98 protein-coding genes, 12 tRNA genes and 1 other RNA gene (2 of these 111 running past the window's edge) are annotated in these 112,883 nt (G+C 69.2%); 51 read left to right on the forward strand and 60 right to left on the reverse strand.

From position 1 onward, the window contains the following. The 3 genes from tig to HUA75_RS35775 all read right to left on the reverse strand — a co-directional run. Positions 1-414: the start of a trigger factor gene (gene tig / locus HUA75_RS35765; RefSeq protein WP_174458560.1), read on the reverse strand. It extends 864 nt beyond the left edge of the window; 414 of the gene's 1,278 nt are visible here — the first part of the coding sequence; the start codon lies at positions 412-414; the stop codon falls past the left edge of the window. Between the two features lie 101 nt (positions 415-515). Beyond that, positions 516-597, reverse strand: a tRNA-Leu gene (locus HUA75_RS35770). Between the two features lie 115 nt (positions 598-712). After that, a tRNA-Lys gene (locus tag HUA75_RS35775) sits at positions 713-785 on the reverse strand. 392 nt (positions 786-1,177) lie between these two features. Here HUA75_RS35775 and bet point away from each other — a divergent pair. Beyond that, positions 1,178-2,269, forward strand: coding sequence for a phage recombination protein Bet (gene bet, locus HUA75_RS35780; protein WP_141642450.1), 1,092 nt, complete (start codon positions 1,178-1,180; stop codon positions 2,267-2,269). Between the two features lie 148 nt (positions 2,270-2,417). Here bet and HUA75_RS35785 read toward each other — a convergent pair. From HUA75_RS35785 to HUA75_RS35845, 13 genes are all read right to left on the reverse strand, one after another. Continuing rightward, positions 2,418-2,491: transfer RNA gene (locus tag HUA75_RS35785), tRNA-Arg, on the reverse strand. A gap of 24 nt (positions 2,492-2,515) precedes the next feature. Next, positions 2,516-2,589: transfer RNA gene (locus HUA75_RS35790), tRNA-His, on the reverse strand. An 84-nt stretch (positions 2,590-2,673) separates the two neighbouring features. Then, a tRNA-Arg gene (locus HUA75_RS35795) sits at positions 2,674-2,750 on the reverse strand. A gap of 36 nt (positions 2,751-2,786) precedes the next feature. Next, positions 2,787-2,860 (reverse strand) — tRNA-Pro (locus HUA75_RS35800). 70 nt (positions 2,861-2,930) lie between these two features. Beyond that, positions 2,931-3,536, reverse strand: coding sequence for an XTP/dITP diphosphatase (locus HUA75_RS35805; RefSeq protein ID WP_174488967.1), 606 nt, complete (start codon positions 3,534-3,536; stop codon positions 2,931-2,933). Next, a complete protein-coding gene (gene rph, locus HUA75_RS35810) occupies positions 3,533-4,246 on the reverse strand; it encodes a ribonuclease PH (RefSeq protein WP_141642439.1) in 714 nt (237 codons plus the stop codon). The genes HUA75_RS35805 and rph overlap by 4 nt, the downstream gene beginning before the upstream one ends. Before the next feature lie 87 nt (positions 4,247-4,333). After that, positions 4,334-5,143, reverse strand: a complete 810-nt coding sequence (locus tag HUA75_RS35815; protein WP_174488968.1) for an N-acetylmuramoyl-L-alanine amidase — start codon at positions 5,141-5,143, stop codon at positions 4,334-4,336. 84 nt (positions 5,144-5,227) lie between these two features. Continuing rightward, positions 5,228-6,268 carry a selenide, water dikinase SelD gene (gene selD, locus HUA75_RS35820; protein WP_371745706.1) on the reverse strand — a complete coding sequence of 347 codons (1,041 nt, stop codon included), beginning with the start codon at positions 6,266-6,268 and terminating at the stop codon, positions 5,228-5,230. A gap of 72 nt (positions 6,269-6,340) precedes the next feature. Next, positions 6,341-7,276, reverse strand: coding sequence for an FHA domain-containing protein (locus tag HUA75_RS35825; RefSeq protein WP_141642451.1), 936 nt, complete (start codon positions 7,274-7,276; stop codon positions 6,341-6,343). A gap of 5 nt (positions 7,277-7,281) precedes the next feature. Beyond that, a complete protein-coding gene (locus tag HUA75_RS35830) occupies positions 7,282-8,004 on the reverse strand; it encodes a lipopolysaccharide assembly protein LapB (protein WP_141642442.1) in 723 nt (240 codons plus the stop codon). A gap of 41 nt (positions 8,005-8,045) precedes the next feature. Then, positions 8,046-8,750, reverse strand: a complete 705-nt coding sequence (locus HUA75_RS35835) for a hypothetical protein (RefSeq protein ID WP_174458556.1) — start codon at positions 8,748-8,750, stop codon at positions 8,046-8,048. Further along, positions 8,747-9,523, reverse strand: a complete 777-nt coding sequence (locus tag HUA75_RS35840) for an outer membrane protein assembly factor BamD (RefSeq protein WP_174458555.1) — start codon at positions 9,521-9,523, stop codon at positions 8,747-8,749. The genes HUA75_RS35835 and HUA75_RS35840 overlap by 4 nt, the downstream gene beginning before the upstream one ends. A 10-nt stretch (positions 9,524-9,533) precedes the next feature. After that, positions 9,534-10,037, reverse strand: coding sequence for a regulatory protein RecX (locus HUA75_RS35845; RefSeq protein ID WP_174466316.1), 504 nt, complete (start codon positions 10,035-10,037; stop codon positions 9,534-9,536). Between the two features lie 35 nt (positions 10,038-10,072). On the opposite strand from HUA75_RS35845, the gene HUA75_RS35850 reads away from it, so the two are divergent. Beyond that, positions 10,073-10,810: a hypothetical protein gene (locus tag HUA75_RS35850; RefSeq protein ID WP_141642446.1), complete on the forward strand. Its 738-nt coding sequence runs from the start codon at positions 10,073-10,075 to the stop codon at positions 10,808-10,810. Positions 10,811-10,855: 45 nt separating this feature from the next. Here HUA75_RS35850 and HUA75_RS35855 read toward each other — a convergent pair whose 3' ends face one another. The 4 genes from HUA75_RS35855 to HUA75_RS35870 form a co-directional block, all read right to left on the reverse strand. Next, positions 10,856-12,241 carry a type IV pilus twitching motility protein PilT gene (locus tag HUA75_RS35855; protein ID WP_174464180.1) on the reverse strand — a complete coding sequence of 462 codons (1,386 nt, stop codon included), beginning with the start codon at positions 12,239-12,241 and terminating at the stop codon, positions 10,856-10,858. A gap of 136 nt (positions 12,242-12,377) precedes the next feature. Then, entirely contained in the window at positions 12,378-12,779 is a 402-nt protein-coding gene (gene rpsI, locus HUA75_RS35860) for a 30S ribosomal protein S9 (protein ID WP_046712181.1), read from the reverse strand. 14 nt (positions 12,780-12,793) lie between these two features. Then, on the reverse strand, positions 12,794-13,240 hold the full coding sequence (rplM, locus tag HUA75_RS35865) for a 50S ribosomal protein L13 (RefSeq protein ID WP_141649452.1): 447 nt from the start codon (positions 13,238-13,240) through the stop codon (positions 12,794-12,796). Positions 13,241-13,435: 195 nt separating this feature from the next. Then, positions 13,436-15,499, reverse strand: a complete 2,064-nt coding sequence (locus HUA75_RS35870) for an ATP-dependent helicase (RefSeq protein WP_174488969.1) — start codon at positions 15,497-15,499, stop codon at positions 13,436-13,438. Positions 15,500-15,533: 34 nt separating this feature from the next. Between HUA75_RS35870 and HUA75_RS35875 the strand changes: the two genes are divergently transcribed. Both HUA75_RS35875 and HUA75_RS35880 read left to right on the forward strand, forming a co-directional pair. Beyond that, positions 15,534-16,097 carry a hypothetical protein gene (locus HUA75_RS35875; RefSeq protein WP_246137789.1) on the forward strand — a complete coding sequence of 188 codons (564 nt, stop codon included), beginning with the start codon at positions 15,534-15,536 and terminating at the stop codon, positions 16,095-16,097. Positions 16,098-16,126: 29 nt separating this feature from the next. Then, positions 16,127-16,624: a caib/baif family protein gene (locus HUA75_RS35880; RefSeq protein WP_174458550.1), complete on the forward strand. Its 498-nt coding sequence runs from the start codon at positions 16,127-16,129 to the stop codon at positions 16,622-16,624. Positions 16,625-16,651: 27 nt separating this feature from the next. On the opposite strand, the gene HUA75_RS35885 is transcribed toward HUA75_RS35880, so the two are convergent. Together HUA75_RS35885 and HUA75_RS35890 are read right to left on the reverse strand one after the other, a co-directional pair. Further along, positions 16,652-17,839, reverse strand: coding sequence for a class I SAM-dependent rRNA methyltransferase (locus HUA75_RS35885; protein WP_174458549.1), 1,188 nt, complete (start codon positions 17,837-17,839; stop codon positions 16,652-16,654). A 5-nt stretch (positions 17,840-17,844) separates the two neighbouring features. Next, entirely contained in the window at positions 17,845-19,062 is a 1,218-nt protein-coding gene (locus HUA75_RS35890; RefSeq protein WP_141648510.1) for a metallopeptidase family protein, read from the reverse strand. Between the two features lie 108 nt (positions 19,063-19,170). Between HUA75_RS35890 and HUA75_RS35895 the strand changes: the two genes are divergently transcribed. Then, positions 19,171-19,752 (forward strand): nucleoside triphosphate pyrophosphatase, encoded by a 582-nt coding sequence (locus HUA75_RS35895; protein WP_141648509.1) that lies wholly within the window; start codon positions 19,171-19,173, stop codon positions 19,750-19,752. 12 nt (positions 19,753-19,764) lie between these two features. On the opposite strand, the gene HUA75_RS35900 is transcribed toward HUA75_RS35895, so the two are convergent. Next, positions 19,765-20,727, reverse strand: coding sequence for a DHH family phosphoesterase (locus tag HUA75_RS35900; protein WP_141648508.1), 963 nt, complete (start codon positions 20,725-20,727; stop codon positions 19,765-19,767). Between the two features lie 13 nt (positions 20,728-20,740). Beyond that, entirely contained in the window at positions 20,741-21,823 is a 1,083-nt protein-coding gene (locus HUA75_RS35905; protein WP_141648507.1) for a zinc ribbon domain-containing protein, read from the reverse strand. A gap of 406 nt (positions 21,824-22,229) precedes the next feature. Here HUA75_RS35905 and HUA75_RS35910 point away from each other — a divergent pair, with 406 nt between their 5' ends. Continuing rightward, positions 22,230-22,472 carry a hypothetical protein gene (locus HUA75_RS35910; protein ID WP_141648506.1) on the forward strand — a complete coding sequence of 81 codons (243 nt, stop codon included), beginning with the start codon at positions 22,230-22,232 and terminating at the stop codon, positions 22,470-22,472. 69 nt (positions 22,473-22,541) lie between these two features. Here HUA75_RS35910 and HUA75_RS35915 read toward each other — a convergent pair whose 3' ends face one another. Both HUA75_RS35915 and HUA75_RS35920 read right to left on the reverse strand, forming a co-directional pair. Next, the gene (locus HUA75_RS35915) at positions 22,542-22,793 is read right to left on the reverse strand and encodes a hypothetical protein (RefSeq protein WP_141648505.1); all 252 of its coding nucleotides are present in this window, start codon (positions 22,791-22,793) and stop codon (positions 22,542-22,544) included. Positions 22,794-23,279: 486 nt separating this feature from the next. After that, positions 23,280-24,779, reverse strand: coding sequence for a PD40 domain-containing protein (locus HUA75_RS35920; RefSeq protein WP_174458546.1), 1,500 nt, complete (start codon positions 24,777-24,779; stop codon positions 23,280-23,282). A gap of 118 nt (positions 24,780-24,897) precedes the next feature. Between HUA75_RS35920 and HUA75_RS35925 the strand changes: the two genes are divergently transcribed. Together HUA75_RS35925 and HUA75_RS35930 are read left to right on the forward strand one after the other, a co-directional pair. Next, positions 24,898-25,695: a TatD family hydrolase gene (locus HUA75_RS35925; protein WP_174488970.1), complete on the forward strand. Its 798-nt coding sequence runs from the start codon at positions 24,898-24,900 to the stop codon at positions 25,693-25,695. Positions 25,696-25,723: 28 nt separating this feature from the next. Next, the gene (locus HUA75_RS35930; protein WP_174458544.1) at positions 25,724-26,620 is read left to right on the forward strand and encodes a ThiF family adenylyltransferase; all 897 of its coding nucleotides are present in this window, start codon (positions 25,724-25,726) and stop codon (positions 26,618-26,620) included. Between the two features lie 4 nt (positions 26,621-26,624). Here the strand turns inward: HUA75_RS35930 and HUA75_RS35935 are convergent, their stop codons facing one another. Then, positions 26,625-27,599: a PD-(D/E)XK nuclease family protein gene (locus HUA75_RS35935; RefSeq protein WP_141648125.1), complete on the reverse strand. Its 975-nt coding sequence runs from the start codon at positions 27,597-27,599 to the stop codon at positions 26,625-26,627. Between the two features lie 109 nt (positions 27,600-27,708). Between HUA75_RS35935 and HUA75_RS35940 the strand changes: the two genes are divergently transcribed. The 3 genes from HUA75_RS35940 (at position 27,709) to HUA75_RS35950 (ending at position 30,293) form a co-directional block, all read left to right on the forward strand. Continuing rightward, complete coding sequence (locus tag HUA75_RS35940; protein WP_174488971.1) at positions 27,709-28,533, forward strand: SDR family oxidoreductase; 825 nt, start codon at positions 27,709-27,711, stop codon at positions 28,531-28,533. 194 nt (positions 28,534-28,727) lie between these two features. Beyond that, positions 28,728-29,897 carry an A/G-specific adenine glycosylase gene (mutY, locus tag HUA75_RS35945; protein ID WP_217446453.1) on the forward strand — a complete coding sequence of 390 codons (1,170 nt, stop codon included), beginning with the start codon at positions 28,728-28,730 and terminating at the stop codon, positions 29,895-29,897. A gap of 183 nt (positions 29,898-30,080) precedes the next feature. After that, the gene (locus tag HUA75_RS35950; RefSeq protein WP_141648123.1) at positions 30,081-30,293 is read left to right on the forward strand and encodes a DUF2934 domain-containing protein; all 213 of its coding nucleotides are present in this window, start codon (positions 30,081-30,083) and stop codon (positions 30,291-30,293) included. Positions 30,294-30,516: 223 nt separating this feature from the next. On the opposite strand, the gene HUA75_RS35955 is transcribed toward HUA75_RS35950, so the two are convergent. Next, positions 30,517-31,608, reverse strand: a complete 1,092-nt coding sequence (locus HUA75_RS35955) for a hypothetical protein (protein WP_141648122.1) — start codon at positions 31,606-31,608, stop codon at positions 30,517-30,519. A gap of 133 nt (positions 31,609-31,741) precedes the next feature. On the opposite strand from HUA75_RS35955, the gene HUA75_RS35960 reads away from it, so the two are divergent. Then, positions 31,742-32,347, forward strand: a complete 606-nt coding sequence (locus tag HUA75_RS35960; RefSeq protein WP_174488972.1) for an outer membrane beta-barrel protein — start codon at positions 31,742-31,744, stop codon at positions 32,345-32,347. 98 nt (positions 32,348-32,445) lie between these two features. Here the strand turns inward: HUA75_RS35960 and metH are convergent, their stop codons facing one another. Together metH and HUA75_RS35970 are read right to left on the reverse strand one after the other, a co-directional pair. Beyond that, entirely contained in the window at positions 32,446-35,955 is a 3,510-nt protein-coding gene (gene metH, locus HUA75_RS35965) for a methionine synthase (RefSeq protein ID WP_174488973.1), read from the reverse strand. Further along, a complete protein-coding gene (locus HUA75_RS35970) occupies positions 35,952-36,848 on the reverse strand; it encodes a metalloregulator ArsR/SmtB family transcription factor (RefSeq protein ID WP_174458540.1) in 897 nt (298 codons plus the stop codon). The genes metH and HUA75_RS35970 overlap by 4 nt, the downstream gene beginning before the upstream one ends. Positions 36,849-36,932: 84 nt before the next feature. Here HUA75_RS35970 and HUA75_RS35975 point away from each other — a divergent pair, with 84 nt between their 5' ends. Further along, entirely contained in the window at positions 36,933-37,820 is an 888-nt protein-coding gene (locus HUA75_RS35975) for a patatin-like phospholipase family protein (protein ID WP_371745700.1), read from the forward strand. A gap of 22 nt (positions 37,821-37,842) precedes the next feature. Here HUA75_RS35975 and HUA75_RS35980 read toward each other — a convergent pair whose 3' ends face one another. The 3 genes from HUA75_RS35980 to HUA75_RS35990 form a co-directional block, all read right to left on the reverse strand. Further along, entirely contained in the window at positions 37,843-38,286 is a 444-nt protein-coding gene (locus tag HUA75_RS35980; protein WP_141648117.1) for a CoA-binding protein, read from the reverse strand. Then, complete coding sequence (locus HUA75_RS35985; protein ID WP_174488974.1) at positions 38,283-39,182, reverse strand: hypothetical protein; 900 nt, start codon at positions 39,180-39,182, stop codon at positions 38,283-38,285. The genes HUA75_RS35980 and HUA75_RS35985 overlap by 4 nt, the downstream gene beginning before the upstream one ends. Positions 39,183-39,249: 67 nt before the next feature. After that, positions 39,250-39,567, reverse strand: coding sequence for a DUF2795 domain-containing protein (locus HUA75_RS35990; RefSeq protein ID WP_141648115.1), 318 nt, complete (start codon positions 39,565-39,567; stop codon positions 39,250-39,252). A 192-nt stretch (positions 39,568-39,759) separates the two neighbouring features. On the opposite strand from HUA75_RS35990, the gene HUA75_RS35995 reads away from it, so the two are divergent. From HUA75_RS35995 to HUA75_RS36010, 4 genes are all read left to right on the forward strand, one after another. After that, positions 39,760-41,334, forward strand: coding sequence for a YiiX/YebB-like N1pC/P60 family cysteine hydrolase (locus HUA75_RS35995; RefSeq protein ID WP_174488975.1), 1,575 nt, complete (start codon positions 39,760-39,762; stop codon positions 41,332-41,334). An 8-nt stretch (positions 41,335-41,342) separates the two neighbouring features. Then, a complete protein-coding gene (locus tag HUA75_RS36000) occupies positions 41,343-41,618 on the forward strand; it encodes a hypothetical protein (protein ID WP_141649139.1) in 276 nt (91 codons plus the stop codon). Positions 41,619-41,702: 84 nt separating this feature from the next. Further along, entirely contained in the window at positions 41,703-42,527 is an 825-nt protein-coding gene (locus tag HUA75_RS36005) for a SirB1 family protein (RefSeq protein ID WP_141649142.1), read from the forward strand. A 45-nt stretch (positions 42,528-42,572) separates the two neighbouring features. Next, positions 42,573-43,136 carry an NUDIX hydrolase gene (locus HUA75_RS36010; RefSeq protein WP_141649138.1) on the forward strand — a complete coding sequence of 188 codons (564 nt, stop codon included), beginning with the start codon at positions 42,573-42,575 and terminating at the stop codon, positions 43,134-43,136. A gap of 6 nt (positions 43,137-43,142) precedes the next feature. Here the strand turns inward: HUA75_RS36010 and HUA75_RS36015 are convergent, their stop codons facing one another. The 4 genes from HUA75_RS36015 to trxB all read right to left on the reverse strand — a co-directional run bounded on the left by HUA75_RS36015 (position 43,143) and on the right by trxB (position 46,376). Next, complete coding sequence (locus tag HUA75_RS36015; protein WP_246137864.1) at positions 43,143-43,415, reverse strand: hypothetical protein; 273 nt, start codon at positions 43,413-43,415, stop codon at positions 43,143-43,145. A gap of 217 nt (positions 43,416-43,632) precedes the next feature. Then, positions 43,633-44,133 (reverse strand): cyclic pyranopterin monophosphate synthase MoaC, encoded by a 501-nt coding sequence (moaC, locus tag HUA75_RS36020; protein ID WP_141649137.1) that lies wholly within the window; start codon positions 44,131-44,133, stop codon positions 43,633-43,635. Next, on the reverse strand, positions 44,130-45,314 hold the full coding sequence (locus HUA75_RS36025) for a PLP-dependent aspartate aminotransferase family protein (RefSeq protein WP_174477848.1): 1,185 nt from the start codon (positions 45,312-45,314) through the stop codon (positions 44,130-44,132). Before HUA75_RS36025 ends, moaC begins: the two co-directional genes overlap by 4 nt. A gap of 96 nt (positions 45,315-45,410) precedes the next feature. After that, positions 45,411-46,376 carry a thioredoxin-disulfide reductase gene (gene trxB / locus HUA75_RS36030; protein WP_141649140.1) on the reverse strand — a complete coding sequence of 322 codons (966 nt, stop codon included), beginning with the start codon at positions 46,374-46,376 and terminating at the stop codon, positions 45,411-45,413. Positions 46,377-46,452: 76 nt separating this feature from the next. Between trxB and HUA75_RS36035 the strand changes: the two genes are divergently transcribed. From HUA75_RS36035 to HUA75_RS36050, 4 genes are all read left to right on the forward strand, one after another. Next, positions 46,453-46,911, forward strand: coding sequence for a cyclic nucleotide-binding domain-containing protein (locus HUA75_RS36035; RefSeq protein ID WP_141649135.1), 459 nt, complete (start codon positions 46,453-46,455; stop codon positions 46,909-46,911). A 173-nt stretch (positions 46,912-47,084) separates the two neighbouring features. Beyond that, complete coding sequence (gene radC, locus HUA75_RS36040; RefSeq protein WP_174489107.1) at positions 47,085-47,870, forward strand: DNA repair protein RadC; 786 nt, start codon at positions 47,085-47,087, stop codon at positions 47,868-47,870. Then, the gene (locus HUA75_RS36045; RefSeq protein WP_141648994.1) at positions 47,870-48,115 is read left to right on the forward strand and encodes a DUF3006 domain-containing protein; all 246 of its coding nucleotides are present in this window, start codon (positions 47,870-47,872) and stop codon (positions 48,113-48,115) included. The genes radC and HUA75_RS36045 overlap by 1 nt, the downstream gene beginning before the upstream one ends. Before the next feature lie 40 nt (positions 48,116-48,155). After that, positions 48,156-50,240, forward strand: a complete 2,085-nt coding sequence (locus HUA75_RS36050) for an ATP-dependent DNA helicase RecQ (protein WP_174488976.1) — start codon at positions 48,156-48,158, stop codon at positions 50,238-50,240. 45 nt (positions 50,241-50,285) lie between these two features. Here the strand turns inward: HUA75_RS36050 and HUA75_RS36055 are convergent, their stop codons facing one another. Then, a complete protein-coding gene (locus tag HUA75_RS36055; RefSeq protein ID WP_141648995.1) occupies positions 50,286-50,621 on the reverse strand; it encodes a hypothetical protein in 336 nt (111 codons plus the stop codon). 52 nt (positions 50,622-50,673) lie between these two features. After that, positions 50,674-54,510 (reverse strand): tetratricopeptide repeat protein, encoded by a 3,837-nt coding sequence (locus tag HUA75_RS36060; RefSeq protein ID WP_174488977.1) that lies wholly within the window; start codon positions 54,508-54,510, stop codon positions 50,674-50,676. A gap of 92 nt (positions 54,511-54,602) precedes the next feature. Between HUA75_RS36060 and HUA75_RS36065 the strand changes: the two genes are divergently transcribed. Continuing rightward, the gene (locus HUA75_RS36065; RefSeq protein WP_174458533.1) at positions 54,603-55,031 is read left to right on the forward strand and encodes a hypothetical protein; all 429 of its coding nucleotides are present in this window, start codon (positions 54,603-54,605) and stop codon (positions 55,029-55,031) included. Between the two features lie 474 nt (positions 55,032-55,505). On the opposite strand, the gene HUA75_RS36070 is transcribed toward HUA75_RS36065, so the two are convergent. Beyond that, on the reverse strand, positions 55,506-56,429 hold the full coding sequence (locus HUA75_RS36070) for an SDR family oxidoreductase (protein ID WP_174458532.1): 924 nt from the start codon (positions 56,427-56,429) through the stop codon (positions 55,506-55,508). Positions 56,430-56,469: 40 nt separating this feature from the next. After that, entirely contained in the window at positions 56,470-57,324 is an 855-nt protein-coding gene (locus HUA75_RS36075; protein WP_141647253.1) for a lysophospholipid acyltransferase family protein, read from the reverse strand. A gap of 89 nt (positions 57,325-57,413) precedes the next feature. Between HUA75_RS36075 and HUA75_RS36080 the strand changes: the two genes are divergently transcribed. Further along, the gene (locus HUA75_RS36080; protein ID WP_174488978.1) at positions 57,414-58,727 is read left to right on the forward strand and encodes a DUF2252 family protein; all 1,314 of its coding nucleotides are present in this window, start codon (positions 57,414-57,416) and stop codon (positions 58,725-58,727) included. A 79-nt stretch (positions 58,728-58,806) separates the two neighbouring features. Continuing rightward, positions 58,807-59,514: a triacylglycerol lipase gene (locus tag HUA75_RS36085; protein WP_246137639.1), complete on the forward strand. Its 708-nt coding sequence runs from the start codon at positions 58,807-58,809 to the stop codon at positions 59,512-59,514. 3 nt (positions 59,515-59,517) lie between these two features. Here the strand turns inward: HUA75_RS36085 and HUA75_RS36090 are convergent, their stop codons facing one another. The 3 genes from HUA75_RS36090 to HUA75_RS36100 all read right to left on the reverse strand — a co-directional run bounded on the left by HUA75_RS36090 (position 59,518) and on the right by HUA75_RS36100 (position 62,591). Then, positions 59,518-60,456 carry a polysaccharide deacetylase family protein gene (locus HUA75_RS36090; RefSeq protein WP_174488979.1) on the reverse strand — a complete coding sequence of 313 codons (939 nt, stop codon included), beginning with the start codon at positions 60,454-60,456 and terminating at the stop codon, positions 59,518-59,520. Between the two features lie 19 nt (positions 60,457-60,475). After that, complete coding sequence (locus HUA75_RS36095; RefSeq protein ID WP_141647250.1) at positions 60,476-61,186, reverse strand: glycosyltransferase family 2 protein; 711 nt, start codon at positions 61,184-61,186, stop codon at positions 60,476-60,478. Positions 61,187-61,277: 91 nt separating this feature from the next. Continuing rightward, positions 61,278-62,591 (reverse strand): NAD(P)/FAD-dependent oxidoreductase, encoded by a 1,314-nt coding sequence (locus HUA75_RS36100; RefSeq protein WP_141647249.1) that lies wholly within the window; start codon positions 62,589-62,591, stop codon positions 61,278-61,280. Positions 62,592-62,787: 196 nt separating this feature from the next. On the opposite strand from HUA75_RS36100, the gene HUA75_RS36105 reads away from it, so the two are divergent. The 9 genes from HUA75_RS36105 to ffs all read left to right on the forward strand — a co-directional run bounded on the left by HUA75_RS36105 (position 62,788) and on the right by ffs (position 69,977). Beyond that, positions 62,788-67,326: a tetratricopeptide repeat protein gene (locus HUA75_RS36105; RefSeq protein WP_174488980.1), complete on the forward strand. Its 4,539-nt coding sequence runs from the start codon at positions 62,788-62,790 to the stop codon at positions 67,324-67,326. 136 nt (positions 67,327-67,462) lie between these two features. Then, positions 67,463-68,743: a serine--tRNA ligase gene (gene serS / locus HUA75_RS36110; protein WP_174489108.1), complete on the forward strand. Its 1,281-nt coding sequence runs from the start codon at positions 67,463-67,465 to the stop codon at positions 68,741-68,743. A 100-nt stretch (positions 68,744-68,843) separates the two neighbouring features. Continuing rightward, positions 68,844-68,930, forward strand: a tRNA-Ser gene (locus HUA75_RS36115). Between the two features lie 42 nt (positions 68,931-68,972). Next, positions 68,973-69,062 (forward strand) — tRNA-Ser (locus HUA75_RS36120). Between the two features lie 30 nt (positions 69,063-69,092). Further along, positions 69,093-69,166: transfer RNA gene (locus tag HUA75_RS36125), tRNA-Arg, on the forward strand. A gap of 24 nt (positions 69,167-69,190) precedes the next feature. Then, positions 69,191-69,658, forward strand: coding sequence for a tRNA adenosine(34) deaminase TadA (gene tadA, locus HUA75_RS36130; RefSeq protein WP_141647247.1), 468 nt, complete (start codon positions 69,191-69,193; stop codon positions 69,656-69,658). A 6-nt stretch (positions 69,659-69,664) separates the two neighbouring features. Beyond that, a tRNA-Ser gene (locus HUA75_RS36135) sits at positions 69,665-69,751 on the forward strand. A gap of 13 nt (positions 69,752-69,764) precedes the next feature. Continuing rightward, a tRNA-Ser gene (locus tag HUA75_RS36140) sits at positions 69,765-69,851 on the forward strand. 33 nt (positions 69,852-69,884) lie between these two features. Beyond that, an RNA gene (gene ffs / locus HUA75_RS36145) (signal recognition particle sRNA small type) lies at positions 69,885-69,977 on the forward strand. A 110-nt stretch (positions 69,978-70,087) separates the two neighbouring features. On the opposite strand, the gene HUA75_RS36150 is transcribed toward ffs, so the two are convergent. Next, complete coding sequence (locus HUA75_RS36150) at positions 70,088-71,542, reverse strand: glycosyltransferase family 39 protein (RefSeq protein ID WP_174488981.1); 1,455 nt, start codon at positions 71,540-71,542, stop codon at positions 70,088-70,090. Positions 71,543-71,649: 107 nt separating this feature from the next. Here HUA75_RS36150 and HUA75_RS36155 point away from each other — a divergent pair, with 107 nt between their 5' ends. From HUA75_RS36155 to recR, 5 genes are all read left to right on the forward strand, one after another. Then, a complete protein-coding gene (locus HUA75_RS36155) occupies positions 71,650-73,188 on the forward strand; it encodes an NAD(P)/FAD-dependent oxidoreductase (protein WP_174488982.1) in 1,539 nt (512 codons plus the stop codon). 55 nt (positions 73,189-73,243) lie between these two features. Then, entirely contained in the window at positions 73,244-74,458 is a 1,215-nt protein-coding gene (dnaX, locus tag HUA75_RS36160) for a DNA polymerase III subunit gamma/tau (protein WP_141647245.1), read from the forward strand. A gap of 160 nt (positions 74,459-74,618) precedes the next feature. Continuing rightward, the gene (locus HUA75_RS36165; RefSeq protein ID WP_254627945.1) at positions 74,619-76,106 is read left to right on the forward strand and encodes a DNA polymerase III subunit gamma/tau; all 1,488 of its coding nucleotides are present in this window, start codon (positions 74,619-74,621) and stop codon (positions 76,104-76,106) included. A 92-nt stretch (positions 76,107-76,198) separates the two neighbouring features. After that, a complete protein-coding gene (locus HUA75_RS36170; RefSeq protein ID WP_141649168.1) occupies positions 76,199-76,516 on the forward strand; it encodes a YbaB/EbfC family nucleoid-associated protein in 318 nt (105 codons plus the stop codon). Between the two features lie 6 nt (positions 76,517-76,522). Beyond that, the gene (gene recR / locus HUA75_RS36175; protein WP_141649169.1) at positions 76,523-77,116 is read left to right on the forward strand and encodes a recombination mediator RecR; all 594 of its coding nucleotides are present in this window, start codon (positions 76,523-76,525) and stop codon (positions 77,114-77,116) included. 36 nt (positions 77,117-77,152) lie between these two features. On the opposite strand, the gene HUA75_RS36180 is transcribed toward recR, so the two are convergent. The 3 genes from HUA75_RS36180 to HUA75_RS47805 form a co-directional block, all read right to left on the reverse strand. Further along, a complete protein-coding gene (locus HUA75_RS36180; RefSeq protein WP_174488983.1) occupies positions 77,153-79,030 on the reverse strand; it encodes a protein kinase in 1,878 nt (625 codons plus the stop codon). A 2-nt stretch (positions 79,031-79,032) separates the two neighbouring features. Next, positions 79,033-81,012 (reverse strand): FecR domain-containing protein, encoded by a 1,980-nt coding sequence (locus HUA75_RS36185; RefSeq protein WP_174488984.1) that lies wholly within the window; start codon positions 81,010-81,012, stop codon positions 79,033-79,035. 268 nt (positions 81,013-81,280) lie between these two features. Continuing rightward, on the reverse strand, positions 81,281-82,789 hold the full coding sequence (locus HUA75_RS47805) for a collagen binding domain-containing protein (protein WP_371746277.1): 1,509 nt from the start codon (positions 82,787-82,789) through the stop codon (positions 81,281-81,283). Between the two features lie 332 nt (positions 82,790-83,121). Between HUA75_RS47805 and mglB the strand changes: the two genes are divergently transcribed. From mglB to HUA75_RS36250, 12 genes are all read left to right on the forward strand, one after another. Continuing rightward, on the forward strand, positions 83,122-83,601 hold the full coding sequence (mglB, locus tag HUA75_RS36195) for a gliding-motility regulator GTPase-activating protein MglB (protein WP_002637270.1): 480 nt from the start codon (positions 83,122-83,124) through the stop codon (positions 83,599-83,601). 11 nt (positions 83,602-83,612) lie between these two features. Beyond that, a complete protein-coding gene (gene mglA, locus HUA75_RS36200; RefSeq protein WP_141648177.1) occupies positions 83,613-84,200 on the forward strand; it encodes a gliding-motility regulator Ras-like GTPase MglA in 588 nt (195 codons plus the stop codon). Positions 84,201-84,315: 115 nt separating this feature from the next. Then, positions 84,316-85,059 (forward strand): dihydrolipoamide acetyltransferase, encoded by a 744-nt coding sequence (locus HUA75_RS36205; RefSeq protein WP_174458521.1) that lies wholly within the window; start codon positions 84,316-84,318, stop codon positions 85,057-85,059. 16 nt (positions 85,060-85,075) lie between these two features. Next, positions 85,076-87,484: a tetratricopeptide repeat protein gene (locus tag HUA75_RS36210; RefSeq protein WP_371746268.1), complete on the forward strand. Its 2,409-nt coding sequence runs from the start codon at positions 85,076-85,078 to the stop codon at positions 87,482-87,484. Then, positions 87,484-90,861 carry a tetratricopeptide repeat protein gene (locus tag HUA75_RS36215; protein ID WP_174488987.1) on the forward strand — a complete coding sequence of 1,126 codons (3,378 nt, stop codon included), beginning with the start codon at positions 87,484-87,486 and terminating at the stop codon, positions 90,859-90,861. Before HUA75_RS36210 ends, HUA75_RS36215 begins: the two co-directional genes overlap by 1 nt. Beyond that, complete coding sequence (locus HUA75_RS36220) at positions 90,858-92,444, forward strand: tetratricopeptide repeat protein (protein WP_174488988.1); 1,587 nt, start codon at positions 90,858-90,860, stop codon at positions 92,442-92,444. The genes HUA75_RS36215 and HUA75_RS36220 overlap by 4 nt, the downstream gene beginning before the upstream one ends. Before the next feature lie 7 nt (positions 92,445-92,451). After that, positions 92,452-92,748: a hypothetical protein gene (locus HUA75_RS36225; RefSeq protein WP_174458518.1), complete on the forward strand. Its 297-nt coding sequence runs from the start codon at positions 92,452-92,454 to the stop codon at positions 92,746-92,748. Between the two features lie 3 nt (positions 92,749-92,751). Continuing rightward, positions 92,752-94,095 (forward strand): AgmX/PglI C-terminal domain-containing protein, encoded by a 1,344-nt coding sequence (locus HUA75_RS36230; protein WP_174488989.1) that lies wholly within the window; start codon positions 92,752-92,754, stop codon positions 94,093-94,095. A 41-nt stretch (positions 94,096-94,136) separates the two neighbouring features. Beyond that, positions 94,137-94,583, forward strand: a complete 447-nt coding sequence (locus tag HUA75_RS36235; RefSeq protein ID WP_174458516.1) for a cyclic nucleotide-binding domain-containing protein — start codon at positions 94,137-94,139, stop codon at positions 94,581-94,583. An 87-nt stretch (positions 94,584-94,670) separates the two neighbouring features. Further along, positions 94,671-95,231 carry a hypothetical protein gene (locus HUA75_RS36240; protein ID WP_174488990.1) on the forward strand — a complete coding sequence of 187 codons (561 nt, stop codon included), beginning with the start codon at positions 94,671-94,673 and terminating at the stop codon, positions 95,229-95,231. Positions 95,232-95,381: 150 nt separating this feature from the next. Next, the gene (locus HUA75_RS36245; RefSeq protein ID WP_174488991.1) at positions 95,382-96,644 is read left to right on the forward strand and encodes a hypothetical protein; all 1,263 of its coding nucleotides are present in this window, start codon (positions 95,382-95,384) and stop codon (positions 96,642-96,644) included. A gap of 49 nt (positions 96,645-96,693) precedes the next feature. After that, a complete protein-coding gene (locus HUA75_RS36250) occupies positions 96,694-97,308 on the forward strand; it encodes a polysaccharide biosynthesis/export family protein (RefSeq protein WP_141649229.1) in 615 nt (204 codons plus the stop codon). Here HUA75_RS36250 and HUA75_RS36255 read toward each other — a convergent pair. From HUA75_RS36255 to HUA75_RS36280, 6 genes are all read right to left on the reverse strand, one after another. Further along, positions 97,305-98,132 (reverse strand): inositol monophosphatase family protein, encoded by an 828-nt coding sequence (locus tag HUA75_RS36255; protein WP_174464203.1) that lies wholly within the window; start codon positions 98,130-98,132, stop codon positions 97,305-97,307. The two genes, HUA75_RS36250 and HUA75_RS36255, sit on opposite strands and share 4 nt — an antisense overlap. 17 nt (positions 98,133-98,149) lie before the next feature. Then, positions 98,150-98,710, reverse strand: a complete 561-nt coding sequence (locus tag HUA75_RS36260) for a TlpA disulfide reductase family protein (protein WP_174488992.1) — start codon at positions 98,708-98,710, stop codon at positions 98,150-98,152. 1 nt (position 98,711) lies between these two features. After that, positions 98,712-100,184: a UDP-N-acetylmuramate:L-alanyl-gamma-D-glutamyl-meso-diaminopimelate ligase gene (mpl, locus tag HUA75_RS36265; protein ID WP_174488993.1), complete on the reverse strand. Its 1,473-nt coding sequence runs from the start codon at positions 100,182-100,184 to the stop codon at positions 98,712-98,714. Beyond that, the gene (locus HUA75_RS36270) at positions 100,177-101,367 is read right to left on the reverse strand and encodes a serine hydrolase (RefSeq protein ID WP_174488994.1); all 1,191 of its coding nucleotides are present in this window, start codon (positions 101,365-101,367) and stop codon (positions 100,177-100,179) included. The genes mpl and HUA75_RS36270 overlap by 8 nt, the downstream gene beginning before the upstream one ends. Then, positions 101,364-102,263, reverse strand: coding sequence for an LD-carboxypeptidase (locus tag HUA75_RS36275; RefSeq protein WP_174488995.1), 900 nt, complete (start codon positions 102,261-102,263; stop codon positions 101,364-101,366). The genes HUA75_RS36270 and HUA75_RS36275 overlap by 4 nt, the downstream gene beginning before the upstream one ends. Before the next feature lie 110 nt (positions 102,264-102,373). Next, positions 102,374-103,516: an RsmB/NOP family class I SAM-dependent RNA methyltransferase gene (locus HUA75_RS36280; protein ID WP_371746269.1), complete on the reverse strand. Its 1,143-nt coding sequence runs from the start codon at positions 103,514-103,516 to the stop codon at positions 102,374-102,376. Between the two features lie 193 nt (positions 103,517-103,709). On the opposite strand from HUA75_RS36280, the gene HUA75_RS36285 reads away from it, so the two are divergent. Beyond that, positions 103,710-103,785: transfer RNA gene (locus HUA75_RS36285), tRNA-Asn, on the forward strand. A 367-nt stretch (positions 103,786-104,152) separates the two neighbouring features. Here the strand turns inward: HUA75_RS36285 and HUA75_RS36290 are convergent. From HUA75_RS36290 to HUA75_RS36315, 6 genes are all read right to left on the reverse strand, one after another. After that, a complete protein-coding gene (locus HUA75_RS36290) occupies positions 104,153-105,148 on the reverse strand; it encodes a hypothetical protein (protein WP_174488996.1) in 996 nt (331 codons plus the stop codon). Positions 105,149-105,165: 17 nt separating this feature from the next. Then, complete coding sequence (locus HUA75_RS36295; RefSeq protein WP_174488997.1) at positions 105,166-106,371, reverse strand: hypothetical protein; 1,206 nt, start codon at positions 106,369-106,371, stop codon at positions 105,166-105,168. Continuing rightward, positions 106,371-107,237 (reverse strand): serine/threonine-protein kinase, encoded by an 867-nt coding sequence (locus HUA75_RS36300; RefSeq protein WP_174488998.1) that lies wholly within the window; start codon positions 107,235-107,237, stop codon positions 106,371-106,373. The genes HUA75_RS36295 and HUA75_RS36300 overlap by 1 nt, the downstream gene beginning before the upstream one ends. A 21-nt stretch (positions 107,238-107,258) precedes the next feature. Further along, the gene (locus tag HUA75_RS36305; protein ID WP_174488999.1) at positions 107,259-108,044 is read right to left on the reverse strand and encodes a hypothetical protein; all 786 of its coding nucleotides are present in this window, start codon (positions 108,042-108,044) and stop codon (positions 107,259-107,261) included. A 73-nt stretch (positions 108,045-108,117) separates the two neighbouring features. Continuing rightward, a complete protein-coding gene (locus HUA75_RS36310) occupies positions 108,118-110,949 on the reverse strand; it encodes an ATP-binding protein (RefSeq protein WP_174489000.1) in 2,832 nt (943 codons plus the stop codon). Then, on the reverse strand, positions 110,946-112,883 hold the 3' portion of the coding sequence (locus HUA75_RS36315; RefSeq protein ID WP_174489001.1) for a DUF1156 domain-containing protein. It continues 981 nt past the right edge of the window; 1,938 of the gene's 2,919 nt are visible here — the last part of the coding sequence; the start codon falls outside the window, past its right edge; it ends in the stop codon at positions 110,946-110,948. Before HUA75_RS36315 ends, HUA75_RS36310 begins: the two co-directional genes overlap by 4 nt.

Raw genomic sequence — 112,883 nt, forward strand, 5'->3', positions numbered from 1 at the left:
GTTGACCTGCTCGTCGGTGACGGCGGCGTCCGACTTCGTCAGGGGCAGCTCCGCGTACTCCTTCGCCTCGACCTTGGGCTTGACCTCCACCCGGGCCTCGAAGGTGAACGGAGCGTCGGCCTTGAGGCCCGCGTTGGTCACCTGCGGGCTGGCGACGACCTCCACGTTGTGCTCGCGCACGGCGTCCAGGTAGGCGGTCTGCACCACGCGCTGGATGACCTCGTCCTCGACCTGGTCCTTGAAGCGCTGCTCCAGGATGCGCCGGGGAACCTTGCCCTGGCGGAAGCCGGGCAGCTTCACCTGCTTACTCAGCGCGGAATAAGCGCGGTTCAGCTCTTCCGCCACGCGGGCGGACTCGACCTCGATGGAGAGCTTCTTCTCAACGGGAGAGAGCTCCTCGACCTGGACCTTCATACGGGCCTCGCTCGCCGCCGCCTCGGACAGTCGTCCCGAGCGGCGCCGGTTAAGTGGGACGTGCGCCTTTAGGGGATAGGCACGAACGGGTCAACGCGAAATGGGCGAGGAGGGACTCGAACCCTCACACCTTGCGGTACCAGATCCTAAGTCTGGCGCGTCTACCAGTTTCGCCACCCGCCCGGATGCGCCGCGTGCCGTGTTCCGTACATACCGCGAAACGTCCGCTGGACATCAGCATGCGGCGGCTGCGCGGAAAAACAAACGGGGCCTCTCCATTGCTGGAGAGACCCCGTAATGAGAGCGGAGGGAATCGAACCCACAACCTATGGATTAAGAGTCCATTGCTCTGCCAATTGAGCTACGCTCCCGGCACTGCGCTTGGCCCGTCGGCTGCGTGACGTCCAAGTGGCGGCGGTAACTATAGAAGGCCGGCCGCGCTGTCAAAAAGTATTTTCGTCCCCCCTGCATTACCACGCTGAGCGATCACCTCTCGGAGACGCCGAGTCCGGGTGACGCCGCGCCGCCCGCCCCACGGGCTGGCGCCACCGTGGGTCCTCGCGCGGATGAAACAGACTCCCAGGACCTCTGTTGAACGAGGCCACGTCGGGCCTTCCTTCCCAGTTCACCGGGACGGCGGGCACGCACGGCCCCCCATTCGGGATTCGCACGGGTGCACCGCCGAGGCACAGGCGGGCGGACGGAGGTCGTCCGCCCTTTTCGCGCAGGACGTATGCAGGAGACGACAGTGACGGAAGCCAACATGTCCCCGAAGGTGGAAGAAACGGGCTCGGCCCTCGGCAACTGGAGCCGGGAGCGCATGGAGCTGATTCGGCGCACCATCTGCCCGCGGGGAATCAGCGAGGACGAGTTCGCCCTCTTCATCGAGCAGTGCAAGCGCAGCGGGTTGGACCCCCTCCTCAAGGAGGCCTTCTGCGTGGCCCGCCGGCAGAACATCGGCAACCGGGAGCGCCCCAACTGGGTGAACAAGTACGAGTTCCAGCCCTCCGAGGCCGGCATGCTCGCCCGAGCGGAGCGCTTTCCGGACTTCAAGGGCATCCAGGCGAGCGCGGTGTTCGCCGAGGACGACATCGTCGTGGACCAGGGCAAGGGCGAAGTCGTGCACCGCTTCAATCCGGCCAAGCGCAAGGGTGCGCTGGTGGGAGGCTGGTCTCGCGTGGTGCGCGACGGAAAGCTGCCCGTCGTGGTGTGGCTGGACTTCAGCGGGTACGTCCAGCAGACGCCGCTGTGGGCCAAGATTCCCACGACGATGATTGAAAAGTGCGCCCGGGTGGCGGCGCTGCGCAAGGCGTATCCCGAGGCCTTCGGGGGCTTGTACGTCCGCGAGGAGATGCCGGCGGACGACTTCGAGCCGGTGGCCACAAGCCATGCGGAGCCCCCGGGCGCCTACGAGGTGCTGGGCGCGCGTCCCGGCCCGGTGAAGGCGTCCTTCCCCACCCTGCCCGCCGCCGCGCCCGCCAGGGAGGAGAAGCCACAGCGGCTGGACGTCGACGTGCCGCTGGCGCCTCTTCCCCCCAAGGAGTCGGCGAAGGCCGTGGAGGTGGATGCCGCTGAAGCACCCCACTCCCCCGAGCCGTCCGCGCCGCGCGCCAGCCTCAAGGCCAGCGCCGTGGTGGTGGCGTTCGGCCCGTACAAGGGGAAGACAGCCTCGGAGCTCTCCGACGAGGAGCTGAGCGAGAGCATCGAGCTGGCGAACGAGAAGCTGATGGAGCAGCCCCGTGCGCGCTGGGCCAAGGCGATGCGAGACAACCTGCTCGCGCTGGAGGCGGAGACGGAGCTGCGCTGCCGGGTGCCCACCGCCGACAAGGGCAACGGCGCCTCGCACGGAGCCTGATCCACACCCGGACGCGGTGACGTCCTCCTCCGCCGGAAGAGCCTCGGCGGAGGACGGGCCACGCGGATCCACGGGTACGAAGGGGCGGGCGTCTCTCCGGAGGCGCCGTTGCTCGGGCGCGGATCATCGGAGTGACAGGGTACTGGAGCGCGCTCGGAGGGACTTGAACCCCCAACCCCTGGGTTCGAAGCCCAGTGCTCTATCCAGTTGAGCTACGAGCGCAGAGTACGGATGGGGAAAAACGTGGGCGGCCAACCGGGGTCGAACCGGCAACCTCTGGAGTCACAGTCCAGCGCTCTAACCAGTTGAGCTATGGCCGCCGTTCCGCAACGGCGTTTGAAGCGTGGCTTCCCTACCGTGGAAAGCCGGGCCAGTTCAAGGCCCAAATGTCACGGCAGCCAGGTTGGCGCCCCAAGCAGGACTCGAACCTGCGACCCCCGACTTAGAAGGTCGGTGCTCTATCCAGCTGAGCTATTGGAGCTGGCCGGGCCGCCTGCTTCCACTTCGCTACTTAAAGTCGGGGCGAGAGGATTCGAACCTCCGACCCCCTGCGCCCAAGGCAGGTGCGCTACCAGGCTGCGCTACGCCCCGAAAAGTAGAGTGCGGCATTGTTGAACCATCGCGGACGGACGCGCAAGGACAACGTGTCTGACGGGCTCGCTCAAGTGCCCGTGGTGAGCATCAGCAGCCTGGGCTTCATCTTCCGGAAGGCCGCGCCCCGGTGCGACACGGCGGACTTCTCCTCCGGGGTCAGCTCCGCCATCGTCCGGCCACTGTCCGGAAACATGAAGATGGGGTCATAGCCGAAGCCATGCGTCCCGCTCGGCGCGTGGCCGATGCGGCCCTCGCACCGGCCCTCCTCCACGTGCGTCCGGCCGTCCGGCCACGCCAGCGCCAGCGCGCAGCGGAACGACGCCGTGCGCTTCGCGTCGGGCACCCCGGTCAGCGCGGAGAGCAACTTCTGGTACCGGGCCTTGTCATCCCCCGGCGCGTACCGGGCGGACAACACGCCGGGCTGGCCATCCAGCGCGTCCACGCAAAGTCCGGAGTCGTCCGCCAGCGCCGGCAGTCCCGTGGCCCGGGCATACTCCAGCGCCTTCTTCACCGCGTTGGCCTCGAAGGTGTCGCCGTCCTCCTCGGGCTCGGGGATGGGCGGCAGGTCCCCAAGCGACACCACCTCCACCGAGTCCCCCACCAGCTCACGCAGCTCGCGCAGCTTTCCCTTGTTGGTGGTGGCGAAGAGGAGCTTCGACTTGCCCGTCGTCATTCGAGGGCCTTGGCCTGCGCGACGACGAGCTGCTGGATGGCGGCAAGCCCCCCATCGAGCATCGCGTCCATCGTCTTGCGGTCGAAGAGCTGGTGCTCGGCGGTGCCCTGCACTTCCACCATGCGCCCGTCCCCCGTGGCCACGATGTTCAGGTCCACGTCCGCCTTCGAGTCCTCCTCGTAGTCCAGGTCCACGCGCACCTCGCCCCCCACCACGCCCACGGACACCGCGGCCATGGGCGTCAGCTTGGGCGTCTTGGTGAGGGTGCCTGCCTTCTGCAGCGAGCGCAGCGCGAGCACCAGGGCCACGTAGGCGCCCGTAATCGAGGCGGTGCGCGTGCCGCCGTCCGCCTGAATCACGTCGCAGTCCAGCGTGAGGGTGCGCGTGCCCAGGGTGGTCAGGTCCACCGCGGCGCGCAGGGAGCGGCCGATGAGCCGCTGGATTTCCATGGTGCGGCCGGTCTGCTTGCCCTTGGCCGCCTCGCGGTGGCTGCGCGTGTGCGTGGCCCGGGGCAGCATGCCGTACTCGGCCGTCACCCAGCCGGTGCCCTTGCCCATCAGGTGCGGGGGGACGCGCTCCTCGGTGGAGCACGTGACGAGCACCTTGGTGTGGCCGAACTCCACCTGCACGGAGCCCTCCGCATAGCGGGACACTCCGGGGGTGATGATGACGGGGCGAAGGTCCAGCGCACCACGTTGGAAGGAACGCACGGCGAGCTCCTGGGGAAGTGAGGCGAGCGTCCCTTCTCTACCAGAGCCGCGCGGCGCGCGTGGCGTCCCCATCGCCCGCCTGTCCACTCAGGGGGAGACGGGGCCCGCCACCTGGGCGGGCCGGGCGGCATCCCGCCGACGCGTCTCACGCAGGAAGGCGAGCACGCCCTCGCTGATGGCCTCGGCCAGCTTCTCCTGATAGTCGTCCCGCCCCAGCCGCACGCCCTCCTCCGGATGGGAGATGTAGCCCACCTCGACGAGCACGGCGGGGCACTCCACGCCGGAGAGCACGAAGAAGGGCGCCTGTTGCACGCCCCGGTCCGCCGCGCGCGTGCGTGCCACCAGTCGGGGGTGGATGGCATAGGCCAGCCGGGAGGAGTCCGAGTGCGCCTCCGTGCGGACCAGGTCCTCGAGGATGAGCGCCAGTGTCGAGTCGCCGCGCGCCACGCGGGACATGGGCGCCTCCGCGTTCTCCCGGTCCGCCACCGCGAGGGCCGCCTCACCCGAGGCACTGGCGGACAGGAAGTAGGTCTCCACGCCCTCGGTGCGCGCGCGCATGCGGGGCGTGGGCATGGAGTTGGCGTGGATGGAGATGAAGAGATCCGCGCCGTGGTCGTTCGTCATCTCCACGCGCTCGGTGAGCGTCACCAGCGCGTCGCGCTCCCGCGTCAGGTAGACCTCTCCACCCGCCGCCTCCAGCTTCGAGCGAAGCCGGTGGGCAATCTGGAGCGCCACTTCCTTCTCGCGCAGCGCGCCCGGCCCCTTCGCGCCTTCCTTGATTCCACCGTGCCCCGGGTCGATGACGATGCGCGCGGGGCGCTCGCCGGCACCGGCGGTGACGGGGACGAGCCAGAGGAAGGCAACGAAGGCCAGGAGGGGGCGGGGGGACAGCGGCATGCCAGGGTGGAATGCTAGCGGAGCCCCACCCCGGGCGCGAAATCCCAGCCCGGCCCGGGTTCGGAAGCTCGGCGGTCCGGCGGTTCAGCCGATGACTTCGATTGCGGGGCGCCCCGCCCGGACTTCACCGATGAGGGCCGCGTCCACGCCCGCCTTCTCCAGGGCCTTGAGGGCCTTGAGCGCGTCGCTCGCGGGCACGCTGGCCAGCAGCCCACCGTTGGTCTGTGCGTCGGCGAGCACCCACTGAATCGCCTCCGGCAACCCCTTGGGGAAGCGGACCTTCTTCTGGACGTGGGCCAGGTTGGACCGGGTGCCGCCGGGCACCACCCCCGCCTCGGCCAGCGCGGGCACTTCGGCGATGAGGGGGATGCGCTCCAGGTCGATGGCCGCGCGCGTCTTCGCGCCCGTCATCATCTCCAACAGGTGGCCCAGAAGGCCGTAACCCGTCACGTCGGTGAGCGCGTTCACCTTGAACCTGCCGGACGCGAAGACCTCGCCCGCGGCGCGGTTCAGGGTGGTCATCACCGCGACCACGCGCTTCTGGAGCTGCTTCGAGGCGAGCCCGCGCTTGATGGCCGTGGTCGCGATGCCCGTGCCCAGCGGCTTGGTGAGCAGCAGCACGTCGCCCGGCTTCGCGCCCGCGTTGGTGAGGACCTTCTTCGGATCCACCACGCCGGTGACGGCCAGGCCGTACTTGGGCTCCGGGTCTCGAATGCTGTGGCCCCCGAGGATGGAGATGCCCGCCTCCTCCACCTTGGACTGGCCCCCCGCGAGAATCTTCGACAGCACGGACAGCGGGAGGCTGTCCGGGAAGCCGACGAGGTTGAGCGCGAACAGTGGCTTCGCCCCCATCGCGTAGATGTCCGAGAGGGCATTCGCCGCGGCGATGGCCCCGAACTGGAACGGGTCGTCCACCACCGGCGGGAAGAAGTCCACCGTCTCCACCACGGCGAGGCCGGGCGAGAGGCGGTAGACGGCCGCATCGTCGTTCGTGTTGAAGCCCACCAGGGCCTGAGGGGCGCGGGAGGACTTCAGTCCCCCCAGGATTTTCGACAGGTCCCCGGCCTTGAGCTTCGCCGCGCATCCCGCGCAGTGACTCAGCTCGGTGAGGCGCAGGCGCTTCACCGACTTCGCGTTCGCCACGGCGTGTTCCCCTTTTCGGACCCGCCCGGATGAGGGGCGGGCCAGGTGTCCGACTCAGATGATGCGCACGTACTCGCGCTTGAGGAGCTGTACCAGACCCTCCGCCGTGACGACATCATCCGCGTCCGCGCGGTCCAACACGCCCACCAGGGTGCCCTGGTTGATGACCAGCTGGAGCACGTCCAAAAGCTCCGGCGTGAGTTCCTTGAGCGGCGCCGCCAGTGGGACGACGAGTTGGAGCATCGCCTCCGGGGGCGGCAGGCTCGGCTGGAGGCGCTTGAGCTCGTCGAGCTGACGGAGCGCATCCATCAGCAGCGCCTCCGTGGACGAGTCCAGCTCCACCATGAACTCCTGGGTGTCCGCCGGACGCAGCTCGAAGTCGCCCTGCTCCCAGGTGATGATGCGGTTGAAGCTCTTCTGCGGCCCCAGGTTGTGGTTCTCGTTGATGACCGCGTAGTACACGCGACCCTGGCGCAGGTAGATCTTCCCCTCCTGGGCGCTGTTGACGACCAGCACGCCGTTCTTCTTGGAGGTGTGGAAGAGCTGCAGCAGGTCCGGCAGGGGGATTTCCTCAATCTTCCCCGTCATGGAGCTGCCCTTGGTGGTGGTCCGCGCGGCCTGGGCGGCGGCGGCCTCCTCCAGCTTCAGCTTGGCCATGCTCTCGTCCACGTTGGCGCCGTCAGCGCCCTGGTGCACGAGCTTGAGGATGGAGGTGCCAATGAGGATGCGGTCCCCCTCCTTGAGCCGGGCCTGCTTCACCTTCTCGCCGTTGACGAAGGTGCCGTTGGTCGAGCCGAGGTCCTCGATGGTGATCTTCCCATCCGAGAAGCTGATCTTCGCATGCTTGCGAGAGACCATGTCCTCGACGAGCACCATGTCCAGCTCGCTGGAGCGGCCGATGACGATCTGCTTCTCCGCCTTCAGCGGGAACTCTCCGCCCTGGTACTTCCCGGAGATGAACTTCAGGGCATAGGTCTTCGTAATATCCATGGTCATCAACCCGCCTGCTCCACCTTGCCGGGGTCCTTCACCAGGTTGAGATACATCTGCGCGCTCTTGTTGTCCGGGCTGCGCGCCAGCACGTCCTCCCACACCTGCACCGCCTCCGCCCTGCGACCGGCGGAGTACAGCGCCACGCCGTACTGGATACGGCCTGGGATGAAGGATGGGTTCTGGGCGATGACCTGCTCGTACTCGGCGATGGCCGCCACGTTGTCACCCGCGTCGCGCAGGGCGTTGCCCAGCTTGAGGCGGATGTCCACGAACTGGGGACACAGGCCCAGCGCGCGACGGTACTCCTCGACGGCCTTCTGCCAGGCGCCGCTGGACGCGTACACGTCGCCAATCTCGCCGTACATGTTGGCGATCTTCTTCTCGACGTAGGGGTCCAACTCACCGGGGCCGGTCTTCTGCCGGGACAAGGCGGCCTGGTAGACCTCCTTCGCCTCGGCGTACTTCCCCATGTCGTTGTAGATGACCGCCAGGTTCAGCGCCGCTTCGGTGTACGCCGGATTCAGGTTCAGCGCGGACTCGAACGCCCGCTGCGCCCGGGCGAACTGGCCCTGGTCGTGGTAGATGATGCCGAGCATGTTGAATACGTCCGCGAACGTCGGATTCTGCTCGACGATTTTCGCGAGGTACTGCTCGGCCTGGGCGTACTGCTTCTTCTCGAAGTAGCCGCGCCCGAGGGTCAGTAGCTGCTTGAGGGGCTCTTCCATGACTCGGCCCGTCCTCGGGCCCTGCCTCCGACGCAGGTAGCCTACATGAGCCCGGGCGAAAACAAGAATTCATCACCGTGAAGCGTGAGCGACAGCGACCGTTGGCCCCGGGTGTCCACCGGCCTCGACGGGAGAGAGCCCTGCAGCCGCCAGTGCTCCGTGACGACCGCCTCCTCCCGCTCCAAACGGATGTACCACGCCTCCGCCCGATAGACGCGTCCTCGCATCATCTTCAGCTCTTCCCATTCGGGTCCCGCCACTCCGGGATTTCCCGGCACGGTCAGCCGACTCAGGGCCTCCGCGTTCGCCGTCTCGAGCGCGCGGCGCCGGGCCTCCAGCGCGGCCACCACGGCGACCAGTCGGGGGGCGGCGGAGGGCTCGGGTTCCCAGTCTCCATTCTTGAAGACGAAGGGCACGCGCTCCACGCCGGCCGTGCCCACCTGGGTAGGGCCCAGCGTCCCCTTGAAGTCGAGGGTGGCGAAGGCCTCCGCCCGCTTCGCACCGGGCTCCACCGTCACGGTGATGCGGGCGAAGTGGTGCTCCTGGGAGACGAGCGGCACGGCCGCGTGGGGGATGGGCAGGGAAAGCCCGTAGGCCTCGGTCTGCTTCAGGACGGTGATGACCTCCGCCTCGGGCCCCGCGGCGAAGCCCAGGAGCCGGGGGACGAGCACCGCGCAGGCGGCGAGCACCGCCAGTCCGGCGATGAACAGGCCGCCCAGGCGACTCCACTGCTGCGTCGTCCTCACGTGCCCAGCATGCGCTGGGCCTTCTCCGCGGCGGGAGTCCCGGGCAGGCGGCGCAGCACCTGGCGCAGCGTCTCCTCCGCGCGCTTCGGGTCATTCAGCTTCACGTACGCCTCATGCAGGTCGAAGAGCGCCTCCTCCTCGAAGGGCGTGCCCGGATACTTGGTGAGCAGGGCCTCCAGTCGCTGGGCGACGGCCTTCCAGCGCTCGCGCTTCGTGTAGAAGCGGGCCACGTACAGCTCGTGCTCGGCCAGCCGCTTGCGCGCCTCGTCCGCGTGCTTCTTGGCCTCCGGGGCGAACTCCGAATCGGGGTACTGGCGGAGGAACTCCTCCATGGTGGACAGCCCCGCGCGAATCTCCACCTGGTCCTTCTCCTCCGAGGGCGGGAGGGCGAAGAAGTCGGAGGGATACTCCTCCACGTGGGTGAGGGCGGAGCGGAAGGCGGCGTAGTCCACCTTGGCGTGGGTGGGGTGGAGCTTGATGAAGGACTGGTACTGGTCCCGGGCCTCCGGAAAGGCCTCGCGAGCGAAGTCCAGGTCCGCCAGTCGCAGCTCCGCTTCGCGCGCGGCCTCCTGGTAGGGGAACTTGGCGCGGACGTACTCGAAGTACTTCTGGGACTTGAGGAAGTCCTTGTTCTCCAGGGCCTCGCTGCCGAGTCGGAGGTTCTCCTCGGCGGTGACGGCGTAGTCAGGGTCTCCGCCCTGCGTGCCGGAGAGGGCGGCGCAACCGGAGGTGAGCAGCAGGACGGTGGTCAGGAAGGCGACGGCGGAACGCATCGGCGCCACGCTATTCGTCCGGCCCCGAGGGGTCCAGCGAAGGTTCTCCCAGGAGCTGATGGATGACGTCCTGGGAGAATCCACGACCCGACAGGAACCGTGCGGCGCGGGCCCACGCCTTCCCGTCGGGCGGGCGAGCCGACAGCCCCCGCTTCTCCAGGGCCGTGCGCGCGGCGGCCACCGCGTCGAACTCCACCGCGTCCCGGGCGGAGTCGAGCGCACCTTGGGCCTCGTCCTCGGACAACCCATGGGAGTGGAGGCGATGGAGGACGGCCGCGGGCCCCTTGCCGCCCTTCAGGAGGGAGGCGGCGCGCTCGCGGCCGAAGCGGGTGTCGTCGAGGTAACCCCAGCCCTGGAGCCGGGCGAGCGCGGCGTCGCGCACGGAGGCCGGGAAGCCCTTTTTCTCCAGGGCCTGGAGCAGCTCGTGGCGGGTGCGGGCGCGGGCCGCCAGGAGCTTGAGGCCCGCATCCGTGGCGCGCTGGACGGCCTCCGGTCCTTCATCCTCCGAGAGCATGGCGGGATACGTAGCATGTGGTAACAGGCGCGGGCATGCACCCTGTCCTCGCCCGCTTCCTCACCGCCGATGTCGCGAAGGAGACGCTCCGCAAGCAGCAGGCGGGAGAGTCCCTCGCTCCGGAGGAGAAGTCCTTCACCGAGGCCGCCAAGGCTCACCCGCGCCAGGCCTCCATCCTCATGGACGTGGGAGGCCGCGTCCTGTCCTCGGATGCCCAGGCCGCGCTCGTGCTGCTGGCGGCCCATGCCTCGGCGCGCGCGCTGATGGAGGACGCGGAGCTGGCCGAGCCGGCTCGCAAGGCCCGCGAGGCGCTGGCCGAGGAAGGAGCCAGTGAGGAGGAGACGGACGCGTTCATCGCCTCCATCCTCCTGGAGGAAGCCTTCGGCTACGCGCAGGACGTGGATTCGTTCGACCGGGACTACGTGAAGGAGTCCCTGGGCGAAGTGCCCGCGCTGGCGGGGCTCACCAAGGAAGCGGTGGACGCCCTCTTCCTCGGGTTCGTGAAGGGTGCGCCGAACGACGGCGAGCGCAAGGTGCGGGAGACCATGGCCCGTGCGCTCTTCGACATCGCCTGGGAAGAAGGGCCCGCGCCCATCAACCCCGAGCACATCGATTCGCTCTTCGACGCGGAGATCGCCAACAAGCCCGAGGAGGAGCAGGAGGCCAAGGTGCACGCCACCGCGCAGCTGCTCCAGGTGCTCTCGCGTGAGGGACTCATGGGGCCGCTGCGCCTGTCGCGGCTGCGCGCCATGCTCGGCGAGGAAGACGCGTAGAGACGCCGGGCCCATCCGTTCGATTGGATGGGCCCCGCTGTCACATCAGAAGCGTTCGATCTGGAAGTCGTCGTCGCCGCCGGCCGCCGGTGCGGGCGCGGGGGCCGGAGCGGGAGGACGTGCGGCGGGCGCGGGGGCCGGTGGACGCGCGGCCTGGGCGGGCGCGGGCGGGCGGGCGGCGGCGGGAGCCATGGGCGGGCCCGGACGCTGGGCCTGGGCGGGCACCGGCGTGGGCGGTGAAGCCGGAGGCGGCGCGGCGGCTCCCGTGGGAGCCCCCTTCTGCGCGAAGGCGGCCGAGCCGGGAATCGGGCGGGCATCGCCGGGCTTCGCGTCGAAGTTGTCCCACTTCGAGTCGGACGTGCCGCTGATGCCGGAGAAGCGCAGCGCGAAGTCGTCCGGGTTGGACGCCTGCCGGTGGGCCTCCTCGTAGGTGACGAGTCCCTGTCGCACCAGGCTCATCAACGACTGGTCGAAGGTCTGCATGCCGTAGGAGTCGGTGCCCTGGGCGATGGCGTCGTGAATCTCCTTCGTCCGGTCCTTGTCCTCGATGAGCTCGCGCACGCGCGCGGTGACGCGCAGCACCTCCACCGCGGCCACGCGGCCCTTGCCGTCCGCGCGCGGCACCAGACGCTGGCTGACCACGCCCTTGAGCACGCTCGCGAGCTGGATGCGCACCTGCTTCTGCTGGTGCGGAGGGAAGGCGGAGACGATGCGGTTGACCGTCTCGGTCGCGTCCAGCGTGTGCAGCGTCGACATGACGAGGTGGCCCGTCTCCGCCGCGTGCAGCGCCGTCTCGATGGTCTCGTGGTCTCTCATTTCGCCCACGAGGATGACGTCCGGGTCCTGTCGCAGCGCGCTCTTGAGCGCCTGCGCGAAGCTCATCGTGTCCACGCCCACTTCGCGCTGATTCACGATGGAGCGCTTGTCCCGGATGAGGAACTCGATGGGGTCCTCAATCGTCATGATGTGGCTGGTCTCGTTGGCGTTGATGTGGTCGATCATCGCCGCCAACGTCGTGGACTTGCCGGAGCCCGTCGTCCCCGTCACCAGGACCAGACCGCGCTCCTCACCACAAATCTTCGCCAGCACCTGCGGCAGCAGCAGGTCCTGCATGGTCATCACCTTGAACGGGATGACACGCAGCACCGCGCCCACCGTGCCGCGCTGCTGGAAGACGTTCACGCGGAAGCGGCCCAGGCCCGGCACGCCGTACGCCAGGTCCACCTCGTTGCTCGACTTGAACTTCTCCTTCTGGAACTCGTTCATGATGCCGAAGGCCATGCGCGCCACCTCCTCCGGAGGGAGGCGACGACCGTCCTTCAACGGCACCAGCGAGCCATCCACCCGGAACATGGGAGGCAGGCCTGCCTTGAGATGAATGTCGGAGGCACCGCCGCGCAGGGCGATCTGGAGAATCTCATTCAGTTCCATGGGCGCCTGGAATCGTAGCAGACGCCCCCGCGCCGAAGCGACCGAGGGAAATGGTGAGTCCCGGAAAACACCACGGCGGAGACCCTCGTGAGAGAGCCTCCGCCGCGGGAGACAACCGAGCAACCAACCTGAGCGGTTAGCGCTTGGAGAACTGGAACCGGCGACGCGCGCCCGGCTGACCGTACTTCTTGCGCTCGACCGCGCGAGCATCGCGGGTGAGGAAGCCGGCCTTCTTCAGCGCCGGACGGAACTCCGGGTTGAAGGCGCACAGGGCGCGGGCGATGCCGTGACGGATGGCACCGGCCTGACCGGAGAGACCGCCGCCGCGAACGTTCACGGTGACGTCGAGCTTCCCCTTCTGCTCGAGGATCTCGAGAGGCTGATTGAGCACCATCTTCGAGGTCTCACGACCGAAGTAGTCGTTGATCTCCCGACCGTTGATGGTGACCTGACCCGTGCCGGGACGGAGCCACACGCGGGCGGTGGCTTCCTTGCGGCGGCCGGTGGCGTAGAAACCGAGCTCTTGGTGAATGGGCATGGACGTTGTCTCCCTTACGCCTCGACCGCGAACGCGGCCGGCTTCTGGGCGGCGTGCGGGTGGGTGTCACCTGCGTAGACCTTCAGCTTCGTCATCATCTGCCGACCGAGCGCGTTGCGGGGCAACATGCGGCGCACGGCGTTGAGGATGACGTCCTCGGGGTGACGCTGGCGGAGCTTCTCCAGGTTGGTGATCTTCAAACCACCGGGGAAACCCGCACGGGAGTGCCGGTAGTAGAGCTTGTCCTGCTCCTTCGTTCCCGTCACCTTCACCTTTTCGGCGTTGATGACGATGACGTGGTCGCCCGTATCGATGGACGGCGTGTAGATGGCCTTGTGCTTACCCTTGAGCAGGGTGGCAATCTGGCTCGCCGCGCGGCCCAGCACCTTGTCGGACACGTCGATGACGTGCCACTGGCGCTTGATGTCCCCAGCCTTCGCGCTGTAGGTCTTCTGCGACATTTCTTGCACTCCAAACTTCTCGCGGCCGCCAGGTGCATGCCGGGGAACCGCTGAACGTGCCTAACCAACCGCAGGTCCGCCGTTGAAACTCCACGGAGGCCTGGAAAGGCCGACCCTCCTAGTCGGCATGGGGGATCAAGTCAAGGTTGGTGGGGCCTCGCCCCTGGAAAGCCTGTCTGCCGCCCCCACCCCACCCTACCGCCCAGGCACCCCACCGCCCCCCGGAGCCCCGGGCGCCGGCTTCTTGAAGCGCTCCTTCAGGTTCGCGAAGAAGTTCTTCTCCTCCGGCGTGGGGTCACCTTGACGCGGCGCGTCCATGGCGACGTGCTCGGCGACCTCCGGGGGGAGGTCCTCCAGGAACCGGGAGGGCGTCCGGGGGACTTCCTTGCCGCGCTTCACGCGGGTGACGGCGCGCGTGAGGTACAGCGTCTCCTTGGCGCGGGTGATGCCCACGTAGCAGAGGCGGCGCTCCTCCTCGAGGTTCTGCGCCTCGCCCTGCATGCCTCCGTGCGGCATCAGGTCCTCCTCCATGCCGATGAAGAAGACGAGCCGGTACTCCAGGCCCTTGGACGCGTGCACCGTCATCAGGGTGACGCGGCGGTTGGCGCCGGGCACGTCGTCGTCCTCCTCCTGCTTCGTGTCCAGGCTGAGGCGGTTGAGGTACGTCAGGAGGCTGGCCTTGGGGCCCTCGCGCTTCTCGAAGCGCTCCAGCGAGCCGAGCACCCCATCCACGCCCTTGAGCTTCTTGTCCGCGCTGGTGGCGCTGGGCGCGTGTGCGCGCGTGGCCTCGCGAAAGCCAATCTCCTCCAGGAGCTTGCGCGTCACGGTGGCCAGCTGGCCGTGCTCGTACGCGGCGCGGTAGCGCTCCACCAGCTCCACGAACTCGCGGACCTTCTCGCCGGCGCCGGGGGGCAAATCCTCGTACTCGGTGGCCTTGCGCATCACCGTCCACAGGGTGACGCCCTCGGAGCGCGAGTGCCCGTGCAGCCGCTCCATCGTCACGTCGCCGATGCCCCGGGACGGGACGTTGACGATGCGCATGAGGGAGATTTCATCCAGCCGGTTCACGATGACCTTGAAGTACGCGATGACGTCCTTCACCTCGCGCCGGTCGAAGAACTCGCTGCCGCCCACGACTTCGTAGGAGATGCCCTTCTCGCGCAGCATCTCCTCCACCGGGTGGGACTGGCCGTTGGTCCGGTAGAGCACCGCGATGTCGTCCTCGAGGACGCCCAGCGACACGTGCTTCTGGATTTCGTGCGCGACGAAGCGGGCCTCCTCCTCGTCATTGGGGCACGCCACGACCTTGACCTTGGGGCCGCCCTTGCGGTCGGTCCACATCTGCTTGGCCTTGCGCTCGGGGTTCTTCGCGATGACGGCGTTGGCCGCGTCCAGCACCATCTGCACGGAGCGGTAGTTCTGCTCCAGTCGCACCTCCTTCCCACCCGGGAAGAAGTGGTCGAAGTGGAGGATGTTGCGCACCTCCGCGCCGCGCCACGAGTAGATGCACTGGTCGTCGTCACCCACCGCGCACACGTTGCGCGACTCGCCGGCCATCAGCTTGAGCACGTCGAGCTGGGCCATGTTGGTGTCCTGGAACTCGTCCACCAGGAGGTAGCGGAAGCGGCGCGTGTACTTGACGTAGAGGTCCGAGTGCTCGCGTAGCAGCCGCGCGGGCAACAGGAGCAGGTCATCGAAGTCCACCGAGCCCTGCGCCTTCAGCGCGAGCTGGTAGCCCGGGTACACCATGTGGGTGATGAGGTCGTAGTCATCACCGATGCCCTCCGGCTTGGGCTCCGGGGCCTTGCCGGAGTTCTTCGCCTTGGAGATGAGGTTGAGCACCTTGCGCGCGTCGAAGGCGCGGTCGTCGATGCGGTGCTCGCGCATGGCGCGGCGGATGATGGCCAGCTGATCACCCATGTCCGCGATGGCGAACTTCTTGGGCCACCCCAGGCGATGGATGTCCTCGCGGAGCATCTCCGCGCCGAAGGCGTGGAAGGTGCACACCAGCACGCCCTGCGCGCGCGGCCCGGCCATGTGGACCAGGCGCTCCTTCATCTCGGTCGCCGCCTTGTTGGTGAAGGTGACGGCGAGGATGTTGCGAGCCAGGATGTGGTCTGGTCGCTCGTTGAGCAGGTGGACGATGCGGTGGGTGATGACGCGAGTCTTCCCGCTGCCAGCACCCGCGAGGACCAGCAAGGGCCCCTGGAGGGTAACCACGGCCTCGCGCTGCGGAGGGTTGAGCTTCGAGAGGTCCATTGCGCGCGGGCCGGGGATACCCTTTGATTCGTCCGTGCGCGACAACTTTCTCCTCCGCCTCACCGCCGCCCTGCTCGCGCTCGCTCCAGGTGTCGGATGCCTGGACCGTGACGGCGCCTCACGCGAGGTGGAAGCCTCCGTGCCCGCCGCGAGCGCGCCCTGCGTGTACTTCAAGACGCTGGCCCCCTTCCTCCCAGAGACGCTGGAGGGGTTCACCGTCGCGCGCACCCAGGGCTCCACCGGCAAGTACGGCGAGGTGTCCGTCTCCGAGGCCGAGCGCCTGTTCACCCGAGGTGAGGGACGAGAGGTGAAGGTGCGCATCGTGGACACCACGATGGGCGAGAAGATTGGACAGGCCATCCGCGACGCGGCGGAGCGGGCCAAGGACCGGGCACCCAGCGACCCGGCGGCCCCCATCCACTGGAAGGACGCGGTGGGCTTCGTGAGGTACGACGCGGAGGAGTCGCTGGCGGAGGCCAACCTGCTGGTGGGCGACCGCTTCGTGGTGGCCGTCACCAGCCGGGGTTTCCCGGGTACGGTGGAGGTGCGGCGGGTGGCGCGTGGAATCGACCTGGCCGGGCTGGCCCGGCTTCAGTGAGCCCCGACAATGGGCAAGGAGTGTCCCGGGTGGTGAAGGAGAAAGGTACGCGGCCCGACGCAGTGGATCCGCTCGCCGCGGAGAAGGCCGCACGCGCGTTGGTGGCGACGCTCGGCAAGCGGGAGTTCCTGGAACAACTCCAGAAGCTCACCAAGAGCTTTGCGTCGGACCCCGGCAACCCCGGCTCCTACGCATGCGAGGGATGTCAGCGCTGCGCCAACTGCATGTTCTGCAAGGACTGCGACAGCTGCTTCCAGTGCACCCACTGCACGCGGTGCGAGCTGTGCAACAACTGCTCGCACTGCGTGGAGTGCAAGAGCTGTCACGCGTGCGCCTACTGCCTGCAGAGCGAGAACTGCACCACCAGCGCGTACCTGGTGCTCTGCCGCAACCTGCAGGACTGCAACTACTGCTTCGGCTGCGTGGGGCTGGCCAAGAAGGACTTCCACATCCTCAATGTCCCCTTCCCTCGAACCGAGTACTTCAAGGTCGTGGGCAAGCTGCGCAAGGAGCTGGGGCTGTCGTGAGCAGCCCCGTCGTCCCCGTGCGCGCTGCTAGAGGGCGCGCACGTAGAGGGCCTTGAGGTACTCCGTCTCCTGCAACCCACCGAGCACCGGGTGGTCCAGGCCCGCGCCCCGGCGCTCCAGAATCTGAATCGGGCGCTTGGCGTCCGCCGCGGCGCCGAGCAGCATCTCCTCGAAGCCCGCGCGGTCCAGCTTGCCGGAGCACGAGCAGGTGACGAGCAGTCCGTCCGGCTTCAAGCAGCGCAACGCGCGCAGGTTCAGCTCGTGGTAGGCGCGCAGCGCGGTCTCCAGTCCCTCGCGGCGCTTGGCGAGCCCCGGCGGGTCCAACACGATGGTGTCGAAGCGCCGGCTCTGTGAGTCGAAGCGCTTGAGCACATCGAAGGCGTTGGCGTTCTCCACGCTGACGTTCGTCCGGTTGTTGGCGCGGGCGTTTTCGCCGATGCGCGCCGCGGCCTTCTCGTCCTGCTCCACCGCGAGCACCGACTCGGAGTTGCGAGCCAGGGCCAGCGCGAAGCCACCGTGGTAGCTGAAGAGGTCCAGCGCCTCGCCGCGCGCCAGCTCTCCGGCGCGCAGGTGGTTGTCCACCTGGTCCAGGAAGGCGCCCGTCTTCATGTCGCCCAGCAGGTCCACTTCGAAGCGGTTGTCGCCCTCGTGGTACGTGAAGCGAGACTCGCCCTCGCCGTGCAGGAAGCGCGACTCGCGCGGAAGGCCCTCGAAGTCGCGGCCGGAGGCGTCGTCGCGGCACACCACGTGGGTGGCGCCGGTGAGTTCCACCAGCATCTTCGCCAGGGACTCCTTGCGGGCGTCCATGCCCTCGGAGAGCGTCTGGAGCGTCAGGCCCTTGCCATAGCGGTCCACGAAGAGGCCGGGCAGCTGGTCCGACTCACCATGCACCAGCCGCAGACCGTCGCGCCCGGACAGCGAGGACCTGCGCGCGAGCGCGGCCTCCAGGCGACGACGGAAGAAGAGGTCGTTCACCGGCTGCTCGCGAGGGGGCTTGCGCGTCAGCAGCCGCAGCGCCAGCGGGGAGCGCCGCGCATAGAGGGCCTGGCCAATGGGGTTGCCCTGCGAGTCCACCACCAGCACCACCGCGCCAGGGCCCGTCACGTCGGGGGGGGCGGCCAGCTCGGTGCGGTACAGCCAGGGGTTTCCGGTGCGCAGGGACTTCGCGCCCTTGGGAGTCGTACGTGCCACGGGAAGCGTTACGTTGATGGCCATTCGCGTCACTCCAGGCCGCGCGCGGCCAGTTCTTCATCGTCCTCCCCTCGCAGATGCCCGATTTCGTGCAGCAATGTCACGCGAATCTGCTCGCGCAGCTCCGCCGGCGTGCGCACGGCCCTCGCCAGGTTGCGTCGGTAGAGCACCACGGAGCGGCACGGTGTCTCGGTTCCGTCGCACGGCGCGCCCAGCGGCGGCCCTCTGAACAATCCAAGGATGGTGGGCGACAGCGGAGGCTGGTTGGCCAGCAAGTCACCCTCGGCGGGCAGCTCCTCCGCGGTGACGGGCACTCCCTCCAAGTCGCCCCGCATGTCCACGGGCAGCTCCGACACGGCCCGCGCCACGTCCACGCGGAAGGCGTCCTCGCCAGGCAGGGGCGGCGTCGGGAAGTCCTCCGGCGCCAGGCTCCGGGCCTTGTCGAAGTGGACCTGCGCCTGCTTCCACTTCCCCTCTCGCTCCAGCAACAAGCCCAGGTGCTGGTGCGCATGCGCGGCGCGCTCCGCGTCGGACACGAGCCCCTGGAAGGCCACCTTCGCCTCGGCGAAGCGACACAGCTCGAAGAGGGCCAGGGCCCGCTCGTAGAGCGCTTCCCGGCTGCCCGGCTCCCGGGCCAGGACGATGGCCGCGCGCGCCAGGGCCTCTTCCGACTGGCCCAGGTCGTTGAAGGCCATGGCCGCCACCAGCGCCAGATGCGGAATCAGCTCCGGAGGCGTGCCGGGCTGAGACAGGCCGCGCTCGGCGTAGAGCGTGCCCAGTTCGTCTCGCTCGCGCGTGGAGGGCAGCTGCACGGCATAGAGGTGCGCCGCGCCCAGCAGCGCATCCGAGTCCCCCGGGTCGATGGCGAGCGCCCGCGCGAAGGCGAGCTGGGCCTCGGGCTCGCGTCCCAGCGCGGCCAGCGCCACGCCGCGCTCGGCATGGGCCGCCGCGAGGTCCGGCTCCAGGGCCGCCGCCTGCGCCGCGCACGACAGCGCCTCCTCGAAGCGACCTCCGTCGTAGTACCCGCGCGCCGCGTCCAGCGGCGAGCTGCCCTGCGCGCGACACACCGCGAGCGGCTGCACGGGACGCGAGGCGACGTCGGCACCTTCCGCCGGGGAGGCATTGGCCGCCGGGGCCTTCACCGAGGACACCTCCGGCGGACCGGCGTCTCCCGTCTCCGGGGCCGAGGCGTTCCGCTTACACGCGGTGAGGAGAAGGCAGAGGGCGAGCAGACCGCGCCGCGACATGGGGCGTCAGGCTACGGCATCACCTCGTGGCCGGGAAGCGGGGACGTGCATGCTCGCTCGGCAGGCGGCATCCCCGAGCGCGCTCGGGTGAACTAGGGTGGGAGCCCCATGAGAGACTTGATTCTGGCGTCCACGTCCAGCGCCCGCCGAGCGCTGATGGATGGCCTGGGCCTGCCCTACCGCACCCAATCCCCAGGGGTGGACGAGACAGTGGCTCCCCACCTGTCCGCGAAGGAGGCCGTCCGGGAGCTGGCGGCCCGCAAGGCCCGCGCGGTCCACGCGCGCAACCCGGACGCATGGGTGCTGGGCGCCGACCAGCTCGTCGAAGTCGCCGGCGAGACGCTCACCAAGCCCGATAACCGCGACGCCGCGCGCGGGCAACTGGGCAAGTTGCTGGGCCATACCCACGACATCCACACCGGCGTCTGCCTCGTGGGCCCCGGAGGCCACGTCAGCGAGGCCGTGGAGACCGCCCGACTCACCTTCCACGCCGTGACGCCCGACGAGTTGGAGCGCTACCTGGACCTGAACGAGTGGGAGGGCTGCTGCGGCAGCTACCGCGTGGAAGGCGCGGGACAGGCCCTGCTGGCGCGATTGGACGGAGACCGCTCCAACGTGCAGGGCCTGCCCATGGTGACGGTGGTGCGACTGCTGCGGCAGGCCGGCTTCCCGTTCTTCGAGCGCCGGTAGTCCGCCCCTCCGTCAGCCCGCGGTGGACAACTCCGCGAGAATCTCCTGATACGCGGCGCGGGCCTTGTCGGACTGGTCCGCCTTGAAGCTGGCCGCCGCTACCACTGGGTGACCGCCACCGCCGAACCGACCGGCAATCGCCGACAGGTCGTGCTTGCGCAGCTCCGGCTTCCACGGGTTGGAGCCGAGCGACACCTTGGCTCGCGACGCGCCCTTGCCCACCCACAGCGTGTAGCGCGCATCCGGATAGAGCGCGTACGCGATGAACTTGTTGAGGCTGTCGACGCCCTCGTCCACCAGGTCGAAGAAGACGACGCCGCGCTCGTAGCGGGCCTTCGCTCGCACCAGTTCGATGTGGCCCTGGTGACGCGAGAGCAGCGGGGCCAGCGGCGTGGCGATGAGCGGCGAGGCGGCGAGCTCCGCGAGCGATTCCGACTGCATGCGCCGGATGACCTCGGGGATGAGCGCCGGGTCCTTGTTCGCCTCCAGCACCGTCATGATGCGCAGCGCGGGCTCCTCCAGCGCCACCGCCATCTGGGGCGACGGAAACTGGGCGCCGTCGATGATTTCGGCCCAGTGGATGAGGTCCGAGAGCGACGACGCATCCCAGCCGAAGCGCTCGTGCGCCACGTCCGCCAGGTACTTCGTGCAGCTCTTGCGGTGCCCGTCGTGGAACTTGCGCCCGCTCGTGTCCGCACGGAAATGCGCCTCGTCCCCTGGCTGCTGGAAGGCGGAGGCATGGTGGTCGAACCACCACGTCAGCCGCGCGTCCTGGCTGTAGCGGAAGTCGACGATGACGTTCTCCTCGCCAGTGAAGACCGCCGGGTCGATGCCCTCCGCGCCCGGCTTGTGATTCAGGCCCTGGTAGCCAAAGGCCGCGTCCGCGCGGACGCGCTCCCGATAGAAGCGGGAGAACACCGCGGCGCTCGCGGCACCGTCGAAGCAGTTGTCGTGAAAGAGGACCTGAACGTTCATGGCGGGCTGCCCTTTACTGCAACGCGAGTCCCTCGCCCACCGCCGCGAAGGCCGCGGCCCCCTGCGCATCGCCCGTCTGTACATCACCCGACCCGGCGGCGACGACGGCCAGCCCCACCAATCGACCATCCGCCAGCAGCCCGCAGCCCAGCGTGCCTCGCGCCCCCGCCGACGTGTTCAGCGCGTAGAGCTGCGTGCGGCCACCCAGCGCCGCGGGCGCGGGCCGCGTCAACGGCGCATTCGACGCCCCACCCAACGAGCGCAGCAGGCCCTGACACCCCGCCGCCAGCGACACACCCGGCGAGCGCTCCACCCACAAGAGACCGAAGCGTCCCCGCGCCACGTCGCCGAAGCCCACGCCGCTGCCGTTCAGCGTCGCCGTGGGCAGCACCAGGTGCGTGGAGAGCTGCTCGCGCGTCAGCCGCTCCCACCCCACGGGCAGCTCCAGCCGGTATCCCAGCTCGCTGCCGACCAGGAGCTGGCGGACGCCGCCACCGCCCCCCGGAGTCAGCGTCCCCGGAATGGCGAGGAGCACCGACGACGCCAGCGCCACGGCGAGGCCCAGGCCCAGGCCCACGTACCGCCGCGCGGCGCCAGGCTCGCCCAGCACCAGCGTCAGCGCCACCAGTCCCAGCGCGAAGTAGGCCACGTGCACCGGGGCCGTCGGCGCCGCGCGCGCAAGCCAGGCCGTGGCCAACAGCTGCACCACCAGCCCCGTCTGCGCGAGCCCCTTCGCGGGCCCCCGGTTGACCACCAGCACCAGCGCGAGCACCAGGTCCAGCGCCACCAGCCCGTACGTCCACGAGGGGTCCTGGAGCGAGCCCAACACGCCACCGGCTCGCAGGAACCACGCCGCCGCGCTCGCCCCCAGCACACCCGCCACGGGCCCTGGATGGGCGGACACCGCGCTCGTCACCAGGTCGCCACCGAACACCGTGGCGTCGTCGTCCACCGCGTCCCCCAACCTGTCCAGCCGCGTGCGGCCGACCTTCTTGTAGGACTGGAGATGATCGAACGGCTCACCACAGGCGGGACAGGCCGTGGCACCCCGGGGAATGGGGCTATGACCGCAGCTCGGGCAGAGGGTCTGAGGCATGCGCCGGCGTATACCGCACTGAACACTCCGCCCACGAGAGCGCGACTCGCGTGTCAGCCTCACCCCGCAGTGCCAATTTTTCGACCAAAAGGGCGGGGCTCGAATGACACCTGAGTCATTCAAGACTGAGCACACTCGCAGTCCTTGCGGCTTCTGGCCGACTCTCGACTCTTGAACGAAACGTCGAGATTCCCGGGCTGGCTGAACGAAAAATCTCGACAGAACGAGGAATCGGTTCCGAACCCCGACGTTTACCGTGAGGTGGTGAACCTGGAACCCTGCTTCACTACAGGGAAATCCCGTAGAGCAGGTTACCTGCCAGGTGAGCCTCCGACTGGCACCTCGTCTGCATATGTCAGACCCCAGGTGTACTCACCCGCGCTGAACCGCGTGGTGGGAGGAGCACATGGCCAAGAGGACGACACGCAAGAGCGTCACGGTCCGCAGGCAGGGTCGCCGGGTGATGCCCGCGCTCCGGCGGACGGCTCAGCGGGCCCGGGTGGCCGCGGAGAGGGCCCAGCTCACCGTAGGGGAAGTCATCGCCGCGGCCTTCGACACGGCTGGTGGCGAGCTCGGTGAGGCGCTGGAGGTAATGACCTCGCCCCAGATGGCGCGGGCCCTGGGGCGCCGCATCATCGTCGTAGGTTGAAGCGCGACAGCGTCCCAGGCTTCCTCGGGCCGCACCCTCGACTCGGGACGCGGCCGGGAGGTCTGGGTGTCAGTCTCCCGCCAGCAGCTCGCTGGTGTAGTTCTGCTGGGTAGGCTCGCCCGCGAGCGCGCGTGAGAAGTCCTCGGCGTTGTTCGGGTGCACCAGGAAGGTGCCCGCGCGCGTCTCCAGGCGCACAGGCTCCACGTCCGGGTGCGGGTCAGCGGCCACGGTGCCACCGCCGCCATCGTCCAGCCGCGCGGTCGGCACGGTGGCACAGCCAGCGAACAGCAGGACACCGAGCGTCACGAGGCCAGTCTTCATCCGAGTCCTCCGGGGCACGGCCCATACGCATGTGGCGGACCGAGGGCCCCTGCCTATTCCGGTGACACCCCGAGCCGCAAGGCTCGATGCGTCGCACGCGAAGGACGGAAGGTCCGCGCCCCGGACACTTCACCGGAACGCGGGCCGAGCACGGAGAGGGATGGCCGGGACTGCCTGCGCGGCCGGCTATGGCCCGACGTGTCGCTCGCGACGGACGGCAGACCCGCGCCCGGGACTCCACCGGAATGCGGGCCGAGCACGACTCGGACTACCGGGGCTGCCAGCGCGGCCGAGCAGTGCTCGACGCGCCGCTCGCGAAGGACGGCAGACCCGCGCCCCGGACACTCCACCGGAACGCGGGCCGAGCACGACTCGGACTACCGGGGCTGCCAGCGCGGCCGAGCAGTGCTCGACGCGCCGCTCGCGAAGGACGGCAGACCCGCGCCCCGGACACTCCACCGGAACGCGGGCCGAGCACGACTCAGACTACCGGGGCTGCCAGCGCGGCCGGTGGTCGTCGCTGTCACCCGTCTGGAGGGTGTAGCCCGCCCTGGGATGGACGATGGCCGCGTTCACCGGAGCGCCAGTGGCGGGGTCGACCTGCTGGACGTTGAGCTGCCCCGCCTTGATGAAGGCAACGAAACGTCCGTCCGGAGAGAACGACGGGAGCGTGCCGTCATCCGCGAGCCGCACCTCGGTGCCCGTGGCGGTGCCATCCTGCGGATTGATTGCGCGCAGGAAGACGGCGTTGCCCGGTCGCGTCTGGCAGGGAGAAACGCCCCCGCCGCACAGCACGGCATCTCCCGTGGTGGGCTTGAAGTAGTACGCGCGCACGTACGCGGACCAGGTCCCATCCGGAGCCCAGATGGGACTGGCGATGAACGAGTCGATGGTGCCATCCGTGGACGTCTCCGTGGAGACATCCGCGATGAGCTGGGGCTGCCCACCCCCCGTCACGTTGAGCGAGTACAGCCGGAACAGCGGCACGGGGATGGCGTCCCCGGCGAACGTCACCATTTCGTTGTTCGGGTTGGACAGGAACAGGAGCTGGGAATTGACGTGGTTGTAGTGCGCCTGCTCCGCGGTGGCCCCCGAGTTGGCCAGGGGCGTCGGCGAAGCGCCGAGGCTCGAGGTCAACAGGCCCTCGCCCGTCACGTTGTAGACGAACGTCGTGCCATCCGGAGCCCAGTCCGGGAACGCGCCCGTCGTCGTGGCCTGCGATACCACACTGCCCGCGGGGTCCGTCGACACCACGGAGATGCCGGAGCGGCTGCTGCCGTTCTGCCGCACCCAGGCGATGGAGCTGCTCGGCTCCCACTCCATGGAGCGGAAGCTCTCCGTGTTGCCCGAACCACCATCCGCGAGGACCAGGGCCTGCCCCTGAACGAGCGGAACATCGCGCACCGTCAGGTCACCCGCGACCTTCTCCGTGGACGTGTCCACGGCCCCCTGCGCGAACGATACTCGCGTGCCGCTCGGTGCCCAGCGCGGGTAGCGGCTGTCCGTATCCCCGTCCGACAACGCCGTCATGCCCGGCGTGTCGTAGCGCATGACGAGCGCCTTCGAGACACCCGCGTCGTCGCGCCCCGTCACTGCGACATGCTGCGCCTGACACGTCAGGGGCGTGCCCTCACAGCGCAAGCCCGCGATGCAATCCGCGGAGGCCGCGCAGCTCTCGCCCTTCCCCGCCGTGCCCTGGCCTCCACCATCCGCCGGGCCCGCATCCGGCACGCCCGCGTCAGGCTCTCCCGCATCCGGGACACCCGCATCCGGCTCTCCCGCGTCCGGCTCTCCCGCGTCCGGCTCGGGAGGAGCGGGAATGGGACGCTGCTCACATTCATTGTCGGCGGTGCAGACCCACTCCTGCCCCTCGGCGGGCTGGCCATTGTCCGCGCGACAATCGAACTGGTCGACGCACTCGTCAGCACACCCCGACGAGAGTACCCACAGCGCGCAACACAGCGCCCCGACGACTCGCTTGTCCATATTGCCCCTCCAAAAAAGAGGAGGGCGTATAGCCTCGGGAAAATGACCGCGATGGTTCCCCGGGGTGGGTTCCAGAAGCGTGTTCCTGATTGAACGGCGATGCCCCACGGCGTGATGAATGATCGACACCCACTGCCATCTCGATGCGACGCGATTCGATGAGGACCGAACCTTCGTGCTGGAGCGAGCCTGGGCCGCGGGACTCCAAGGCATCCTCATCCCCGGCGTGGGCACGCATGACTGGGAACCCTTGCTGGAGCTGTCCCGGAACGAGCCCCGCATCCAGGTAGGCCTGGGCATCCACCCCCAGCTCCTGCCGGAGATGACGCCCGAGGAAGACGACGTGGCGCTGGAGTTGCTCGACGCGCTGTTGTCGAAGGGCGGCGCGGTGGCCGTGGGCGAGTGCGGACTGGATGGCCCGTCCCTTCCCGGCGCGCCGCTGGAGCGACAGGTGTCGGTGCTCCGGAGGCACCTGGCGCTCGCTCGCAAGCACCAGCTCCCCGTGTTGATGCATTGTCACCGACTCCATCCCGCGCTCATCGAGCTGCTCAAGCAGGAGCAGATGCCGGAGGCGGGCCTGCTCATGCACAGCTACAGCGGCGGCGTGGAGCTGGCGCGCTTCTATCTCCAGAAGGGCTGCCACTTCTCCTTCGCGGGCCCGGTGACGTGGGCGGAGGCACGCAAGCCGCTGGACGCGCTGCGCGCCATTCCCTTGGAGCGACTGATGGCCGAGACAGACGCCCCGGACCAGGCGCCCACGCCCCACCGGGGGGGCCGCTCCGAGCCGGCCTACCTGCCCCACATCCTGGAGGGGATGGCCCGCGTCCGGGGGGAGCCCCTCGACGAGGTCGCCCAGCGGACGACCGAGAATGCCCGCAGGCTCTTCCGGGAAGGTTTTCCCCCCGCTTCGCGGTAGGCGAGCGGTCGCGTTATAGAGGACTCCCATGAACCCGCAGCCCCCACCGCCCGCCCCTCCCCAGCCCGAGACCCCGCCCGCCGCCACGACGGCCACGCCGAATGCGGCCACGGGCTCGCTCGCCAGGCCCTTCAAGCTGTCCCGGCGCTTCGACCGCACGGGCCGACTGCTGGGCGACACGGCGATGGAGCGGCTGGCCAACGCACGCGTCGTGGTGTTCGGCCTGGGCGGCGTGGGCAGCTACGCGGCCGAGGGACTGGTGCGCAGTGGCATCGGCCACCTCACGCTGGTGGACCACGATGACGTGTGCGTCACCAACACCAACCGCCAGCTCCACGCGACGGTGAAGGCCGTGGGCAAGCCGAAGGCGGACCTGATGGCGCAGCGCTGCCGGGAGATCAACCCGGAGGCGAAGGTCGAAGCCGTGCGCGAGTTCTACCGCGAGGAAATCGCGGAGCAGATGCTCCAGGCCGGCCAGTACGACTTCGTCGTCGACGCCATCGACAACGTGAAGGCGAAGCTGCACCTCCTGCACCGCTGCGTGTCGCTGGGCATTCCCGTGGTCAGCTCCATGGGCGCCGCCGCGCGACTGGACCCCACCGCCATCCGCGTGGAGGACCTGTCCGAGACGCACATGGACCCGTTCGCCAAGGACATCCGCAAGCTGCTCAAGCGCAAGTACGGCGTGGAGACGGACCGGCACACCGGCATCACCGCCGTCTACTCCATCGAAGCGCGGCGCATGCCCGTGGCCCTCAACTACGACGACTCCACGGACGGCTTCCTCTGCGTGTGCCCGAACGACAACGACTTCCACACGTGCGACCACCGCACGCAGATTGACGGAAGCGTGTCCTTCGTCACGTCGTGCTTCGGGATGAACGCGGCCGGCGTCGTCGTGCGCCGGCTCGCCTCCACCCGCTGACGCCTCACGCCACCTGCTGGGACGAGGACTGCTGCGCCGTCACGGCGGCCTCGCGCCCACAGGGACGACGGAAGACGCAGCGCACGCACGGAGACAGCGACTCCGAGGTCGGAAAGGCGGACGCGTCCAGCGGCGTGTTCGTCGCCGGGTCCTTCAAGAGCGAGCGCATCTTCGCCACGCTCGTCTCGAAGTGCTGGTGGAAGGACGCCATGGCGCCCAGGTCCACCTGGACGTCCTGCTCCTTGCCTTCGTTGAGGTACACCAGCGACGCGCGCACCTTCTCCACCGGGAAGCGGTAGCGCTGCGACACGTAGAGCGCGTAGCCGAGCACCTGCTCGTCATAGCCATCGCGAGACTTGCCCGTCTTCCAGTCCACCACGACGGGCGTGCCGTCGGCGTCCACGAAGGCGAAGTCGGGGATGGCGAACACCTTCAGCCCGTTCAGCGTGAAGTGGGCGAAGTCGAAGCCCGCGTCGACCTCCAACCACTGCTCGGGCTTGAGGCTCTTGGCGATGACGGGCCAGCGCGACGTGAAGAACCACGCCAGCGCCGCGCGCACCGTCTCCCAGTTCTGCTTCCAGGCCTCGTCCGGCAGCACGTCGCCGTACTCGTGCTCGACGAGCCCGGTGAACGGCTTGCGGTACTTCTGCGACCAGTAGAGCTTCCCGCGCGAGTGCCGGAAGTCGTCCTGCATCACCTTGCGAGCCCGGGCCTCCACCGCGGCCGGGTCGACAGTGCGCCCCGCGCGCCAGTCCAGGAGCACGTCCTTGATCTGCTCGTGCACGATGCTGCCCGCCCAACTGAAGCGGTTGGCCAGCTTCTTGAGCACGTACAGCTCTCGCACGTCCTTCGGCGCGTCCGCCTCCCACCCGCCCCACGAGCGGTAGTAGTAGAAGTAGTAGGAGCGCAGGCATTCGGAGAACTTCTCGTGGCGGCTCTTGGACCAGGAGAAGTCGTTGCTGAGAGGGGGGCGCCGCATGGAAGCGGCGCATCCTAGGCGTTCGCTCGCTCCGCCAGAAGGGGAACAGGCAGGGAAACGAGCCCCCGGAGCGGGTTGAATGACAGTCCGGGTGCGCAACCCTGGGAGTATGGTCCCCGCCACCATGAAGAGCCAACCCTTCAAGGAGCGAGTCGTCCTCATCACAGGAGCGTCCAGCGGCATCGGCCGCGCGGCGGCTCGGGCCTACGCGGCGGCGGGGGCGCATGTCGTGCTCGCCGCCCGGCGCCTGGAGCGACTGGAGGATGTGGCCCGTGAAGTGGAGTCACTCGGCGTCAGGGCACTGTCCGTGCGGTGCGACGTGACGCGCAGCGAGGACGTGGAGCACCTCATGCGCGAGACACATGCCGCCTTCGGTGGGCTGGACGTGCTGGTGAACAACGCGGGCCAGGGCTTGTACGGCCCCCTGGCGTCCATCAGCGAGGAGCAGCTTCGGCAGGTCTTCGAGCTGAACGTGTTCGCGCTGTGGCGGGTGACTCGCGCCGCGCTGCCACTGCTGCGCGGACGGCGCGGAGCCCAGGTGGTGAATGTCAGCTCTGTGCTGGGACATCGCGGGTTGCCGTTGCTGGGTGGGTACTGCGCGTCGAAGGCCGCGGTGAACGCGATGACGGAGTCGCTGCGCACGGAGCTGGCGACGGAAGGCATCCGCGTGCTGCTCGTGTCTCCGGGCTTTACCGAGAGCGAGTTCCGCGAGCACCGGCTGAACGCGGAGGGCTGGGCGCAGGAAGCCGTTCCGTTGAAGGCCATGTCGTCGGAGGAAGTCGCCCAATCGATGGTGCGCGCGAGCGTGCGAGGACGGCGCGACACCATCCTCACCCTCCCCGGACGCGTCATGGTACTGGCCAACCGATTCGTCCCCGGCCTGTTCGACCGTGTTGCCCACCGCATGGCCAACCCCGTGAAGAAAGACGCATGAGTCCCCGCAGTCGCCCCACGAAGCGCGCCGCAACACCGGACACCCAGACGCAGCTCGGAATGCTGGACTCGGGTGCGGCGCCCCCGGCCGAACCCACGACGGAGCAGGACCGGAACATGGTCCGTCCGCGTCGAGGTCGTCCGCCGCGCAAGCCTGAAGCCTTGCCCGCACAGTCTTCAGTCCCCGTTGCCGCGATGACTCATGAGGCCACACCCGTGGAGCCTCCTCGTGCGAAACGCGGTCGTCCACCGCGTACCGTCGTGTCGGCCCGTGTTCCCACGGTGACTCCGAGCACCGCGCACCTCGCCTCGGTCCGGACACCGCTGTTGGACTGGTACGACCGGAACAAGCGCGACCTGCCCTGGCGCCGCACGAAGGACCCGTATGCCATCTGGCTGAGCGAGGTCATGCTTCAGCAGACGCAGGTGGCCACCGTGATTCCCTACTGGGAGCGCTTCCTCGCGCGATTCCCCACGGTGCTCGCCCTGGCCGCCGCTCCGCTGGATGACGTGCTCTCCGGATGGAAGGGCCTGGGCTACTACTCCCGCGCGCGCAACCTGCACCGCGCCGCGCAGGAAGTGGTGTCGCGATTCGGCGGCAAGCTGCCCTCGACCGCGGCGGAGCTACTCTCGCTCCCTGGCTTCGGCCGCTACACCTCCGGCGCCGTGGCCTCCATCGCCTTCAGAGAACAGGCTCCGCTCGTCGATGGCAACGTCGCGCGCGTGCTGTCCCGACTCTTCGAAGTGGAAGGTCTCCCCGGTGACCGCGAGCGAGAGGCCACGCTCTGGGAACTCGCCACCCTGCTGGTGAAAGGCGAGCGGCCCGGCGACTTCAACCAGGCGCTCATGGAGCACGGCGCCACGACGTGCCGCCCGGAGAACCCTCTGTGTCTGTTGTGCCCGGTACGCACCGGCTGCGTCGCCTTCCGCAGGGGCCGCGTGGACGAGCTGCCACCCGCCAAGGTGCGCGCCGCGCCAAAGAAGCTGACGCTGGCCCTCGCCGTGTGGGCCCACGCGGACACCCTGTTGTTCGCTCGCCGCGCGGACTCCGGCCTCTTCGGGGGCCTGTGGGAACTCCCCGCCGCCGAGGTGGATGAGGACGCCACCGAAGCGGAAACCACGCTCCGCCTCACTGGCGCGCTGGGCGCCGGCGTGAAGCTGGAGGCCATGCTGGGCACGGTGAAGCGGCAGCTCACCCATCGAGACCTCACACTGCGCCTCTACCGGGTATCGGGGCCGCTGCGCCCCACCCGCTCGGCGGCATTCCAGGAACTGCGCTGGTGCACACCGTCTGAAGCGGCGACCCTCGGCATGAGCACCGCGATGCAGCGCGCGCTCGAAGCAGCGATGACCGCGCTGAAGTAGGGGGCCGTGCCTGCTCGCCCTGCCTCGCGAGTCACGTCAAATCCGCGTCACGCGCCCGCGCTGTCCACCGCGCGACACGGCGTCACTCGTCATGTTGCGTCGCCAACCCCCAACGCATCAGGTCGCTTTCGCGTGCACCTCTCGAGACTCAAGCTTCGCGCGCCCTTTCCCGGAGGCGCCTCGATGGCTCGCAACAACACACAAAAGTCGACCCCGCATACGGCGACGCAGCCCACGGAACACGCCAACGGGTCCAAGGCCTCACGCGGCCCCATTCCTCACGAGCAGATTGCCCGGCGCGCCTACGAAATCTATCTGGCACGAGGCGGCAACCACGGCAGTCACGAGCAGGACTGGCAGCAGGCCGAACGAGAGCTGAGGCTCGGCCGCCAGTAGACACGCCTCGCTCCGCGCCTTTCGGCGTGGAGCAGCCGACACCGGAGCGCGGACGGCCTCCGTGGCCGCCTTGCTCGGTGCGGAGGCGGCGAGTGCGGCATGGGGCGCTCGGCTTCGAGCGCTCCACTCGGCCTCTGAGGCCGCCTTGCTCAGTGCGGCGGCGAGCGCAGCATGGGGCGCTCGGCTTCGAGCGCTCCACGCGACCTCCACCGTGCCGCCTTGCTCAGTGCGGAGGCGGCGAGTGCAGCACGGGGCGCTCGGCTTCGAGCGCTCCACGCAGCCTCCGCTGGGCCACCTTCAGCTCGGAGAGGACGCGCTCCGCATCCACCACCGAGCGCATGGCCAGTCCGCACGCGGGCGTCAGCAGCACCGTCGACACGGCCCGAGGGAACGTGAAGCCGCGCGGCAATGCGGCCTTCAGCGAGGCCTCCACCGAATCCGCCAGCTCTGTCACCTCGTACGTCGACGCCAGGTCCGTGGGAATGATGCCCAGGCTCAGCGTCGCGCCCGAGTTCAGGTAGCGCTCCAGCGCATCACCCTCCTCCAGCATCGCATCCAGCGACAGCCGCACATCCAGCGACAGCAGGTCCGGCTGCACGTCCAGCAGCGCGGCCCAGTCCGTGTTGCCACAGCAGTGCAGCCCCACCAGCGCGCCTTCACGCTGGAGCGCCACCACCAAGAGCCTCAGCTCCTGGAGCGCCAACAGGTGACGCGGCTGGACGCGCTGGAAGGCATAGAGCCCCGGCTCATCCAGGAAGAACAGCGGCGTGGTGCCCGCGCGCCGCAGCGCCTTCACCATCGCCAGCGAGCGCGCCAGCACCAGTCGGAAAATCACCTGGTCCAGTCCGGGTACCTCCAGCGCGGACAGGCCCGAGTCCGTGCGCGCCACCGAGCGCACCGTGAACGGCCCCGCGAGCTGCGCCTTCGCGAACGCCAGCTTGCGATGCTCCACTTCCCACAAGAAGGGACGCCACGCCCGGCACGCCTCGGGGGTGGGCTCGTACGCCTCCAGCGTCCCCGCCGCGAGGGCCGCGTCCAGCTTGGCTTCGAACTCGCCGCGCCCCTCCTCCCAGGCCTTCAGGTCCACCGTGCACAGGCCCTCCTCGTCGAAGCGCAGGCCCGGCAACCCCTCGAGCGCCGCCGGAATCATCAGCTCCGACGGCTTGCCCACCGGAAGCTGCGGGAGGAACGGGATGTCCATCGACAGGGCGACCTGGAGCCCCAGCTCCACCTGCGTATGGGGCAGGCTTCCAATCCCCGTCGTGGCACAGGCGGGCAGCAACTGGACGGCTCGGCGGATGTTGGGCGCGCTCATGGCCGGCGAGTCTACCCGCTCCCTCCGCCAGCGGGGCACCTTGGGCCTCCCCAGGCGCCGGGCCTTCTCTGAACGAGACGACCTCATCCTTGCCAGGGGCCCCCTGGGGCGTCCCAAGGAGGAGGAATCCGACATGGTGCTTCCAATCTGGCGAGCAGGCGTGCTGCTGGCGACCTTGGGATGGGCTGCCCCCTCCCTCGCGAAGGACACCCAGGTGCGTAAACAGCAGCAGCCGGCCCCGTTTTTTGGCGCCCCCGGCCTCACTGTCCGAGGCGGTGTCACGGCGTACACCGGTGACTTGGGCATGGAAACGGATGTGGGCACGTTCCTGGGGCTCCAGGCGGATGCGCAGCTGTTGCCCGCGGTGGGCCTGGAGCTGGGCTACGAGGGCTCCGCCAACGGCTTCGCGGACATCGACAACGCGACACTGTGGCGCCACAACCTGGGAGCGCTGGCCAAGGTGGGCCCCACCGTCCGGGAGAACTGGAAGCCCTTCCTCGGCGCGGGCGTGGGCGTCAGCTACCTGGACGCGACCTCCGAGGCCAACGCGCGCCAGTTCGACGACACCTTCCTGGCCGAGGTGCCGCTCACCGCCGGAGTCGAGTACCGCTACAACGGCGTGACGGCGGGCGCGCGTGCCACCTATCGCGTGTTCGCCGGTGGCGGAGACTTCGCCCCCGGCGCCGATGATGACGGCGACCTCTTCAGCGCCGGGCTCAGCCTGGGCGGCCGCTTCTGACGGACTGCCCGGGCCTCAAGCCACTTCCGCTCGAGTCACGGGCGTCCAACGCCAGCGGGCGGTGCTGACCACCGCCCTGGCGTCACGGCACCTTCCGCTCACGTCACGGAGAAGTACGACGCCTGCTGATGGTGGAAGACGAGGGCGGACACGGAGGCCTCCGGCTCCATCATGCAGCCGTCGGTGAGCTGCACGCCGATGTCCTCCGGTCGCAGCGCGGTGAAGAGCTTCGACTGGTCTTCCAACCGAGGACACGCGGGGTAGCCGAATGAGTAGCGCTTGCCCGCGTACTCCGCGCGGAAGCGCTCCAGCATCGTCATGTCCGGCTTGTCCGGCGTGCCCCACATGCTGCGCAGCTGCGTGTGCAACAGCTCCGCGTAGCCTTCGGCCGTCTCCAGCGCGAGCGCCTGCACCGCGTGCATCTTCAGGAACTCGCCCTTGGCCTTCATGCCCTCGGACAGCTCGCGGATGCCAGAGCCCGCCGTCACCACGAACATCGCCACGTTGTCCGTGGGCATGCCGCGCTCCAGCGGGCGCAGGTAGTCGGCCAGGCACAGCCCTCCCTCGCGGTCCTGCCGGGGGAAGTCGAACGACGCCGCCTCCTTGCCGGTGCTCCCGTCGAAGAGCACCACCCGGTTGCCGTCGCTGCCCGCCTTGAAGAACTGGAACACCGCGCGCGCCTGCATCAACCCACCGCGCAGCATGCCCTTGAGCTCCTCCACCGCCTCCTTCAGCGCCAGCGCCTTGCGCCCCTCCTCCGTCTTCGCCAGCTCCGCTTCCGCCGGAGTCCCCAACGCGCGCGACGACGTGCGCAGGCCCAGGTGCCGGCCGTACAGCATGACCGGGTTGATGAACTTCCAGATGTGGTCCAGCGGCGTGTTCGTCAGCACGTGCCGCTCCCAGTCCGGCGCCGAGGGCACCGTGTCCAGGATGCGAATCTCCGCGCTGCGCGCACGCGACGTCTGGGCCTCCACGCGAGGACGCTCTTTCACCTCTTGCGCCAGCTTCACGCGCCGCTCGGACAGCTCTCCGCGCAGCTTCTCGTGCGAGGACGGGTCCACAATCTGCTTCGCCAGGTCCAGGCCGCTCATCGCGTCCTGCGCGTAGGCCACCGTGCCGCCGCCGTACGCCGGAGCGATGTTGCGGTCCACGAAGTTGCGGCTGAGCGCCGCGCCGCCCACCAGAATCGGCACGCTCACACCCGCGCGCTTCAAGTCCTCCGCCGTCGCCACCATCTGGTGCGCGCTCTTCACCAGCAGCCCCGACAGGCCGACGATGTCCGGCTTGTGCTCGCGCACCGCCTGCACCAACTGCTCGGGCGGAACCTTGATGCCCAGGTTCACGACCTGGAAGCCGTTGTTGGCCAGGATGATTTCCACCAGGTTCTTCCCGATGTCGTGCACGTCACCCTTCACCGTGGCCAGGACAATCTTGCCGCGCATCGCCGCCTGGGCGGCGCTCATGTGCGGCTCCAGGAAGGTCACCGCCGCCTTCATCGACTCGGCGCTCTGGAGCACCTCCGCGACAATCAGCTCGTTGGCGGCGAAGAGCCGGCCCACCTCGTCCATGCCCTTCATCAACGGCCCGTTGATGATGTCCAGCGGCGCGTACTTCGCCATCGCCGCTTCCAGGTCCGCGAAGAGGCCGTCGCGCGAGCCCTCGATGATGTAGCGCTGGAGCCGCTCCTCCAGCGGCAGCGTGCTCACCTGCGCCTTGGGCGGCTTGCGCTCGCGGAAGTGCGCGGCGAACGGCGTCACCGGGTCCGTGCCCCGGTTGTAGAGCAGGTCCTCCGCCAGCTTGCGCTCTTCCTCGGGCAGCGACGCGTAGCGCTCCAGCTTCTCCGAGTTGACCAGCGCCATGTCCAGGCCCGCCTGGACGCAGTGGTACAGGAAGACGGAGTTGAGCACCTCGCGGCCCGCCGTCGGCAGACCGAAGGACACGTTGGAGATGCCCAGCACGGAGCGGCACTGAGGGAAGCGCTGCTTGATGAGCCGCACGCCCTCCACCGTCTCCACGCCGCTGCCCGTGTACTGCGCGTCACCGGAGGCGCACGGGAAGACGAGCGGGTCGAAGTACAGGTCCTCCGCCTTCATGCCGTACTTCTTCGTCAAGAGCTCGAACGAGCGCTCCGCGACCTCCAGCTTGCGCTGGCGCGTCACGGCCATGCCAATCTCGTCGATGCAGCCCACCACCAGCGCCGCGCCGAAGCGACGCGCCAGCGGCACCACCTTCTCGAAGCGCTCCTCTCCGTCCTCCAGGTTGACGGAGTTGATGATGGCCTTGCCCTGGCTGTACGTCAGGGCCATCTCGATGACGCGCTCGTCGGTGGAGTCAATCATCAAGGGCACACGCACCTTCTTGATGACCACCTCCAGGAACTCGCGCATGTCCTCCAGCTCTTCCCGGTCCGGGTTGGCCAGGCAGATGTCGATGATCTGCGCGCCCCGCTTCACCTGCGCGCGGGCAATCTCCGACGCGTCCTCCAACTGCCCCGCGACGATGAGCTCCTTGAACTTCTTGCTGCCGATGACGTTGGTGCGCTCGCCGACGATGACCGGCCGCATCTCGTCCGTCACTTCCAGGTAGTCCACGCCAGACAACGTGGAGCGGGGCTTGGGTGTGGACGCGCGCGGCTTCAGGCCCTTCACCGCCTGGGACAACGCGCGGATGTGGCCCTCCTGCGTGCCGCAACAACCACCCACCACGTTGAGCCAGCCCTGCTCGCAGAAGCGCGTGAGCGAACGCGCGAGCATCTCCGGCGTCTCCAGGTAGTTTCCGTTCTCGTCCGGCAGGCCCGCGTTGGGCACGCACGACACCGGGAACGGGCTCAGCGCCGCCAGCGAGCGCAGGTGGTCCGTCATGAAGTCCGGACCCGTGGCGCAGTTGAGCCCCAGGTACAGCAACTCCACGTGCTCCAGCGACGTGGCCAGGCTCTCCACGCTCTGGCCCGCGAGCATGGTGCCCATGGGTTCAATCGTGCCGGACACCGCCACCGGCAGCGAGTAGCCCAGCTTGCGGAACGCGCGGTCGATGCCCAGGAGCGCCGCCTTCACGTTGCGCGTGTCCTGCGCCGTCTCCACCAGGAGATAGTCGGAGCCGCCGAGCGCGAGGCCCTCGGCCTGCACGGCGAAGTTCTCCACCAGCTCCTCGAAGGTGATGCCACCCGTGACGCTGATGGCCTTGGTGGTGGGACCCACCGAGCCCGCCACCCAGCGCATGCGTCCGTCCTTCGCCTCGGCCTCGGCGGCGGCTTCACGCGCCAGTCGCGCGGAGGCTGCGTTGATTTCGAGCGCCTTGTGCCCCAGGCCGAACTCGTTGAGCACCACCGGCGTGCCGCCGAAGCTGTCGGTCTCCGTCACGTCCGCGCCCGCCGCGAAGTAGCGCGCGTGGATGTCCCGGATGATTTCCGGCCGGGTGAGGACCAGGTTCTCGTTGCAGCCCTCGAACTCGGCGCCGCCGAAGTCCGCGGCCTTGAGGTCCAGTTGCTGCAGCAGCGTGCCCATGGCGCCGTCGAGCACCAACACGCGCTCACGCATCGCGGTGCGCAGGGCCTCCACGCGACGACCGTTCTCTCCAGAGGGGGGCGGAAGGGCAGTGGGACTCGTCATGATGGCTTCACTCCAGTCAGCAGAAAGACTCGAAAAGGGCTGGCACCCTCGCGGGCATGCGCCTCGCGGGTGAGCGACGCGAAACCCTGCTCGCGCAGCGCCGTCTCCAGCTGTGACGGCTCGAAGCCCAGGTGGCGGTGGCCCAGCCGCTCCACCACCCAACGCTCGTCATGCGGCATCAACTCCAGCAGCACCAGCCGGCCGCCCGGCTTGAGCAGCCGCGCCGCCTCCGCCAGCACACAGGCGGGGTCCTCCACGTGGTGGAGGCTCTGCGAAATCACCACGAGGTCCATCCGCCCCGACCCCAGCGACAGGTGCTGAAGGTCCTCGCACAGGAAGGTGACGTTGGCGGCGTGCTCATTGCCGGCCCGCTCGCGCGCCTGCTCCAGCGCCACGGCGTTCTGGTCGATGGCCCACACGTGCCGCGCCCACCGGGCGATGGCCACGCTCAAGACGCCCGTGCCACAGCCGAAGTCCGCCACGTCCAGGGGCGGCAACAGCGACGCCAGCGCGCCGGCCCACAGGAACCAGGACTGGCCCGGCTCCAGGAGTCGCTCGTTGAGCGCCTGCCGGTCCGCCCGCGCGCGCAGCAAGTCCATCAACCGCGCCGAGTCACCCGCCGCGTCCTCGGCCTCCCTCGCCAGTCGGATGAGGGGCCAGCGCGTGTCATCCCCCTCCAAGGCCAGCGAGTAGTAGCTGAAGCCCGCCTGCCGCTCCTCGCGGATGAGCCCCAGCCCCTTGAGCTTTCCCAGATGGTGCGACACCGACGACTGCGCCACGCCCACCAGCGACACCAGCTCCGTCACGTTCAGCGGAGCCTCCGCCACCAACCGGAGGATGCGCAGCCGCGTCGGGTCCCCGAGGGCCCGGAAGGATTGGGACAGGGCTTCCATATCGCCGCATCAACATACGTCGATGTCTCACTGGTGGCCAGCGGACTTTCGACGCACTGCGTGCTTCATGGCGGACAGTGGTAGATGTGGGACATGGCTTCTCCCTCCCTGCACCAGCTCCTTGAAGGCAAGCGGTTTGGCCTGGTCCTCTCCGCGGGCTACTTCGGCTTCTACGGGCACGCCGGCTTCCTCAAGGGGCTGACGAGTTCGGGGCTCAAGCCGCATGCGTACGCGGGGACGAGCGCGGGCGGCATGGTGGCGGCCTACGCGGCGGCGGGGATGCCGGTGCACGCCATCGAGGAGTTGGTGCTGCGCCAGACGCGCGCCAACTTCTGGGACCCGGATCCGATTGGCGCGGTGCTGAACGCGGACGCCAGCGGCCATGGGCTGACGGGGCTCCTCAAGGGAGAGCGCTTCCGGAGGCTGCTCGAGGACACGCTGGGCGCCAGGACGTTCGAGGACCTGCCGCACCCGCTGTTGCTCGTCGGCGCGAACCTCACGCTGGGCAGCCACGAGGTGTTCACCTCGGGAGAGCTGGCCCCGCGCGTCCACGCCACCTGTGCGTACCCGGGCCTGTTCCGCGCGGTGCCGCTGGAGGGCAACCTGTACTGGGACGGCGGCCTGGTGGACAAGGCGCCCGCGCTGTCGCTGCATGACAGCAACGTGGGGAAGGATTTGGACGCCATCCTCGTGCACTTCCTGCCCAGCAAGACGCGCAAGGTGGTGGGTGGCCCCATGGCGTACGCGCAGGGGCTCGCGGCGGGCTCGGCGGCGTTGCGCCGCGACCACTTCCGCCTCCAGCTCACCGTGCTGGAGGGGCGCAACATCCCCGTCTACGTCGTCGTCTCCAACCTGCCCCCGGTGACGCCCACCACCATGGAGCGCGGCTTCGACGCGTTGGACCAGGCGCGCCTGTCCGCCGCCGTCTCCCTGGCCCGGCCTCCCGTGCCGTTCGCCCAGGCGCAGTGGTGAGCGGACCCTCGCGGGAGGGCGCTCACCTTCCGCCGTAGCGCCGGTGGTCCACCATCAGGCAGCGGTCCTGAACCACCTGGATGCCCGCGCGCGCCAGCTTCTCCGCCGCCGCGTCGTTGCGGATGCCGGACTGGAACCACACCGCCTTCGGCTTCTTGGCGATGAGGTCGTCCACGTGCGCGTCGATGTCCTGCGGCCGCCGGAAGACGTCCACCAGGTCCACCTCGCCCGGCACGTCCGCCACCCGGCGGAACACGGGCTTGCCGAGGATGTGCGTCACGTCCGGGTAGTAGACGGGCACGGGCACCACCTCCACGCCCGCGCTCGCCAGATAGTCCGGCACGTAGAAGGCGGGCTGACCCGAGTGCTGCTCCGTCTTCATCCCCAGCACCGCCACCCGCCGCGCGCTCTTCACCACGCGCTCCACGCCCGCTTCGTCCTTGATGAGGTTCTCTTCCCAGCTCATCGCGCCTCCTCTTGAAGCCCTTGTGCTCGCGACTCCATCGTCACCGTCCACGCCGCCCCGTCCACTGGCGCCTTCACCGTGAGCTCGCGACTCACTGGCACGAAGCGCCCATACGCCATCACCTGCTCACCCTGGCACGTCACGCCCGGCGTCAGCTCCGGCCGTCCCGCCTCTTCCCACGCATCCGTCAGCTCGTCCGGCGCGTCCCCTGGCACCGCGTCCAGGCACCGCAGGCTCAGCACCACCGCGTCACCGTACTCCGTGTCCCGAGTCCCCTGCACCGTGCGCTCCAGCACATAGGCCACCTGCTTGTCGCCCGCCGGCAGCGTGTCCACCGCCCAGGTGCGTTGTCCCTCCGACAGATGGCGCTGGAACAGGCCGCCGAACTTCGCCTCCCACTCGCGACGCGTGCGCCCCTCCAGCGCCTCCGGCGCGAAGAAGCGCGCCAGTGGCTTCGCGTCCACGCCCGAAGGCACCGACTGCCGCACGGCCTCCGCCGCGGCCTCGGGAGACACCAGCTTCACGAACGTGCCGTCCGCCGCCAGTTGGAGTCGCAGCGCGAAGCGCAGGAGCACATCGTCCACCCAGCCCTCCACCTCCACCCCGGCCCGCGACTGCTTCGCGTGCGTCACCGACTGAGTCAGCAACCAGCCGCCCTCGTTCGGCGTGAAGCGGGACTCGGTGGTCAGCTCCGCCTCCTCGCGCAGCACGGAGCCACCCTGCTCGACGACGCGGACGCCGCGCTGGGACTCGGTGAGGACCCGGTCGACGGGGGGCAGGAAGGACACGCGCACCCGGGGCTTCACCTCGGACACGGGAACCCGCAGCGGGGACGGCTTCCGACAAGCGGACGTCAGGGACAACACGAGACAGCTCAGCAGGAGACCTGGACGCATGCGCCCGCGAACGCTGGCAGAAACGGCCAGCGCCCGCGAGCGCTTCCTCACCGCGAGGGCCTGTGCCTCACGGGTGACGCGTGCTGCCGTCGGGCGCGTTCTCCACCAAATCCCGCCCGATGTTGCGCCTGTCCCGCCGCACACCGTCATCGTCGGGCAGCCCGCCGCGGGCGGAGCGCCTCGACGCCTCCGACAAGTCCCTCATCACGGCCTCGCGCGACGCGTACTCGGTACTCGGCAGGCACTTGAGGACGTTGATGATGCTCACGGGGGCCCCGCCATCCTCGGCGGACTCCACGAGCTCCTCCCGCGTCGACGGGTAGTCCACCGAGTCGATGTGAGGGGTGATGGAGAGCCCGGGGTCTTCCGCGGTTCCGAATGCCATCTGGCGCTGCCTTTCTGCCCGGCCCGCGAGGCCCGGGCGTGCGTCACTGGGTACGAGGAATCTGGTGACGGCGCTCGCTCCGGACCACCCGGCCATCCCCCTCCCCGCCCCTGCCCGGCCAGGGGGCCAGCCGCCCCGGCACCTCCCGAGGTAGAGTGCCGCCCGCCGCCCCTGTCGCCCGGAGCCCCATCCATGCCCGCCGCACCCCTGCTGCTCGCCTGGCTCGTGTTCGCCAGCACGCCGCCCACGCCAGCCGCCGCCCCCAAGAGCGTCTACTCCCTCGATGACGCCGCCTTCGTCGCCCAGGCCCAGGCCGACCTGGAGCAGTTGGAGCGGCACGCCCGGGGCCTGCGACGTCTCCAGGACGAGGTGAAGCAGTCGCGCGGCCTCTACCTCCAGAAGCAGAGCGAGCCGTACACGCCGGACCAGAAGCAGCGGCTGCTCACCACGTGGGCGGCCTTCTTCGACTACTTCGTCTCCACCGAGGTCATCCGTCAGCGCTACTGGGACTTCGTGAAGGTGCCCGCCCTCACCCAGCCCAAGAAGCACGCCTGGGGCTTCCTGCTCACCCACGGCGCGCTCACCACGGAGCTGGCCCACGGCCTCACCTACGCGGAGCTCACCGGAGGCCGCAAGCAGTTGGAAGTCCTCCTGGACGAGCCCGCCCCCGAGTTCGGCCTGCCCCCGCGCGCCTTCGCCCGCTTCAAGGAAAAGGTCATCCACGTGGGCACCACCACCCAGCTCTACACCGGTGACACGTACAAGGAGCAGCTGCGCCCGCTCCTGGTGAAGGCCGGCGCGCTGGACGGCCCCCGCGTGCCCTGGGTGATGCAGGAGATGAAGCTCAACAGCGAGGTGGCTCGGGGCCTTCTCGCCAAGCGCGGCGCCACGATTTTCGCCAAGGCCGCCACGGACCTCACCCAGGACTCCGCCCAGCGCGCCTTCTTCCCCGTCCAGCGCGCCGTGGCCGAGTGGATGGGCGACACGCGCGTGCACCGCTCCGGCCAGCCGCTCATCAGCCGCGAGCAGGTGCTGGGTGTGCTCAAGAAGATGGAGCCCGGCGACATCATGGTGGCGCGGCAGAACTGGTACCTCTCCAACATCGGCCTGCCGGGCTTCTGGCCGCACGCGGAGCTGTTCGTCGGCACCGCGCCGGAGATGGCCGCGTACTTCGACGAGGACGCGGACGTGAAGGCCTGGGTGGCCACGCTCCCCGGCAAGCCCGCGTCCTTCACCGCGCACCTGGCTCGCGCGTTCCCCGCCAAGTGGGCCGAGTACTCCGGCAAGGACTCCCACGGCGACCCCATCCGCATCATCGAGTCCATCAGCGAGGGCGTCAGCTTCACCGGCCTGGAGCACGGCATGCGCGTGGACTACCTGGGTGTCATGCGCCCCCGGCTGGCTCGCGTGGACAAGGCACGCGCCATCCTCCGCGCCTTCGCGTACCAGGGCCGCCCGTACGACTTCGACTTCGACTTCTTCTCGGACCAGACGCTGGTGTGCACGGAGCTGGTGTGGAAGTCCTACGCGCCCTCGCAGGAGATGCGCGGCCTGGCGGTGCCCCTGGTGGACGTCGTCGGCCGGCGCACGCTGCCCGCCAACGAGCTGGTCCGCCTCTTCGACACCGAGCACGGACGCGACAACCGCCAGCTCGACTTCGTCGCCTTCCTGGACGGCCGGGAGGGCGAGGGGCTCGCGAAAGAGGCGGATGAGGCCGCTTTCCGTTACAGCTACCGCCGAGCCAAGTGGGACATCGCCCAGGAGTAGGCACGCACATGACGGAAGAAGTGGCCCAGGACATGCTGGAGCTGTCCGCCCAGCTCTTCGAGCGGATGATTTCGCAGCAACAGGCCAAGGTGCTGCGACTGGCCCGCGAGGCCGTCCCCAACCTCACCCCCGAGGAGCTCCGCAATCCCCACGACTTTCCCGAACTCAAGGAACACCCGACTTTCGAGTATGAGGACGGAATCCTGGCGGGGCTGATTTCGGCTCAAATGGGGCTGCGCGCGGAAATCAAGGGGAGGCTGCCCTATGCACCGCCCACCTTCTGACGCTCGGTTGCCTGCCTTTGCCGTCAAGCCCGGTGTGGGTTAGTGGTTGCGGCCGTGAGCATCCCCACAGGATTCAGCCCGCCGCTGGCCCGGGAACGGTTGGTGTCGGCGCTGGCCGCGGAGCCACCGCGTCTGGACCTGGCCGCGCTGGCCATCGCCACGCTGGACAGGCCGGAGCTGGATGCCCCCGCGTGTCTGCACGTCCTGGACGTCCTGGCGTGCCGGGTCCAGGTGGAGTCGGAGCGGCTCACCGACAAGGGCGAGGCGCTGGCGTCGCTGCGAGCGCTGCGCCACGTGCTGTCGGACATCGAGGGCTTTCGCGGCAACGAGGACAACTACCACTCGCCCGAGAACAGCTTCCTGGACCAGGTGCTGGAGCGAAAGCTGGGGCTGCCGATAACGCTGTCCGTCGTCTATCTGGAAGTCGCGCGTCGGGCGGGCATCCCCCTGTACGGAGTGCCGTTTCCCGGACACTTCCTCGTCGCCCATGACGCGGGGGACCACAAGCTGGTGATGGACCCCTTCCACCACGGCGACATCCTCACCGAGCACGGCTGCGAGGAGCTGCTCAAGCGGGTGGCGCCGCAGCTCAAGTTCGACCGGGCCATGCTGGCGCCGGCGCCGGTGGAGTTGATTGCCTACCGCATGCTGTCCAACCTGCGGCGCGTGTACCTGGGCCGCGAGGACCGCGAGCGGGGGCTGGCGGTGGTGGACCTGCTGCTCCTGTTGGCGCCGGATCACCCCGGGGAGCTGCGCACGCGCGCGGCGCTGCTGGCCAACCTGGGGGCATACCGCGCGGCGCTGCGCGACGTGGAGCGGTGCCTGGAGCTGTCGCCGGAGGCTCCGGACCGCGACCGCCTGGAGATGACGGCCCGCGAGCTGCGTGAGCGCGCCTCGCTGCTCAACTGAAAACCCCAAGGCCCTCGCCCGTGTCGGGGGGCCGGAGCGTCAACCATGTCCCAGACGGTGAAGCCCTGGCGGCGACTGCGCCTTGGGTTGGAGCACGACTATCAGGTGATGAAGGTCCGCGAGGACAAGTGGGCGGACCCGAGGACGGAGCAGGAGCATCCGCGCGTGCGGGTGGTCTGCGCGGACTGGGTCAACGTCATCGCGGTGACGCCGGAGGACTCGCTCGTGCTGGTGCGGCAGTTCCGCTTCGGCGTCGGCGCGGACACGCTGGAGCTCGCGGGAGGACTCGTCGAGGAAGGCGAGGACCCGGCCGTGGCGGCGGCGCGCGAGTTGGAGGAGGAGACGGGCTACGTCGCGGGCCGCGTGGTGCCGCTGGGCTGGATGCATCCCAATCCCGCGCTGCAGGACAACCGCTGCTTCATCTTCCTCGCTCGGGACTGCGTGAGGGCCCATGCGGGCCGGCAGGACGAGGCCGAGGACATCGCCGTGGAGCTGCACCCGCGCGCGGACGTGCCCCGGCTCATCCTGGAGGGCCACATCACCCACTCGCTCGTGGTGGGGGCACTCTTCCTGGAGAAGCTGCGCGAGGACGCGGACAGGAAGCGGTAGCGCGCGCTACCTGCGCTCGCAGCCACAGCCACACGCGTCGAAGAAGGGCGTCTCGCCCGGGGCGCAGACGAACATGGTTTGACGGCAGCCCTTCGGGTCCTTGGAGATGGAGCGGCGACCCGAGTTCCCTGGGGAGCAGCGTGAGTGGGCCCCCGCCGCGACGAGCGTGGGCGACTCCGGCGCGTCTCCGTCCCCGTCCCCGGAGGCGGGGCTGCAGCCCATGCCCACCATGAGCGCGAGGAGCCCCACGGTGGAGTGGGTCGTCCTGACGTTGAGCACCCTTGGACCTCCTCTACGGCCCCCCGCGCTTGCTGGGCGCATGGTGGCGAGAGTCCAATCTGGACGACCGCTCCGACAAGCGGGAGCCCCGGAGGGCACGAGTTCAGGGAGGGCCGTGCTCGGGAGCACACTGTCCACGTCCTGAAGCGGACACCGGGCAGCCCGCACGGGCCCATGTCGCGCTCCCCTTCCCACGCGCTCGCAAGCGCGTCCGCGCTCAACCCTTCGCGCGCTTGCGTGGACGTGACGTGGCGGCACGAGTCGCCCCCGCACCGTCCTTCACCGAGCCCCGCTCCCAGGTCCCCGAGCGTCCCCCGGACTTGTGCTCGAGCTGGACGGCCTCCAGCACCATGCCCCGGTCCACGCTCTTGCACATGTCATAGACGGTGAGCGCCGCAGCGCACGCGGACGTCAGGGCCTCCATCTCCACGCCCGTGCGGTCCACCGTCCGCACCGTCACGCGGACGGACAGCCCCTCCTTCACGGCGTCCAGGGTCACCTCGACTCCGGACAGGGCGATGGGGTGGCACAGCGGGATGAAGTCCGGGGTGCGCTTGGCGGCCATGATGCCGGCGAGCCTCGCCGCGGCGAGCACGTCCCCCTTCTCCACCTTCCCCGCGAGGATGCGCTCCCGCGTGGCGGGCAACATGCGCAAGAGCGCGGTGGCCACCGCCACGCGCTCCGTCTTCGGCTTCGCGCCGACATCGACCATCTTCACCGGCCCACCCCCTGGGCCACGGCCTGGAGCAGGTCATCCACCACGTCGTCCGGGTCCTCGAGTCCGACGGACACCCGGATGAGGCTCTCGCGAATCCCCGCCGCCTCGCGCTCCTCGGGCGTCAGGCGTCGCGCGCTGGCGCTGGCCGCGTGCATCACCAGCGTGCACACGTCCCCAAGCGACGGACCGGGTCGACCGACCTTGAGCGCCTCCAGGAAGCGCATGGCCTCGGGGCGGCCCGCGCCCCGGATTTCAAAGGACACCATGGGGCCGCCATCCTTGAGCACCTCGCGAGCCACCGCATGGTCCGGATGCGAGGCCAGCCCCGGGTAGATGACCCGCTCCAGCAGGGGCGACTCCGCAAGCCGCCGCGCCACGTGCGCCGCGTGTTCGGCATGGGCCTTCATCCGTACGGGCAAGGTGCGCAGGCCGCGCAGCGTGAGCCACGCCTCGAACGGACCCAGCACATCGCCGGAGAGCACGCGCGCGGCGCGCAGCACGTCGATGCGCGAGCGCGCACCACTCACCGTCCCGCCCAGCGCGTCGCTGTGCCCGTTGAGCCACTTGCTGGTGGACTGCACCGCGTAGTCCGCGCCCAGCTCCAGCACGCGCTGCCCCATGGGCGAAGGGAACGTGGCGTCCACCGCGAAGGCCGCGCCCACGTCCCGGCACGCCTTCGCCAGCTCGCGCAGGTCCGCCACGCGCAGCAACGGATTGGTGATGCTCTCCGCCAGCACCAGGCGCGGCTTCAGCTCGCGGATGCGCGCCTGCGTCCCCGCGTCCGTCAGCTTCAGCGCATGCAGCTCCACGCCGAGCGCGGCACACAGCTTCTTGTAGAGCGCGCGCGTGACGCCGTAGCCGTCCGCCGGCATCACCAGCCTGTCGCCAGGCCGGAAGTCCTGGGCCTCGAAGAGCGAGCGAAGCGCGGCCATCCCACTGGCGTAGGCCACGCACGCCTCGGCGCCCTCCAGCGCCGCCACGGCCTCTTCGAGCAGCGTGGTGTTCGGAGCGCTGATGCGGGCGTAGGCGTAGTCCTTGCCGTCCAGCGCGCCGTCCAGGTCGTCGCTGCTGTCGAACCAGCTCACCGCGGACACGGAGATGGGGGGCGAGACGGGAACCGCCTTGCTGCCCGTCAGCCGCGTTCCGGCGTGCACCGCCAGCGTCTTCTGCTTCGTGCTCATGAGAGTCCTGTTCCGCCCTTGCCTGGCTCGAAAAGAAGGCCGGTCCGTCATAGAGACGGACCGGCCTGGAGCATGCGTCACGCGGTGGTGAGCGGGCTACTCGCCCTGCTCAATCAGCCAGCGCTCCGCGTCGATGGCCGCCATGCAGCCGGTGCCGGCGGCGGTGATGGCCTGACGGTAGTAGCTGTCCTGCACGTCACCACAAGCGAACACGCCGGGGATGTTCGTGCGGGTGCTGCCCGCCACCGTCTTGAGGTAGCCGCCCTGGTGCGTCTCCAGGATGCCCTGGAACAGCTCCGTGTTCGGCGTGTGGCCAATGGCCACGAACAGGCCCGTGGCATTGAGCAGCTGGCTGTCGCCCGTCTTCAGATTGCGCACCACCGCGCCCGTCATTCCCTTCGCGTTGCCGGTGACTTCCTCCACCGCCGAGTTCCACAGGAAGGAAATCTTCGGGTTGTTGAGCGCGCGCTCCTGCATCACCTTCGACGCGCGCAGCGAGTCGCGACGGTGGACGAGGGTGACGTGCTTGACGATTTTCGCCAGGTACGTGGCCTCCTCCATCGCCGTGTCTCCACCGCCCACGACGAGTACTTCCTGGTTCTTGAAGAACGCGCCGTCACAGGTGGCACACGCGGACACGCCCCGGTTCTTGTAGATGTCCTCACCCTTGACGCTCAGCCACTTGGCCGTCGCGCCGGTGGAGATGATGACGGTCTCCGAGAGAACGCGGATGCCGCTCTCCCCTTCGATGACGAAGGGGCGCTTGCTGAAATCCACCTTCACCACGTTTTCCATGTGGATGACCGTGCCGAACCGCTCCGCCTGCTTCTGGAAGCGGTCCATCAGCTCCGGGCCGGTGATGGCCTCCGGGAAGCCCGGGTAGTTCTCCACGTCCGTGGTCACCATGAGCTGCCCGCCCGGCACGCGCTGGGGATGCTCCAGCGTGGGCCCACCAGCGAACACCATCGGTTCCAGGTTGGCGCGCGCGGCATAGATGGCCGCGGTGTAACCCGCCGGCCCCGAGCCGATGATGGTCACCTTGTTGATTTTCTCCTCCGCCACGGGTGGCTCCTCCCTCTTTCCGTTGAGGCCGCGAAGGTACCAGAGGCCCTCGGGCGCGTGATACGAAGCTGGCCTCATGGATGCCGAGCTCCTCAAGAAGGTTGCGCTGTTCGAGGGTTTGACCCAGGGCCAGCTCGCCAAGGTGGCGCAACTCGGCCACACCAGGGACTACCCGGCGGGCGCCTTCCTCTTCCGCGAGGGGGAGTCCGGCCAGGAAATGTTCGTCATTTCCAGCGGCAAGGTCCGCATCTCCAAGTCGGTGCCCGGCATCGGAGAGGAAGCGCTCGCCATCCTGGAAGCCGGCCAGTACTTCGGAGAGATGGCGGTTATCGAGGACTCTCCCCGCTCCGCGGACGCCATCGCCCACATCTCCTGCTCGGTGTGGGCCATCGAAAGGTCCAAGCTGGACCAGCTGATGTTCACCGACAAGGACCTGGCGTACGTACTGCTCTGGACGTTCGTCCGGACGCTGAGCGAGCGACTTCGCGAGACGAACGACAAAATCAAATCGTTCTTCGCCATCTCCCGCTTCTGAAAGCAGGCCCGCACCGCCCACCTCTCGCCGCCCGAGAGGGTCCGTGGTGTGCGGGTGACCGTCCGGGAGTCGAGCCCTGTCGAGCCAGACGGGATGGGTAGGCCCACCGCGCCCCAGGTAGCGACAGCGGGCACATGCCTTGCTCAAGCACCGCGCCGGGGAAGGTGGGCGGGATGGAGTGGAGCATGGGCGGGGCGTGGACGGGGAGCGGTGAAGTGGTGGGCGAGGAGTCGGTGGGGGCGCTCGCGCCCGGGGGCATGGAGCAGTCCCGGGAGCGGCTCTTCCGGTTGGGGGCACAGGCTCTCACCGACTCGGAGCTTCTGTGCGTCACGTGGGGTCTGGCACCGCGCTCGCGAGGCGGGCTGGAGGCGGCAGGGGTGCTGCTGAAGCGATGCGGAGGACTCAAGGCGCTTTTGCAGGCGGAGCCTGTGGAGCTTCGAGGGGTGCCGGGCCTGGGGCCTCGGAGGGCCGCGCAGGTGCTCGCGGCGCTGGAGCTGGGCCGTCGCGCCCAGCGTTCACTGGAGCGGCGTCCCAAGCTGCGCACGCCTCGGGAGATTCACGCGTACCTCACGCCCGCGCTGGGGGCGCTGCGGCGGGAGGTCTTCCACGTGCTGTGCTTCAACGCGCGCAACGTGCTGGTGCATGACGCGCGGGTGGCGGAGGGCACGCTGAACACGTGCCCGGTGGACCCCCGGGAGGTGTTCGCCGCGGCGCTCGTCTCCCGCGCGACGGCCATCGTCCTGGCGCACAACCACCCTTCGGGGGACCCGGAGCCCAGCGTCCAGGACGTGGGGCTGACGCGGCACCTCGTCGCGGGGGCGAAGCTGCTCAACCTCAAGGTGCTGGACCACCTGGTGGTGGGAGACGGGGCCTTCGTGTCGATGCTGGAGCGGGGACTGCTCCCGGACGGGGAGTGGGAGTCGAAACGGGAATGGAACGTGGCGGGAGGAGATGGGTGATGGCGGGGTGCCTTGTGGGGATGGTGCAGGTGGAGCTGCTGGAGGACACGCGGGCACAGGTGGTGCGGCTGGAGACCGGGCGGGCCTGCACGGTGGAGCGCGTGGAGCTGCCAGCGGACGCCCGTGAAGGGGACGTGGTGGTGGATGGGCGCCGGGAGCCGGACGCGACAGCGCTGCGCGTGCTGGAGGTGGCGCTGAGGAGGGCCCGCCTGGCTGTCCCCGTGCCGCCGGGGCTCGAGCTGTGAGGGGCGGCGAGGCGCCGTTTCCGTTGACGGCCGGGCCAGGATGGTGAACATGCGAGCGATGCCGTTGGCCCTGCCCTACTTCGAGGAAGCTCAGCAGGGCCTGGTGCGCCACTTCGGACTGACGCAGTTCCGTCCCGGGCAGGCGGAGGTCATCTCCACCGTGCTGAGCGGGCGCAACACCGTGGTGGTGATGCCCACGGGCGCGGGCAAGAGCCTGTGCTACCAGCTCCCGGCCACGCTGCTGCCGGGGCTGACGCTGGTGGTGTCGCCGCTCATCGCGCTGATGAAGGACCAGGTGGAGCAGCTCACCGCGCGCGGCATCAGCGCCACGTTCATCAACTCCTCGCTGTCGGACCTGGAGCGGGCGGAGCGGATGCGCCGGCTGCGCGCGGGCGAGTACAAGCTCTTGTACGTGGCGCCCGAGCGCTTCCGGAGCGCGAGCTTTGTCCAGACAGTCCTCGACGTGGGCGTGGACCTGCTCGCCGTGGACGAAGCGCACTGCATCTCCCAGTGGGGGCACGACTTCCGGCCGGAGTACGCGCAGCTCGGCCAGGTGCGCAAGAAGCTGCGCCCACCGCGCACGGTGGCGCTCACGGCGACGGCGACGCCGGAAGTGCGCGCGGACATCGTCCGGGTGTTGCTGATGAAGGAGCCCCGCGAGTTCGCCATGGGGTTCGACAGGCCCAACCTGTTCCTGGGCAAGCAGGAAGTCGGCGGAGACACGGACCGTCACGAGGCCTGCGCGCGGCTGGCGGCGCTGGGGGGCAGCGGCATCATCTACTGCTCCACGCGCCGCGCGGCGGACGGCATCTTCGCGGAGCTGCATGGCCGGGGACTGAAGGCGGTGCTGTACCACGCGGGCATGGAGGACGACGCGCGGAGGCGGGCGCAGGACACCTTCATGTCCACGAAGGACGCGGTGGCGGTGGCCACCAATGCGTTCGGCATGGGCATCGACAAGTCGGACATCCGCTTCGTCGCGCACGCCAACATCCCCAGGGCGGTGGAGGCGTACTACCAGGAGATCGGCCGAGCAGGCCGGGACGGTGGCGACGCACGCGCGGTGCTGCTGTTCAACCACTCGGACGTGTACACGCAGGAGCGGCTCATCCAGGGCAGCCACCCGTCGGAGACGGTGCTCGCGGACGTGTGGGGCGTGCTCCAGTCGGTGGAGGAGTTCGAGCGGGGCGTGCACGTGCTGGCGGGAATGGTGAACGCCAGTGAGTTCGAGGTCTCCGCGGCGCTGCGCATCTTCGAGCGCGCCGGGAAGCTGGAGCGCGGGGGACGGGGTGAGGGCGAGCACGGGCTGACGCTGACGGAGAAGGCCCAGGCCGCGCACCCGCATGCGGCGGACGCGCAGCGGCTGTTGAAGTCCCTGCTGGAGACGTTTCCCCTCGAGCGGCAGGTCACCACGGAGCTGACCATCCTCGCGCGGCGCGTCGGTCTGTCGGTGGACGAGGCGCGCCACGCCCTGGGCCTGCTGGAGAAGTCGGGCGTGGTGAATGTGCGGCGGCCCTTCTCCGGGCGCTCCATCCGAGCGCTGGCGCGGCTGCCCTTCCGCGAACTGGGCATGGACCTGAGCCACGTCCGGGAGCAGGAGCGGCAGAACCTCCAGCTCCTGCGGCGGATGACGGACTACGCCTACGCGGACCGGGAGCAGCGCTGCCGGCGGCGCGCCGTCCTCCACTACTTCGGTCAGCAGGACGTGGAGACCTCCTGCGGCAACTGCGACGTGTGCACGCCCGCGAAGATGCCCGTGCTGCTCTCGAGCGGGCCGACCGCGTCCCGAGGCCGCACGTCGGCCTCGGCACAGCCGGTGCTGAACTACAGCGAGCTGGCCTCCACGGAGCTGCGTCGCTGGCGCAAGGAGCTGTCGAAGGACCTGGGCGTCGCGCCCTTCATCATCTTCAACGACGCCACGCTGCTCGGGCTGGCGGCGACGCTTCCCATCGACCGAGAGGCCTTCCTCACGGTGAAGGGCACGGGAGAGAGTCGCTGGGAGCGCTTCGGCCCCAAGGTCGTCGAAATCTGCCTGATGGCGCGCGCCGCGGGGCATGAGCCCCAGGCAGCCCCCCTGGCGGCGCCACGCAAGCCGCGCGTCCGGCGGGCCCTGGGTACAAACTGACGAAAGGGCCCGCGGCCGGTGCCCCCGTCTTCGCGACGGAAGAGGCTACGGGCCGTTGCCTCCGCCTCGGCGCATCCCTCGGGCGATGAGGTAGCGCAGGCTGCCCATGACGGTGCCGACCACCAGGGCGAGCAGGAAGATGACCGCCACCGTGGTGAGTCCAAAAATGAGGCGCACCCCGTACTCGGGAATGCGGCCGTTGAAGAAGGCCGTACGCAGCGGCTCCATGGCGCCGACCAGCTCCAGCGCACGAGCCGGCAGCGAGTCCAACGACAGCGACAAGCGCTGGAGGAACTTCGAGGGGAACAGGCGCAGGGCGCCCTCCACCACGACGCCCACCAGCAGGTAGAGCGCCGACAGCAGGAAGGCATTGCCCCACATGATGCGCAGCAGCGGGGACTCGGGCCCGGGGCCAGAGGGAGGGTGGCGCACGCTAGCGAGCCGCTTTCTTCTTGAGGGACGGCAGCGCCTTCTTTACGCGCCCCGCCTCCTCGCTGCCACCCGCCAGCCGGAGAAAGGCTTCGTAGGACTCCACCGCCCGATTCAGCTCCGCCGACTCGCGCACCAGCACATCCGCCAGGGCCAGGTACGCCGGGCCGTCCGTGGGCTCCAGCTCCACGGCCTTCAGCAGCGACGCCTTCGCCACGGCCTCCTGCCGCTGCTTCAGGGCCACCAACCCCAGCGCCAGGTGCGAGCGGCCCTGGAACGGCGCCAGCCGCACCGCCTCCTCCGCCGCAGCCCGCGCGTCCTTCAACACGCCGGCCCCCAACAGCACGCGGGCCATGGCGGCCTGGGCGAAGGCCTTGTCCCAGACAGTGGGCGCGCGCGAGGCCAGGTCCTCCAGCGTCCGCGCCGCCCCTCGGCCTCCGCCGGGGAGCTGCACGTAGAGTTCGCCCACCCGGCCACAGGTGGCGTCAGACCCCTCGCGCCGAGCCGCCGCGAAGGCCGCGTCCGCGTTGTCCACGTTGCCCTGCCGCAGGAAGGCGTGGGCAATCTCGCAGAAGGTGTCCGGGTCCTTCGGGTCCAGCTTGTTGGCGCGCTCCAGCGCGGAGAAGCCACTCTTCGCGTCACCCGAGGCGAACAGGATGGCCGCGCGCAGCCGGTGCGCCTCCGCGTCGTCGGGCGCCAGCTTCGCCGAGCGACCCGCGGCACCTTCCGCCTCCTTGCGACGTCCGGCGTGGAAGAGGGCCAGCGCGAAGCCCTTGTGCGCGGCGGCGCTGCCGGGGTTGTCCAGCTGCCAGGCCTCGAACTGCTTGAGGGCCTCCGGAGTGCGCCCCATCGCCAGCAGCGTGCGGCCCAGCGCGTCGCGCGACTCGCCGTGCGCGCCGTTGCGCTCCACCGCTTGCGTCAATGGCTTGAGGGCCATGTCCGGCAGGCCGCGAGACAGGAGCAGCCGCCCCAGAGAACAGGAGGCCTCGTAGTCGCGCGGGTCCTTCTGCGCCTCCTCGAACTGGGCCTGCGCCTTGTCGAAGGCGCGCTCACGCCAGTACACCTGCCCCAGCGCCAGTCGCATGTCGTTGCGCGGGCGCTTGGAGGCGGCCAGCGCCTTCTCGAGCAGCTCGCGGGCCTGGGGCGCGTTGCCCTCCGCCGCATCCGCCAGGGCCAGGAGCGACACGGCCTCCGGAGGGTAGCGCTCGTTCACCCGCGTGCGCGCGAGCTCCGCGCGGGCGCGCTTCCAATCCCCGAGCCGCGCGTACGCCGCGCCTCGCACCAGGGACACCTTGCGGCCACTGTCGGCCTCCAGGCGCGTCAACACGTCGCGCTCGCGGTCCCTGTCCAGCAGCGTGCGGCCCAACCCCTCACGGGCCTCGTCGCTCTTGGGTTGCAGCTTCAGGGCCGCCTCGTACGCGGCCTGCGCCGCATCCAGCTTCCCCGCGGCGCGACTGGCGGCCCCCAGCGCGAGCTGGAAGTCGAAGGCCAGCGCCCCCTGCGTGCCCTTCCCCAGCAACGTGCGCGCCTCGTCGTGCTTGCCCACGGCGGACAACAACCGGCCGTGCACCAACTGCTGGCGCGACTTGAGGTCCGCCGGCAGCGCCTTGTCCTCCGCGAGCGGCGCCACATCCGCGAGCGAGGCGTCCAGCTCCTGCTCCAGCGCGAGCCGGGCCTCCGCCTGACCGATGCGCGCCACCGGGTGCTTGGGAGACTTGGTGCGCGCCTTCTCGAACATCTCGATGGCGTGCGGGAAGTCCTCCGACGCCAGGTAATAGCCGCCCAGCGCCACCAGGGCCCGCACGTTTGCGGGCGAGGTCCGCAGCGCGCGGTCGAACCGCTCCAGCGCCTTCTTCTCGTCCTTCGACGCCAGGAGGATGCTCGCCGCGAGCGCCTGGGCCTCGGTGCTCTCGTCCATCGAGGTGAGCAGCGCGCGGCGCGCCGGCTCCCGTCCCCGGTCATCCGCCACGAGGACATTGGTGGTGAGCACCAGTCCCGGCGCGGCCTCCTTCACGCCCGGCTTCTCCAGCGCCTCCAGCGCCTTGAGACGGTCCTCCGGAGACATGCCGTGGTCCGAGAAGAGGAGCGCATGCGTCCAGGCCGTGAGGGCCCAGGCGCGGCTGCTGCCCTCGTCCATCTCCAGGGCGCGACCCAGTTGCTGCAACGCCCCATCCAGCGAAGCGCGCGTGTCCTGGGTGATGAGGTCCTCGGCCCGGGCCAGCGCCTCGTTCAGCGTCTGGCCACCGGTGGCCGCGCGAATCCGGAGGAAGCCGACGACGATGGTGATGAGCACCATCGCCAGCGCCGTCACTCCGGCGACCTTCACGCCGTTGCGCTTGAGGAAGGACGTCTTCGCCGCCTCGCGCACCAGCTTCTGGCGCAGCTCCTTCTCGTAGGCGGCGGTGAGTGCTTCGGTGTCCTGCTTGGGCTGACCCGCCTTGGGTTTCGCGGCGCTCCCGGCGGCCTCGGAGGCCTCCGGCAGGTCGTCGAGCAACGAGCGCTTGGAGCCCGAGCCCCGCGTCGCGGGCTGTGCGCGAGCGACCACGGGATTCTGCGCGGTGGGGTCCGGCGGAGGCAGATCTCCGAGGAGTCCTCCCGAAGCGGCGGGAATCACCGGCTTCGCGGTGGTGAACTCGCTGGAGCGCAGCAGCACGTCGTCGTCGGAGTCGGCGGACGCGGCGGGAATCACCGGCTTCGCGGTGGTGAACTCGCTGGAGCGCAGCAGCACGTCGTCGTCGGAGTCGGCAGGCGCGGTCCCCGCCTCCCCTTCGCCCGTGGACGTCGGGTCTTCAGAAGCCCCCGCCGTGTCGGAGGCAGCTCCCAGCGAATCCTGGGGCGGGGGCTCGTTGCCCTCTCCCGTCCGCGCGCCAGACTCAGGCTCCGAGCCCGACGGCCGAGGAGCGTCATCCTCATCCGACAACGACAGGTCCAGGCTCGGCAGCTCGGAACCGAGCGAGGGCACCAGCACCGGCACGGGCCGGTCAATCAGCCCCAGCGAAGACCCCGCCGCGGACGCGGCAGGATGCTCACCCGAGCGGGTGCGAGCGCCCCCGGTGCCCGCCGCCGTGTCCTCGGAGGTTCCAGCGTCCGCGGCGGAGCCGGAGGCACTCACGCCCCCCGCCGAATCCGCGTCGCCCTCGCGAGCGGGGACGTCCCCCACGCTCGCGCGCCCACCCGCCGCCGCGGCGCTCGCCAGGTCAGCGGCGGCACGGGCGCCCGCGTTCCTCGCGGCCCCGGGACCCGAAGCCGTCGCGGCCTTCGCGGTATCTCCGAGCGCGGCGGCCCGGAGCCTCGCGGCCGCCATCGGAGACGCGGCCACTGGCGAGGGCTCGGCGTCGTCGCCCTCGGCCTTCGCTTCTCCGTCGGACTCCCCTTCCGACGACGGCGCGGTCTTCTCCAGCCCCATCAGGTCGGCGAAGACGGGAGCCGGTCCACCGGCCAGCGCCTGCTGGGCCTGCTCCAGCCACAGCTTCACGCGGCCGTCATTGGGTTGCAGTGCCACCGCCTTGCGCAACAGCGGCAGCGCCGAGCGGTACAGCCCGCGCTGGAGCAACACCTCGCCAATCAGGTTGTAGGCGTAGGGGTTGTCCTTCTCGATGGCAATGGCCCTGTCGAACTGCTCCATCGCCTCCGCGGGGCGGCCCAGGTGGATGAGCGCCTTGCCCCAGAGCACGCGTCCCACCGTCGAGGACGGATGGTGGGAGATGCCCTGTTCACACACCTCGATGGCGCGTGCCGCGTCCCCCTTTTCCAGCAGGGCCTTGGCCAGTTCGACGAAGACGGAAGATGTGGGGTCCTGCCGGAGGAGCTGCTCGTAACGCTCCACCATCGACTTGGCCATGTGGGCTTGCGACTCCGGTGCTCGGGCGGGGGAGCGGGACCATACCACCGTGCTCTCGTCCCGGGCGGCCACCGGATGCTACCGTTCCCCCTGTGAATCGCCTGCCTGCCCTGTTTCTCGCGCTCGCCCTGTCGGGATGCGCAACCGTATCCAAGAAATCCGACCTGGAAGAACTCAAGCCCACCGTGGACAAGTTCCACCAGCTCATCCGGTGGAAGGATTTCCGGAGCGCCTCCCGCCTCCTCGTCCCGGAGCGCCGCGCGGCGTTCTCGCGCGCCCGCGTCGAGCTCCATGACGAGCGGGACCTCTCCATCACCGACTACGAAATCGAGGAGGTGCGGCTGGCCGAGGACGGGGCGCACGCCACGGTGCAGAGCCGCATCCAGTGGATGCGCCTGCCGTCCGCCTCGGAGAACACCGCCGTCGTCGTCTCGGAGTTCGTCTTCCGGGACGGCGTGTGGCTCCTGGAGCGGCAGGACGCGGGGCCCTTCGTGGACGAGCTGAAGGGCGCGCTGCCCTGAAAAGAAACCGCCCACCGACTCGGGGCCGGCCGAGGCGGTGGGCGCCGGGAGCTCCCCAATGGAGCGCCCTACAAGAATCCGCCCATCGGCTCGGGGCCGGCCGAGTCGATGGGCGTCGGGAACTCCCCAATGGAGTGCCCTACAAGAATCCGCCCATCGGCTCGGGGCCGGCCGAGTCGATGGGCGTCGGGAGCTCCCCAATGGAGCGCCCTGACATGTGAGCGGGGCGACGGTGTTGTTCAGGCCCGCGTCGCCGCGCGGTGACGCCGGAACCTAGAGCAATGGCGATGCCACTCCGCGCACCGGGGGTGGCGTGCGGGGCCCTGCATTGGAGATTCAAGGGCTTGCACTCGCGGCCGCCCGACAATGAGGGGGGCAGGCCGTCGGGGTGCTGACACTCCTGTCAGAGGGTCCAGCCTCCGGCGTCGTGCCATGCACGACAACCGTGTCAGGGAACCCTCGGACTTTCCTTCCCTACTCGGCCTGCACCGCGCGGATGGTTTCCCGCATGGAGTAGTGGGGCTTCCAGGCCACGTCCTGCACCCAGCGGCTGCCGTCCACGGCGCACAGGAACTGGATGTGGTCCAGTTCTGGGGGCGGGAAGTTGGCGATGCGGTACTTGAAGAGCATGCCCAACAGGGGCCGGGCCAGGGGGTGCGGGACGGGGATGGGGGAGTTGCCCAGCTCGCGCATCACCGCGGACAGGGGCACTTCTCCGGGGCCGACGATGTTGTAGACGCCCTTGGGCTCCGGGCGCAGGGCCGCCACCATGGCGCGCGCGACGTCCTCCACGTGGATGAGCTGCACCATGGGGTCGAAGCCGGCCAGCATCCACGGGTGGCGCAGGCGCAGGTAGTTGGAGGGCGCGTTCTTGATGGTGGGCCCGACGATGTGGACGGGCCGCAGAATCACCGTCTCGATGTGCGGGTGCTTCCAGAAGAAGCCATGCGCGAGCATGTCCACTTCAATCAAGTCACGCACGCCGGAGAAGCGGCTGGCCGCCATGAGCGGCGCGTCCTCGGTGAGGAAGTTGGAGTTGTCCGGGCTGGGTCCGTAGACGTTGGCCGAGGACAGCACGACGACCTTCTTCACGCCGTACTTCGCGCAGTACTCCAACAGGCGCGTGGTGCCCACGACGTTGAAGGAGTGGTGCTCCTCCTCGCTCATCCGCGGGTCATGCATGATGCCCATGTGGATGACGGCGCGGACCTCGTTCTTGCGGAAGACGTCCTCCGCCTTCTTCTTGCGCAGGTCCAGCTCGTACATCTCCACGTCTTTCGGCCGGCCCACGAAGGGACGCCGGTCGATGCCGATGATGCGCTCGTGCTTGTGGAGGAGCTTGGCGAGGGTGCGGCCGAGGTTGCCGCTGATGCCCGTGACGACGACGGCCGGTCTCATGGTGCGAGCCTCATAACACCGTCAGCTGGGGCGCGGGCGCTCACCAGAACACCCCGCGCCGCTCCTTGAGTCCCTGGTGGAGCATGGACTGGATGGCCGCCTTCACGGTGCGGACCTTCTTGTCCAGCTCGCTGTCCTCGTCGTCCGGGCGTCCCGTGAAGTGCATCGGGTCGCCGTAGTACAGGCGGTACTTGGTGGGCAGCGGGAAGGGCAGGCCCGTGGGGGTGACGGGGAAGGACGGGAAGCCGAGCAGCTTCGCCACGGGCTTGAGGTCCATGAGCGCGGGGGCCTGTTCCTCGGCGCCGACGACGGCCACGGGGACAATGGGCGTGCGCGTCTCCAGCGCCAGGCGCATGAAGCCCAGGCCGAACTCCTGGAGCTGGTAGCGCTGGGGCCACAGCTTGTTGATGCCGCGCAGCCCTTCCGGGAACACGAGGATGGCCTCGTCGGACTCCAAGAGCCGCCGGCAGTTCTCCGGCGTGCCGACAATCTGGCCCATGCGCGCCATGAAGGTGGAGACGTACGGCAGGGACGGCACCCACTTCTCCACCATGCTGCGCATGGCGCGGGGCGGACTGGCCTCCAGCATCAGGGAGACGCCAATCATGGCGCCGTCCAGGGGGAGCTGGCCGGAGTGGTTGGACACCAGCAGCACGCGGCCGGCGGGGACCTTTTCGATGCCGTAGGTCTCCACGCGGAAGTAGTTGCGATAGAGCCACAGGAAGGGCGCCACCGCCGACAGGCTGAAGTCGAGGTTGTAGCCGAACGGGTCGACCCCGTACTCGTTCTCAGGCCGAACCAGGGCCTGCATCCGCTCTTTCTGCTCGTCGTTGGCCAGGCGGTCGGTCCATTCGCGCAGGCCCTTCTTCACTCGGTCGCCGAGTCGCTCCAGCATATCCCTGGTTCTTTACACCACCGGCCCCCGTACCGGGAGTGGGGAAACCTTGCCGTGCCCATCCGGGATAACGTGAGGAGCCCACGCTCATGCGAATTCCTCCCCGCCCCGCGGCTTCCACCCCGAAGGCCGCAGCTCCCGTCTCGGCGCCCGCCAGTAGCGCCAGGGCCTCCGCGTCCACCCTCCGACGCGCGCCCGGGCAGGCGGTGACGTTCAGCCAGGACTTCCATGCGCGGCTGGACCTGCCTCCCGCGCGCCTCGAGGAGAAGCTGGCGTTGATGCGCGAGCGTCCGTCGTCCTTCTTCCGGATGATGCCCGCCCTCTTCCACGCGGACCTGCGAGGCCCCTACTCCGCCGAGGCCCGACTGGTGGACCGCCCCGCGCCCCGAATCCCCGTGGTGGGTGACGCGCACGTGGGAAACCTCGGCACCTTCCGGGGGCCAGAAGGCAAACCGGTGTGGGGACTCAACGACTTCGACCAGGCCGGACGCGGCTCGCCGGAGGTGGACCTGACGCGCATGGCGACCAGCGCCGTGCTCACCGCGCGCGAGGCGGGGCTGTCTCCCAAGGAACAAGAGGTCGTCCTCCGGGCCTTCGCGGACGCATACTTCTCGACACTCGAGTCGCTCGCCGGAGGTGCGGAGAACCCCGGGGCATTCCTCACCAAGAAGGAGGCCACCGGCCCGGTGGATGACCTCCTCGGGGACGCGAACGACACGTCGCGAGAGGCCCTGGTGAAGAAACATGCCCGGATGGAGGGCCCTGACGCCGCGAGCTTCCGGACCTCGGACACGTTGAAGTCGGTCTCCCCCGCGAAGCAGCGGGAGGTGCGGGCCGCCCTGGCGGACTCCCTGGCCGCGCTGACGGGACGGCAGGACATCGCCCTGCCGCCGCGCGTGCTGGACGTGGCCCAGCGGCTGGACGCGGGCGGCAGCAGCTATGGGCTGGAGCGGTACTGGGTGCTGGCGCGCGCGGCGGACCCGAAGGCGCCTCCCGTGCTGCTGGAGCTGAAGGAACTGCTCGCCCCGAGCGTGGAGTCGCCTCCGCTTCCAGCGGACGGAAGCGCGGTGGTGGACGCGCAGCGCCGGATCTCCGGCCACGCCAACCCGCTCACCGGTGCCACTCGCATGGGAGGGCGGGCCTTCCTGGTGCGCGAGCTGGAGCCGGAGAAGGCGAAGCTGGGAGACGGGGCGCTGACGGGAAAGAAGGACCTGGTCTCGGTCTTCACCCAGGTCGGTCAGGTCCTGGCTCGGGCCCACGGCGCCACGCCCGAGCAGGCGCGCGAGCTGCGGTTCTGGGTGGGCGACGACGCGGCCCAGGCCACGGGCCGGCTGTCGGCCTTCGCGCGGGCCTATGCCGACCAGGTGCGGGCGGATTGGAGTGCACTGCGTGACGGCACCTGAGCCCCGGGCCGCCACGAGTGGACGAATGCCCCCGTGGCCCCATGCCAGCCAGGGGTGACGTCGCCATGTCTCGCCCCGCATGCGCACGATGCTCGTCCTGCTGGGCCTGGCCTGGCTCTTCTCGGGGTGCGCCGTGACGGCCGCCGCACTCGCCGCGTCGTCTCCACGGCTTGCGCCCGTGGAGCAGCGCGTGCCCGTGCTGCTCGTCCATGGCATTGGCGACGACGCCAGCGCCTTCGACCTGCTGCGCCGCCGGCTGGAGCGCGAGGGCTGGCCCCATGTCCACGCCGTCTCCATGGTCCCCAACAACGGCAGTGAGGGGATTCCCGTGCTGGCCCGGCAGGTGGCCCGCGAGGCCGAGGCCCTGCGCGCACGCACCGGCGCCCGCCGCGTGGATGTGGTGGGCTTCAGCATGGGGGCGCTCGTCACGCGCTACTGGGTGCAGTTGCTCGGAGGGCGTCTGGTGGTGAGGCGCTTCGTCTCCATCTCCGGCCCGCATTCGGGCACGGGTCTGGCGTTCCTGGGACGAGGCAAGGGCGTGGCGCAGATGCGGCCCGGCAGCAGGCTTCTGCGGGCACTCCAGCAGGACCCTCGTCCCTGGGGCAGCACGGAGGTGCACAGCTTCTGGACGCCGTTGGATTTGACCATCCTCCCCGCCTCCAGCTCACGGCTACCGGGGGCCAGCGAGCGCACCTTTCCCGTGCTGCTCCACCCGTGGATGCTCACCGACCCGCGCGTGCTGGACTCGGTGGTGGACGTGCTCGGCTCGCCCGCCGTGGCCAGGTGACGCTCACAGCGTGGCGGACAGCCGCCCGGCCGCGTCGCGCAGCGTGACGACGTCGCATTCGGACTTCAGCCAGCCGAAGATTTCACGCAGTCGCTCGAGCTTCTGTGTCGCGCCAACGCGCAGGTCCCGCTGCTGTCGGACCAGCTCGCCGGGAATCCCGTCCGTTGCGTCCAGCACGTCCACACCGTGGAGTTCGAAGTTGAAGAACGCGTCGCGGCGGCAGGAGCGCCACGCACCTCGCAGGGTCCGCAGCGGCAGCGTGGTGGCGAAGGTGCCGATGAACGGGAAGCGCAGCACGGGCGTCACCGCCATGGGCAGCTCCAGCACCGAGCCTGTGCCCCGTCGATAGGGCCGCGCCGGGTCCGGGCGGTACGGCACGCGGGGCGCGAGCAGCACGCGAGGCGTGTCGAGCACCGAGCGGGACGGGCGCCCCATCAGCGACAGCGCGCCCATCACCGCCGCCTTGGCCGCGTAGTACGGCGTGGCGGGAAACGCGGACGAGCCATACCGGTAGCCCAGCTCGACGGTGGCCGCGTAGAGGTCCGCGTTCAGTGTGTAGCCCGGCGCGCGGAAGCCTTCGGGCCGTGCGCCCGTGGCCGCGAGGATGGCCGCATCGGCGCGCCGCAGGTCCTCCAGGATGGCGGCGGGGCCCCGGCGCGTGAGGGCGTAGTCATGCGCGTGGCTGTGGCTGGCCACCTCGATGCCCGCTTCATGGGCCGCGCGCATGCCCGAGGAGGCAAGGGTGTCCGCCTCCAGGTCCTCGCCGATGGCGAAGAAGGTGCCCGGCGCGCCGAGCGTGTCGAGCAGCTCGCGGAAACGAGGCACCGCCACGGCATGGACGAGGGAGCGGGCACGCGCATCCAGCAGCGACTCCGGCAGGCCGTGGATGCGGCAGTAGTGCGGCAGGGAGTCGAGGTCGACGGAGATGGACGCCAGCCTCACGGTGCGCGCCCTCCCCCGCTCACGTGCCGCGAATGCGGATGACGTAGAACAACTTGCCCACGTTCTTGAGCACGTTGGGGACGCGCTTGAAGAGGTGGATGGACGGCTGGCGCTTCTCGTGGAGCTGGATGGGAATCTCCATCACCCTCAGCCCCTCGCGCCAAGCGCGGATGACGAACTCGCTGGCGAACACGTCCATGTCCACCACGCACTTCTGGATGACGGGGAGGAGCGCCTCGCGGCGGAATGCCTTGAGCCCGTGCGTGTCCGTGCCCTGGAAGCCCAGCGTCACCTTCAGGAGCTTGTTGTGCACCCGGGTGGCCGCGCGGCGGATGAGGGGGCGCTGGTCGCTGGCGCCCTTGGCCGCCTTGGAACCCACGACCATGTCCGCCTCGCCCCGCTCCAGGCGCGGCAGCGCCGCGTCGTAGAAGGTGACGTCGCAGAGGTCGATTTCGTCACAGATGACGTAGGTGCCCCGGGCCATGCTGATGCCGGCCTTGAGGGCGACGCCGTAGTTGGGGCGCTCCGAGTGGAACCAGCGCAGGCGCGGGTGCTTCGCGCACAGCTCGTCGAGGATGCGCGGCGTGGCGTCCCGGGAGCCGTTCTCCGCGAAGATGATTTCGTAGTCGAGTCCACGCGCATCCAACCCCTGGCGGAGCTCGTCCGCCGCCGAGGTGATGATGGACTCCTCGTTGTAGACAGGGATGACGACGGACAGGTGCGGTGCCATGGAATCAGGTCCGGACAGGCTGCGGTCCGGTCCGCCTAGCATGCCCCGCGCCACCCGTCGACAAGATGCGGCGCGCCGCGTCTCGACTTCGTCAGCCGTTCAGCGTCCGGGCACACGCCCGCCCGCCGAGGATGGCGTCCTCCATGGACGAGTACTCCCACTGTCCGTAGCGGCCCGCCGTGAGGATGCCCGCGTGCTCCAGGAAACGGAGGATTTCCGCCTTCGCGGGCCCGTAAGCGTCGTCATAGAGGACGTAGGCGTGGGGAATCTCCCGGGCCTGGGCGAAGAGGACGTCGTCCGCGGAGTGGATCATCTGCGAGCGCAGCAGGTCCTCCACGGCGTACTTCTCCGCGGCGGCCGGGGACAGCTCGCCGTGGTGGCTGTACTCCACGTAGAACGTCGCGGTGTCCTTGGGGGCCAGCGCGTCGTACACCGCCGAGGGTGAGCCGATGCGGTACGTGTGGAACTCCGGCTCCGGCAGGTAGATCCAATGCCAGGGCTGCCGGTTGGCGCCCTTGGCGGCCACGGCGACGTAGGTGACGGTGGTGGCGCGCAGACGCTTCGCGGCGGCGACGACCTCGTCGGGAACTCCCGAGGCGCCCTGGGCTAGGAGTCGCACCAGGCCGGGCAGCGACACGGTGGACACCAGCCCCGAGTAGGACAGCGTCCTGCCGTCGGACAGCACGACCTTGCGCGCCTTCCAGTCGATGGAGGTGGGCTCGGTGCGGACGCTCAGCTCGCCGCCCTTCAAGTCTCGCAGCATGGCGCGGGCCAGACTCTCGATGCCGCCCTCGCGCGGGTAGACGAAGGACGCGTTGTAGCCCACCGCGTCGCTGCCCGCGCCGAGCGCTCCGTCCACCACTTCCTTGAGAGAGGGCCGGGGCACGAAGCGACCCACCCAGGCGGCGGACAGCTCACGGGGGTGCACCGTCCAGAGCTTCTGGTTGTAGGGCACCATGAAGTTCTTCGCGAAGCCCTCGCCCATGTAGCGGAGGATGAACTCCTCGAAGTCGCGAGGCTCCCGCTCACGCAGCGCACGGCCCTTCTCGCCGTAGATGGCCTCCACGTACCCGACGAGGTTCTCCGCGACGACGTCCGGCGGCAGCCCGTGGGTGTTCACCTGGTATGGGAAGCGCGTGAAGACGCCGCGCGTGAAGATGCCCGCCTTGCGCTGGATGCGGACCATCTGCCCCGGCAGCCAGCGCGTGTTCACCAGTTCCTGGATTTCGGCGTCCCGCAGGTGGAGCCAGTGCCCGGTGGGGTCGAAATAACACCCATCGATGACCTCGGTCTTGATGAGGCCGCCGACCCGGTCTGACTTCTCGATGAGGAGCCAGGGCTTCTGGAGGAAATGGGCGGTGGAGAGACCCGCGAGCCCCGCTCCCAGGATGACGATGGGTTCCATACCGGGTCGGTCCTACCACCTCCTCCGGGTGAGGGGGAGCCGAACGCGCGGTGCCAGGGGCGCGAAATCTCAAGCCCCCTCGGCCGCCCGCCTGGGAGTAAAGGGGGGGACCGCTTCCACTGCGGGCTGGCGCGTTCTTTCCGGGCTGGAAACGCCTCTGGTAGCCTGCGCGCGCCGGTCCCGTCGAAGGAACCCCATGAAAGTCTCCTGCCCGTCTTGCCAGACGAATTACAACATCGATGACAAGCGGATCCCCCCGGGTGGCGCGAAGCTCAAGTGCGCCCGGTGCCAGACCACCTTCCCCATCAGACCCGAGGGAGTGAGCGCAGCGGCCCCTGCCGCGCCTGCTCCGTCGGCCGCCGCCATTCCCCTGCCTGGTGCGTCCGCGCCGAGCGCCGCCGCGATTCCCCTCCCCGGGGCCGCGCCGTCGGGCGCCATCGCGATTCCCCTCCCGGGCGCCGCGCCCTCGGGGGCCATCGCCCTGGGGCACGAGGCCATTCCCCTCCCGGGCGCCGCCCCACAGTCCGATGGCTTCGGCTACGACGCGGGTGCCATTCCGCTGCCCGGCGCCTCCGCTCCGCAGGATGACTTCGGCTACGACGCGGGCGCCATTCCGCTGCCCGGCGCCTCCGCTCCGCAGGATGACTTCGGCTACGACGCGGGCGCCATTCCGCTGCCCGGTGCCTCCGCGCCGCAGGATGATTTCGGCTACGACGCGGGCGCCATTCCGCTGCCCGGCGCCTCCGCTCCGCAGGATGACTTCGGCTACGACGCGGGCGCCATTCCACTGCCCGGTGCCTCCGCGCCTTTCGACTCCGGTGCCATCCCCCTGCCGGGTGTCGCGTCTTCGTCTGGCGCCATTCCCCTGCCGGGCGCGGTGGACTCGTTCAGCGAGGGCTTCGACGACGTGGAGCCGCCCGTCCGCCAGGACCGGGACGTGACGCGGGTCGTGGCCATTCCGATGCCCAATGCGGCGTTCCGCGAGCCGCCGCGGCCCGCGGCGCCCCCTGCGCCCAAGGCGGGGCGCGAGTTCGACTTCTCGGACGACTCGCTGGCGCCGCCGGTGGACCTGGCCCACGGCTCCGTCGAAATGCCCGACGTGACGGGCACCGCGCGAGACTTCGACTTCTCCGACGACGCGCTTCCCGTGCCCGCGCAGCCTGAAGCGGATCCTTTCGCCTTCGACGTCGAGACCCCGAGCGGCGAAGCCACCGCCTTCGCGCTGCCGCCCACGCCCAACCCCGCGCATGCCGGCTACCCGGCCGAGGCGAACCCGTTCGCGCTGCCTCCGCCTCCCGCGTACGCGGAGGCGCCCATGACGGAGGACCCGTTCGCGCTGCCTCCTCCGCCGTTGGAAGCAGACCCCTTCGCGCTGCCTCCGCCTCCCGCGTATGCGCAGGCGCCGATGACGGAGGACCCGTTCGCGCTGCCGCCTCCGCCCTCGGGGGGACCGTCGTTCGACTTCGCCGAGCTGCCCGTGCCCGCGGGGGAGGATCCGTTCTCCGCGTCGCAGCCCACCGCGGGAGCGATGGACTTCTCGGACCTGCCGTCGCCCGCCGCGCCCGGGATGGACTTCTCCGACCTGCCGTCGCCCGCCGCGCAGCCGCAGGACCTGTCGTTCGACTTCGCCTCGCCCCCCACGCCCGGGTTCAACGCGGATTTCGGATCCGCGCCCGCGCCGGTGCCGGACTTCAGCCTCGACTTCGCCGAGCCCCCGCCTCCCGCCGCGCCTCCCGCGTCGTTCAACCCCTCGGTGGACTTTGGCGACGTGGACTTCGGGATGCCGCCGACTCCCGCGGCGTCGCCCGGCATCCCGGACTCGCTCGAGTTCGACCCCACCGCGAGGCCCGGTGACGACCTGGAAGCGGACCTCTCCGACCCGCTGCCGCCCCCGCCCAACGCAGGTCCGGCGGACGGTCTGGAGATGCTGTCCTTCATCGACGACGCCGCGAGCCGCGAGACAGGCCAGGCCGGCGCCAAGGTGCGCCGCTTCCACGTCCGTCGCCGCTCCGGCAAGGTGTTCGGCCCGTTCGACGAGGGCGTCGTCGTCAAGATGCTCGAGGACGGGCAGCTGCTCGGCAACGAGGACGTCTCCCTGGACTCGGAGTCGTGGTCGGCCATCGGCACCATCCCCACCTTCGCCTCCGCCATCCAGAGGCTGATGGAGGGCCCGTCCAAGGTCGTGGCCGCCGCGCCCGTCGCCACCGCGTCGGACTCCGAAGCCCCTCGCGCCGACCCGGGTGGAACGCAGGCGAACATGCGTCGCCTGGAGCAGCTCTACGAAGGCCGCATGGCCGCGGTCTCCGTCGTGGACCGCAGCGGCGCCGACGCGAAGATCAAGAAGCGCATCCCCCTGTTCATCGCCGCCGGCGTGGCCGTGTTGATGCTGGGCATCGGCGTGGGCACGGAGTTCGGCACGCGCTACGGCGCCTTCGGTCGCCGGGCCATCTTCCCCGCGCGCGTCTCGGACGGCTCGCCCCAGGCGCAGCTCGTGAGCCAGGCGCGCCAGGCGCTCCTCCAGGACACCTTCGCCAGCTACAAGCAGGCGCACACCCTCTCCGCGCAGGCGCTCCAGGAGAAGGAGTATCCGGCGGTGCGCTCGCTGTGGTGCCAGTCCGTCTATTACCTGCAGCGCAAGTACGCCGCGGCCGACATGGCCGACATGAGCCGCTGCCGCGAGGCGATGGCGGACATCGCGCTGCTGGGCGAGAAGGACGTCGACGTCATCAAGGCGGCCGCGTCGCTCGCGCTCACCTCCCGACAGGCGGACGCGGCGCTGCCCCCGCTGCTGGACGCCTTCAGCCGAGAGGCGAACCAGGCGGACCTGGAGCTGGCCTTCCTCGTGGCCGAGGCCCAGGCGATGAAGCGCGACCAGAACAGCGCCATCGAGACGCTGAAGAAGGTGCTCGCCGCGGACCCCAAGTCCGCCAAGGCCCACCACGCGCTGGGCAACCTGCACCAGGCCGCGGGCCGTGCCGACGAGGCCGCCGCCTCGTACGCCGCCGCGCTCGAGGCCGACCGCAAGCACGCCGCCTCCGCCGTGGAACTCGCGGCCGTGCAGCTGCTGGTGCGCAAGGATGCCGAGAAGGGCACCCAGTCCGTGGAGGAGGCTCTCGCCGAGGACGTCCAGTCCGCGCTCGGCCCCGCGGAGCTCGCTCGCGCCCGGGGACTCAAGGGCGTGGCGCTCTTCCACCAGCACAAGCCCAAGGAGGCGGAGGCGGAGCTGAAGTCCGCCCTGGAGAAGGACCCTCAGTCCGACTTCCTCAAGGCGCAGCTGGCCCACGTGATGCGCGCCCAGCGCAACTACGAAGGCGCCCTGCCGCTGTACACGGCGCTGGCCTCGGAAGAGGGTGACAACCTGGAGTACGCCGACGGCCACATCACCTCGCTGGTGATGACCGGGAAGATGCAGGCCGCGCTGGAGGCGGTGCAGAAGGCCAGCGGGAGCTTCCCCAATGAGGCCCGCATCGCCTACCTCTACGGCCGCATCGAGGACGCCCTGGACAAGCTCTCCGAGGCGGAGGGCCACTACAAGCGCGCCATCGCCGCGGACGCCACCCTGGTGGAGGCCAACCTCTACCTGGGCCGCTTCTACCTGCGGCAGCGCCGCAACGCGGAGGCCCGCACCCAGTTGGAGCAGGCCGCCACCAAGGCCCCGGACCTCGCGGGCGTGCGCGCCGGTCTGGGTGAGCTGGCCCTGGCGGAGAACAACGCGCTGCTCGGCCAGCAGGAGTTCGAGCGCGCCGTGCAGCTCGACCCGAACCTCGCCGACGCCCACCTGGGCCTGTCGCGCGTGGCGCTGCTCAACAACGACCTGGAGAAGGCGCAGACGGAGGCCAACCGCGCCCTGGAGCTGGACCCCCACTTGCTGAAGGACGGCCGGCTGCAGCGCGGCATCGTGCTGTGGCGCCTGGGCAAGCTCGACGAGGCCGTGGCCGAACTGGAGAAGGCCAAGGCGGAGGACCCTCGCTCCACCACGATTCCCATCACCCTGGGCGCGGTGCTGCTGGAGCGTGGAGACCTGCCCGGCGCGGAGAGCAACCTGGGCCTCGCGCTGAGCAACGAGCCCTCCAACCACGAGGCGCTCTACTACCTGGCGCTCGTGAAGGCGAAGCGGATGGAGTTCACCCAGGCCATGGACGCCATGCGCAAGGCCGTGGAGCGCGCCCCCAAGCGCCCCGACTACCACTACGCCTACGGCGTCATCCTCCGCGACGCGAAGAACCTGCCGGACGCCATGCGCGAGTGGAACACCGCCGTGGACCTGGACCCGGCCAACGCCGACGCGCACGAGGCGCTCGGCCACGCCCACCTGGAGAACGGCGAGTTCGACGAGGCCATCTCCTCCTTCGAGGACAGCCTCAAGTCAGACCCGCGCCGGACCCGGGTGCTCGGCTCCATCGGCGACGCGTACTTCAACGCGGCCCGCTGGAACGACGCCATCAAGCGCTACCAGACGGCCCTCAAGGCGGACGCGAAGCTGACTCACGTCTACTACAAGGTCGCCCGCGCCTTCACCGAGCAGGCCCAGCACGCCAAGGCCATCGACTGGTACCGCAAGGCCTCCAGCGTCGAGCCGGAAAACCCGATGACCTACTACTACCTGGGCTTCGCCTATAAGGAGAAGAACAAGCGCCGGGAAGCCGTGCAGGCCTTCAAGGACTACCTCGTGAAGAAGCCGGACGCGACGGACAAGAAGGACATCGAGGAAGAGATCTACGACCTGCAGAACTAGCCGCCAGCCGACAGCCGGCCGTCCTTCCAGGGATGGCCGGCGTCAGGCCCCCGGCGGCCGGGGCGTCCGCCCTTGAGCACCCCGGGCGCGAGGAGTCTTGCTGACGCCCACCGAGGGTGACTACAAGGCGTCCCCCATGCTGGACCTCCGGAACGTTGCGCAGAACTTCGATGCGGTCGTCGCTCGCCTGAAGACGCGGGGCGGCAACCTGGATCTCGGCCCCTTCCAGGCGCTGTTCTCCGAGCGCCGGGAGCTGTACGTCTCGATGGAGTCCCTCGCCGCGCGCCGCAACGCCGCCAACGAGGAGATGAAGAAGAAGGCAAAGGAGGACCCCAAGGCGCTGGACGCGCTGCGTGGAGACCTTCGCGCCGTCTCCCAGGACATCAAGGAGAAGGAGAACCGCCTCAAGGAAGTGGAGGAGGAGATCAACCGCATCCTCCTGCTCATCCCCAACACGCCGCACGAGTCCGTGCCCGTGGGTGCCAGCGCGGACGAGAACGTCCAGGTGAAGAGCTGGGGTGAGAAGCCGAACCTGCCCTTCACGCCGAAGCAGCACTTCGAGCTGGGGGAGAAGCTGGGCATGCTCGACTTCGAGCGCGCCGCGAAGGTCTCCGGCAGCCGCTTCACCTTCTACAAGGGCGCCCTGGCGAGGCTCGAGCGTGCGCTCGTCACGTTCATGATCGATGTGCACGCCCAGAAGGGCTACACGGAGCTGCTTCCGCCCTATCTGGTGCTGCGCGAGACGATGATGGGGACGGGCCAGTTGCCCAAGTTCGAGGATGACGCCTTCAAGACGCTGGGCGACCCTGAGCGCTTCCTCATCCCCACCGCGGAAGTGCCCGTCACCAACTACCACGCGGACGAAATCCTCGAGGGCGAGTCGATGCCCATCCGCTACTGCGCCTTCAGCCCGTGCTTCCGCGCGGAGGCCGGCGCCGCCGGCAAGGACACCCGCGGCCTCATCCGCCAGCACCAGTTCCACAAGGTGGAGATGGTGAAGTTCGCCCAGCCCGACAAGAGCCTGGAAGAGCTGGAGTCGATGACGGACGACGCGTGCGACATCCTGCGCCGCCTGGGCCTGCACCACCGGGTGATGCTGCTGTGCACCGGAGACATGGGCTTCTCCGCCCGCAAGACGTACGACATCGAGGTCTGGCTGCCGGGGCAGAACGCGTACCGGGAGATTTCGTCCTGCTCGGACTGCGGCGACTTCCAGTCCCGCCGGGCGAAGATTCGCTTCCGGGCCCAGAAGGGGGACAAGCCGCAGCTCGTCCATACCCTGAACGGCAGCGGGCTCGCGGTGGGCCGCACTTCCATCGCCATCCTGGAGAACTACCAGCGGGACGACGGCACCGTCGCCATCCCGGAAGTGCTCTGGCCCTACATGGGCGGCATCAAGGAACTGAAGCCGCTCTAGAACTGTGATCATCCGCTTGCAACGGGCGCGGAATGAGGTAGAAGGGCGGCCCCACGGTCGACGTCGGTCCGAGGGACACCGCCGGCTGAAGTTGTTGTATGGAGGCGTGGCCGAGCGGTTGAAGGCAGCGGTCTTGAAAACCGCAGAGGGTGCAAGCTCTCCGTAGGTTCGAATCCTACCGCCTCCGAATTTGTGCTTGAATTTTGCGGTTCTTTGACAGAGAAGAGTTGGAGAGATGGCCGAGAGGCTGAAGGCACAGGTTTGCTAAACCTGCATACTCGAAAGGGTATCGAGGGTTCGAATCCCTCTCTCTCCGCCACCTGTTGTTGTAGCAGTGCGTGAAGATTTTGCTCCCTTAGCTCAGCTGGATAGAGCGTCGGACTACGAATCCGAAGGCCGGAGGTTCGAATCCTCCAGGGAGCGCTCCCTTCTTTTCACGCCGTCTCCATGAGTGACGACGAAGCTTTCATGCAGCAGGCACTCGCGCTCGCGCGGGAAGCCGCGACACTCGGAGAGGTCCCCGTCGGTGCGGTAGCGGTCCATGATGGAAACGTCATTGGAACGGGTTTCAACCGCCGCGAAGTGGACCGCAATCCCCTTGCCCATGCGGAAGTCCTCGCACTGGATGCCGCTCGCAGGCATCTGGGGGTCTGGAGGATGACGGGCGTCACGCTTTATGTGACGTTGGAACCGTGCGCGATGTGCGCCGGTGCGCTGGTGCAGTCCCGGGTGACGCGCCTCGTCTTTGGCGCCATGGACCCGAAGGCAGGTGCAGTCGGCTCGCTCTACAACCTGGCCGAAGAGCCTCGTCACAACCACCGGCTCCAGGTCACGAGTGGTATCCTGGCGGAAGACAGCCGGATTCTTCTAAAGTCGTTCTTCGAGCGCTTGCGCGCGAAACGACGCGACAATTGAATACTTGGAGAGCTGGCCGAGTGGTCGAAGGCACCTGACTCGAAATCAGGCATACCGGGAACGGTATCGTAGGTTCGAATCCTACGCTCTCCGCTCCAGACTTCTTGGAGAGGTGGCCGAGCGGTTGAAGGCGCACGCCTGGAACGCGTGTATATCTGAAAGGGTATCGTGGGTTCGAATCCCACCCTCTCCGTAGTTGTTGTTTCAGCAGTCGATGTCTACATCCTTTGTGGTCGGGACAACGTGGGGGCGCGAACCCCGCCAGGTCCGGAAGGAAGCAACGGTAGCGATCTACCGCGTGTGTCCCGGCCGTTCTGAAGAGCCAGTCTCCCGTTTCGGGGGTCTGGCTCTTCGCCTTTGCGGGCAAGAACACGAGGGGACGCCAGGCGCCTTGCTCGCGCCCTCCCCTACCGAGCTTCTGACTCGGGTTCAGTCGCGGACGAGCAACGTCTCTCGGCCGATGCGCTTCGCGATTCGGAAGCCCGCCGCCTGGATTTCAGGCAGGGCCCGGTCCTCGAAGGTGACGACGCGATTGAAGCGCCGCTCGCGCATGCCTTGCTGGAAGGCGCCGTCCCGGGGCCAGTCGCAGGTGAGCCAGGGAATCTCCTGGCCCAGGTAGAAGAAGCCGCCGGAACCCCACAGCCCTTCGTTGACGATGACCAGCCCCGTCGCGCCTCCCATGCGGGTCGCCGCGACGATGGCTCGGAACTGGTCCGCGCGGAGATCATTGGGCGGGAAGAAGAACGCGGAGGCGAGCCCCGAGGCCAGCGCCACCGTGGCCAGCCCCCAGCGCAGCGCCCCGTGGGCCCGCGAGGTGATGAAGGCGGCGATGACGGGGGCCGCGGCGAGGAGTCCCAGCACCAGGGCCGGGTAGAGGAAGCGCTCCTCCTTGTGCGCGGTGGCCAGCAGCACCGCCAGGTAGATGCCCGCACACGTGAGCGGCAGGGACACGCCGGCCTTGCGCTTCAGGGCCCAGAGGCCCAGCGGCACGGCGGCCCAGCCCCAGAGGGGGACCGCCATCAACAGGGGCATCGCGTAGAAGCCCGGGGTCGCCGAGCCGAAACGGGCCGCCGCTTCTCCGGACAGGACGTTGAAGCGGACGTACTTGAAGAACGAATGGAAGGGGCTGCCCCAGGTGACGTGGTCCAGCAGGCCCAGCCCCGCGGCCACCACGAGTCCCCCCAGGCAGGTGAAGGCCAGGAGCTTCCAGCGTCGGGCGGCCATCAACCAGAGCAGCGCCGCGACGACACAGATGGCGGACGGGTAGCGCGTGACCACGGCGAACCCCAGGGCCGCGCCACCGACGAGGCCCGCCCTGCCCTCGCGCTCGCGCCGGTCCAACGCCTCCATCGCCACCACGAGGAAGGACGTGGAGAACGACTCCGCCAGCGTGCGTCCGGCGAAGACGAGCACCGGTCCATAGAGGCCCAGCAGCAGGACAGCCAGCCAGCCTCCCGCGGGGCCAGCTCGACGGGCGGAGAAGCGGTATGCGGCCCACAGGCTCCACGCATGCAGCGCGAGTTGGGGGACGGCCACCACCGCGCGATAGCCCTGGGGGTCGGTGATGCCGAGCATCCGCGCCAGCTTGAGGAAGGCCGCCAGCACCCCAGGCACAGCCCAGTTGCGGATGCCATCGCGCCACTCCCACGCCAGCACCCCGTAGCCGTGGACGCGCCAGTAGGCGGGTTCCAGGGCCTGATACACCTCGTCGGGATGGATGCGGCCCAGCTGCGTCACGGCGACGATGGCGGGCAGGAGCGCCACACCCGCGAGCGACAACCAGGTGAGGAGTGTGTGCTTCCGAGGCTCGGGACGATGAGCATCGGCCGGCGGGTTCTCGAGCGACACGGGGGCGGTGGGTGCGTCGGGCAGGGGTACGGACACGGGCGGTGGGGACTCTCCCCGGCCCCGCGCCCGGGTGCAAGCCAGGTGACGTTTGTCCGGCAGGCCCTCGCTCGGGTAGGAACGCGGTTCCCTGAGGAGGAAGACACATGCCGGACGTCATCGTGGTGGGAGCGGGACATAACGGGCTCGTGACAGCGGCGATGCTCGCGCGCCGGGGCCTGTCGGTCACCGTCCTGGAGGACAAGGACGTCATTGGCGGAGCGTGCCGCACGGAGTACCCGTTCAAGAGCGCGCCGGGGCTTGGCGTGTCCACGGGCGCGTACCTCCTGGGCCTGATGCCGCCGGAGCTGTTGCGCGAGCTGGAGCTGGACCTGCCCCTCAAGCGGAGGGACCCGCACTACTTCCTGCCCACCACGGGCAAGCGATATCTCTTGTTCGGCTCGGACGAGCGCGAGCTGAAGCGCCAGTTCCTGGAGTTCTTCTCCCAGGAGGACTGGGAGGCCAACCAGGCGATGAACACGGAGCTGGGCGCGCTGCGCGACGACCTGGCCCCCTCGTGGCTTCTGCCCCCGCTCTCCATCGAGGAGACCGCCGAGCGCTACATCCGGCCCGCGCTGCGGCAGAACTTCATCCAGCTGTGTCGGGGCTCGGCGCGCCAGTACCTGGAGCGCTTCCGCTTCAAGTCCGACTTCGTGAAGGCGATGTACGCGGTGACGGACGCGTTCTCCGGGCTGGATGGCGGCTATGACACGCCGGGGACGGGGATGAACCTGCTCGTCCACAACATGTGCCGACTGCCCGGCAGCGGCGGCACGTGGATGATTGTCGGCGGCGGTATGGGCACCGTCACCCAGTCCATCGCCAACGTCGCGCGCAAGTACGGCGCCACCATCCGCACGGGCGCGAAGGTGACCTCGGTCCGCGTGGACGCGGGCGTGGTGAAGGGCGTGGTGCTGGAGAATGGCGAGGAATTGAGCGCCAACGTCGTCATCTCCAACGGCGACCCGTTCCGTACGCTGAAGCTGGTGGACTCGGCGGCGCTGCCGGCGGACTACCGCGCGAAGGTGAACGCGATGGCGGTGCCGGGCACCACGCTCAAGGTGAACCTGTGCCTGAAGGACCTGCCCAGGTTCACCTGTCTGCCCGAGGACAAGGGCCAGTTCGGTCCCACCATCCACCTGCTGCCGCAGGAGGACGACGTGCTCGGGGCGCTGGAGCGCTCGTACCACGAGACGCAGGCGGGCAAGCTGTCGGAGTTCCCCTCCATCGAGTGGTACATCCACACCACCGTGGACCCCACGCTGCGCGACGCCGAGGGGCACCACAACTCCGCCCTCTTCGTGGAGTGGGTGCCCTACAAGCTGGAGGGCACCACGTGGGAGAAGGAGGAGTCGCGCTACGTGCAACATCTGCTGTCCATCTGCGACCGCTTCGCCCCGGGGACCAGTGACAAGGTGCAGGAGTACTTCGCCCTCACGCCCCCGAAAATCGAGAGTCACTTCGGAATCACGGGGGGCCACATCCACCATGTGGACAACAAGCGGGGCTTCACCGACCGGCTGCCCTACGAGACGCCGGTGCAGGGGCTCTATTTCTGCAGCGCGGGCTGTCACCCCGCCGGCAGTGTCATCGGCGCGGCCGGCCACAACGCCGCGGGCGTGGTCCTCAAGGCCCTGGGACGCTGAGTCCCAGCGCCTGGAGATGGATCCTCCGCGCCATCGTGTTTAGATGAAGGCCCCCATGAGCTACCTCGTCCTCGCGCGTAAATGGCGCCCGCAGAAGTTCGATGACATGACCGGACAGGAGCACGTCGTCCGGACCATCGCGAACGCCATCAAGATGGACCGGGTCGCTCATGCGTACCTGTTCTGCGGCCCTCGTGGTGTCGGCAAGACGACGGCCGCTCGACTGCTCGCCAAGGCCCTCAACTGTGAGAAGGGCCCCACGGCGACTCCGTGCGGCGAGTGCCGGGCGTGCATCGAAATCGCCAACGGCACCAGCGTGGACGTGGCGGAGATCGACGGTGCGTCCAACAACGGCGTCGAGAACGTCCGCGAGATTCGCGAGAACGCGAAGTACCTGCCGCAGCGAGACCGGCACAAGATCTACATCATCGACGAGGTCCACATGCTGTCCGGAGCGGCGTTCAACGCGCTGCTCAAGACGCTGGAGGAGCCGCCTGGTCACGTGAAGTTCATCTTCGCGACGACGGAGGCGCACAAGCTCCCGGACACGATTCTCTCGCGCTGCCAGCGTCACAACTTCCGCCGCATCTCCGCGGCGCGGATGCTCCAGCGGCTCCAGGAGATCTGCAAGGCGGAAGGCGCGGGCATCTCCGACCGTTCGCTGTCGCTCGTCGTGCGCCAGTCCGAGGGCGGCATGCGCGACGCGCTGAGCCTCCTGGACCAGGTGCTCGCCTCGTGCGGTGCCAGTCCGACGGATGAAGAAGTCGCCGAGGCCCTGGGCGCCATCGACCGGACGATGGTGCAGGACTTCGCCGAGGCGCTGGTGCGCAAGGACGCCAAGCGCATACTCGAGCGCGTGGAGGAGGTCTTCAACCGCGGGCTCGACTTGAAGCGGCTCGCGGAGGAGCTGGCGCTCCAGTTGCGCCACCTCTTCGTCACGAAGACGCTGGGCGAGGCGCCCGCCGAACTGGCTGAGTCCGAGCAGAAGGCGCTCATCGCGCTGGCGAAGGAAGCAGAGAGCGCGCAGCTCACCCGCCTGTTCGACGTGGTGCACGGCAGCGTCTGGGATGTGTCCCGTGCGGCGCAGCCAAGGCTCGCATTGGAGATGGCGCTCCTGAAGGCCATCCAGTTGTCGCCGGGTGGATCCATTCCGGAGCTGCTGGCGCGGGTAGACCGGCTCGCCGCCGGACTTCCCCAGGGTGAGGGTGCCAACAAGACCAATGCTGGAGCGCCAGGAGGTCGCTCCAGCTCCACGAACTTTCGCGCCTGAGCCCCGCCAGGCTCCTCGTCCGGAAGTCTCCGCCCCGCCTCCCCCTACCTGGGAGGCTCGCGGTACAGCCCCTGAGTCCACTGCTTCGACAGCGCGTGCCCCTTCGGCACTGGCGCCCGCTGGAAGCGCGTCCGAACATCGACCCACCGACGACTCACGGATGGGGGAAGCACCGCGCTTCGGCGAGTCCGCGCGGGAAGCACCGCGCGACACGGGCGCGGCTCGAGTCAGCGAGCACACCCAGGTTCCTCAAGCACCGCTCGGTGCAGGGCCCGCTCGATTCACCGAGTCGACGCAAGGGGGCCAGACGCCGCACTCGGACGGGATGCCTCCCGACGCCAACACCGCTCGCTACGCCGAGTCCGCACAGAGCGCACAGGCGCCCTTCGCCCAGGACGCTTCGCGCGACGCAATCCCCACTCGCTACGCCGAGTCCGCACAGGGCTCGCAGGCTCCGAACGTCCAGGCTGCGCCGCGTGACTTCGGAGCCTCGCGCTACGACGAGTCGGACTACGTGGCCGAGCCTCCGGATGACATCGAGCTACCCCAACACTCGGGCGGCGCATCGGACTCAGGACCCTCGGGTGCCTGGAGCCCACCTCCGCCCCCCACCGTCGCGCCTCCCGTCGCCGCCACCGGCCCGGTGATCGCCGGCCTGCCGCCCTCCGCCGCGCGTCCCCTGTCCTTCCTGCGCAATGCCTCGGGCGCGCAAGCCAGCACGGAAGCCCCTCCTCGCCCCGGCGGCTTCGCCGTCGAGACTCCCCTGCCCTCGGGCCCCGTGCTGGACGGACTGCCACCCTCGGCCGCGCGTCCCCTGTCCTTCCTGCGCCAGGGCACCGCCACCCCGCCCTCCGTCGGGACCGCCCCCTCCGCGCCCGTGGGCTCGCCCGGACCTCACGCCGGAGCCACCCCGCTCTCTCGCACCACCGAGCCCGCGCCCAGTGTCCGCGTCATCAACGTCCGCAAGCCGGAAGCCCCACCGGGCCCGCCCGAGTCCGTGGCCGTCGACGACGAGGACTCGCGCTTCTACCCGGAGGAAGCCTCCCCGGGCGGCTGTGCCTCCGGCGAGTGCATCCCCGAACCCGAGCTTCCCGCCGCCGAGCCAGAGCCGGAGCCGCCTCCCGTGCTCGCCACCTCGCCCGCACCCGCGGGGGCACGAGGCCGCGACAACCCGAACCTCCCGCTGATTGAGCGCTGGCGCGCCGCGGTGGAGAGCGTCAAGGCCTCCTCCCTCCGGCACGGCACCGCGCTCGCCAACGGCCGACTCATGTCGATGAAGGCCGGGGAAATCATCCTCGGCTTCCTACCCTCCGCCGGCCTGCACCGGATGACGGTGTCCGCCGCGGCGGGGAAGACCATCATCGACAAGCTCCTCGCCGAGCACTTCGGCCGAGCGGTGAAGCTGTCCTTCCAGGACGTGTCCGCCGACGACACGCGGGCCTCGCTCAGCATCGCCGAGCGTGACGCACAGAGCCGGGCCACCCACGAGAAGAACACCGAGAGCAAGGTGCGCAACCACGCCTCGGTCCGCGCCGTGCTCCTGAGGCTGGGTGGAGAAATCGAGCACATCCAGATCTACGAGCCCGAGCGCCCCGCCGCCGCCTCGCCCACCGACGCTCCAATCGAAGCCCCCGACGACAGCGCCTGACTTTGTCCCCGCGCAACGGTAGGGTGCGCGCCACACTCCACGCCCGAGCGGACCCATGAAGGGTGCCGCTCCCCCGAGTACCGAGGAAGCACATGCCTGGCGTCGACCTGAACTACTTCATCCGGCAGGCGAACAAGCTGACGGAGAAGATTGAAGAGCGGAAGCAGCAGCTGGCCGAGGAGACCGTCGAGGCCACGGCTGGCGATGGCCGCGTCACCGTCGTGGCCAACGGCATCCAGGAGATCCGCAGCATCAAGATCAACAAGGAGGTCATCGACCCGAACGACACGTCGATGCTCGAGGACCTCATCATCGCCGCCGTGAATGGCGCCCTGGCGAGCAGCCGTCAGCACATGCAGCGCGAGCTGGCCAAAATCTCCGGCGGCATCAAGATCCCCGGCGTTACCTGATACCGGATGACGCCCGATCCGCTGAACCGCCTCGTCGCCCAGCTCGCGAAGCTGCCGGGCATTGGCGAGAAGACCGCCCAGCGCCTCGCGTTCCACATCCTGCGTGCTCCCGGTGAGTACGCCGCGGACCTGTCGCAGGCCATCCGAGAGGTGAAGGAGAAGGTGCACCTGTGCGTGCGCTGCTTCTCCCTCACCGACACGGAGACCTGTGGCTTCTGCCGCGACCACCGCCGTGACGACCGCGTGCTGTGCGTCGTGGAGACCTTCGCCGACCTGATGGCGCTGGAGCGCACCCGGGAGTTCAAGGGTCGCTACCACGTCCTGCACGGCGTGTTGTCTCCGCTCGAAGGCGTGGGCCCCGAGCAGCTTCGCATCAAGGAGCTGCTGGAGCGCCTCAACGACAGCCGGGTGGAGGAGCTCATCCTCGCCACCAACCCGGACGTCGAGGGCGAGGCCACCGCGCTGTACCTGACGCGCCTGCTCAAGCCCATGGGTCTGCGTGTCACCCGCATCGCCCAGGGCCTGCCCATGGGCGGTGATTTGGAGTTCGCCGACCAGGCCACGCTCGCGAAGGCGCTGTCCGCCCGCCGCGACCTCTGAGCCACCCCGCGGCGCCAAACACCGGCGCCGCGCTTCCTACCGGGTCAGCCGCCAGGCGAACGGCACCAGTACGTTGACCTCCTCGTCGCGATGCGCCGGGAAGCGCAGCCGCTGCGCCTGGGACTGGAGGCAGCGGCCCACCGCCGTCTCGGCCAGCGGTCCGCGCACGCCCGCGCGCACGGCACCCGACGAGACGATGGAGAACTCCACCTGGACCTGCCCTTCGCTCGTCGGCAGGTCCGCGCGGTTCTTCTCGAAGCACGCGGTGATGCGCGAGCGCCCCTTCTCCACCACGCGGGTGATGTCCCCCACGCCCAGCGTCATGCGCTTCTTGGCCGGTGGCGCCTTCAGCGGCTTCTCGGCCACCTCGTCGTCGCCCTTGCCCGGCAGCGCCGCCTGGGCTCCCACGGCCGCCTGCGCGTCGCCTTCGGGGGTGGGCGGGACAGCCTCCGGCCCCTGCACGGTCGTCCCCACGGGCGCGGCCACCACCTCTGGCGGAGTGGGCACCGGGACTGGCTCAGGCTTCTGGACCTTCATGCTCACGTCATTCGCGGGAGCCGTGGGGGCGTGAGCCGCCACCTCGCCACCCGACGGCGCGGGCGCGACGAGCTGCCGGTATCCCACGAGCCCCACGCTCGCGAGCAGCAAGCCTCCCGCGAGGCCGACGACGAGCGGACGCCAGCCTCGGGAACGCGGGGCCTCCACGGGTGGAACGGAGGTCTCGGTGGCCGGCGTCTTCGTCGCGGCCGGCACCAGTCCCGATGACGACGCGGGGGAACGGGCCCCCCAGGCGCGCGCGGTGGCGACATCGGTGCTTCCGCCCACGGAGACCGGAGCGCCCACCACGTTCGTCCCCGTCTCCATCAACCCGGTGGCCTGCGTCACGACCCCCAGGGCCGCGGAGAGCGAGGCCAGCGTGGGGATGCGGGTGCGCTCGGTGAAGCGCTCCTCACCGAAATGGGAGCGGAGGAACGCGCTGAGCTGCGGCGTGCCGGCGGCGCTCAGGTGCTCGCCGAGGAAGGCCTCCAGGTCCTCGGCGAACGCCTCCGCCGTGGGGTGACGGTCTTCCGGAAACGGAGACATCGCCTTCAGGACGATGGCCTCCAGTTCGACGGGCAGGTCGGGCCGCAGCTCGCGCGGGCGCTTGAACTCGTTGTGCAAGAGCGCGTTGAGCACCGCGAGGTCGTTCTCTCGCGAGAAGGGCCGCACGTGCGTGAGCGCCTCGAACAGGCTGACGCCGAGCGCGAAGATGTCCGCGCGACGGTCCACCTCCCCGCCCTTCGCCTGCTCCGGCGCCATGTACATGTACTTGCCCTTCACGACGCCGGTGCGCGTGTTGGCGAGCCGCGACTCGGCCTTGGCGATGCCGAAGTCCAGCACCTTCACCTGCCCCTGATACGTCAGGTACAGGTTCGACGGAGAGACGTCGCGGTGGACCACGTTCTGCGGCTGCCCCATGTCATTCGTGAACTCGTGCGCGTAGTGCAGCCCTCGCGCCGAATCGATGAGCACCCGCAGCACAATCGGGAACGGCAGGTACTGCCGCCGACGCCCGGCCAGCCGCAGCGTCGTGGAGAAGTCCTCGCCCGCGAGGTACTCCATGCAGATGTAGTAGCAGCCCTCGGTGAAGCCCAACTCCTGAATCTGGACGATGTTGGGGTGCGTGAGCTTCGCGGCCAGCCGCGCCTCGTCCCGGAACATCTCCACGAAGTCAGGGATGCTCGACAGGTGCGGCAGCATCCGCTTGATGACGACGTTGCGCTCGAAGCCGTCCGCGCCCAGCAGTTTGGCGAGGAAGATCTCCGCCATGCCGCCCTCGGCCAGCTTCCGAACCAGCACGTAGGGCCCATACGGGCGCAGCAGCGGCGGCGGCGCGTCCTCGGAGCCAGGATGTGTCGTCTGGGTGGGTGACATCCTCAAGGCCCTCGCTGTCTCAGGGTGCGGACCGTATGAACATCCGGAGCACCGGGACGGGTCATCTTAAACACCAGCAACGGGGGCGCGCCCACTGGCTCCACCCAGGTATCGAAGCGGTGCTTGCCATCCAGGGAGACTGGACGTCCATTGATGGACAGGCGCGCATTCACGGGCGCCACGCCCGTGGTCCTCACCCTCGACGCGGCCCGCTGGCCGTTGCGCGGCTGCGACACCAGGAGCATCGGTACTGAGTTGTCGTACACCAGCTCGAGCTTGTTCATCCGTCCCCCCTTCAGTTGCTCGCCCGTCGCGGACAGCGGCGTGACGGACCAGAGGTAGCTGCCCTCTCCCAGCGCGCCCGCGTCCAGCGCCGCGCGCGCCTCCGTCACCGTGCGCTCGGCCACTGGCTTCTCCAGCGCGCCCACCCGATACACCGCCACCTTGTACCGCGCCGCCGACGCCTCCTCCGCATAGGTGAACGTCACCGACGGCGGCTTGTCTTGATAGAAGATGGTCGTTTTCTCCAGCCCCTCCGGCACCACGTTGCGCACGCGGTCCAGGTCTCCGCCGAGCCGCTCCGGGGCGAACGTCGCGCTGCCCTTCGCGAGGTCCTTGCCGTCCTTGCCGCGCACCCTCCAGTACAGCAGGCCGCGCGCGGGAGCCGGGACGTTGACGAAGGACTGATACACCGTGCCGGACAGCAGGGGCCGCGTGAAGGCCTCGTCCGAGGCCACCTCCACCGTCACCTCCCCCTCCTTCTCCCAGCCAATGGCCACCTCGGGCATCCCCTGGTGGTAGACCTCCGTGCCGTCTCCCTCGCCGAGCAGCAGCGGCGCGGGTCCGAGCGCCTCGATGCGCGCCTCGCCCGTCTCGCTTGTCACCGTTGCTCGCTCTCCAGCACGCAGCGGCTGGCGCACGTCTCCTCGCACAAGCGTCACCCGCCCTGTGTGCGCATCGACCAGATAGCCCGTCGAGGTGCGCCGCACCGCCAGTCGCGACGCGCCGTCACCCTCCAGTGTGAGCCCGGGCAGCACCACGCGACTCTCGCGTCCCTGCGCGAGCTGGACGCCGAGCCCACCCTGGCGCAGGTCCATCCGGGCCTCGTCCCGCGTGCCCCCCTGCCCCGCGCCCTCCAGCACCATCTCCGCCGAGGGCCCCAGCGACAGCTGCGAGGACGAGCCCTGCAGCATCAGCTCCGCCGTGCCACTGCCGCGCGTGCGCACGCCATCTCCCGGCGCCAGCACGTCGCCCTCCGTGCGCACCGGACGCCAGCGCTTCGCGCCCTTGCCGCGCATCTCCGCGCGCCCCGAACCCAGTCGCACCGTCACCGGAATGGGTGAGAGTTCCACGAGCCGCGAGCCGCGCAGCAGCAGCTCCGCTCGCCCCGCCGATACCTCCACCGAGTCACCCTCCGACGCGCGCAATTGCTGGCCATCCTTGGACACGAACTCGATGGCGCCCAGCTTCACTTCCACGCGGCCGGAGTCCTTCGTCACCTGCACGCTCACCTCGCTGGGCTCGGAGCCCACGCGCGTGAGGCCGAAGGGCGTCAACAGTGTCAGCGACACCTTCTTGCCACTCGAGGGAGCGCCGGCCGGGCGCGCGGGAACTCGCGACAACACGATGCCGCGCTCCACGGTCAGCACCACGCTCCCGGCCTCTTCGCCCACGCCGACGCGTGCGTCGGAGCCCACCTCCACCGAGCGCCCGTCCGCGAAGCGCATCGTCGCCGCGCCCGTCGCGCCCGTCTCCAGCGCGTCACCCGAGTACAGCGGGCCTTCCCGCGCGGGGACCTTCTTGCCACCGCGCTCCACCAGCACCTCGCCAGACAGGCCCTCCAGGCGAGCCAGCTCCACGGAGGTTCCCGCGTCGGGCGAGGCGGGAACCTCCGCGACGGGGCTGGACGGAGTGGTCGCCTCTTCGTCGCAGGCCGTCGCGACGAGCAGGAGGACCAGGAGCCAGGGACGCGCGTTACTCACCGTTGAGGCCTCGGGATGAAATCGACATGGAAGAGGGGCCGCTCGCCTTCTCGCAGCGAGGCAACGAGCCAGGGAAGCGGGTCATTCACCGCCGCCGCTGCCTCGGGAAGAGGTCGACGTTGAGGCGGGCCTGCGCGACTTCCTTCAGCGAGACGACCGAGCGAGGACCGCGTGCGGCGCACAATTTCGGCCTCCGCAGGAGACCGATATCGCAGAGGACCTGCCCGCCCTCCCTCCGCGAGGACAGCGAGCCTGGGAAGCGTGTCACTCACCGCCGCTGCCTCGGGAAGAGGTCGACGTTGAAGATGGCCTGCTCTCCATCCTTCAAGGTGACGAGCTTGGATTGCGACAGGTAGCCGCGCGCGGAAATGGTGATGCGGTAGGTGCCACCGCGCACCTTGAAGGTGAACGCACCCTTCGCATCCGTGCGCGCCTTCACCTTCGCCTGCGGGATGAGCAGCGTGGCAGCGATGGGCTTTCCGCCCCGAGCACTGCGCACCTGGCCCGTGAGCGTCGCGGGCTCACCCTTGCGCTCCGAGGCGAGCGGCACGGACAGCACCGTCTCCTGCCCCGCGATGATGATGGCCGCTTCTTCCGCCACCCGATAGCCCGGCGACTTCGCCACCACGGCCACGGGCCCTGGCGGCAGCGACTTCACCCACGCCTCGCCCCTCATGTCCGTGCGCACCTCCACGGCCCCCACCGTCAGCCGCACCCCCGGCAACGGCACCCCGTTGCCCGCGCTCACCACCGTCACCTTCAAGCCCCCCGTGGGAGGCGGCAGCTTGCGCGCGCGCACCGACAGCGCCACGCGCCCACCGTCCTCCACCGTGACTCGACCCTCCGCGGGCTCGTAGCCATCCACGCTCACCCGAGCCACGACGTCACCTGGCGGCAGCTCCACGTTCTCCAGCGAGCCCTGCGCATCCGCCTCGCGCGGCGCACTCTCCACGCCTCCAGACACCAGCACCACCCGCGCTCCCGCCAGCGGCGCGCCCGACTCCGCGTCCAGCACCTGGAGCGACAGGCCCCCCGCCGGCACCCGCTCGGGAGGCAGCGGCTCCGATACCCGGGACTCGGGCGCGTCATTCCAGGTCAGCTCCAGCGCCGCGCCCACCCGACGCATGCGCTGCTCGGACCGAGTCCCATCCGCGAGCGTCACCGTGTCCTGCACGTGCTGGAAGTCCACGAGCAGCGTGCCGGACCAGCGCTGCGTGCCCGTCAGCGGGAACAGGAGCGCGCCACCCGCGGCGAAGCCCTTCGCCTCCGCCTTCGCCCCGGCCGAGTCACGAACCGCCAACGACACCGGCACCTCACCCCTCGCCTCCACCTCCAACCGGGTGAACAGCGGCAGCCGCAGGCTCCCGCTCACCAGCGCCGCGTGCCGCACCCCTCGCGACAGCACCGGCTCCGCGGACGCACCGAAGTGCGGCAGCTGCGCGTACCCATAGCCCGCGCCCACCTCCGCCCGCACCGGCCCCAACCAGGTGCGCACCTTGGGACCCACCGACGCCCGCAAAAGGCTGCCCCCGGTGATCCGCAAGGAGCCCTCCTTCAGGTCGAAGCCCTCGCGCTGCACCGCCGCCCACCCACCCAGCCAGGAACCCGCCCAGACCGAGCCCACCGCCGCCAGATCATTCGGGGTGAAGCCGTCGTAGGTGAGCCCAGGCCCTACATCCGCCTGGGCACCATTGCGGAGGGCCACGCCGTAGCGCAGGCGCAGCGAGGCTCGCTCGCGCACCTCCTCCGCCCGGACGGACGGGGAGCTGACCAGCACCAACAGCAAGGGCGCCAGACGCGCCAGGATGGGGGCAAGGGGGCGTGGGGGCGTCAAAGCCCGGCGGAGTATAGAGAAAGCCGCGAACACTCCCAAACCGGCGTCATCCGGGGACCCAGAAAGAGGCTTGACGAGGACCCCCTGGGTGGCGGGGGCAGCGGACGAGCCGCGTTCTCACCGGGAGGAACGGATGGCTTCTTGCTGGAGTGGAGGGGCTTTGCTAAGCATCCTCACGGTCGGTAGCGCCTCGTCTAACCTCCGGGATTCACTCCAGAAACAATCGGGGTGTTGCCGTGAGACGGGCGAGCGAACGCTGAGGAGCGCATACGCCCATGGGCACGCAACTGGTGATGTACGAAGAGGAGTTCACCAAGATCAACGCCGTTTGCGACCGGCTCACCAAGGACGCGAACGCGAAGGTGGTGTTCCTCGTCGACAAGAACGGGCAACTCATCTCCTCGGCCGGGCAGACGCAGAACATCGACACCACGTCCCTGGCCTCGCTGACGGCCGGCAACGTGGCGGCGATGGGCGGACTCGCCAAGCTGATCGGTGAGAACGAGTTCCCCAACCAGTTCCATGAGGGGGCGAAGGACTCGCTCTACATGACCATCGTCGGCAGCCGGGTCGTGCTGGTCGTCATCTTCGACAACCGCACCAGCCTCGGCCTCGTCCGCCTGCGCATCAAGAAGGCCAGCGACGAGCTGACGAAGATCTTCGAGAGTCTGGTGAAGAAGACGGACAGCCCGGGTGCCGGGTCGCCGTTCGCCGAGATCTCCGACGACGATATCGACAACCTCTTCAGCGAGTAACCCGGGAAGCCATGTCCTTCATCAACTACTCATCCCGCGAAATCAACTGCAAGATTGTCTATTACGGGCCGGGTCTCTGCGGGAAGACGACCAACCTCCAGTACATCTACAACAAGACGGCGGCCGAGACGAAGGGCAAGCTCATCTCCCTCTCCACCGAGACGGACCGCACGCTCTTCTTCGACTTCCTGCCGCTGTCGCTCGGTGAGATCCGCGGATTCAAGACGCGCTTCCACCTCTACACGGTGCCCGGCCAGGTGTTCTACGACGCCAGCCGCAAGCTCATCCTCAAGGGCGTGGACGGCGTCGTGTTCGTGGCCGACAGTCAGATCGAGCGCATGGAGGCGAACATGGAGTCGATTGAAAACCTCCGTGTGAACCTGGCCGAGCAGGGCTACGACCTGAACAAGATTCCGTACGTCCTCCAGTACAACAAGCGCGACCTGCCCAACGCGGTGACGCCGGAGGAGATGCGCAAGGCCATCAACCCGCGCAACATCCCCGAGTATCAGGCCGTGGCGCCCACGGGCGTGGGCGTGTTCGACACGCTCAAGGCCGTGGCGAAGCTGGTGCTCACGGAGCTGAAGAAAGGCGGCTGAGCCGGGAGCAGCCGGGCAGTCAACTCCCGTACCGCGGGTGAGAAGACGCCTCGCGGCCAAGGGTGTTACAACCTGCTGCCGACGGGCCGGGCCGTCCGCCTCCTGAGGTCGCACAGTGCGTGTCGCAGCCGCCACCCTCCGCCTCCTCGCGCTCGTGAGCGCCACCCTCTGTGGGGCGGCGCTCGCGCAGGAGCCGCGCCCCACGGCGCCCGCCGCCGCCTCGAGTACCGAGGCGCCTCCCGTGGCTCCTTCCGAAGGCGACAGCACCGCGGATGAAGCCTTCAACACGCGGGTGAAGACGCTGGAGGAGCAGGTCGTCGACCTGAAGGAGAAGATCTACCGCTCCAAGGCCCGACTCCTGTTGCTCCAGGAGACGGTGCTGGGCGGAGACGTCACCACCGGGGCTCGCGCGCTCATCGTCCACAAGAACGAGATGGGCAGCTCCTTCATCCTGGAGTCGGTGACGTACGCGCTGGATGGCGCGCCCATCTTCACGCAGGTCGACATCCAGGGCGAAGAGCTGAGCAAGCGCGAGCAGTTCGAGGTCTTCAACGGGCGCATCGTCCCGGGACAGCACCAGCTCGCGGTGCGGCTCGTCTACCGGGGCGGCGGCTTCGGCGTGTTCAGCTACCTGGAGGGCTACAAGTTCAAGGTGCAATCCAGCTACACCTTCAACGCGGAGCCAGGAAAGGTGTCCACGGTGCGCGTGGTGGGCTACGAGCAGGGCGGCCTCACGCTGGACATGAAGGACCGGCCCGCGGTGCGCTACGACATCGAGCTGTCGCGCGACACGGCGCCCCGCATCGACGGCGAAGCGGGCGGAAGCCCTCCGGCCGCCACCTCCACTGAAGCGCGGTAGGGGTCCGCCGGTGAACGTGTCGCTTCGCGCTCTCGCCCTCGCGCTCAGCCTCGTGGGGGGCGCCTCCGCCTTTGCCGCCGAGCCTCCCCCGCCGCCTCCGACTCCCCAGGAGCTGGAGCAGCGACTGTCCTCCGTGGAGCAGCAGCTCCAGGTCGCCGAGGAGAGCCTGCGCTTCGTCGAGACACAGTACAGCCAGCGCCCGGAGCCCGATGAAGAGCAGGCCCGCTCGCGGCGCTACTCCGACGCGGAAATCCAGTACCTGCTCGGCGACTGGAGCGCGGCCTCCGTCCACTTCTACGACCTGGTGAGCGACCCGGCGTTCCGGAGCCACCCGCGCTACGCGGACGCGCTCTTCTTCCTCGCGGATTCGCTGTACCAGCAGAAGAACGACATCGGCGCGCGGCTCTACCTGCGCGAGCTGTTGTCGCAGCCCACGCCGACCGCGCGCCACCGTGACGCGCTCACGCGCTACCTGGCCATCTCCGGACGGTTGAACCTGTTCGACGACGTCGAGACCTACGTCGAGCAGGCGCGCACGTTGTTCGGCGGCCAGCTTCCTCCCGACGTGCAGTACGTCCAGGCGAAGTGGCTCTTCCGCCGCACCGACCTGCCCGCCGCCGAGCGAATCGCGCGGGCGCGCTCGGCCTTCTCGCCGCTGGCCCAGGCCCATGGCGGCCCGTATCAGATCCAGGCCGGCTACCACATGGCGGTGCTGTCGATGCAGGCCGGCGAGCTGCCCCTGGCCATCCTACAGTTCCAGCAGCTCCTCACGCCCCTGTCGAACGAGGGAGGCTCCGCGCCCACCGCGACGCCGGGCAAGCCCGTCACCCGCTCGACGGCGGACACGGACACGCGGCGCATCCGCGAGCTGTCGCTGATGTCGTTGGGACGGCTCCTGTACGAAGCAGGCCGCTTCGACGAGGCGTTGGACCGCTACGGCCAGGTGTCGCAGGACAGCGAGTCCTTTCCGGAGTCGCTCTACGAAATCGCGTGGACGCAGGTGCGCAAGGGCAACCACCAGGAGGCGAAGAACGCCGTCGACATCCTGTTGCTCGTCGCCCCCGACTCGCGGCTCGCGCCCGACGCGAAGCTCCTCCAGGGACACCTGCTCCAGAAGCTCAAGCGGTACGACGAGGCCATCGCCTCCTACGACGAGCTCATCGGCACCTTCCGCCCCGTGCGCGAGAAGGTGGACGCCCTCTTGAACGCCAACCGGGACCCCGTCGCGTACTTCGAGCGGCTCCTGGCGCGCACGGACACCGTCCCGGACGTGCGCACGCTGTTGCCACCCCTGGCCCTGAAGTACGCCTCCACCGAGCGCGAGGTGAGCCGCGCGGTGAAGATGGTGGGCGACATCGACACCGGGAAGAAGGGCGCCGTCGACGCACGCGAGCTGGCGGCCCGCATCCTTCGCGCGCTGGACTCGCGGAAGCTGGAGACCTTCCCGGAGCTGCAAGAGGGCTTCACGCGCGCGGACGCGGTGGAGACGGCCGTCACGCACGCCGAGTCGACGCTGGTGGAAGTGGAGGGACTCGCGCTGGAGCCGTCGCTCACCTCGCAGGAGCGGGACCGGCTCGCGCCCCTGCGCCGCGAGCGCGATGCGCTGGCCGCCCGCTTCGCCACGCTTCCCACCACGCAGAAGGGGCTTGAGGAGCGGCTGCGCCGCATGCAGACCCGGGTGGACGCGGTGGACCGCGAGGCCTTCCGGCTGGGCACGGAGATTCAGGGACTGCACGCCATCGCCTCGGCGGTGCGCAAGTGGGTGGATGACACGCGGCTGCTTCGCCAGACGCCACCCGACGAGGAACAAGAGTTCCTGGTGCAGCTCCAGGCCGAGGTCCAGACGCTGAATGATCTCCAACTGGAGCTGGACCGGACGCGCGGTCGGCTCGCGGATGAGCGCAACAGCGCGGCGGCGTCCCTCTCCGGGGAACAGGCCATCCGTGGCCGCTACGCGGCGGCGCTGCGCTCCGAGCACGAGGTGCTCAGTGAAGCGGAGCGTCGACAGTCTCCCACGGCGGTGTTGACGCACGCGCACCAGGTGCGGGAGCGAGGCGAGGCGCTGCGCAAGCGCGTCGCGGAGGCCCAGTCCGCGCTGCGGACCCAGGTGGACCAGCGAGGACAGCGCATCCGCGCGAAGGTGCTGGCCGAGCAGCACTTGTTGGAGCGCTACGAGGCCGAGGTCGCCGCGGTGTCCGGCAACGCGAAGCAGTTGGTGGGCCGCATCGCCTACGACAGCATCCGGCGCGTGCGTCGGCAGTTCTACGACCTGGTGCTCAAGGCGGACGTGGGCGTGGTGGACGTGGCCTTCACCGAGAAGCAGGACAAGACGACGAACATCCAGAAGGTGTCCGCGCAGAAGGCCGAGGCGCTGCGCGCGCTGGACGCCGACTTCCGCGACGTGTTGTCGGAGGAGGGACGGTGATGCGGCGCGTGCTCGCGGTGCTGCTCTCCGTGGCCTCGCTGCCCGCCGCCGCCCAGGCGCCGGACACCGCCGCGCAAGCCCCCTCCCCCGCCCAGGCGGAGAGTCCCTCCGGGACACCGGCCGCGGGCTACCTGACGGGCCTGGGCCGCACGCCCGAGGAAGAGGCGCTGCTCCAGGATGTCAGCCGCGCCCTGCGCACGTATGACGAGGAGTCTCGCGAGTTCAGCCGCGAGGTGCAGCTCCTGATGGAGCGCAAGTACGAGCAGAAGCGCGACTCGCTCGCGTCCTCGTACGAGAAGGTCATCCGGGACTTCGAGGCCCAGGAGCGAAAGGAGCGGATGGAGGCCATCGTCCGCTTCGAGGAGTTCCTCCGCCGCTACCCGCAGGAGCCGCGCTACACGCCGGACGTGATGTTCCGGCTGGCGGAGCTCTATTACGAGCGCTCGCAGGACGAGCATCAGCTCGCGATGAAGGAGTACCGAGACCGGCTGGAGGCCCACGACAAGAACCCCGACTCGGCCTTCCCCGTGGAGCCGAAGAAGGACTACGGGGACTCCATCGCGCTGTACCGCCGGCTCCTGAAGGACTACCCCACCTACCGCCTCAACGACGGCGCCTGGTACCTGTTGGGCTACTGCCTGGAAGAGCAGGAGCAGGTCGACGAGAGCTTCCGCACCTACCAGCAGCTCATCGCCCGCTATCCGCGAAGCCGCTTCGCCACCGAGGCGTGGGTCCGCATCGGCGAGTACTGGTTCGACAACTACAAGGACCCGCAGGCCCTGCCCCGCTCCGCGCAGGCCTTCGAGGCCGCCGCCCGCGACACGCTGCATCCGCTCTACGACAAGGCCCTCTACAAGCTGGGCTGGACGTACTACCGGATGGACCGCTTCGACGAAGCGGTGGAGTCCTTCCTCACGTTGGTGGACTTCTACGAAGCCCAGCGCGTCGCGAAGGGCGAGGCCGAGGCCGGCGGAGACCTGCGCGACGAGGCCCTCCAGTACGTGGCCATCTCGCTGGCGGACGAGACGTGGGGCGGACTGCCTCGCGCCCAGGCCCTCTTCGCGAAGCGCGGCCCCAAGCCCTACGAGGCGGACGTCTACCGCCGGCTGGGCAACGTCTACTTCGACCAGACGAACCACCCCGCCGCCATCGCGGCCTATCAGCGCGTGCTCCAGCAGGAACCCATGGCGCCGGACGCGCCGGAGCTCCAGCAGCGCATCGCCCTGGCCTACGAGAGGGACCGGCTGCTCGCGGAGTCCTTCACGGAGTCGGAGCGGCTCGCCAGCCTCTATCAACCCGGCACCGCCTGGTACGCGAAGAACCAGGGAGACCCCGACGCGCTCTCGCGAGCCAACACGCTCGTCGAGAAGAGCCTCTATACGAGCGCCACCTTCCACCACCAGCAGGCGCTGGTGTTCAAGAAGGAGGGCAAGTTCGAGCAGGCCAGCACGGGCTTCGCCACCGCCGCGCGCGCCTACGGCACGTACCTGGAGCGCTTCCCGCGCAGCAAGAGCGCGGGCGAGATGCGCTTCTATTACGCGGAGTGCCTCTACTTCTCCTTCCAGTTCGCCGAGGCCGCGAAGAGCTACGAGCTGGTGCGCGACACCGGCGTGAGCGAGAAGCACCGCGACGAGGCGGCGCACAGCGCGGTGCTCGCGTGGCAGCAACTGCTCGCGAAGGACATTCAGGCCGGCAAGGCGCCGGACCTCAAGCCGCTGCGCTCCACCGAGCGGCCCGAGGGCTCGGCGGTGAAGCCCGTGCCGCTGACGCCCACCGAGCAGAAGCTCGTGTCGGCCTCCGACAAGTACGTGGCGCTCCTGCCGCGCGACGCGAAGGCCGCGGGCATCGCCTACAAGGCCGCGGAGCTGTACTACGCGCACGACGACTTCCCCGAGGCCCGCAAGCGCTTCGAGCACATCATCCAGACGTGGCCCAAGAGCGAGGTGGCCCGCTACGCCACCAACCTCACCGTCGAGACGTTCCTCATCGACAAGGACTGGCACAGCGTGGAGGAGGTCAGCGCGAGGCTGGCCAGCAACACGCAGGTCATCGACCCGACCAGCGACCTCCACAAGCAACTGGTGAAGTTCAAGCTCGCGGGCCGCTTCAAGCTCGCGGACCAACTCCTGGCCGAGGGCAAGCACGAGGAGGCCGCGCGCAAGTACACCCAGCTCGTCGACGAGGAACCTCGGCACGAGTTCGCGGACAAGGCCCTCAACAACGCCGCCGTCGCGCACGAGAACACCCGGCGCTTCGACTCCGCGATGAAGCTCTACGAGCGCATCTATCGCGAGTACCCCTCGTCTCCTCTCGCGGACGCGGCGCTGTTCCGCGTGGCGGTGAACGCGGAGAAGTCCTACGACTTCGACAAGGCCGTCGTCAGCTACCAGAAGCTGGTGAAGGACTACCCCGCGTCGAAGGACCGGGAGGCGGCGCTCTTCAACACCGGTCGACTGCTCGAAGGCCAGCAGCGCTACGCGGAGTCCGCAGCCACGTTCCTGCGCTACGCGGAGCTGTTCCCCGCCGCCGAGGACGCGCCGAAGAACCAGTACCGCGCGGCCATCCTGTTGGAGAAGCAGGGCGACCCTCGCGGAGAGGTCCGCGCGCTCCAGGAGTTCGTGCGCAAGTTCGCCAACAAGCCCGGCCAGGTGGAGCTGGTGGTGGACGCGCACCGGCGCATGGGTGACGCGCACCAGAAGCTCGGCGACGAGAAGGAAGCCCAGCGCGCGTACACCCAGGCGGCGAGCGAGTTCGACCGACGCAAGCTCAAGCCGGACACCCATCCCCTCGCGGCGAACGCGGCGGCGTATGGACGCTTCCAGTTGGCGGAGGCGGAGCTGCAGAGGTTCGACAAGCTGAAGATTGGCGGCTGGGGCAAGGCCCTGGTGCGCAGCTTCGCGGTGAAGCGCGCGGCGGTGAAGACGGTGAAGGACGCGTACTCGCGCGTCTATCCGTACAAGCAGCTCGAGTGGTCCCTCGCGGCGGCCTACCGCTCCGGCTACGCGCTGGAGCGCTTCGCCAACACCATCATCGAAACGCCTGTGCCGCCCGACGTGAAGCGGCTGGGCGAGGATGCGGTGGTGACGTACCAGGACCTGCTCGCGCAGAACACGGCGGAGCTGGAGGACGCGGCGGTGGAGAGCTACGCCGTCGCCCTGGCGGAGGCTCGCAAGAATCGCGTCTCCAACGAGTGGACGCGGCGCACGCTGGAGTCCCTCAACCGCTTCCGTCCCAAGGAGTACCCGGTGCTCAAGGAGCCCAAGCAGGCACTCGCGTCCGACGCCGCCTATCCGGACGGGCTCATCGGCAGCGTGAGCGGGCCCGCCCGCCCCGCGTCGGCGGACGAGAGCCGCATCACCGGGGGAGCCAAGCCGTGAGCTTCTCGCCACGCACCCCGGGGGCCTCCGCCCTCACCGCGCTGTTCCTGTCCTCGGGCCTGTGGCTGTCCGCGTGTGCCTCCAGCCCGGAGACGCGCCCCACGGTCGAGGCGCCCGTCGAGGCAACGGCCGATGCGGACTCCAAGGCCGCGCCCGTCCCCGCCGTCGTCGCGCCTCCGCCCCGCAGCGCGGCGCAGGACTTCGAGCAGGCCGTGGCGATTGCGCGGGCCGGAGAGCTGACGGCGGCGGAGACGGCGCTGCGCGCGCTGGTGACGCAGAACCCGAATCTCGACTACGCGTGGACGAACCTCGGCATCGTCCAGGAGCGGCTGGGGCGGCACGAGGACGCGGAGCGCTCGTATCGTCAGGCGCTCGCGGTGGCTCCCGAGCAGGAGTCCGCGTGGGACTGCCTGGCGCGCCTGTACGGACGCACGGGCCGCTCCGCTGCGCTGGAGACGGAGCTGCGCGGGTTGGTGGAGACGAAGCAGGACTCGGCGCCGCTGCACACTGCGCTGGCCATCACCCTGCTCCAGCAGAAGAAGCTGGGGCCCGCGGCCACCGAGGCGAAGCAGGCCCTCAAGTTCGATGAACGGCACACTCGCGCCATGCAGGTGCTCGCGCAGGTGTACTACCGCGAGGGCAAACACGAACTGGCGCGCATGGTGCTGGAGAACGCGCGGGCCATCGCGCCCGGCGACGCAGCCACGCGCAATGCGCTGGGGCTGGTGTACCTGGCGCTGAAGGTGGGCCCGCAGGCCCTGGCGGAGTTCAAGGAGGCCGCGAAGCTCCGGCCCGACTTCGCCGAGGCACGCAACAACTTCGGCGCGCTGCTCAACGAGGCCCAGGACTACCCGGCCGCCGTCACCGAGCTCGAAGCGGCGGTGAGAGCCGCTCCCGACTTCGCCGCCGCGCGCCTCAACCTGGGCAATGCCTACCGGGGGCAGGGGGAGTTCGAGCGCGCCAAGGCCGAGTACGAGCAGGTGCTCGTGCTGCTCCCCGGTCAGCCCGACCCGTTCTTCAACCTCGCCATCCTGTTCCTCGACGTGGAGCCCCCGGGGGTCGACCCCATCCAGCGGTACAAGACGGCCCTCACCTACTTCGAGCGCTACGAAGCCCAGGGTGGTCGCGACAACCGCATCCCTCAGTACACGAAGGACGCGCGCAAGAGCATCGAGCGCGAGGAGCGCCGCCTGGAGCGCGAACGCAAGGACCAGCTCCGCAAGGCCGCCGAGCAGGAGAAGGCCCAGCGCGAGCAGGCGAAACAGGCCACCGAGAACAACGCGCCGACCACCGCCCCACCCGCGCAGGCCGCCCCCGCGGACAAGGGAACGGCCTCCACTTCGACGCCGCCCGTGCAGGGCGCATCCGCTCCGGCCAGCCCACCCGAGCAGACCGCTCCATCAGGCTCCGAGAACCCCGGCGCGGTGCCCACTCCGCCGGCCCCCACCCCAGCACCTTCCGCGCACGTCGGAGCACCCTCGGAGGGAACTCGCCCCCCCGCGCCGGTGTCCCAGCCCAAGCCCGCTTCCGGCACCGCGCCCTCGAAGAGCGGCTCGGGTAAGCTGGCCACCGACAAGAACTAGGACCGCCATGCGCGCCACCTTCGCCCTCTTCGTGCTCCTCACCGCCGCGCCCGTGCTCGCGCAGGACGCTGGCAAGTCCGCCGCGCCCGGCACTGGCGGGGCCACGTCGAGCAGCGAAGCGGCGCCCGCGAAGAAGGCGCCTCGCAAGGTCATCCGCCTGGACGCGCTCACCGTCGAGGGCCGCATCCAGAAGCCCCAGGCTTTCTACATCCTCCCCCGCTCCAACCTGAGCTTCGACGACCTCAACCGCACGGAGAGCTTCGTGCCCAAGGTCGAGAAGAGCGTCGAGCAGGAGCCCTTCTAGGCCATGGCCGCCCCGTCACCTTCCAAGCTGCTCCGCGTCGGCCTCATCCAGAACGGCCAGATTGTCGAAGAGCACCACGTCCGGCGCGAGAGCGTCACCATCGGCCATGACGCGCGCAACACCATCGTCCTGCCCGCCTCGGACGACAGGCCCGCGCGCTTCAGCGTGTTCGAGAACCAGGGCCACCAGTTCCTGCTCGTCATCAACGAGTTCATGAAGGGCCGCGTCAACCTCGGCTCCTCCGACGTGGACTTCGACGCCCTGCGCTCCCAGGGACTCGCCTCGCGCCGGGGTGACCTCTACGTCCTCCCCCTCCAGGAGACCGCGCGCGGCAAGGTGGAGCTGGGCGACGCCACCCTCTTCTTCCAGTTCGTCGCGCCCAAGGCCGAGGAAGCGCGTCCGCTGATGCCCTCGGACATCCGCGTCAGCCGCTGGAAGACGATGGACCGCGTCTTCTTCGGCATCCTCGCCGCCTCGCTGCTCGTCCACTTCTCCGGCGCCGCCATCATCCTCTCCGCGGAGGCCCCCAAGGAGCAGGAGCTGGCGTTGGATCAGCTCGATGACCGCTTCGTGCGCGCCATCATCCCCCAGCGCCCCATCGAGACCGCGAAGCCCGCCGCGCCGGGCCCCGCCGAGACGCCGAAGGAAGACGTCAAGCCCCCCGAGCCGAAGGACGGCGCGGACAAGCCCGCGTCGGAGAAGCCCGCGGCCGCCGCCGCCGAGCGCCACGCGGAGATGGTGAAGAAGGTCTCCGACAAGGGCCTGTTGAAGATGCTCGGCTCCAAGGGCTCTGGCACCGGCGCGTTCCAGGACGTGCTGGGCAGCGCCAGCGGTGGCAGCGACATCGTCGCCGCGCTCCAGGGCGCCGGCGGCGTGGGCGTGGCCAACGAGGCCTCCGTCGGCAAGGGCACCGGCCCGCGCGGCGGTGGCACCGGCACCGTGACGGGCATCGGCGAGCTGGGCACCCAGGGTGGCGGCAAGGTGGACCTGGGCACGAAGAAGGAAGTCGAAGTGAAGGGCCGCGTGCAGGACGCGACGCCGGACGTCGACAGCTCCGACGTGGACCGCGACGGGCTCGCCCGCTACGTCCGCGCGCGCAAGGGCGCCATCCAGAGCTGCTACGAGAAGGAGCTCAAGCGAAACCCCAACCTCAAGGGCAAGGTGGTGGTGCGCTTCTCCATCACCCCGTCCGGCCGAGTGGGGGACTTCGAAATCGACGAGAACACCCTCGGCAGCGAGGCGGTGGCCAGCTGCATCCGCGCCGCCATCCGCGGCTGGGTGTTCCCGTTCAAACCCGAGTCCGCCGCCACCGTTTCCTACCCCTTCGTCTTCTCGCCGACGGGGTAGGCTCCGGCGCCGGTGTACCCAGCGCGGGCTCCGAGGGGACCATGGAGAAGCTGGCCGTCATCGCCGCCTCACCGCTGTTCGAGATGCTCTCTCCCGTGGAGCTGGACCGTCTGGCGGAGCTGGCCCGGACGCGCCACTGCGTCCCCGGCGAGGTCATCTTCCATGAAGGGGATTTGGGCGACAGCCTCTTCCTCGTCGTCGAAGGCCAGGTGGAAGTGGCCCGGAACGGCACGGATGGGTTGCCGCGCACCCTGGCCGTGCTGTCACCTCCCGAGTTCTTCGGGGAGATGGGCCTCATCGACAAGGACTACCGCTCCGCCACCGTGCGCGCGCGAACGCAGGCCCACCTGCTCCAGCTCACCGCAGGGGACTTGCGCGCCTTCCGCAACGAGTACGCCGACGGCTTCACCTTCGTCGTCGTCAATATCGCCCGAAGCCTGGCTGCTCGACTGCGTGAGGCCAATGCCCGCCTCTCCAGTAACCACTGAATAACTGGGGGTTCGTCGCGTTGACACCCCACCCCCCGCCTTCTACGCTTTGTTGCAATGGGAAGGGCCGGGAGAGCCGAGAGGCGTATGCGCACTGTCGGAATGGTCGCTGTGATCGTCGCCACGGGCGTGGCCGTCGCGCAGGGACCGGTGCCCTCGCCCCGGTCACCCGCCGCCACCACCGCGCTGGAGAAGGCGAGTGAAGTGCCTGACTCGCAGAAGCTGGAGCGCAGCACCCAGGCCTTGAGTGTCATGCGAGACGTGCTTCGCCAGGTGCTCGGCAAGGTGGAAGAAGCGCGCCGCACCAAGGACGTGGTGAAGCTCAACTGCGCCAACGAGAAGCTCACGCAAATCAAGGGCCTGTTGCGCATCTCCGAGCAGGCGGACGTGTCGCTCCAGGAGTCCCTCACCCGGCGCGAGGTCTCCACCAGCGAGCACGAATACACCAAGGTGATGATCGCCCGGCAGAAGGTCGGCCAGCTGCGCTCGGAGGCCGAGGAGTGCATCGGTCAGCTCGCCTTCCGCACCGACGAGAACCTCTTTATCGAGGTGGAGGAGCCGGAGAACCTGCCCGGCGGCGACCCCACGCGCCCGCCTCCTCCCGACGACATCCTCGTGCGCCCGCCTCCCGCGAGCCCCATCAACTAGTCCCGTGCGCCCTCCGGCCCTCCGGGCGAGTCCAAGTCCCGTGTCGAACAATTCTTCGGCCCCTGAAATCGCGCGTGCTATGACGCCCCAGGCCGTCCGCATGAAAGGTGGGAGTGAGTACGCCCTCTCCCTGGGAAGCCACTGCGAGCCATGACGCTGAGAGGGACATTCTGGGGCACGGTCTGCGGGCTGGCGCTGATGGCGCCTGTCACCGTGGCCATGGCTCAGGACGGCATCTCCGCGCCGGCCACGGGTGGCAACGGCTTCAAGGTCGGCAACGGCCGGCTACATCCGTACTTCGAGTTGGAGACGCGGCTGGACAGCGGCGTGGGCTACTTCGGCCGCGAGGGCCAGGAGTTCCCCGGTGGCGTGTCGCCGGACCTGTCGGGTGAGCTGGCGATGCACTTCCGGCCGGGCTTCCGGCTGGACATCCCCTCTCCCCGGCTGGCGTTCAACCTCAACGCCAACCTGGACTACGTGCTCTTCACGGGCCTGATGACGCAGGGCTCGAACGCGGCCTCGCACATGGAGGGCGCCGCGGACCTGCTGGCGCGCATCAACCCGGAGGCGCCGCTGTCGCTGGAGCTGTCGGACCAGTTCACGCGCTCGGACCGGACGCGCACGGCGGCCATCGGCGCGGGCATCCTCAGCCTCTACAACGAGGCCAAGGTGAAGGCTCCGTGGCGGCCGGGTGGTGGCGCGGTGGAGGTGACTCCGGGCGTGGCCTACGCGGTGGAGTTCTTCGAGCCGCTGGGCGCTTCGGCGCCGGCGGACTGCGGCGAAGGCGTGTGCGACCCCGTCGGCGCGGACCGCTTCAACTACGGCAACCTGCACCTGGGCCTGGAGAGCCGCTGGCGCTTCCTGCCGAAGACGGCGCTGGTGCTCGACACCGGCGTGGACGTGCGCCGCTACTTCAACGACGGGGGCCCCAACGCCACGCTTTTGCGCGCGTTGATCGGCGTGGCGGGCCTCGTGTCGCCCAAGGTCGCGGTGACGGCGAAGGTGGGCTGGGGGCAGAACTTCGGGGAGGCGGGCGGCGGGACGGTGCTCGGCCAGTTGGACGGCACGTACCTGTTCAGCCCCACGCTGACGTTCAAGGGCGGCTACCTGCGCATGCTGGAGCCGGTGGCGGCCTACGGCATGTTCCGGGACGACCGGGTCTCCGCCGAGGCGCGCGCGTTGCTGGGCGGCAAGCTGACCTTGCACGCGATGGGCATGGTCGACTTCCTGAGCTTCTCCGGCAACCGTGGCGACACGGTGGTGACGGTGGACGCGGGGCCCGAGTACCAGTTCCGTCCGTGGCTCACCGGCGCCGCGGGCTACATGCTGAGCAACCGCTCATCCTCCGTGGATGGCGGCGGCCTGAACTACACGCGCCACGAGGGGTATGCTCGCCTCTCGGTGACGTACTGAGCCCCCGCAGCGCCGGGGAAGCTTCCCCGCCCACGAGGTCTCCTCCCGGATGAGAACGCTCCGCCTCTGTCTCGCCCTGCTCCTGTCGGGAGCGCTGTCCGCGTGCTTCGGCTCGGCGCCGCGTCCTCCGCCCCCCACGCCCACGCCAGCGGCCGAGGCGGGTGAGGCCCGCTCCGGCGGCGGCACGCTGGGGCCCGGGGACGTGGTGGAGGTGCGCGTCTTCCAGGAGCCCGAGCACTCCGGGACGTGGCGCCTGTCGCCCGAGGGCACCATCGACTACCCGCTGTGCGGCAAGGTGCCGTTGCGCGGGACGACCCCCAGCACCGCGGCGGACACGCTGCGCGAGTGCCTTGCGCGCTACGTGCGCCGGCCGCAGGTGTCGGTGCTGATCCGCGAGTACAACTCGCACAAGGTCTTCGTCTTCGGCGAAGTGCAGAAGCCCGGCACCTTCCCGGTGGATGGAGAGATGTCCATCGTCCAGGCGATTACCCTCGCGGGCGGCTTCACCAAGCTGGCGGCGAAGAACAACACGCTGGTGACGCGCGTGGTGGACGGCCTGGAGCGGAAGATTCGAGTGCCCGTCGAGGACATCGGCGTGGGGCGCGAGAAGAACTTCATGCTCCAGCCCGGCGACATCGTCTTCGTGCCGGAGAGCTTCTTCTAGGGGCGCGGTGTCCAGCCCAGCTCGTCGATGAAGTGCCGGGCCTCGGAGAGCAGCACCGGAGCCAGCGCGGGCGCGGAGGCGATGACGTCACCGCGCATCACGCTGAACGGTGCGCCCGTGACATGGCGGATGACGCCTCCGGCCTCCTCCACGAGCAGCGAGCCCGCGGCGATATCCCAGGGCTTGAGGCCGAACTCGAAGAAGCCATCGAAGCGACCCGCGGCCACATAGGCCAGGTCCATGGCCGCGCTGCCCGTGCGACGCATGCCCTGAGCGCGCAGGACGAAGCGGGTGAAGAGGCCCACCGGCCCCTCCGGCTTCTCGCGGACGTCGTAGGGAAAGCCCGTGCACAACAGCGCCCTGTCCAGCCTGTCCACGGTGCTGGCGCGCAGCGGGCGGCCATTGAGCGTGGCGCCCTCCCCTCGCGCGGCGGAGAACAGCTCATCCAGCATCGGGTCATACACGGCGCCGGCCAGCACGCCGCCAGGGCCCTCCACGGCGACGCTGACGCAGAAGTGCGGCACGCGGTGGGCGTAGTTGGTGGTGCCATCGAGCGGATCCACCAGCCAGCGCAGGCCATCCGTGCCCGCCGTCGCACCGCTCTCCTCCGCGAGGATGGCGTGGGTGGGGTGGCGCTCACGCAGGAAGGCGAGCAGCGCCTCCTCCGACGCGCGGTCCGCGTCCGTCACCAGGTCGATGCCACCCTTGAGCTCGATGATGCGCTCGCCCGGGAAACGGTCGGCGAGGATGCGGCCCGCGAGCCGAGCCCCCTCCTCCGCGGTGCGGCGCAGCTCGGCGGGAGTCTCCGGGGCGGTGTCAGCCATGACGTCTCCTGGGCGGGCTACGGCGCGGGCTCGGCCAGCAGCGCTTCGATTTCCGACTGGTACTTGGTGAGGAACTCCTCGTTGAAGCCCTCGTGGACGTGGCGCACCACGCCGCGCTTGTCGATGAAGTACGTCGTGGGCATGCCGCGCACCTTCAGCGTGCGCTCGGCCACGCGGGCGTTCTCGTCAACGAGGACGGGCAGGCCCACCTTCACTTCCTTCAGGAACGGCTCAATCGCGCGCGCGTCCTCGTCCACGTTGAGCGCGTAGACCTTGAGGCCCTTGGCGCCGTACTCGCGCACGAGGTTCTCGTAGAAGGGCAGCGCGTCCCGACAGGGCTCGCACCAGGTGGCCCACACGTCGACCAGCACCACGCTGCCCCTGTCACTCACGAGGTCATACAGCTCGCCACCGGGGTAACGCTTCACCTGGAAGACGAGCGGCTGCGTGGCGGAGACCTGCGTGCCCTGCTCCTCAAGGCCCCCGGGCACGGCGGGCGTGAGGGGCGGCATCGTGCTGCTGCGAGCACAGCCCGTGACGGACAGGACACCCAGGAGGACGGTGAGCGGGAGGCGCATGTCAGGCAGTCTCCCCTGAGCGGGCCTTCAAGGCCACGAGCAGCTTCTCGATGAACCCACCGAAGGCGCCGTTGCTCATCACGAGCAGCACATCACCGGGGCGGGACTCGCGCGCCACCAGGTCCACCATGGCCTGCACGTCGGTGGAGCCCTCGGCCGCGATTCCCTGGGCCTGGAGGTCCGCCACCAGCTTGCGCACGTCGAGCTCCTCGCCGACGGGCACCTTGTCATGCCGCTCGGGCACCTTGAGGCTGGCGCGGGCCGCGCCGGTGAAAGCGTGGGCGTAGTCCTCCTGGTGGATGTTGCGGCGGCTGGTGTTGGAGCGGGGCTCGAAGATGGCCCACAGCCGACGCTCGGGGTAGCGGTGGTGGATGGCGTCGATGGTCTCCCGCACGGCCGTCGGATGGTGCGCGAAGTCGTCCACCACGAGGATTCCATTCGGCTCGCCGCGAGGCTCCTGCCGCCGCTTCACGCCCCGGAATGTGGACAGGCCCCTGGCGATTTCGTCGAAGGACAGGCCCAACCCGCGCGCGGCGGCGATGACGCTCAGCGCGTTCTCCACGTTGTGCAGGCCGCCCATGGGCAGCTCCACCGTGCCGAGCACCGTGCCCCGCTCCACGACCTGGAAGCGCGCGCCGTTGGCACCGAAGGAGACCTCGCGAGGGACGTAATCCGCTTCCGCGCCCTCCTTCGCGACGTAGGTGACGACGCGGCCCTGGCACCCCTCGCGCGCGAGCTTCACGGCGTTGGGGTACGCGGCGCAGACGACGAGCTGCCCGTCGGCGGGGATGAGCCGGACGAACTTCTCGAACGTCGCCTCGTAGTGGGGCAAGTCGCGGAAGATGTCCGCGTGGTCGAACTCCACGCTGGTGAGGATGGCGGTGCGCGGCCGGTAGTGGAGGAACTTGGAGCCCTTGTCCCAGTAGGCGGTGTCGTACTCGTCGCCCTCGACGACGAAGTGCGGCCCTTTGCCGACGCGGTAGTTGCCCGCGTAGTTCTGGGTGACGCCGCCCACGAGGAAGGACGGGTCCTTGCCGGCCTCGACGAGGACGTGGGCCATCATGGAGGACGTCGTCGTCTTGCCGTGGGTGCCGGCGACGACGACGGAGTGAGAGCGGGCGAGGAAGAGCGAGCCCAGGGCGGCGGGGAAGCTCATCTGCTTGAGGCCGCGCTCGCGGACGGCGGTGGCCTCGGGATTCACGCGGCGGATGACGTTGCCGATGATGACGAGGTCCGGCTTCGCGTCGTCCAGGTTCTCCGGACGGTAGGGCGAGGCGGCGGGGATGCCCCACGCCTTGAGCATGTCGCTCATGGGTGGGTAGACATTCTCGTCGCTGCCGGTGACCTCGTAGCCGGCGGCCTTGAGCATTCCAGCGAAGGAGCCCATGCCGGTGCCAGCCACGCCCACCAGGTGGACGCGGCGGACGCTGCCGGGCTCGAGGGTGTCGAGGACGTTACCGTTGTCGTCAGCCATGCGTTCCCTGCGAGATGGCGGTGAGGCCGAGCGCCTCCACGACGAAGTCATGGAAGACGGGTCGGAAGTCGCGGATGCGCAGCTCCTGGCGGCCGAGCGCCACGCGGTTGGTGACGAGCGCCACCACCAGCGAGCGACGCAGGTCCACCCAGAGACTCGTTCCGGTGAAGCCCAGGTGCCCGACGGCGCCCGGAGGTGAGTCGCCCACGAAGCGGCCCGCGCTGGAGCCGACCTGGGACGGTGAGTCGAAGCCCATGGAGCGCGTGCTGCCCGGCACGAGCGCATCCGTGGCGAGCGCCCGGTGCCAGAGCGGGGCCGGCGCAATCACTGGGCTGGTCCCCGCGCAACCGTCGAGCACGGCCTGACCGAAGCGGGCAACGTCCACGGCGGTGCCGAACAGGCCCGCGTGTCCGGCGACACCATCCATCACCCAGGCGTTGTCGTCATCGACTTCGCCGGGGCGCGTGGGCTGGGTGGGCACGTCCTTCCACAGCGTCTCCTGACCGGGCGCGGGCTCGCGGGGGCGCGTGGCGCCGGTGGGCGCGGGCATGGTGTCGACGGGGAAGTCGGTGAGGCGGTGGAAGCGGGCGGAGAGGCCGAGCGGCTCGGCGACGTGGCGGGAGAAGAGCGTGTCGAGTGGGGCGTTGGCGGAGCGGGAGAGAATCTCGCCGAGGAGGATGAAGCCCACGTCGCTGTACGCGGTGCGCGTGCGAGGCGCGGCGGCGAGCGGCGTGGAGGCGGCGGCCTGGAGGACCTCGTCGCGGACGCGGGAGCGCGTGGCGGAGGGACAGGTGGCGTCGAGCAGCTCGGGGTGGGCGGTGAGGGCCTGGGCGAAGAACGGGACGAAGGGAGGCAGGCCGGAGCGGTGGTAGAGCAGGTCCGCGACGGTGGCGCCCGCGTCGCCGACGGGCGAGCCAGGGAAGTAGCGGGACACGAGGGTATCGGGCCCCACCTTGCCTTCGGTCCACAGGCGGAGGAACAGGGCGGTGGTGCTGATGACCTTGGTGAGCGAGGCGAGGTCGAAGCGCGTGTCGCCAGAGACTTTTCCCGCGACGCCGCCGAAGACCTGGACGCCCCGGTGGAGGACGACGGCCTGGGCGGCGGGGAAGACGCCGATGCCCACGGCCTCGTCGAGCAGTGTCTGGAGGACGGCGATGGGGTGTTGTTCAGGAGGGGCGCTCATGCGCGCACGGCTCCTTCGAGGAATGTGAGCCGGGCCGAGTCCGCGTCCAGGCGGACATGCGTGCCGAGAGCCACGGGGTAGTTGAGGGCACCGTGGCCGATGGGGAAGCCCGCCGCGCAGGGGACACCCGATTCACGCGCGAGGTCTCGGAGGACGTCGCCGCTGGTGTAGTCGGTGCCCCGCTCCTCGCAGGCGGTGAAGTCGCCGAGGACGATGCCGCGCACGCGGGAGAAGACACCGGCGAGGCGAAGCTGGGTCCACATGCGGTCGAGGCGGTAGGGGCGCTCGGTGACGTCCTCGAGGAGGAGCACGGCGCCGTCGAGCGGCGGCAGGTACGGGGTGCCCAGGAGGGTGGCGAAGACGGAGAGGTTGCCGCCGACCAGGTGGCCCTCGGCGGTGCCGGGGACGTAGGTGGCGGTGCCGGTCAGCGGGGGCGGGGCCTCGGGGGACTCGAGGAGGCGGAAGAAGTAGTCGCGGACCTCGGGAGGCTGCTTGCCGAGCTGGGTGAGGACGGGCCCGTGGATGGAGACGCGGCCGAGGACCTGGAGGGCGGCGTGGACGGAGGTGAGGTCGGAGAAGCCGGTGAAGAGGCTCGGCGCGGCGTCGGCGAGGGGGAGCTTGGGGAGGAGCCGGGCGCTGCCGTAGCCACCGCGGGCGCAGAAGATGGCGCGAGCGGAGGAGTCGAGGAGGGCGTGGGAGAGCTCTTCGGCGCGGCGCGAGTCGTCACCGGCGAGGTAGCGCCAGGCGGAGCCGAGGTCGGGGCGGAGGACCGGGGAGTAGCGCTCGGCGATGACGGCGAGGCCGACGTCGAAGAGGGGGCGGTCGAAGGGCCCGGAGGGAGCGACGACGTGGACGGTGTCGCGGGGGCGGAGCGGGAGGGGCTTGAGCCAACGCACGGGCGCTTCATAGCACCGGGGGGACGGCGGGCATCCGGATTCGAGCCGGGAGCGTTGAGTACTCCCGGACGTCGGAACACGGACACTGCGGTCGCTCGAAGCCCCCTCCCCTACCCGGCCGAGCGCTCCAGGACGGCCGCGAAGAACGCGTCGGTGCCGTGACTGTGGGGGGCGACGAAGAGGAAGCCGTCGCGAAGGCAGGCGTCGGAGAGCCACCCCACGCCGGGACGGAGGAGGCGGTAGTCGGGCCGTGCCGCGAGGAAGGCGGAGACGACGTCCTCGTTCTCGGCGCGGTTCACGGTGCAGGTGGCGTAGACGAGCCGTCCGCCCGGGCGCACCAGGTCCGCGCCGCGCTGGAGGATGTCGAGCTGGAGCGGTGGGAAGTGGGCAAGGGCGTCGGGGGTGATGCGGAAGCGCTGGTCGGGGCCGCGGCGGAGGGAGCCCAGCTCCGAGCAGGGAGCGTCCACGAGGACGCGGTCGGCGCCGAGGCCCGGGGTGGGAGGGGTGCGGAGGACCTGGACGCGGGTGAGGCCGGCGCGGGAGGAGCGCTGGAGGAGTCGGTCGAGCCTCTCCGGGTCCGGGTCATGGGCGAAGAGGCGGCCGGAGTCGCGCATGGCGGCACCGAGCTGGAGCGTCTTGCCCCCGGCGCCCGCGCACAGGTCGACCACGGTTTCACCGGGGAGGGCCTCCAAGAGGAGGCCGAGGAGCTGGCTGCCCTCGTCCTGGACCTCGAAGCGGCCCTCCTGGAGGGAGGGCAGCGCGTAGAGGTTGGGTCGGGGCCCATCGATGTGGAGGGCGAGCGGGCTCCAGGGACCCGGGCGGGTGGAGACGCCCTCGGAGCGGAGGCGCTCGGCGAGTTCCTCACGGGAGGAGCGGAGTGGATTGACCCGGAGGGTGATGGGCCCGGGGACGTTGAGGTGGGCGCAGAAGGCGTCGGCGTCGGGGCCGAGTTCGCGGGAGAAGTGGTCGGCGAGCCAGTCCGGGAGGGAGTAGCGGAGGGCGAGCGAGGGGGGCGGCGAGGGGTTCAGGGTGGGGACGCCCTCCCCTACCCCGGCGAGCGAGGCGGCCTCGGGAGCAGGGACGTGGGCGAGGCCATGGAGGAAGGCGAAGAGGAGGAGCGGGGGTGGAGGGTCGTCCTGGTCGAGTAGGAAGGCGAGGCGGCGGCGCCAGAGACCGACGTTGAAGATGGCTTCCTTGAGGACCTGGCGCTGGTCGCGGGAGAGGGAGCGATGAGCACGGAGGGTGCGATCCACGACGCGCTCAGCGGGGGAGCCGGCGAGCACGAGGGAGATGGCCTCGGATGAAACGGAGGCGAGCCCATCGAGGGCGGACCAGGGTGGACCCTGGAGCCGGGAGAGCGGATCAAACGGGACAGTTGACAGAGGGGGCTCCGTTCTCTAGAAAGCGCGTCATCGCTGCGGCGCCGTTACCACAGCGAGGACATATTCCCCGATAGCTCAGCCGGTAGAGCGGGTGACTGTTAATCACTAGGTCCGAGGTTCGAGTCCTCGTCGGGGAGCCATTTCTTCGTCCTCGTGAACATCGCGAGAGGCATCAGTAAACAGCGGCCCCAGGGAGCGATCTCCGGGGCCGTTGCCTTTTCTCCCCTGATTCCCGAGGGTTTGCGCGTTCGCGAGCGTGGCGTGCGCCGGGATGGCGATCGCGCTGAGAGCGCCGCGAGCGTGAAGACGAGCGCGTCGAGCGCGCGCAGGACGGCGTTCGCGCTCTCATCTCGGTCCCGTGGGGAGAGAGAAGCCGAGACGCGGTTAACAGCCGACCCTCGGTTTCCGGGACCGTGACCGGGCGATCAACTGTCCCGCGCGAGGTGGGACTGTTGACCAACGGGGCGCTGTCCCGCGCGGGCGCCCACGTTGGCGCCTGGCGCGCCGTCACGCACGGGCCGCTCCTTCGGCTCGGCTCTCGCCGGACAGCGCGAACGGGCACAACGTGGGCGCGCACGCAGCGCAGGGGGCGCCGCGTCCGGCGCAGGCGTCCCCTCGCGCTACGCGGTTCGACTTCGAACAGAACGCATAGAGCGCTTCCTGCACTAGCCTCGGCGAGTACGCCGGCAGGTCTGGCTGGAACGCCCGGAGGTCGATGCGGGCGGCCTGCTCGCGCACCCACAGCTCGCGCGCGTCGTAGGTCTTCGCCGCACCGGGCGCTCGGAGAGCATCGACGGCCCGCGCGACGTTCGTGTCGACGACCACCAGATCGTTGCCGTCGATGTCCGGGAACCAGGGAGTGAGCCCCGGAGCGAGCGCGGGCGTCGAGAGCGCGCTCACGAACATCGTCGCGAGCTTGCGGCCAACGCGATGCACGGCCGCGAAACGCCCCACGAAAAGCTCGGCGCGCTTCGTTGGCGACGGCTCCTCACGGCAGATGTCTTCGAGCATCGCCTGCATCCCACCGTCCTGCCACAACCGGAGCCACGCCGAGGTCGGCAGCTTGCCCATGTCGCCCATGCGGTTGAAGACGCGCGTCGCGTCCTTCACGTGGCAGGATGCGCCAGGGCACGTGCCGCAGTCGATGTCGTCGCCGTCCTTCACGACGTCGCAGCCGTCCTCGAAGGCCTCGACGGAGCCCAGTGTCGGGCAGGCGTGCCGGACGATCGAGCGCTTCACTGTCGCGACGTCGGCGACGACGCGCATCGACCTGCCCGTTGTCGAGCGCTGCTGCCGCATGATCACGACGTCGCGCAGCGCCTGGTACATCGAGAGCGTGACGAAGAGGCGGAAGATGGCGGCGTCGGTGCCAGCCGCGAGTTCGTCGGGTTCGACCGCGAAGGTGCCGATGCGGGCCGGGTCGCAGTAGAAGGGCAGGCCTTCGACGCGCCCCTCGTCGAAGTACCAGCGGACGGTCTCCTTGATCTCCTTGGGGACGCGCATCGGCCCATCCTCGTCAATCACAGCGTCGGCCACGCCCTCCGCAGCATCGCGCCGCGCATGGCTTCGAGCGACGCGAGAGCTGAGCGCACCGGATCAAGCGCGTCGGAGAACCCACGGAGCTGGGGCAGCACGCCGTTCTGAGCCAGCAACCTCGCCTGCCGCTCGGCGGCGTTCAGCGTCTGCTGAAGGTTCGCCACGGTGGCGTCGAAGGTCGCCGCGCGCACGCCACGCACTTGCTGGAGCATGCACTGGAGGTAGTGCCGGAATGCCTCCTGCTCGCCAAAGCCGACGGAGCTGGGCTGAACGCCGGAGAACAGCGCCGCCGCGTAGGTGCTGCCCATGGCAGGCTGTGGAGCCATCGACGTGAGGACGCCCCGTTGCTGCGCCATGTCGAGGAAAGCCGGCTTGTACTCCGACAGGCTTGCCGGATCGTAGTACCAGACCGCCTTGCGCTTGATGTCCTCTTCGTCTGCCGCGAGGAACCGCTCCCGTGAGAACGCGCGCACGTTCATCCATGTGCCGGAGGCAATCGCGTTGACCGACGCGGCTCCGAGGCAGAGGAGCACGTGGTTCGCGTAACCAACGAGAACCTTCTTGCCGAGCAGGCGAAGGCCGGCGGCCAGCTCGAGCGCGTTCGCAAGCCAGACAGGGTCTTGGACGATGTAGTCGCCGTTGGGATGCTCGAAGAGCAGGTACACCCCCTCGACGTCGAGGGTCTCGAACTCAGCGAGCACCTCTTGGATGCCCGCCGTGTTCTTCACGCTGTCCGAGCTGAGAGCGACCGTCGTGTAGAGCGGCATCCCGGCGTTCAGGGTGCCGGCATGCTCGGCGATGGTGCGGAGCGTCTCGAGCCAGATGTCGTCGATGGCATCCGCCATCAGCCCCGGGAGGATGAACGCCGCGCAGCCGAGATCCTGATTGAGTTGCAGCACCGTACTCAGGAGCGTCTGCATGCCCGTGCCGCTAAAGAAGCCGTTGGTCTGGTAGCTGTCGGGCCAGTAGTCGTGCGACGTGAGCCGGTGGTGGTCGCTCCGCGGCACGTAGAACTGCGGATCGACGAGCACCTGGCCCCCTGGCAGAGCGCGGATCTCATCGGAGAGCTTCACGAGCTGCTCACGCTTGAGGTCGCGTGGGCTCAGGATGACGGTTCCACCGCCCCACGAGCGTACGAGGTGGCGCGAATGCTCCATCATCCCGTGGCCAAATTGAAGGTGCAGGTCCATCACACGGTCCTTCCGCCGGCCGCACCGGCATGGACAGAGTCAATCTCGCGCATCCACGTCAGCGCGTCGGCAACCGTTCGCGGGCGCTGCGTCGGGAACTTCTGCACGAGCGCCGAGACGAGATCGGCGAGCGCCCCGCCCTGATCGTCCGCGAGCTGCAACCTCGGCAACGCCTGCTGCTCGACCCTGCGGAAGATCTCAAGGTCACTACCAGCCCCATCTCGGAAGGGGTGCATGCCCGTTGCGCACTCGTACAGGAGAACGCCGGCCGCGAAGAGGTCGGTCCTGCCGTCGATCTCGCGCTTCCGGTTCCGCAACTGCTCCGGCGGCGAGTAGCCAAGGGTACCCATCCCCCACGGCATCTTCGTCGCGGTCAGCGACTCCAGGTCGAGGTGTCGTGCGAGCCCAAAGTCGAGCAGCCAGAAGTTGCCGCTCGTGTCGATCATCATGTTCTCGGGCTTGATGTCGCGATGAACGATGCGCTTCGCCTCGGCGTGAGCGAGCGTAGTCAGCAACTGCACGCCAAGACGAACGACGCCCGTGAAGTCCAGTGCCCCCGATCGGACCAAGCGAGTTCGAAGCGTCGTTCCCAGGACACGCTGTTCACGAAGCCAGATGCAGCTTCCCAGCTGCGTTTGGAGCTCACCCGTCTCGAACACACGCGGAACGCGTTCGCATTCGACGAGTTGCCCCGCGAGCACCTCGCGCTCGAGACGCTGCTCATCCGAGGCGCGAAGCAGAAGCTTCAGTACGACGTCGCCGTCGCTCGCGTGCTGCGCGGCGAAGACGACCTTCTGGCCGCCCTGTGCGAGCGGTTGAAGGCCGGAGAGCTGCGGGAACTGGGCGGCGATCCACTGAATGTCCACGTGCAACTCCTTCTTCTTCCATCAGATCCCACCCGTGTTCCGGGCAACGCGCCAGGTCCACTCGTTGAAAAGCCAAGAACCATAAGAGAGCGGCACCGCGCGGACGGATGCTTCGCAGACCTTCGCGACGCGATCATTCTCGAAGCCGAGCAGCCCGATGCCGAGGGATGACGCCACGCTCATGAGACGCTCGCCGGTGCGTGATCGAGGAAAAAGCGCGTGAGACTCCGAGCTGAACCACGTGTTCGCGCACGCCTGTTCGAGCGCACGTTGCGTCGCGGAGACCTTCGCCTCAATGGCGATGATGCGCTCCACGGCGAAGATGCTCGACGTGCTCCGGGCCCGACACTTCTCCTTGCCGACCGTCACGACACCGGCCTCCTCGAGCCGCGTGAGCATCGCGTTGAGGCCTCGCTGGAAAACCTTGTGAAGGAACGACAACTCCATCGCCCCCTGGGTCGCGAGCAGATGGAGGAGCCGGAGATCCATCGCGCGAAGGCGCTCACGCTCGCTGATCCAGCCGCGAGCTAGTTCCCTGCGCCAGACCACCGCGACGACGTCCGGGAACCCCGTATCCATCGCGGGCTCGGCGAACACCGTCAGGCTGCGGCCCGGCAGAAGACGGATCGTCGCAGTGTTGAGGAAGGTCTCGACGAGCGCCTGCTCGGGACCCGCAACCGGGCCACGGAAGCGCAGCCCGAGCCCCCCTTCGGTCGAAGTGTGGTCATGTGACGAGTCGACGAGAAAGTCCGCCCACGAGGCACACGTGAACGCACGACGGCCTCCGCTTCGCGGCGGGTCGAACACGCTCGATGGTGCTCTCTGTGTCACTGGTCGTTCTCCAAGATCTTGCTCAACCTGTTACCGCCGTTACGATGGCTCACTCCCAGGACTTGCTCTTGAAGCCGAGGGCCCCAGCGTTCTCGGTGACCGCCCGCTTGGTCTGGTCCGTCGCTCCGTTCGGGAACTCGGCGGAGATCTCGACCGTGACCTTCACCGTGGCGTTCGGGTCGGCGGCGAGCAGCGCGATGATCTCCTCTGCCACCGAGACGAGCTTCATCTTGGCCGTCGTCGCGTTGACGTCGATCGATCCGAAGAACGCCTTCGCTCTCGGCGGCGGCGAGGCGCTCGTGGGCTTCTGGGTCTGCTTCGGTTGGTTGTCGCTGCCGACGGTCGTCCCGCTCGTGTTGGAGGTTCCCACTTGCGTAGGCGGTGAGTCGTCCGCCTTCGAGCGTTCGGCCTTCTTGGCTAGCGCCGCGGCGTAGGCTGCAGCTGCAGCGGGCTCGATGAGCAGCAACGTGTCATCGAACTGCACGTTCGAGTTGCCGAGCTTGAAGCCATCGTAGGCGTCGCCGGTCTTGCCGTAGGCCGTGCCGAAGAAGTCCTCGGTCGCGGTGCCCTTCTGGATGGCCTGTTCGAGGACGTCGCGCTGCCGGAGGCGCGGGAGGTACAGGTACTTCTGCATGTCCTCCCACACGGTCGAGGCGCGGACGGCGTCGGTGCCGTCCTTCCAGTACAGCTCGCGGAGCTTGTTGCGCAGGTGGACCGGCGACCACGTCGAGATGACGAGCTCGTTCTCCTCGCACACTCGCTTGACCTCACCGGAATAGGTGCCGCCCGCGTTGAGCGGGAAGGCCTCGACGGTGGCCTGCCGATCCGTGGCCGACGTCATTAGGGGGCAGAGCAGCCACTTGAAGCACTCGCGCGCGGCGCGCGGGAGCACGCCTTCGGCGGTCTCCAACTCCTTCTTCGCCTGGTCTTCCTGCAGCCGATCGATGTTGAGGCGACCCGTCTTGATGTCGTCAACGATCGAGGCCCACGCGAGCGCGGTGCGGGTGACCTCCTTGAGTCGCGACAAAGAGCCCTGGTCGGCCGCGACGAAGACGAGGCGGTTTCCGCGATAGCGGGGCTTGCTCCCGTTCGAGCGCACGACGTCGAGCACCTCGTCGAAGACCCCCTTCGAGTCCTGCTTGCTGTAGATTTCCTCGGGCGGCAGCACGACGAGCCGCAAGGCACCGTCGTCGGGCACGTCGCCATGAGGCGTGAAGACGTGGACGCCATCGAACAGCTCGCCGCCGGGCGAGAGCTTCTTGAGCACCGTCTCGATCTTCGTGCGGACCTCGCTGCGGTCGTCGAAGCGCCCCTTGCGGTCCTCCATCTCGCGGCGAAGGTTGGCGCGGGTGTCGAACCAGAAGCGCGTCGAGTCCTGCGCCTTGTCGCCGGAGCTGTTCAGGTAGTGCAGGCGATCGCTCAGACGGTTGAGGGCGTCGGAGAACGCGGCCGAGGGCTGCCCGGGCTGCACGCAGCCCAAGAGAACGCGGGCCCGGTCGACGCCACGGGAGCCTTTCTTCGTCGTGCTCGAGGAGGGCGCACTCCCGAGGAAGAGCGTGCGCGCCACGCGACGCGCGGCATGCACGGCGCCGAAGCGCGGCTCGCGTTGGTCGAGGTCGGTGGTCTCTGCGCGCTCGCCGTCGATGTCGCGCTCAAGCACGGCGTCCCAGCCGGGCGGCAGGTAGTAGACCAGCTCGTTGCGCGAGCCGCTGTCGTAGAGCGGCAGGCTCCCCGGCAGGATCATCAGGTCCTGGTTCTGGTCCTTCCACAGCCGGAAGATGACGCGCGCCATGAGCTTCAACACGCCACGGGTGCGTTGGAAGCTTTCGAGCGTGGTCCAATCTTCGTAGAGCCGGTCGAAGACCTCGGGATGAATCGGGTACGCCTGCACGAGGCGGTCGAAGTAGCGAGCCTCATGCGTCTCCGAGGGGAGCTTGGTGCCCTCGGTCGCATAGGCCTTGGCGAACTCCCTGCACACAGCATCGCGGGTCGCGGTGTCGTGGATCGGCTCGAACAGCCTCCGACGCACGATCTCAAACGCCTCTTCGGTGGCCACCGGCTTCCACAGCGCCTGCACGCGCCCGAAGGTCTTCTCCAGCGCCTTGAGCGCAGCCACGCCGCGCGAGCTACCTGCTTCGATCTCCGACTCGGGGAGCGAGGCGAGTACGATCGCCGTCGGCACAAGCTTCGCCGCCTCGGTGAGCGCCTGCACGAAGGACAGGTTGCTGTCGTAGGTGCCGCCCGAGAGCGCTTGACCGTCGGGGAACTGTCGGATGTAGGCCACCAGCTCGTCGACCAGGATCACGCACGGGGCGAAGCGCTCGAGCAGCGCGCGCAGCGCCTCCTTGCCCGGCGAGGTGCCTGTTGCATCGGCCTCGCGCACGAGCGCGAACCCTTCGTCGCCGCCAAGCTGCCACGCGAGCTCGCCCCACAGCGTTCGCACCTTCGTGTCGCCGTGAGCCCACGGCTGCCCTGGAGCGTGCGCGGTGCCGTCAAGGACCGCCGTGCGCGCCTTGGGCACGTCCATCAGCCCCGCCTGGTCGAGCAATGCGGGCACGCCCGACAGCTCCTTCAACGCACACTTGCGCGAGGCCAGGTGGAACACGGCAAGCATGGTGTGCGTCTTGCCGCCACCGAACGCCGTCTGGAGCTGGATGACGGGCTCGCCGCCCTTGCCGTTGAGTCGCTGGGCCACCTGCGTGAGCAGGAGGCGCATGCCCTCGGTGATGAAGGTGCGCTGGAAGAAGGCTGCCGCGTCTTGGTACTCGCGCGTGGCCTTGCCGTCGCGCACGGCGGAGATGTCTGCTGCGAACTCCGACTGTTGAAAGGTGCCCTCCAGAACGTCGGGATGGGGCACACTGACTTCGCGCCACGCTTTCATTCGTTACCTCCGAAAAGATTGAACTGCTTGCCCGGCTCGGGGAACGCTCCGGCCGCAGACTCCACCGCCGACCACGACGTGACGAGCTCGTTGTACGCGCGGGCGTCGTCGGCCTGGCCCTTGCGCTCGCACAGCGTGTAGAGCCGGTACGCGAGCTGGCGAATCGCCTCGCTCTTCGGCTTCAGCTCAGCGAGCAGCTTGCCGGCGCCGCTCTCGCCCTCGTCGCGCAGGGCGCGAATCAGCTGGTGCAGCATCTCCCAGATCGGGAGGCGCGGATCTTTTCGGGGGTCCCAGTCGGCCGGGTACTCGTTTGGGCGCAGCAGGCGAACCTTGCCCGCACCGCTCTTCAGCACGCCCGCGTCTGCAAGCCCGTTGATGCTAGTCGCCTTGGCGCGCGCGAGCACGTCGGCCTCGCCGTAGGCGCCTTCGCTCCAGCCGTACTGATTGAACCAATGAAGGCAGAACTGCGTGTCGTGGTCGAAGTCGTCTTCCGCGAGAAAGCGGTTGATGAGCTGCAGCGCGGTGCGCACGCTCATGGGCGTGCCGTCGGCTTCGAGCACGGCGGTGTACTTGCTGAAAATGGCCATGCCGGGGCCGATGATGGCTTGCGACAGGTCCACGGGAGCCACGGGCGAGTTGACGCCGCCGCGCGTCATTTCGTCGAGCGCCTCGGGCAGCGCAGCGTTGAGCTCGCGGATGAACTCGCGGCGCGAGACGGTGGGCGCGTCGGCGGGGCGCTGGCGGCAGACGAGGACAACACTTGAGGCGAGCGCGTTTGATCCGATGCCTCGCGAGCGCGAGTCGCGTTCAGTCCGCATTGGCCAGGTGCCAGTGAGAGCGAATCCGGCTTTGAGGACGGCTTCGAGGAACGTCTCCCAGCCGGTGCTGGAGGTACCTGCGTTGTCTGTGGTCTCGGACTGCTTGAAGGCGTAGTAGATGGAGACGGGAAACGCGCCGTGCGCTCGCGATGCCAAGTTGTGTAGCGCCTCAGTCATGCCATCGAGGAAGAACTTCTCAGCTTCATCCTTGCCGCCGTGCCGGTACGGCGTGGCGACCAGCTCCTCGGTCTTGGGCACGGCTAGCGTTGCGAAGAGCCCCGGAAAGATGGGTTTCAGCGGTCGGCGAAGCCAGACGTAGAAATAGTCGGAGAGATCGGCGTACCCGATGTTGTCGTAGTAGGGAGGATCAGTGGAGATGACTTTCTGGTCGCTGACCGGCTGAAACTGAGCGTCGGCCTGAAGCGCCTGACCTCGCCCATCGCGTGGTAGCGCCATTTGAAGCACTCGCGAGACGGCCTCCCCGACCTTCTGAATACTCCCACTTGAATCCGCAAACGGGTTCGACTCCCCAAAGTCCCACGTCATCTGGAGAGCCTGGCGTCGGAAAGTGCTGACTACCAACTCGTTCTTTGGTGCGTTGCTCCAAGTACAAAGCGACGAGTGGGCCTCCGACAGCTTCTCCACGATGAATGCCAAGCTCACTCCGACTCCCTGCGCGTACGCCGTTGCGCCGGTGCCGCCTTCATCGAGGCCTTTGCCGTTGTCTGCGAGGCCCGCGCGCACGGCGTCGGCGCGCACGTGGTCGATGGCCTCGCCCACCAGATCCGAGAACGTGGTCAGCGCGACCAGTTGGCGGGGCGTAAAGAGATCACTCCACCGGGTCAGGCCATAGTTGCCAACGCGAAACCCGAGAGCCTGTTGGAAGAACTCGATGTCCGGTTTCCACGTGGGCTCGGCCTGTCTCGCAGCGTCCTCGTGTGCTCGTGTTGGCGCGAGGTAGACACGACCTCGCGTTCCTTCAGCGACGATGGCCATGAGCCGCGCGCCCATCCGTCCCGCTTGGCCCTCGGCCTTGATGTAGTCTCCGCTGATGGGCGCGTCCGACAGCACGCAGCGAAAGTTCGCTCCGCGTCCGGCCGCCTTGGTCCCTTCGAT

This window comes from Myxococcus sp. CA040A (assembly GCF_013336725.1).
Classification (GTDB): domain Bacteria; phylum Myxococcota; class Myxococcia; order Myxococcales; family Myxococcaceae; genus Myxococcus; species Myxococcus llanfairpwllgwyngyllgogerychwyrndrobwllllantysiliogogogochensis.

What these genes read in the sequence shown, in the direction of transcription:
- HUA75_RS36045 (WP_141648994.1), top strand. Translation starts at nt 47,870, where the DNA reads ATGGCGGGGTGCCTTGTGGGGATGGTGCAGGTGGAGCTGCTGGAGGAC.
- HUA75_RS36075 (WP_141647253.1), bottom strand. Translation starts at nt 57,324, where the DNA reads ATGCTGGAGCGACTCGGCGACCGAGTGAAGAAGGGCCTGCGCGAATGG.
- HUA75_RS36225 (WP_174458518.1), top strand. Translation starts at nt 92,452, where the DNA reads ATGCGCGCCACCTTCGCCCTCTTCGTGCTCCTCACCGCCGCGCCCGTG.
- HUA75_RS36025 (WP_174477848.1), bottom strand. Translation starts at nt 45,314, where the DNA reads ATGAGCACGAAGCAGAAGACGCTGGCGGTGCACGCCGGAACGCGGCTG.
- metH (WP_174488973.1), bottom strand. Translation starts at nt 35,955, where the DNA reads ATGACGAGTCCCACTGCCCTTCCGCCCCCCTCTGGAGAGAACGGTCGT.
- HUA75_RS36290 (WP_174488996.1), bottom strand. Translation starts at nt 105,148, where the DNA reads ATGCGCGTCCCCAAGGAGATCAAGGAGACCGTCCGCTGGTACTTCGAC.
- mutY (WP_217446453.1), top strand. Translation starts at nt 28,728, where the DNA reads ATGACTCATGAGGCCACACCCGTGGAGCCTCCTCGTGCGAAACGCGGT.
- HUA75_RS35870 (WP_174488969.1), bottom strand. Translation starts at nt 15,499, where the DNA reads ATGGACCTCTCGAAGCTCAACCCTCCGCAGCGCGAGGCCGTGGTTACC.
- dnaX (WP_141647245.1), top strand. Translation starts at nt 73,244, where the DNA reads ATGAGCTACCTCGTCCTCGCGCGTAAATGGCGCCCGCAGAAGTTCGAT.
- HUA75_RS36010 (WP_141649138.1), top strand. Translation starts at nt 42,573, where the DNA reads ATGTCCCAGACGGTGAAGCCCTGGCGGCGACTGCGCCTTGGGTTGGAG.
- HUA75_RS35890 (WP_141648510.1), bottom strand. Translation starts at nt 19,062, where the DNA reads ATGTCGCGGCGCGGTCTGCTCGCCCTCTGCCTTCTCCTCACCGCGTGT.
- HUA75_RS36050 (WP_174488976.1), top strand. Translation starts at nt 48,156, where the DNA reads ATGGTGAACATGCGAGCGATGCCGTTGGCCCTGCCCTACTTCGAGGAA.
- recR (WP_141649169.1), top strand. Translation starts at nt 76,523, where the DNA reads ATGACGCCCGATCCGCTGAACCGCCTCGTCGCCCAGCTCGCGAAGCTG.
- mglA (WP_141648177.1), top strand. Translation starts at nt 83,613, where the DNA reads ATGTCCTTCATCAACTACTCATCCCGCGAAATCAACTGCAAGATTGTC.
- HUA75_RS36295 (WP_174488997.1), bottom strand. Translation starts at nt 106,371, where the DNA reads ATGGACCTGCACCTTCAATTTGGCCACGGGATGATGGAGCATTCGCGC.
- HUA75_RS36055 (WP_141648995.1), bottom strand. Translation starts at nt 50,621, where the DNA reads ATGTGGGGCAATGCCTTCCTGCTGTCGGCGCTCTACCTGCTGGTGGGC.
- HUA75_RS36100 (WP_141647249.1), bottom strand. Translation starts at nt 62,591, where the DNA reads ATGGAACCCATCGTCATCCTGGGAGCGGGGCTCGCGGGTCTCTCCACC.
- HUA75_RS35825 (WP_141642451.1), bottom strand. Translation starts at nt 7,276, where the DNA reads ATGGATATTACGAAGACCTATGCCCTGAAGTTCATCTCCGGGAAGTAC.
- HUA75_RS36260 (WP_174488992.1), bottom strand. Translation starts at nt 98,710, where the DNA reads ATGCGCCTCCCGCTCACCGTCCTCCTGGGTGTCCTGTCCGTCACGGGC.
- HUA75_RS36235 (WP_174458516.1), top strand. Translation starts at nt 94,137, where the DNA reads ATGGAGAAGCTGGCCGTCATCGCCGCCTCACCGCTGTTCGAGATGCTC.
- HUA75_RS35975 (WP_371745700.1), top strand. Translation starts at nt 36,933, where the DNA reads ATGTGGGACATGGCTTCTCCCTCCCTGCACCAGCTCCTTGAAGGCAAG.
- HUA75_RS36180 (WP_174488983.1), bottom strand. Translation starts at nt 79,030, where the DNA reads ATGTCACCCACCCAGACGACACATCCTGGCTCCGAGGACGCGCCGCCG.
- mglB (WP_002637270.1), top strand. Translation starts at nt 83,122, where the DNA reads ATGGGCACGCAACTGGTGATGTACGAAGAGGAGTTCACCAAGATCAAC.
- HUA75_RS36245 (WP_174488991.1), top strand. Translation starts at nt 95,382, where the DNA reads ATGACGCTGAGAGGGACATTCTGGGGCACGGTCTGCGGGCTGGCGCTG.
- serS (WP_174489108.1), top strand. Translation starts at nt 67,463, where the DNA reads ATGCTGGACCTCCGGAACGTTGCGCAGAACTTCGATGCGGTCGTCGCT.
- HUA75_RS35995 (WP_174488975.1), top strand. Translation starts at nt 39,760, where the DNA reads ATGCCCGCCGCACCCCTGCTGCTCGCCTGGCTCGTGTTCGCCAGCACG.
- HUA75_RS35885 (WP_174458549.1), bottom strand. Translation starts at nt 17,839, where the DNA reads ATGGCCATCAACGTAACGCTTCCCGTGGCACGTACGACTCCCAAGGGC.
- rpsI (WP_046712181.1), bottom strand. Translation starts at nt 12,779, where the DNA reads ATGCCCATTCACCAAGAGCTCGGTTTCTACGCCACCGGCCGCCGCAAG.
- HUA75_RS36240 (WP_174488990.1), top strand. Translation starts at nt 94,671, where the DNA reads ATGCGCACTGTCGGAATGGTCGCTGTGATCGTCGCCACGGGCGTGGCC.
- HUA75_RS36165 (WP_254627945.1), top strand. Translation starts at nt 74,619, where the DNA reads ATGGGGGAAGCACCGCGCTTCGGCGAGTCCGCGCGGGAAGCACCGCGC.
- tadA (WP_141647247.1), top strand. Translation starts at nt 69,191, where the DNA reads ATGAGTGACGACGAAGCTTTCATGCAGCAGGCACTCGCGCTCGCGCGG.
- HUA75_RS35840 (WP_174458555.1), bottom strand. Translation starts at nt 9,523, where the DNA reads ATGCGTTCCGCCGTCGCCTTCCTGACCACCGTCCTGCTGCTCACCTCC.
- HUA75_RS35990 (WP_141648115.1), bottom strand. Translation starts at nt 39,567, where the DNA reads ATGGCATTCGGAACCGCGGAAGACCCCGGGCTCTCCATCACCCCTCAC.
- HUA75_RS35895 (WP_141648509.1), top strand. Translation starts at nt 19,171, where the DNA reads ATGAGAGACTTGATTCTGGCGTCCACGTCCAGCGCCCGCCGAGCGCTG.
- HUA75_RS36255 (WP_174464203.1), bottom strand. Translation starts at nt 98,132, where the DNA reads ATGGCTGACACCGCCCCGGAGACTCCCGCCGAGCTGCGCCGCACCGCG.
- HUA75_RS36080 (WP_174488978.1), top strand. Translation starts at nt 57,414, where the DNA reads ATGCGAATTCCTCCCCGCCCCGCGGCTTCCACCCCGAAGGCCGCAGCT.
- HUA75_RS36085 (WP_246137639.1), top strand. Translation starts at nt 58,807, where the DNA reads ATGCGCACGATGCTCGTCCTGCTGGGCCTGGCCTGGCTCTTCTCGGGG.
- HUA75_RS36170 (WP_141649168.1), top strand. Translation starts at nt 76,199, where the DNA reads ATGCCTGGCGTCGACCTGAACTACTTCATCCGGCAGGCGAACAAGCTG.
- rplM (WP_141649452.1), bottom strand. Translation starts at nt 13,240, where the DNA reads ATGTCGCAGAAGACCTACAGCGCGAAGGCTGGGGACATCAAGCGCCAG.
- HUA75_RS36155 (WP_174488982.1), top strand. Translation starts at nt 71,650, where the DNA reads ATGCCGGACGTCATCGTGGTGGGAGCGGGACATAACGGGCTCGTGACA.
- HUA75_RS36215 (WP_174488987.1), top strand. Translation starts at nt 87,484, where the DNA reads ATGCGGCGCGTGCTCGCGGTGCTGCTCTCCGTGGCCTCGCTGCCCGCC.
- HUA75_RS35805 (WP_174488967.1), bottom strand. Translation starts at nt 3,536, where the DNA reads ATGACGACGGGCAAGTCGAAGCTCCTCTTCGCCACCACCAACAAGGGA.
- HUA75_RS35940 (WP_174488971.1), top strand. Translation starts at nt 27,709, where the DNA reads ATGGTCCCCGCCACCATGAAGAGCCAACCCTTCAAGGAGCGAGTCGTC.
- HUA75_RS35855 (WP_174464180.1), bottom strand. Translation starts at nt 12,241, where the DNA reads ATGGAACTGAATGAGATTCTCCAGATCGCCCTGCGCGGCGGTGCCTCC.
- HUA75_RS35915 (WP_141648505.1), bottom strand. Translation starts at nt 22,793, where the DNA reads ATGAAGACTGGCCTCGTGACGCTCGGTGTCCTGCTGTTCGCTGGCTGT.
- HUA75_RS35910 (WP_141648506.1), top strand. Translation starts at nt 22,230, where the DNA reads ATGGCCAAGAGGACGACACGCAAGAGCGTCACGGTCCGCAGGCAGGGT.
- HUA75_RS35930 (WP_174458544.1), top strand. Translation starts at nt 25,724, where the DNA reads ATGAACCCGCAGCCCCCACCGCCCGCCCCTCCCCAGCCCGAGACCCCG.
- HUA75_RS36070 (WP_174458532.1), bottom strand. Translation starts at nt 56,429, where the DNA reads ATGAGACCGGCCGTCGTCGTCACGGGCATCAGCGGCAACCTCGGCCGC.
- HUA75_RS36060 (WP_174488977.1), bottom strand. Translation starts at nt 54,510, where the DNA reads ATGGCCAAGTCGATGGTGGAGCGTTACGAGCAGCTCCTCCGGCAGGAC.
- HUA75_RS35970 (WP_174458540.1), bottom strand. Translation starts at nt 36,848, where the DNA reads ATGGAAGCCCTGTCCCAATCCTTCCGGGCCCTCGGGGACCCGACGCGG.
- HUA75_RS35925 (WP_174488970.1), top strand. Translation starts at nt 24,898, where the DNA reads ATGATCGACACCCACTGCCATCTCGATGCGACGCGATTCGATGAGGAC.
- HUA75_RS35830 (WP_141642442.1), bottom strand. Translation starts at nt 8,004, where the DNA reads ATGGAAGAGCCCCTCAAGCAGCTACTGACCCTCGGGCGCGGCTACTTC.
- HUA75_RS35955 (WP_141648122.1), bottom strand. Translation starts at nt 31,608, where the DNA reads ATGAGCGCGCCCAACATCCGCCGAGCCGTCCAGTTGCTGCCCGCCTGT.
- mpl (WP_174488993.1), bottom strand. Translation starts at nt 100,184, where the DNA reads ATGGCTGACGACAACGGTAACGTCCTCGACACCCTCGAGCCCGGCAGC.
- HUA75_RS35920 (WP_174458546.1), bottom strand. Translation starts at nt 24,779, where the DNA reads ATGGACAAGCGAGTCGTCGGGGCGCTGTGTTGCGCGCTGTGGGTACTC.
- HUA75_RS35985 (WP_174488974.1), bottom strand. Translation starts at nt 39,182, where the DNA reads ATGCGTCCAGGTCTCCTGCTGAGCTGTCTCGTGTTGTCCCTGACGTCC.
- HUA75_RS36000 (WP_141649139.1), top strand. Translation starts at nt 41,343, where the DNA reads ATGACGGAAGAAGTGGCCCAGGACATGCTGGAGCTGTCCGCCCAGCTC.
- HUA75_RS36250 (WP_141649229.1), top strand. Translation starts at nt 96,694, where the DNA reads ATGAGAACGCTCCGCCTCTGTCTCGCCCTGCTCCTGTCGGGAGCGCTG.
- HUA75_RS36230 (WP_174488989.1), top strand. Translation starts at nt 92,752, where the DNA reads ATGGCCGCCCCGTCACCTTCCAAGCTGCTCCGCGTCGGCCTCATCCAG.
- HUA75_RS36105 (WP_174488980.1), top strand. Translation starts at nt 62,788, where the DNA reads ATGAAAGTCTCCTGCCCGTCTTGCCAGACGAATTACAACATCGATGAC.
- HUA75_RS35905 (WP_141648507.1), bottom strand. Translation starts at nt 21,823, where the DNA reads ATGCCTCAGACCCTCTGCCCGAGCTGCGGTCATAGCCCCATTCCCCGG.
- HUA75_RS36035 (WP_141649135.1), top strand. Translation starts at nt 46,453, where the DNA reads ATGGATGCCGAGCTCCTCAAGAAGGTTGCGCTGTTCGAGGGTTTGACC.
- HUA75_RS35845 (WP_174466316.1), bottom strand. Translation starts at nt 10,037, where the DNA reads ATGCTCTCGGAGGATGAAGGACCGGAGGCCGTCCAGCGCGCCACGGAT.
- HUA75_RS35815 (WP_174488968.1), bottom strand. Translation starts at nt 5,143, where the DNA reads ATGCCGCTGTCCCCCCGCCCCCTCCTGGCCTTCGTTGCCTTCCTCTGG.
- HUA75_RS35935 (WP_141648125.1), bottom strand. Translation starts at nt 27,599, where the DNA reads ATGCGGCGCCCCCCTCTCAGCAACGACTTCTCCTGGTCCAAGAGCCGC.
- HUA75_RS36310 (WP_174489000.1), bottom strand. Translation starts at nt 110,949, where the DNA reads ATGAAAGCGTGGCGCGAAGTCAGTGTGCCCCATCCCGACGTTCTGGAG.
- bet (WP_141642450.1), top strand. Translation starts at nt 1,178, where the DNA reads ATGTCCCCGAAGGTGGAAGAAACGGGCTCGGCCCTCGGCAACTGGAGC.
- HUA75_RS35960 (WP_174488972.1), top strand. Translation starts at nt 31,742, where the DNA reads ATGGTGCTTCCAATCTGGCGAGCAGGCGTGCTGCTGGCGACCTTGGGA.
- HUA75_RS35950 (WP_141648123.1), top strand. Translation starts at nt 30,081, where the DNA reads ATGGCTCGCAACAACACACAAAAGTCGACCCCGCATACGGCGACGCAG.
- radC (WP_174489107.1), top strand. Translation starts at nt 47,085, where the DNA reads ATGGAGTGGAGCATGGGCGGGGCGTGGACGGGGAGCGGTGAAGTGGTG.
- HUA75_RS35900 (WP_141648508.1), bottom strand. Translation starts at nt 20,727, where the DNA reads ATGAACGTTCAGGTCCTCTTTCACGACAACTGCTTCGACGGTGCCGCG.
- HUA75_RS35850 (WP_141642446.1), top strand. Translation starts at nt 10,073, where the DNA reads ATGCACCCTGTCCTCGCCCGCTTCCTCACCGCCGATGTCGCGAAGGAG.
- HUA75_RS36270 (WP_174488994.1), bottom strand. Translation starts at nt 101,367, where the DNA reads ATGAGCGCCCCTCCTGAACAACACCCCATCGCCGTCCTCCAGACACTG.
- HUA75_RS35980 (WP_141648117.1), bottom strand. Translation starts at nt 38,286, where the DNA reads ATGAGCTGGGAAGAGAACCTCATCAAGGACGAAGCGGGCGTGGAGCGC.
- HUA75_RS36095 (WP_141647250.1), bottom strand. Translation starts at nt 61,186, where the DNA reads ATGGCACCGCACCTGTCCGTCGTCATCCCTGTCTACAACGAGGAGTCC.